The organism is Streptococcus sp. HMSC076H09, assembly GCF_001811765.1.
Taxonomy (GTDB): Bacteria; Bacillota; Bacilli; order Lactobacillales; family Streptococcaceae; genus Streptococcus; species Streptococcus agalactiae.
In genome coordinates, this window is record NZ_KV806614.1 from 212,884 (window position 1) to 328,226 (window position 115,343).

The 115,343-nt window shown below is 34.8% G+C and carries 103 protein-coding genes, 5 pseudogenes and 4 riboswitches (1 of these 112 running past the window's edge); of the genes and pseudogenes, 20 read left to right on the top strand and 88 right to left on the bottom strand.

Features of this window, described 5'->3' with window-relative positions:
- The 3 genes from HMPREF2818_RS08065 to HMPREF2818_RS08075 all read right to left on the bottom strand — a co-directional run.
- On the bottom strand, positions 1-763 hold the 5' portion of the coding sequence (locus HMPREF2818_RS08065) for a diacylglycerol kinase family lipid kinase (RefSeq protein WP_000744288.1). The gene continues 257 nt to the left of window position 1, outside the view; the window shows 763 of its 1,020 coding nt (coding positions 1-763); the start codon lies at positions 761-763; the stop codon falls past the left edge of the window.
- 11 nt (positions 764-774) lie between these two features.
- Positions 775-2,733, bottom strand: a complete 1,959-nt coding sequence (ligA, locus tag HMPREF2818_RS08070) for an NAD-dependent DNA ligase LigA (protein WP_001873803.1) — start codon at positions 2,731-2,733, stop codon at positions 775-777.
- A gap of 139 nt (positions 2,734-2,872) precedes the next feature.
- Positions 2,873-3,382: a QueT transporter family protein gene (locus HMPREF2818_RS08075; RefSeq protein WP_001091613.1), complete on the bottom strand. Its 510-nt coding sequence runs from the start codon at positions 3,380-3,382 to the stop codon at positions 2,873-2,875.
- Positions 3,380-3,493: riboswitch (PreQ1 riboswitch) on the bottom strand. Its footprint overlaps the gene before it by 3 nt.
- A 70-nt stretch (positions 3,494-3,563) precedes the next feature.
- Here HMPREF2818_RS08075 and HMPREF2818_RS08080 point away from each other — a divergent pair.
- Entirely contained in the window at positions 3,564-4,019 is a 456-nt protein-coding gene (locus HMPREF2818_RS08080) for a GtrA family protein (RefSeq protein ID WP_000239854.1), read from the top strand.
- A 16-nt stretch (positions 4,020-4,035) separates the two neighbouring features.
- On the opposite strand, the gene HMPREF2818_RS08085 is transcribed toward HMPREF2818_RS08080, so the two are convergent.
- The 17 genes and pseudogenes from HMPREF2818_RS08085 to metK all read right to left on the bottom strand — a co-directional run bounded on the left by HMPREF2818_RS08085 (position 4,036) and on the right by metK (position 19,868).
- On the bottom strand, positions 4,036-4,956 hold the full coding sequence (locus tag HMPREF2818_RS08085; RefSeq protein WP_000768440.1) for a YihY/virulence factor BrkB family protein: 921 nt from the start codon (positions 4,954-4,956) through the stop codon (positions 4,036-4,038).
- A 1-nt stretch (position 4,957) separates the two neighbouring features.
- Entirely contained in the window at positions 4,958-5,818 is an 861-nt protein-coding gene (locus HMPREF2818_RS08090; RefSeq protein ID WP_000631567.1) for a methionyl aminopeptidase, read from the bottom strand.
- Positions 5,819-5,840: 22 nt separating this feature from the next.
- The gene (gene spxR, locus HMPREF2818_RS08095; RefSeq protein ID WP_000033796.1) at positions 5,841-7,124 is read right to left on the bottom strand and encodes a CBS-HotDog domain-containing transcription factor SpxR; all 1,284 of its coding nucleotides are present in this window, start codon (positions 7,122-7,124) and stop codon (positions 5,841-5,843) included.
- Positions 7,117-7,671, bottom strand: a complete 555-nt coding sequence (locus HMPREF2818_RS08100) for a GNAT family N-acetyltransferase (RefSeq protein ID WP_000355951.1) — start codon at positions 7,669-7,671, stop codon at positions 7,117-7,119. The genes spxR and HMPREF2818_RS08100 overlap by 8 nt, the downstream gene beginning before the upstream one ends.
- Positions 7,672-7,772: 101 nt before the next feature.
- Entirely contained in the window at positions 7,773-9,032 is a 1,260-nt protein-coding gene (locus HMPREF2818_RS08105) for a UDP-N-acetylglucosamine 1-carboxyvinyltransferase (protein WP_001226236.1), read from the bottom strand.
- Positions 9,033-9,158: 126 nt separating this feature from the next.
- Entirely contained in the window at positions 9,159-9,830 is a 672-nt protein-coding gene (gene thiE / locus HMPREF2818_RS08110; protein ID WP_000655659.1) for a thiamine phosphate synthase, read from the bottom strand.
- Between the two features lie 13 nt (positions 9,831-9,843).
- Positions 9,844-10,614 (bottom strand): hydroxyethylthiazole kinase, encoded by a 771-nt coding sequence (gene thiM / locus HMPREF2818_RS08115; protein WP_000280427.1) that lies wholly within the window; start codon positions 10,612-10,614, stop codon positions 9,844-9,846.
- Between the two features lies 1 nt (position 10,615).
- Positions 10,616-11,413 carry a bifunctional hydroxymethylpyrimidine kinase/phosphomethylpyrimidine kinase gene (gene thiD / locus HMPREF2818_RS08120; protein WP_000221831.1) on the bottom strand — a complete coding sequence of 266 codons (798 nt, stop codon included), beginning with the start codon at positions 11,411-11,413 and terminating at the stop codon, positions 10,616-10,618.
- Position 11,414: 1 nt separating this feature from the next.
- Positions 11,415-12,094 (bottom strand): annotated as a pseudogene (gene tenA, locus HMPREF2818_RS08125) (thiaminase II).
- An 83-nt stretch (positions 12,095-12,177) separates the two neighbouring features.
- A pseudogene (locus HMPREF2818_RS08130) lies at positions 12,178-12,842 on the bottom strand (ABC transporter).
- Positions 12,830-14,116: an ATP-binding cassette domain-containing protein gene (locus HMPREF2818_RS08135; RefSeq protein WP_000953607.1), complete on the bottom strand. Its 1,287-nt coding sequence runs from the start codon at positions 14,114-14,116 to the stop codon at positions 12,830-12,832. The pseudogene HMPREF2818_RS08130 and the gene HMPREF2818_RS08135 overlap by 13 nt, the downstream one beginning before the upstream one ends.
- Positions 14,117-14,119: 3 nt before the next feature.
- The gene (locus HMPREF2818_RS08140) at positions 14,120-14,674 is read right to left on the bottom strand and encodes an ECF transporter S component (protein ID WP_000766003.1); all 555 of its coding nucleotides are present in this window, start codon (positions 14,672-14,674) and stop codon (positions 14,120-14,122) included.
- Positions 14,671-15,236 (bottom strand): annotated as a pseudogene (gene thiW / locus HMPREF2818_RS08145) (energy coupling factor transporter S component ThiW). The gene HMPREF2818_RS08140 and the pseudogene thiW overlap by 4 nt, the downstream one beginning before the upstream one ends.
- Positions 15,237-15,391: 155 nt before the next feature.
- A riboswitch (TPP riboswitch) is annotated at positions 15,392-15,481 on the bottom strand.
- A gap of 150 nt (positions 15,482-15,631) precedes the next feature.
- Complete coding sequence (locus tag HMPREF2818_RS08150; protein WP_000724543.1) at positions 15,632-16,177, bottom strand: GA module-containing protein; 546 nt, start codon at positions 16,175-16,177, stop codon at positions 15,632-15,634.
- 66 nt (positions 16,178-16,243) lie between these two features.
- Positions 16,244-18,151 (bottom strand): fibrinogen-binding surface protein FbsB, encoded by a 1,908-nt coding sequence (gene fbsB / locus HMPREF2818_RS08155; RefSeq protein ID WP_000743858.1) that lies wholly within the window; start codon positions 18,149-18,151, stop codon positions 16,244-16,246.
- Positions 18,152-18,409: 258 nt separating this feature from the next.
- A pseudogene (locus HMPREF2818_RS10005) lies at positions 18,410-18,685 on the bottom strand (hypothetical protein).
- Entirely contained in the window at positions 18,672-19,868 is a 1,197-nt protein-coding gene (metK, locus tag HMPREF2818_RS08160) for a methionine adenosyltransferase (protein WP_000003964.1), read from the bottom strand. The pseudogene HMPREF2818_RS10005 and the gene metK overlap by 14 nt, the downstream one beginning before the upstream one ends.
- Positions 19,869-20,052: 184 nt before the next feature.
- Between metK and birA the strand changes: the two genes are divergently transcribed.
- Positions 20,053-20,988, top strand: coding sequence for a bifunctional biotin--[acetyl-CoA-carboxylase] ligase/biotin operon repressor BirA (gene birA / locus HMPREF2818_RS08165; RefSeq protein ID WP_001873801.1), 936 nt, complete (start codon positions 20,053-20,055; stop codon positions 20,986-20,988).
- On the opposite strand, the gene HMPREF2818_RS08170 is transcribed toward birA, so the two are convergent.
- From HMPREF2818_RS08170 to udk, 4 genes are all read right to left on the bottom strand, one after another.
- Entirely contained in the window at positions 20,969-21,163 is a 195-nt protein-coding gene (locus HMPREF2818_RS08170) for a DUF3272 domain-containing protein (protein WP_000166926.1), read from the bottom strand. The genes birA and HMPREF2818_RS08170 overlap by 20 nt on opposite strands.
- A gap of 88 nt (positions 21,164-21,251) precedes the next feature.
- Positions 21,252-22,916, bottom strand: a complete 1,665-nt coding sequence (dnaX, locus tag HMPREF2818_RS08175; RefSeq protein WP_000283819.1) for a DNA polymerase III subunit gamma/tau — start codon at positions 22,914-22,916, stop codon at positions 21,252-21,254.
- A complete protein-coding gene (locus tag HMPREF2818_RS08180) occupies positions 22,916-23,413 on the bottom strand; it encodes a GAF domain-containing protein (RefSeq protein WP_001043212.1) in 498 nt (165 codons plus the stop codon). The genes dnaX and HMPREF2818_RS08180 overlap by 1 nt, the downstream gene beginning before the upstream one ends.
- Positions 23,414-23,499: 86 nt before the next feature.
- Positions 23,500-24,129, bottom strand: a complete 630-nt coding sequence (udk, locus tag HMPREF2818_RS08185) for a uridine kinase (RefSeq protein ID WP_001227823.1) — start codon at positions 24,127-24,129, stop codon at positions 23,500-23,502.
- A gap of 144 nt (positions 24,130-24,273) precedes the next feature.
- On the opposite strand from udk, the gene HMPREF2818_RS08190 reads away from it, so the two are divergent.
- Complete coding sequence (locus HMPREF2818_RS08190) at positions 24,274-25,356, top strand: DEAD/DEAH box helicase (protein ID WP_000628855.1); 1,083 nt, start codon at positions 24,274-24,276, stop codon at positions 25,354-25,356.
- A 30-nt stretch (positions 25,357-25,386) separates the two neighbouring features.
- On the opposite strand, the gene HMPREF2818_RS08195 is transcribed toward HMPREF2818_RS08190, so the two are convergent.
- The 4 genes from HMPREF2818_RS08195 to HMPREF2818_RS08210 form a co-directional block, all read right to left on the bottom strand.
- Positions 25,387-26,640: a polysaccharide deacetylase family protein gene (locus HMPREF2818_RS08195; RefSeq protein WP_000733374.1), complete on the bottom strand. Its 1,254-nt coding sequence runs from the start codon at positions 26,638-26,640 to the stop codon at positions 25,387-25,389.
- Between the two features lie 139 nt (positions 26,641-26,779).
- A complete protein-coding gene (locus HMPREF2818_RS08200) occupies positions 26,780-28,207 on the bottom strand; it encodes an NADP-dependent glyceraldehyde-3-phosphate dehydrogenase (RefSeq protein WP_000159915.1) in 1,428 nt (475 codons plus the stop codon).
- A gap of 149 nt (positions 28,208-28,356) precedes the next feature.
- The gene (ptsP, locus tag HMPREF2818_RS08205; protein ID WP_000138155.1) at positions 28,357-30,090 is read right to left on the bottom strand and encodes a phosphoenolpyruvate--protein phosphotransferase; all 1,734 of its coding nucleotides are present in this window, start codon (positions 30,088-30,090) and stop codon (positions 28,357-28,359) included.
- A 4-nt stretch (positions 30,091-30,094) separates the two neighbouring features.
- Positions 30,095-30,358 (bottom strand): phosphocarrier protein HPr, encoded by a 264-nt coding sequence (locus HMPREF2818_RS08210; protein WP_000146945.1) that lies wholly within the window; start codon positions 30,356-30,358, stop codon positions 30,095-30,097.
- Between the two features lie 381 nt (positions 30,359-30,739).
- On the opposite strand from HMPREF2818_RS08210, the gene HMPREF2818_RS08215 reads away from it, so the two are divergent.
- From HMPREF2818_RS08215 to thiT, 4 genes are all read left to right on the top strand, one after another.
- A complete protein-coding gene (locus tag HMPREF2818_RS08215; RefSeq protein ID WP_000201430.1) occupies positions 30,740-30,964 on the top strand; it encodes a redoxin NrdH in 225 nt (74 codons plus the stop codon).
- A gap of 77 nt (positions 30,965-31,041) precedes the next feature.
- A complete protein-coding gene (nrdE, locus tag HMPREF2818_RS08220) occupies positions 31,042-33,201 on the top strand; it encodes a class 1b ribonucleoside-diphosphate reductase subunit alpha (RefSeq protein ID WP_070518642.1) in 2,160 nt (719 codons plus the stop codon).
- Between the two features lie 202 nt (positions 33,202-33,403).
- Positions 33,404-34,363: a class 1b ribonucleoside-diphosphate reductase subunit beta gene (nrdF, locus tag HMPREF2818_RS08225; RefSeq protein WP_000214845.1), complete on the top strand. Its 960-nt coding sequence runs from the start codon at positions 33,404-33,406 to the stop codon at positions 34,361-34,363.
- 84 nt (positions 34,364-34,447) lie between these two features.
- Positions 34,448-34,546, top strand: a riboswitch (TPP riboswitch).
- Between the two features lie 57 nt (positions 34,547-34,603).
- Complete coding sequence (gene thiT, locus HMPREF2818_RS08230; protein ID WP_000042136.1) at positions 34,604-35,167, top strand: energy-coupled thiamine transporter ThiT; 564 nt, start codon at positions 34,604-34,606, stop codon at positions 35,165-35,167.
- Between the two features lie 84 nt (positions 35,168-35,251).
- Here thiT and HMPREF2818_RS08235 read toward each other — a convergent pair whose 3' ends face one another.
- The 14 genes and pseudogenes from HMPREF2818_RS08235 to HMPREF2818_RS08300 all read right to left on the bottom strand — a co-directional run bounded on the left by HMPREF2818_RS08235 (position 35,252) and on the right by HMPREF2818_RS08300 (position 49,457).
- Complete coding sequence (locus tag HMPREF2818_RS08235) at positions 35,252-36,010, bottom strand: DUF3169 family protein (RefSeq protein ID WP_000651265.1); 759 nt, start codon at positions 36,008-36,010, stop codon at positions 35,252-35,254.
- Between the two features lie 2 nt (positions 36,011-36,012).
- Entirely contained in the window at positions 36,013-36,228 is a 216-nt protein-coding gene (locus tag HMPREF2818_RS08240; protein WP_000522959.1) for a helix-turn-helix transcriptional regulator, read from the bottom strand.
- Between the two features lie 44 nt (positions 36,229-36,272).
- Positions 36,273-36,555 (bottom strand): annotated as a pseudogene (locus tag HMPREF2818_RS10010) (hypothetical protein).
- 475 nt (positions 36,556-37,030) lie between these two features.
- Positions 37,031-37,849, bottom strand: coding sequence for a glycosyltransferase family 8 protein (locus HMPREF2818_RS08250; protein ID WP_001050374.1), 819 nt, complete (start codon positions 37,847-37,849; stop codon positions 37,031-37,033).
- Positions 37,850-37,936: 87 nt separating this feature from the next.
- Positions 37,937-38,653 carry a DUF554 domain-containing protein gene (locus HMPREF2818_RS08255; RefSeq protein ID WP_000232924.1) on the bottom strand — a complete coding sequence of 239 codons (717 nt, stop codon included), beginning with the start codon at positions 38,651-38,653 and terminating at the stop codon, positions 37,937-37,939.
- 81 nt (positions 38,654-38,734) lie between these two features.
- Positions 38,735-41,353 carry an alanine--tRNA ligase gene (gene alaS / locus HMPREF2818_RS08260; RefSeq protein WP_000661546.1) on the bottom strand — a complete coding sequence of 873 codons (2,619 nt, stop codon included), beginning with the start codon at positions 41,351-41,353 and terminating at the stop codon, positions 38,735-38,737.
- Positions 41,354-41,368: 15 nt separating this feature from the next.
- Entirely contained in the window at positions 41,369-41,854 is a 486-nt protein-coding gene (locus tag HMPREF2818_RS08265; RefSeq protein ID WP_000190196.1) for an LURP-one-related/scramblase family protein, read from the bottom strand.
- 241 nt (positions 41,855-42,095) lie between these two features.
- Positions 42,096-43,025 carry a peptidylprolyl isomerase PrsA gene (gene prsA, locus HMPREF2818_RS08270; RefSeq protein ID WP_000857818.1) on the bottom strand — a complete coding sequence of 310 codons (930 nt, stop codon included), beginning with the start codon at positions 43,023-43,025 and terminating at the stop codon, positions 42,096-42,098.
- Positions 43,026-43,085: 60 nt separating this feature from the next.
- Positions 43,086-43,793: an O-methyltransferase gene (locus tag HMPREF2818_RS08275; protein WP_000250858.1), complete on the bottom strand. Its 708-nt coding sequence runs from the start codon at positions 43,791-43,793 to the stop codon at positions 43,086-43,088.
- A 73-nt stretch (positions 43,794-43,866) separates the two neighbouring features.
- Positions 43,867-44,493, bottom strand: coding sequence for an HAD hydrolase-like protein (locus tag HMPREF2818_RS08280; RefSeq protein WP_000736939.1), 627 nt, complete (start codon positions 44,491-44,493; stop codon positions 43,867-43,869).
- Positions 44,494-44,687: 194 nt separating this feature from the next.
- On the bottom strand, positions 44,688-46,493 hold the full coding sequence (gene pepF, locus HMPREF2818_RS08285; protein WP_001282905.1) for an oligoendopeptidase F: 1,806 nt from the start codon (positions 46,491-46,493) through the stop codon (positions 44,688-44,690).
- Between the two features lie 15 nt (positions 46,494-46,508).
- Positions 46,509-47,456, bottom strand: a complete 948-nt coding sequence (locus HMPREF2818_RS08290) for a competence protein CoiA (RefSeq protein ID WP_070508725.1) — start codon at positions 47,454-47,456, stop codon at positions 46,509-46,511.
- A 51-nt stretch (positions 47,457-47,507) separates the two neighbouring features.
- Complete coding sequence (locus tag HMPREF2818_RS08295; protein ID WP_070508728.1) at positions 47,508-48,665, bottom strand: MFS transporter; 1,158 nt, start codon at positions 48,663-48,665, stop codon at positions 47,508-47,510.
- A 72-nt stretch (positions 48,666-48,737) separates the two neighbouring features.
- Positions 48,738-49,457 (bottom strand): 16S rRNA pseudouridine(516) synthase, encoded by a 720-nt coding sequence (locus tag HMPREF2818_RS08300; RefSeq protein WP_001234962.1) that lies wholly within the window; start codon positions 49,455-49,457, stop codon positions 48,738-48,740.
- Positions 49,458-49,552: 95 nt separating this feature from the next.
- On the opposite strand from HMPREF2818_RS08300, the gene HMPREF2818_RS08305 reads away from it, so the two are divergent.
- The gene (locus tag HMPREF2818_RS08305) at positions 49,553-50,509 is read left to right on the top strand and encodes a glutathione S-transferase family protein (protein ID WP_000523783.1); all 957 of its coding nucleotides are present in this window, start codon (positions 49,553-49,555) and stop codon (positions 50,507-50,509) included.
- A 71-nt stretch (positions 50,510-50,580) separates the two neighbouring features.
- Here the strand turns inward: HMPREF2818_RS08305 and HMPREF2818_RS08310 are convergent, their stop codons facing one another.
- Complete coding sequence (locus tag HMPREF2818_RS08310) at positions 50,581-51,282, bottom strand: glucosamine-6-phosphate deaminase (RefSeq protein WP_001263956.1); 702 nt, start codon at positions 51,280-51,282, stop codon at positions 50,581-50,583.
- A 150-nt stretch (positions 51,283-51,432) separates the two neighbouring features.
- Positions 51,433-52,113: a VIT1/CCC1 transporter family protein gene (locus tag HMPREF2818_RS08315; protein WP_000656582.1), complete on the bottom strand. Its 681-nt coding sequence runs from the start codon at positions 52,111-52,113 to the stop codon at positions 51,433-51,435.
- Between the two features lie 152 nt (positions 52,114-52,265).
- On the opposite strand from HMPREF2818_RS08315, the gene queA reads away from it, so the two are divergent.
- Positions 52,266-53,294: a tRNA preQ1(34) S-adenosylmethionine ribosyltransferase-isomerase QueA gene (gene queA, locus HMPREF2818_RS08320; protein WP_001095266.1), complete on the top strand. Its 1,029-nt coding sequence runs from the start codon at positions 52,266-52,268 to the stop codon at positions 53,292-53,294.
- An 86-nt stretch (positions 53,295-53,380) separates the two neighbouring features.
- On the top strand, positions 53,381-53,818 hold the full coding sequence (locus tag HMPREF2818_RS10020; protein WP_011074720.1) for a MarR family winged helix-turn-helix transcriptional regulator: 438 nt from the start codon (positions 53,381-53,383) through the stop codon (positions 53,816-53,818).
- A gap of 54 nt (positions 53,819-53,872) precedes the next feature.
- Here the strand turns inward: HMPREF2818_RS10020 and HMPREF2818_RS08330 are convergent, their stop codons facing one another.
- The 3 genes from HMPREF2818_RS08330 to HMPREF2818_RS08340 all read right to left on the bottom strand — a co-directional run bounded on the left by HMPREF2818_RS08330 (position 53,873) and on the right by HMPREF2818_RS08340 (position 57,461).
- Positions 53,873-54,937 carry a serine hydrolase gene (locus tag HMPREF2818_RS08330; RefSeq protein WP_000814870.1) on the bottom strand — a complete coding sequence of 355 codons (1,065 nt, stop codon included), beginning with the start codon at positions 54,935-54,937 and terminating at the stop codon, positions 53,873-53,875.
- 100 nt (positions 54,938-55,037) lie between these two features.
- Positions 55,038-56,294, bottom strand: a complete 1,257-nt coding sequence (locus HMPREF2818_RS08335; protein WP_000388406.1) for a GntP family permease — start codon at positions 56,292-56,294, stop codon at positions 55,038-55,040.
- Positions 56,295-56,318: 24 nt separating this feature from the next.
- A complete protein-coding gene (locus HMPREF2818_RS08340; protein WP_000869898.1) occupies positions 56,319-57,461 on the bottom strand; it encodes a glycerate kinase family protein in 1,143 nt (380 codons plus the stop codon).
- Between the two features lie 167 nt (positions 57,462-57,628).
- Here HMPREF2818_RS08340 and HMPREF2818_RS08345 point away from each other — a divergent pair, with 167 nt between their 5' ends.
- Positions 57,629-58,723, top strand: a complete 1,095-nt coding sequence (locus HMPREF2818_RS08345) for a CdaR family transcriptional regulator (RefSeq protein WP_000776699.1) — start codon at positions 57,629-57,631, stop codon at positions 58,721-58,723.
- Between the two features lie 68 nt (positions 58,724-58,791).
- Here the strand turns inward: HMPREF2818_RS08345 and HMPREF2818_RS08350 are convergent, their stop codons facing one another.
- From HMPREF2818_RS08350 to HMPREF2818_RS08375, 6 genes are all read right to left on the bottom strand, one after another.
- Positions 58,792-60,219: a glycoside hydrolase family 1 protein gene (locus HMPREF2818_RS08350; protein WP_000215677.1), complete on the bottom strand. Its 1,428-nt coding sequence runs from the start codon at positions 60,217-60,219 to the stop codon at positions 58,792-58,794.
- 16 nt (positions 60,220-60,235) lie between these two features.
- Positions 60,236-62,104 (bottom strand): PTS beta-glucoside transporter subunit IIBCA, encoded by a 1,869-nt coding sequence (locus HMPREF2818_RS08355; protein WP_000170531.1) that lies wholly within the window; start codon positions 62,102-62,104, stop codon positions 60,236-60,238.
- Positions 62,097-62,948 (bottom strand): BglG family transcription antiterminator LicT, encoded by an 852-nt coding sequence (gene licT, locus HMPREF2818_RS08360; RefSeq protein WP_000584610.1) that lies wholly within the window; start codon positions 62,946-62,948, stop codon positions 62,097-62,099. Before licT ends, HMPREF2818_RS08355 begins: the two co-directional genes overlap by 8 nt.
- A 337-nt stretch (positions 62,949-63,285) precedes the next feature.
- Entirely contained in the window at positions 63,286-63,894 is a 609-nt protein-coding gene (sodA, locus tag HMPREF2818_RS08365; protein ID WP_000974723.1) for a superoxide dismutase SodA, read from the bottom strand.
- Positions 63,895-63,973: 79 nt separating this feature from the next.
- Complete coding sequence (holA, locus tag HMPREF2818_RS08370; RefSeq protein WP_000560292.1) at positions 63,974-65,011, bottom strand: DNA polymerase III subunit delta; 1,038 nt, start codon at positions 65,009-65,011, stop codon at positions 63,974-63,976.
- A gap of 53 nt (positions 65,012-65,064) precedes the next feature.
- The gene (locus HMPREF2818_RS08375) at positions 65,065-65,793 is read right to left on the bottom strand and encodes a class I SAM-dependent methyltransferase (protein WP_000468965.1); all 729 of its coding nucleotides are present in this window, start codon (positions 65,791-65,793) and stop codon (positions 65,065-65,067) included.
- A gap of 175 nt (positions 65,794-65,968) precedes the next feature.
- Between HMPREF2818_RS08375 and HMPREF2818_RS08380 the strand changes: the two genes are divergently transcribed.
- On the top strand, positions 65,969-66,961 hold the full coding sequence (locus HMPREF2818_RS08380) for an alpha/beta hydrolase fold domain-containing protein (RefSeq protein ID WP_000800994.1): 993 nt from the start codon (positions 65,969-65,971) through the stop codon (positions 66,959-66,961).
- A gap of 58 nt (positions 66,962-67,019) precedes the next feature.
- Here HMPREF2818_RS08380 and HMPREF2818_RS08385 read toward each other — a convergent pair whose 3' ends face one another.
- From HMPREF2818_RS08385 to HMPREF2818_RS08405, 5 genes are all read right to left on the bottom strand, one after another.
- A complete protein-coding gene (locus HMPREF2818_RS08385; RefSeq protein ID WP_000200825.1) occupies positions 67,020-67,964 on the bottom strand; it encodes a LacI family DNA-binding transcriptional regulator in 945 nt (314 codons plus the stop codon).
- A 10-nt stretch (positions 67,965-67,974) separates the two neighbouring features.
- On the bottom strand, positions 67,975-68,784 hold the full coding sequence (locus tag HMPREF2818_RS08390) for a Cof-type HAD-IIB family hydrolase (RefSeq protein WP_000153219.1): 810 nt from the start codon (positions 68,782-68,784) through the stop codon (positions 67,975-67,977).
- Positions 68,785-68,909: 125 nt separating this feature from the next.
- Complete coding sequence (locus tag HMPREF2818_RS08395; RefSeq protein WP_070508731.1) at positions 68,910-71,147, bottom strand: DNA internalization-related competence protein ComEC/Rec2; 2,238 nt, start codon at positions 71,145-71,147, stop codon at positions 68,910-68,912.
- Entirely contained in the window at positions 71,131-71,784 is a 654-nt protein-coding gene (locus HMPREF2818_RS08400) for a helix-hairpin-helix domain-containing protein (RefSeq protein WP_000461744.1), read from the bottom strand. The genes HMPREF2818_RS08395 and HMPREF2818_RS08400 overlap by 17 nt, the downstream gene beginning before the upstream one ends.
- A 97-nt stretch (positions 71,785-71,881) precedes the next feature.
- Positions 71,882-72,622 carry a lysophospholipid acyltransferase family protein gene (locus HMPREF2818_RS08405; protein WP_000500220.1) on the bottom strand — a complete coding sequence of 247 codons (741 nt, stop codon included), beginning with the start codon at positions 72,620-72,622 and terminating at the stop codon, positions 71,882-71,884.
- A 134-nt stretch (positions 72,623-72,756) separates the two neighbouring features.
- On the opposite strand from HMPREF2818_RS08405, the gene HMPREF2818_RS08410 reads away from it, so the two are divergent.
- On the top strand, positions 72,757-73,521 hold the full coding sequence (locus HMPREF2818_RS08410; RefSeq protein ID WP_000567423.1) for a tRNA1(Val) (adenine(37)-N6)-methyltransferase: 765 nt from the start codon (positions 72,757-72,759) through the stop codon (positions 73,519-73,521).
- Complete coding sequence (locus HMPREF2818_RS08415; protein WP_000598736.1) at positions 73,514-73,780, top strand: GIY-YIG nuclease family protein; 267 nt, start codon at positions 73,514-73,516, stop codon at positions 73,778-73,780. Before HMPREF2818_RS08410 ends, HMPREF2818_RS08415 begins: the two co-directional genes overlap by 8 nt.
- Positions 73,781-73,964: 184 nt before the next feature.
- Here the strand turns inward: HMPREF2818_RS08415 and HMPREF2818_RS08420 are convergent, their stop codons facing one another.
- The 18 genes from HMPREF2818_RS08420 to ppc form a co-directional block, all read right to left on the bottom strand.
- On the bottom strand, positions 73,965-75,551 hold the full coding sequence (locus HMPREF2818_RS08420) for a degradosome RNA helicase CshA (RefSeq protein ID WP_000673088.1): 1,587 nt from the start codon (positions 75,549-75,551) through the stop codon (positions 73,965-73,967).
- Positions 75,552-75,785: 234 nt separating this feature from the next.
- Positions 75,786-76,616: a MetQ/NlpA family ABC transporter substrate-binding protein gene (locus HMPREF2818_RS08425; protein WP_000735514.1), complete on the bottom strand. Its 831-nt coding sequence runs from the start codon at positions 76,614-76,616 to the stop codon at positions 75,786-75,788.
- Positions 76,617-76,631: 15 nt separating this feature from the next.
- Positions 76,632-77,294, bottom strand: coding sequence for a methionine ABC transporter permease (locus tag HMPREF2818_RS08430; RefSeq protein ID WP_000569759.1), 663 nt, complete (start codon positions 77,292-77,294; stop codon positions 76,632-76,634).
- Positions 77,287-78,021, bottom strand: a complete 735-nt coding sequence (locus HMPREF2818_RS08435; protein ID WP_000582852.1) for an ATP-binding cassette domain-containing protein — start codon at positions 78,019-78,021, stop codon at positions 77,287-77,289. Before HMPREF2818_RS08435 ends, HMPREF2818_RS08430 begins: the two co-directional genes overlap by 8 nt.
- Positions 78,022-78,214: 193 nt before the next feature.
- Positions 78,215-78,595 carry a PH domain-containing protein gene (locus HMPREF2818_RS08440; RefSeq protein WP_000510900.1) on the bottom strand — a complete coding sequence of 127 codons (381 nt, stop codon included), beginning with the start codon at positions 78,593-78,595 and terminating at the stop codon, positions 78,215-78,217.
- Between the two features lie 85 nt (positions 78,596-78,680).
- Positions 78,681-80,225 (bottom strand): peptide chain release factor 3, encoded by a 1,545-nt coding sequence (locus HMPREF2818_RS08445; protein ID WP_000174832.1) that lies wholly within the window; start codon positions 80,223-80,225, stop codon positions 78,681-78,683.
- Between the two features lie 176 nt (positions 80,226-80,401).
- On the bottom strand, positions 80,402-81,940 hold the full coding sequence (locus tag HMPREF2818_RS08450) for an LPXTG cell wall anchor domain-containing protein (protein ID WP_001043077.1): 1,539 nt from the start codon (positions 81,938-81,940) through the stop codon (positions 80,402-80,404).
- A 178-nt stretch (positions 81,941-82,118) separates the two neighbouring features.
- Positions 82,119-82,805, bottom strand: a complete 687-nt coding sequence (locus HMPREF2818_RS08455; protein WP_000569007.1) for a YwaF family protein — start codon at positions 82,803-82,805, stop codon at positions 82,119-82,121.
- A 128-nt stretch (positions 82,806-82,933) separates the two neighbouring features.
- Positions 82,934-84,154, bottom strand: coding sequence for an L-lactate MFS transporter (locus tag HMPREF2818_RS08460; RefSeq protein ID WP_000793484.1), 1,221 nt, complete (start codon positions 84,152-84,154; stop codon positions 82,934-82,936).
- 186 nt (positions 84,155-84,340) lie between these two features.
- Positions 84,341-85,708 (bottom strand): UDP-N-acetylmuramoyl-tripeptide--D-alanyl-D-alanine ligase, encoded by a 1,368-nt coding sequence (gene murF / locus HMPREF2818_RS08465; RefSeq protein WP_000777521.1) that lies wholly within the window; start codon positions 85,706-85,708, stop codon positions 84,341-84,343.
- Between the two features lie 146 nt (positions 85,709-85,854).
- Positions 85,855-86,901 carry a D-alanine--D-alanine ligase gene (locus HMPREF2818_RS08470; protein ID WP_000032513.1) on the bottom strand — a complete coding sequence of 349 codons (1,047 nt, stop codon included), beginning with the start codon at positions 86,899-86,901 and terminating at the stop codon, positions 85,855-85,857.
- 140 nt (positions 86,902-87,041) lie between these two features.
- Positions 87,042-87,638 (bottom strand): recombination mediator RecR, encoded by a 597-nt coding sequence (recR, locus tag HMPREF2818_RS08475; protein WP_000966735.1) that lies wholly within the window; start codon positions 87,636-87,638, stop codon positions 87,042-87,044.
- A gap of 14 nt (positions 87,639-87,652) precedes the next feature.
- Complete coding sequence (gene pbp2b, locus HMPREF2818_RS08480; RefSeq protein ID WP_070508733.1) at positions 87,653-89,698, bottom strand: penicillin-binding protein PBP2B; 2,046 nt, start codon at positions 89,696-89,698, stop codon at positions 87,653-87,655.
- 128 nt (positions 89,699-89,826) lie between these two features.
- Positions 89,827-90,519: a phosphoglycerate mutase gene (locus HMPREF2818_RS08485; RefSeq protein WP_000240135.1), complete on the bottom strand. Its 693-nt coding sequence runs from the start codon at positions 90,517-90,519 to the stop codon at positions 89,827-89,829.
- Between the two features lie 176 nt (positions 90,520-90,695).
- Positions 90,696-91,454: a triose-phosphate isomerase gene (tpiA, locus tag HMPREF2818_RS08490; protein WP_000087883.1), complete on the bottom strand. Its 759-nt coding sequence runs from the start codon at positions 91,452-91,454 to the stop codon at positions 90,696-90,698.
- Between the two features lie 180 nt (positions 91,455-91,634).
- Positions 91,635-92,831, bottom strand: coding sequence for an elongation factor Tu (gene tuf, locus HMPREF2818_RS08495; RefSeq protein ID WP_001040730.1), 1,197 nt, complete (start codon positions 92,829-92,831; stop codon positions 91,635-91,637).
- 343 nt (positions 92,832-93,174) lie between these two features.
- The gene (gene ftsW / locus HMPREF2818_RS08500; protein WP_000687014.1) at positions 93,175-94,443 is read right to left on the bottom strand and encodes a cell division peptidoglycan polymerase FtsW; all 1,269 of its coding nucleotides are present in this window, start codon (positions 94,441-94,443) and stop codon (positions 93,175-93,177) included.
- A 105-nt stretch (positions 94,444-94,548) separates the two neighbouring features.
- Entirely contained in the window at positions 94,549-97,344 is a 2,796-nt protein-coding gene (gene ppc / locus HMPREF2818_RS08505) for a phosphoenolpyruvate carboxylase (protein WP_000019277.1), read from the bottom strand.
- A gap of 208 nt (positions 97,345-97,552) precedes the next feature.
- Here ppc and pepF (HMPREF2818_RS08510) point away from each other — a divergent pair, with 208 nt between their 5' ends.
- The gene (gene pepF / locus HMPREF2818_RS08510) at positions 97,553-99,352 is read left to right on the top strand and encodes an oligoendopeptidase F (protein WP_000421052.1); all 1,800 of its coding nucleotides are present in this window, start codon (positions 97,553-97,555) and stop codon (positions 99,350-99,352) included.
- Positions 99,353-99,410: 58 nt separating this feature from the next.
- Here the strand turns inward: pepF (HMPREF2818_RS08510) and HMPREF2818_RS08515 are convergent, their stop codons facing one another.
- Together HMPREF2818_RS08515 and HMPREF2818_RS08520 are read right to left on the bottom strand one after the other, a co-directional pair.
- Positions 99,411-99,800: a DUF4430 domain-containing protein gene (locus HMPREF2818_RS08515; protein ID WP_000759944.1), complete on the bottom strand. Its 390-nt coding sequence runs from the start codon at positions 99,798-99,800 to the stop codon at positions 99,411-99,413.
- Positions 99,784-100,308, bottom strand: coding sequence for an ECF transporter S component (locus tag HMPREF2818_RS08520; protein WP_000594804.1), 525 nt, complete (start codon positions 100,306-100,308; stop codon positions 99,784-99,786). The genes HMPREF2818_RS08515 and HMPREF2818_RS08520 overlap by 17 nt, the downstream gene beginning before the upstream one ends.
- A 156-nt stretch (positions 100,309-100,464) precedes the next feature.
- On the opposite strand from HMPREF2818_RS08520, the gene HMPREF2818_RS08525 reads away from it, so the two are divergent.
- Entirely contained in the window at positions 100,465-101,313 is an 849-nt protein-coding gene (locus tag HMPREF2818_RS08525) for a glycoside hydrolase family 25 protein (protein ID WP_001254338.1), read from the top strand.
- 32 nt (positions 101,314-101,345) lie between these two features.
- Here HMPREF2818_RS08525 and HMPREF2818_RS08530 read toward each other — a convergent pair whose 3' ends face one another.
- A complete protein-coding gene (locus HMPREF2818_RS08530; RefSeq protein ID WP_000404310.1) occupies positions 101,346-101,963 on the bottom strand; it encodes an SDR family oxidoreductase in 618 nt (205 codons plus the stop codon).
- Positions 101,964-102,257: 294 nt separating this feature from the next.
- Here HMPREF2818_RS08530 and HMPREF2818_RS08535 point away from each other — a divergent pair, with 294 nt between their 5' ends.
- Positions 102,258-102,731 (top strand): aminoacyl-tRNA deacylase, encoded by a 474-nt coding sequence (locus HMPREF2818_RS08535; protein ID WP_000038843.1) that lies wholly within the window; start codon positions 102,258-102,260, stop codon positions 102,729-102,731.
- Between the two features lie 21 nt (positions 102,732-102,752).
- Positions 102,753-103,394 (top strand): histidine phosphatase family protein, encoded by a 642-nt coding sequence (locus HMPREF2818_RS08540; RefSeq protein ID WP_000675284.1) that lies wholly within the window; start codon positions 102,753-102,755, stop codon positions 103,392-103,394.
- 35 nt (positions 103,395-103,429) lie between these two features.
- Here HMPREF2818_RS08540 and HMPREF2818_RS08545 read toward each other — a convergent pair whose 3' ends face one another.
- On the bottom strand, positions 103,430-104,332 hold the full coding sequence (locus tag HMPREF2818_RS08545) for an HAD family hydrolase (protein WP_000633105.1): 903 nt from the start codon (positions 104,330-104,332) through the stop codon (positions 103,430-103,432).
- 174 nt (positions 104,333-104,506) lie between these two features.
- Between HMPREF2818_RS08545 and lysS the strand changes: the two genes are divergently transcribed.
- Positions 104,507-105,997 (top strand): lysine--tRNA ligase, encoded by a 1,491-nt coding sequence (lysS, locus tag HMPREF2818_RS08550; RefSeq protein ID WP_000070708.1) that lies wholly within the window; start codon positions 104,507-104,509, stop codon positions 105,995-105,997.
- Between the two features lie 74 nt (positions 105,998-106,071).
- Here the strand turns inward: lysS and ribE are convergent, their stop codons facing one another.
- Genes ribE through ribD form a run of 4 tightly spaced genes read right to left on the bottom strand, consistent with a single transcriptional unit; the run spans position 106,072 to position 109,508 of the window.
- Positions 106,072-106,542, bottom strand: coding sequence for a 6,7-dimethyl-8-ribityllumazine synthase (ribE, locus tag HMPREF2818_RS08555; protein WP_000152414.1), 471 nt, complete (start codon positions 106,540-106,542; stop codon positions 106,072-106,074).
- A gap of 14 nt (positions 106,543-106,556) precedes the next feature.
- Positions 106,557-107,750 (bottom strand): bifunctional 3,4-dihydroxy-2-butanone-4-phosphate synthase/GTP cyclohydrolase II, encoded by a 1,194-nt coding sequence (locus HMPREF2818_RS08560; protein WP_000885820.1) that lies wholly within the window; start codon positions 107,748-107,750, stop codon positions 106,557-106,559.
- A gap of 17 nt (positions 107,751-107,767) precedes the next feature.
- Positions 107,768-108,418, bottom strand: a complete 651-nt coding sequence (locus HMPREF2818_RS08565; protein ID WP_000493855.1) for a riboflavin synthase — start codon at positions 108,416-108,418, stop codon at positions 107,768-107,770.
- Positions 108,399-109,508, bottom strand: coding sequence for a bifunctional diaminohydroxyphosphoribosylaminopyrimidine deaminase/5-amino-6-(5-phosphoribosylamino)uracil reductase RibD (ribD, locus tag HMPREF2818_RS08570; protein WP_000975996.1), 1,110 nt, complete (start codon positions 109,506-109,508; stop codon positions 108,399-108,401). Before ribD ends, HMPREF2818_RS08565 begins: the two co-directional genes overlap by 20 nt.
- 193 nt (positions 109,509-109,701) lie before the next feature.
- Positions 109,702-109,816, bottom strand: a riboswitch (FMN riboswitch).
- Positions 109,817-110,235: 419 nt separating this feature from the next.
- On the opposite strand from ribD, the gene HMPREF2818_RS08575 reads away from it, so the two are divergent.
- Complete coding sequence (locus HMPREF2818_RS08575; protein ID WP_001073014.1) at positions 110,236-111,576, top strand: Nramp family divalent metal transporter; 1,341 nt, start codon at positions 110,236-110,238, stop codon at positions 111,574-111,576.
- A gap of 100 nt (positions 111,577-111,676) precedes the next feature.
- Here HMPREF2818_RS08575 and HMPREF2818_RS08580 read toward each other — a convergent pair whose 3' ends face one another.
- The 4 genes from HMPREF2818_RS08580 to HMPREF2818_RS08595 all read right to left on the bottom strand — a co-directional run bounded on the left by HMPREF2818_RS08580 (position 111,677) and on the right by HMPREF2818_RS08595 (position 115,279).
- Positions 111,677-112,474: a tryptophan-rich sensory protein gene (locus tag HMPREF2818_RS08580; protein ID WP_000622014.1), complete on the bottom strand. Its 798-nt coding sequence runs from the start codon at positions 112,472-112,474 to the stop codon at positions 111,677-111,679.
- Between the two features lie 123 nt (positions 112,475-112,597).
- Complete coding sequence (locus tag HMPREF2818_RS08585) at positions 112,598-112,810, bottom strand: YdbC family protein (protein WP_001288869.1); 213 nt, start codon at positions 112,808-112,810, stop codon at positions 112,598-112,600.
- Between the two features lie 126 nt (positions 112,811-112,936).
- Positions 112,937-114,223, bottom strand: a complete 1,287-nt coding sequence (locus HMPREF2818_RS08590) for a peptidase U32 family protein (protein WP_000073158.1) — start codon at positions 114,221-114,223, stop codon at positions 112,937-112,939.
- A gap of 129 nt (positions 114,224-114,352) precedes the next feature.
- The gene (locus tag HMPREF2818_RS08595; RefSeq protein ID WP_017644230.1) at positions 114,353-115,279 is read right to left on the bottom strand and encodes a peptidase U32 family protein; all 927 of its coding nucleotides are present in this window, start codon (positions 115,277-115,279) and stop codon (positions 114,353-114,355) included.
- Positions 115,280-115,343 lie beyond the last annotated feature (64 nt).

Below are 115,343 nucleotides of genomic sequence, written 5' to 3' on the forward strand. Positions count from 1 at the left end.
GTTTATCATTAATATGTTTTCCACCTGCTAGCACCAAACGAATGAGATGCATAATCTCAATAAGATTTGCAGTTTTTACTAAAATAAGGGTAAATTTCCCATCATCCAATTTGGCATCAGGTGCAATTTGTTCAAACCCTCCTACAGAATTTGTGATGGCAACAAAAATCATTGAAGCATCACCGATAAATTCACCCTTATCGTGAGTAATTTTGACTGGTACTTTTCGAACTCGAGGTAATAATTCAACACCCTTTGCTAGATAAGCAAGATAGCCAAACGTTGTTTTCAATTGACTTGGTACACTATAAGTTAACTCTGTCAAACTACCTGCAGCTGCAATATTAATAAAATAATTGTCCTCTTGAGCTTGACCAATGTCCATCTTAACGATTTGATTTTTACCAATTAATTTAGTTGCTTCAATAGGATTACCTCGCGGTATTTTTAAGGCACGAGCAAAATCATTAGTTGTTCCAGTTGGAATAATTGCCATCTTAGGACGACGTTTCAAAGGAGCAATACCATTAACAACTTCATTAATAGTACCATCTCCACCTGCTGCAACAATTAAATCAAAACCAGCTTGAGCAGCTCTAGCAGCTTCATCTCTGGCAGAATTTTTAGTTGGCGTTGTTTGAAAGGCTGATGTTTCATACCCAAATCCTTCAAGTATATCAAGAACTTCCGCTACATTTTTTTTCATAATTTCTTGACCAGAAGTTGGGTTATAAATTAAACGCGCTTTTTTTTGTTTCTTCATTTCTTCCTCACTTAAAGGTTGAGTAACCAGTCTTCATCTTGTATTGTAATCCCTAAATCTTGAGCCTTGGTTAGTTTACTTCCTGCATCGCTTCCTGCAACAATTAAATCAGTCTTTTTAGAAACGCTACCTGTCACCTTAGCACCAAGGTTTTGTAATTTCTCTTTTGCTTCATTACGAGTCATCTTTTCAAGTTTTCCGGTTAAAACGACTGTTAAACCTGAAAGTTGTGCATCTGTACTAACTCGTTTTCCTAGATAATTAAAATTAACGTTATAGGAAGTTAATTCCTCTAGTAGTTTATCTACCTCTTCTTTTTCAAAGAACGTATGAAGTGATTTGGCAATAACACCTCCTAGTCCATCAATTGAGGCAATACTTTCTTGACTTGCTTGACTTAGTTGCCTCAAATTACCAAATTCCTCCAATAAAAGGCGGCTCGCCTTGCTTCCCACATGACGAATACCTAGGCCAAAAAGAAGTTTTTCAGCAGAATTTTCTTTTGAAGATTGGATTGCATGATAAATCTTAGTTGCAGATTTCTCTTTAATACCATCTAAAGTTAATAAATCCTCTATACTTAAACGATAAATATCTGCAACATCTGCTATTAAATGAGCATCAAATAATTTTTCGACTAAGGATGGACCAAAACCTGTAATATTCATAGCATCCCGGCTAGCAAAATGAGCTAAACGTTCTTTGATTTGGTTGGGGCACAGCGGATTAATACAACGTAAAGCCACCTCATCTTCAAAATGAACTAATTCACTACCACAAGAAGGACATAGTTTAGGAATAAGCATGACTTCTTGCTGGTTTCGCTTACTCATAACGACATTTAAGACTGCAGGGATGATATCCCCTGCTTTGTATACAACAACAGTATCTCCAATACGGATATCTTTTTCGGCAATATAATCTACATTATGCAGAGTGGCCCTACTAACGGTTGTCCCTGCTAGTTGAACTGGAGTTAGGTTAGCTGTTGGTGTTACAACTCCTGTTCGCCCAACTGTCCAATCAACAGATAATATTTCTGCTTCCTTTTCTTCAGCAGGGAATTTATATGCAATCGCCCAACGAGGTGCCTTTACAGTGAAGCCCAACTCTTCTTGCATTGCTAAGCTATTAACCTTAATAACAATACCATCGATATCATAAGGGAGGGAAATTCTATCTTTTTCTATAGTTTGGATAAAATCCCAAATTTTCTCCATAGAAGAGCTAATTAAACGATGATGATTGACTGAAAAGCCATAGCTTTCTAGCTCTTTTAAAACATCATCTTGTGTTTCTTTTTGCGTAGGGCTAGCTTCTTGATAAAGAAAAGTTGCTAATTTACGTTTCGCAACAATCCCTGTGTTTAATTGGCGCAAGGTTCCTGCTGCTGCATTCCTAGGATTAGCAAATTCCTGCTCACCATTTGCACGTTTTTCTATGTTAATAGCTTCAAAAGATTCTTTGGGAAGGTAGCACTCTCCGCGAACAGTAATATCTAAACTTTGGTCTAAATGTAGAGGAATATCATGAACACGCTTTAAATTTTCAGTAATATTTTCTCCAATATTGCCATCACCACGTGTTGCCCCAACCTGTAAAATACCATTTACATAAGTCAACGAGACAGATAGACCATCAATTTTCAGCTCTGCCATATAAGAAGCAGTTGGAAACTCTGCTTTAACACGTTTATCAAAGGCTATCAATTCTTCTTTTGAGAAAGCATCCTGCAATGAATACAAAGGATATTCATGTTGGTATTTTTCAAAGCCTTCTAAAACTAAACCACCCACTCGATGTGTGGGACTATTTGGCAAAATGTTTTCTGGATGTTGCTCTTCTAATTCTACTAATTCTCGATATAACTGGTCATATTGACTGTCAGAAACTGTGGGATTATCTTGTGTATAATACTCTTTTGCGTACTGATTCAACAAAGATACTAATTCATTCATACGATTTTCCATATTTCTATTTTATCACAAAGACTAAGGATATTAGTAAAAATTGGAGCATTTCTCATAAAAGTTGCAGCATTTTCTAGCTATGCTAACTATAAACCCAAACAAAAAAGCCGAGATCAATGTCTCGCGCTTTATAATATATTTATTTTGTAAAATCGACGTGTCTACTCAACTTATCCACAAGGACTGCTCCAACCAAAAGTGAAGCCAATTCACCAACAGCTGTCGTTAACCATGTTAATAATAAAGGTAATCCTGCTACAATTTTCAATTCAACTGCTACCGTAATCATTGAAGCAGCAAAGAAGAAAGAAAAGAAAAAGAATGCTTTGTTAATAAGACCATTAAATAGATAATCTTTTTGATATTGCTTGAATAAAATGGTTCCAAGATAAACAAAAAGTAAGGTTGAACCACCACCTACAAAGACATCAATCATTCCAAAACTATAAAGATTAGAAATCATACATCCTAACGTTACCGCAAAAAGGTATTTTCGGTGATAAAAGGCCAAGAAATTTAGCATTTCTGAAACACGGAATTGATAAGCACCATAAGCAATAGCATTAAAAGGTGGCGTTATGGTTAAAACGATATAGATAGCTGTTACAATAGCCATGTGAGCGTAATCGCGAGTTGTAAATGTGTTCATAATTTCTCCTTTAACGTTTAGATAGTTAACACTTCTAACGTTTGTAATATGCTTGATGAAAGGGAACTAAGCATCAAGGGTTGTGTAAAACAACTTACTAAGTATATCACAAACAAAAAGTAAAGCCAAGCTTATGGGAGATTTCCTCATTACTTTGAAGCATTCGTGATATAATAAAAATATGGTTAAATTAAAATCGTTACTGAAAAAAAGTATTCAAAATGAAGTCAGCTTATATTTACTGTTCGGACTATTAACATCCCTTCTTTATTTAGTTATTCGACAAGGGATTTTTAATTTCTCGCAGAACGCTCCATTCTCTGCAATAGTTGCTAACATAATAGCTATACTTTTTGCTTTTTTTACAAATGATCGATTTGTTTTTAAACAAACTAAAATTGGACAGTTTCAACGCTTACAAACATTTGTCATCGCTAGATTAGGCACATTAGGATTAGATTTGATATTAGCTGTTATTTTTGTTGATCAATTTCCTTCTATTATCGGACAATTCGTTCAGCACAATTTAAATAAAATCAACACCATTGAAAGCCTTGTATCTCAAATATTAATTATTTTACTCAACTACATCTTGAGCAAATTTGTTATTTTTAAAGACAAAAAAAGGCAACTCTAACAAGAGCTGTCTTTTCTTATTTTTCTTCTTTGGATTTTTGGATAAGAGACATAATATCTCCACGCCTTGATTCAATTTTTCCTGTCGCAATTTCTTGAACGCTGGCATTCAGTATTGCACCTAAAATCATAATGTGGGCTAAGAAAATAAACCATAGCATTAAGATAAAGATAACGACCGAACCAAACGTTTTAATATCTACCATTTTCTCAACCCTATTTAAGACGTATTGGCTAATTAAATTACTAAAAAAACCAATAACAAACGTTGAAAATAATGTCCCTGGAATGACATAACGTACTTTTCTAATTCGTGCGTTAGGTAAAATAAAGTATAAAATTCCAATACCTAAAAATATAGTCAAAAATGTAACTGGTTGTGCAAGATTTAAAAGCCACGCCGTTAGAGTATCTCCCAAATCATACATGTTTACAATTATCTGTAAAACTGGTTTTGAAAAAGTTGAAAAAATTAAAACAAAAGTCAGTAAAAATAGGATGATCAGCCCAGTCCCCACACCCACTAAACGACTAATCACAAAGTCTCTGTGTTGGTCAACACCGTATGCTTTATTAATGGCTTTTTGAAGAGAGGTCAAACTTTTAGACATTGTCCAAAAAGCTGTTAATGAAGCGAATCCCAAAATGCCGGTAGACGGTTTCGAAAAAGCATCTACTGCTAAGCGTGAGGCAGGTTCATAAATATTTTTCGGAAGATTTTTTTGCATAAGTGACAATAAATCCGACACATTAATATGAAAATAAGGAAAAATATTAGCAGCAATAACTAGTAATGGAAAAGCTGTCACTAATAGATAATAAGCAACTGCTATGGCTGATAAGTCCATCTCTGCACTTTGAAAATGACGCATAAAAACTTGAATGGGTCTATATTCTAGTTTAGCCAGCAAATCCTCAAAGAATTTTTTTAATTTCATTTTAGTAAGTTCTTTCTTCTCCTTGACTCGTTAAAATAACAGGACCATCTTTAGTGATAACAAATTGATGTTCATATTGACAAGAAAGACCACCATCTAAGGTTTTATGTGCCCAACCAGTTTTCATGTCTGTATCAATTTCCCAAGTACCAGTATTAATCATTGGTTCGATGGTTAAAACCATCCCCTCACGAAGACGGAGACCTCGACCTGCTGTACCATAGTTAGGCACCATAGGCTCTTCATGCATCGTTGGACCAACACCGTGACCAACCAAATCACGAACAACTCCATAACCACGACTCTCTGCATAATCCTGAATAGCAGCTCCAATATCACCAATACGGTTTCCGATAACTGCTTTTTCAATCCCAATATACATTGCTTCTCTTGTCACAGACATTAAGTCTTTCACCTCTTGTGAAACTTCACCTACAGCATAAGCCCAACACGAGTCTGCCAAACCACCACTATATGTTTCCGTGTACTTTTTCATTTGAGCTACGTTGTCAAAGTTTAACGATGAAACATCAACAATTGATTTATCTAAAGGTTCGCTTAAAACCATATCTACTTTTAAAAGGTCACCTTGTTTTAGGGTATAATGACGAGGAAAGGCATGAGCCACTTCATCATTAAGCCCACAACAAGTAGCATATGGGTAATCCATAACTGCACCATCAACCCCGATTTGCAATGGCAATACGTTTTCTTCTTTACAACGTCTACGAACGTATTCTTCAACTTCCCACATATCAACTCCTGGTTTGATAATATCACGAAGTCCTATGTGGATGCTGGCTAAAAAATCACCTGCTCTATCCATTGCTTCAATTTCGCGTGCTGACTTTAATGTAATCATTTTCTATTTATTCTCCTTATATCTAATTAATTTTTACCGCTATCATAGCTTTAGCAATAATTTTATTTTCTAATTTTAATTCTAAATCGAGTGTAGCTTCGCGCCGTTTTTCTGAAATAATTGTTGGCGTTACCATTATTATTTCATCAATTTGAACAGGTTGCAAGAAATAAAGTGTCATTTGTTTAACAACAATACTGCGTTGATGCTTACGAGTTAAGACACGAATACAAATTTCTTTTAAGAACTCCGTCAAAACTCCTTGTGTTAAGCTACCTGTATGGTCAATCATAGCGGGTTCTACTAAAAACGAAAAGTGACCATCTTCAATTTGTAAATTAGACAAGATTTGATCACTATAGGTGTATAAATCTGTCCCTTGCGACATCGATAAATTTTCTACAGCTTGTCGTCTTGTAATAACGCCTAATAATTCAAAGTCATCCGATACTACTGGCATCATATTCAAATCTTCAAAAATCATTTTTTGACTGATATTAGCTAGACTCATTCGAGGTTTAGCAACAATGATATTTTTTGACATGACTGTTGCCAATTTTACTTCTTTATCTTTTCCAAGAATATCTTGAACACTAACAACACCAACGACAACATTAGCTTGGTTGACTATTGGAAAACGAACATTTTTAGTTTGTTTAACAAGAAGATTAAATTCTTTTACGGTATCATCCTGCGCTAAGAAACCGTAATCCATTTGCGACTGATAGACTTGTTCAACGGTCTTTAAATCAGTACGAATTTTGGCATTTGACAAAGTGTGATTAATCATCGTTGATACTGTGAATGTATCATAGTGTGTTACCATTACGGGAATTTGAAGTTTATCTGCTAAACGACAAACAGATGGGGAAACATTAAAGCCACCTGTAACTAAGATAGCGTTTTGATGTTGTAAGGCTAAATGTTGTATTTCATCACGGTCGCCAACAATCAATAACCCTCCTTGCACCAAATATTTTTCAATATTTCTGTGAGTCATTGCACCTATAGAAAATTTACTAAACTCCTTGCTGAGTCCCTCTGTTCCTGCAACAACTTGTGAGTCACTAATCCTTGCAATTTCAGCATAAGTCAGTTTTTCAATATTAACCTTTGCTTTTTGAGCAACACGTACTGTCCCACTACGCGGTCTAGTCTCAACAATCCCCCTATTTTCTGCCTCTTTTATAGCGCGGTATGCAGTGCCATCACTCACCTTTAAATGATTTGAAATACTGCGTACACTAACCCTCTTACCAACAGCTAAATTTTCTAGGTACTCCAAAATTTCTTGATGTTTACTCATAACGATAATCACCCCTAGTTAATTGAAACTCAATATAGTCTCTTATACGGCGTGTATAACGGTCGCTTCCTTTAAAACTCCTAGATTGTTTGAAATGCGCCTTCAAAGCAACCTTCTGACTAGCAATATTCTCTTTATGTGTTACTATGATCAATTTGTCCATCCCAAACTCTTGAAAAGCAAAAAAAGAAAGTGTCTTTAGACATTCAGTCATAATGCCTTGACCCCAAGAACTTTCTTTCAAAAAATAGCCAATTTCAGCTGTCTTTTTAGATAAATCAATGTTTTCAAAACGGATAACTCCAAACATTTTATGACTAACTTTATCTTCAATCGCCCAAACTCCCAACGGCTCTTTCATAAAAGAATGAACTAAAAGAAAATCACTTTCCTTCTTACTGGTTTGAACAGGAAAAATAAATTGTAAATTTGTCCTTTTTGAAGCTATTCGCCAAAAAGCTTCCCTATCAGTGTAGGCAACAGGACGTAGGTTAACATGTTCTGTTTCAATGAATGCAAACCGTCCTAAATTTGTCCATATATCCATGATAATATTATACCACAAGAGATTTCAAATACCTATAAGTGACTTAATCTAAAACAAGAAGAAAAGAGCTAAGAAATATTCTCAACTCTTTGTTATATATACTATTCCTCAACCAATTGGATATCCGCACCCAATGATGTTAGTTTCTCGATGATATTAGAATATCCACGTAAAATAAACTCGATGTTCGTAATTTCAGTTCGTCCCTCTGCCATTAAGCCAGCGATAACTAAAGCTGCGCCTGCACGCAAATCTGTCGCTTTTACAGGTGCACCAGATAATTGATTAGGACCACTATAAACTATTTTGCCCCCTAGGGTAGAAATATTAGCTCCCATACGTGCTAATTCGGGAACATGATTAACACGTTTCTCATAGATAGTATCTAATAAACTCCCGTTTCCTTCTGCTGTTAGTAATAAAGGGGTTAGAGGTTGTTGTAAATCTGTAGCAAATCCTGGGTAAGGTGAGGTTTTTATGGATACAGCTTTTAACTTTTCTTGTTCTTCGACAAAAATTGAATCCTCTTCAACTGTCATTCGAACTCCCATCTCATCTAACTTAGCAATGAAACTCTCAAGGTGTTCATATAACACATTGGTCACTTTTATTCCTCGTCCGATAGCTGCTGCCATAGCAATATAAGTTCCTGCTTCAATACGATCTGGAATTACTTGATGACGCGTGCCATGGAGCGATTTCACACCTTCAATTGTAATAACATCAGTCCCAGCACCACGAATATGAGCTCCCATATTATTTAAAAGAGTAGCCACGTCAATAATTTCTGGTTCACGCGCAGCATTTTCAATAACCGTACGACCATTTGCCTTAGCTGCTGCGATCATAGTGTTAATTGTCGCACCAACACTGACAGTATCCATATAAATATTTGCTCCTTGCAAAGGCTTTCCGTTTGTTGCTAGACGCATTGAATCACCTTCATAAGAAACACTAGCTCCCATCGCTTCAAAAGCTTTTAAATGTAAATCAATCGGACGGGGGCCTAAATCACAACCACCAGGTAAACCTACTGTTGCTTGACCATAACGCCCCAATAAGCTTCCATAGAAATAATAGGATGCACGAAGACTATTGATTTTGCCATAAGGCATTGGAATATCTTTAACGCCACGTGGATCAATTTCAAGCGTCTCACCATAACGCTTAATCTTAGCTCCCATAGTTTCCATAATGTCAACTAAACTGTCAACATCAGAAATAGCTGGAACTCCATCTAAGACCACAATATCATCAGCAAGTATAGTAGCAGGAATCAAGGCAACTACACTATTTTTAGCACCCGATACAGCAACTTCTCCCGTCAGTTGCTTGCCACCGTTAATAATAATTTTACGCATACTTTCAAATCTTTCTTTAACTAGAATTCAACTCTACTATATTATCATAGTTTAAATTCTTTTTCAAATACCAGTATTGTGTGATGATATAATATCTTAAAAATTCTTATAATTAACGATATAGCCTTATTTGATTACATCACTGCGTTTTTGCCTATTAACCAGAGCTTTTTCAACTTCATAGCGCAATTGTCTGGTTGCATCTACAATATGATTTGCTTTTGAAATAGCCGATATAACAGCAATCCCATCTGCACCTGATTCTATAATATCATGAACAAAATCACTAGTGATTCCGCCTATTGCAACGATTGGAATATCTTGATTAATTTCTCTAACTGCCTTTGTTGTCCTATTGCCAACAGCAGGCTTAGCATCTGCTTTTGATTGTGTCGGATTAAAAGGCCCAATTCCGATGTAATCAACAACAGATAATTGTGATTTCTGATATTCAGCCATTGTACTCACAGATAAACCGATGATTTTATCTGGTAAACGTCTCCGTGCCTCATCAACAGGTAAATCATTTTGTCCAATATGAAGACCATCAGCATCAATTAACTCAACTAAGTCAATGTCATCATCAATAATAAAAGGAACCTGATATTGCTTACAAAGTATTTGGAGTTGCTTAGCCATAGCAATTTTTTCCTTACCTTGTAATGCTGTAAAACCTTTTTCTCTAAATTGAAATAGAGTTATACCTGCTTGTAAGGCTTCTTCAACAACAGTCAATATATTCTTCCTAGAGCAATCCACAGTCCCACAAACAAAATATAATTTCAATGTATCTTTCATCTACTGACACCACCTATTTGTCCATAATCATTTCTGATTTCATCTGGGAAAGGGCATCTAAAAATGCAACTTGGAAACTTCCCACTCCCTTACCTTTTGCCACTTTCTCTGCAATTTCTCCAGAAACATTATAAACAGTCATGGCCTCTGTCAGACAAGCAAGATCATCGCTTCTGTCAGAACTACCAATAAAAGCAGCCAATACTGCCCCTAATAGACATCCAGTTCCTGTAACAAGTGGCATTAAAGGACTACCATTTTGTAATAAGCGAACTTCTCCTCTAACAGCGATAGCATCAGTTTCTCCTGTGACAACCACTGGCACATCAAAAACTTGATTGGCTTTTACAGCAATTGATTCTAAATCAGCCACTTTTCCCCCATCTGCCCCTTTAGACGCTTGTTTTTCACCAACCAAAGCAGCGATTTCACTACCATTTCCTCTAAGTAAACTAATAGAATAATTCTTCAATAAATCAAGTGACACTTCTAATCGAAAACGACTTGCTCCTGCCGCTACAGGATCTAATACAACTGGAACTTGGTTTTTATTTGCTATTTTGATTGCTTCTTGGTAAAGTTGCCAACTTTCTTTTGTTAGTGTTCCTATATTAATTAATAATGCATTTGCAACTTTTAACAGGTCTTCTAAGTCCTCTATGCACTCGCTCATAGCCGGAGAAGCTCCTAAAGCTAATAAACCATTAGCTGTAAAGTTTTTGACCACATTATTAGTGATACAAATGGTTAAAGGATTTACCTCTTTTAATTGTTCTAAATACATTTTAGTCTCCTTGATAGCTAGTATGATTGACAGGACCGTTTCCAAGACCCAACTCAGGCGCTGTTTCGATAGCTGAAGTAATAAATGATTTAGCAGTACTTACCGCGTTTAGAATTGATTGCCCTTTAGCTAACTCCGCTGCAACGACTGCTGCAAATGTACACCCAGTCCCATGAGTATGAATAGTATTGATACGTTGATTACTAAGAGTTATCAACCCTTCTTTTTCCAAAAATAAATAATCTTTAGCCAAACCATCTAGATGTCCTCCCTTTATAAGAACATTTCTAACAGAATATTGTTTTTGAATATCGTAACCTGCTTTAATAATACTTACTTCATCTGATAAGTCATATCCCACTAAAATCTCAGCTTCTGGTAAATTTGGTGTGATAATAGTTGCTAATGGCAATAAGTCTTCTTTTAATGCTTCTACGGCATCTGAATCAATTAAACGATGTCCGCTAGTTGCCACCATAACAGGATCTAATACATAAGGTTGCGGATATTTTTTTAAATATGAAGCGACTAAACTAATCGTTTCCCTCTCCGCTAACATTCCTGTTTTGACCGCCTTTGGCTTAATATCATCATAAACACAAGCTAGTTGTTGATCAATGATAGCTGTTTCTATATGCTGAACGCCTCTAACCCCACAAGTGTTCTGAGCAACAACACTAGTCACAACAGCCATCCCGTAAGTCCGACGAGCTTGAAATGTCTTTAAATCTGCCATAATCCCTGCTCCACCGCTAGGATCAGTTCCTGCAATAGTTAAAACTGGTGATAAATAAGTCATATTAATCCTCCCATTTTTCTTGATTTATTGCCATTTGAAAAAAACGTCTTTCATCTGACAAGATTTCACAAAAGCATCTACCAAATCAGCTTGCTTCTCTTTTGACAAATTCTGCGCATAATAATCCATCATACGAAAATAGTTTTCCATTAACTCTTCAACTGTATCGTTAGCATAAAAAGTTATCCAATTATTAAAAGGGTTACCATTCAAAAACTGGTTCTCCTCAATTATTTTTTTAGCCAATTGATGGTAAATCCATGGACATGGGCTCATTGCAGCTAAAGCACCAGCAATACCATTTTCGTAAAAATGAAAATACATATGTTTAATGTAATGATCTGCTGACGGGTACCATACACCCTTTTCGATAATATCCTGATAAGATCGATTAGTATAAGCGGCTAAGGCTTGATGTGGGCCTTCACCATCTGCTAACTCCCGATTTAATGTAAAGTCAATTTGTTCAAGGAAAAATTGTTTATCTCGTAAATTATCAGATTTTGCCAAGCACAGGGCATAAATATCAGCAAATTTCCCAAGGTAGATATTATCTGCCTGTAAATAATGGCAGATTACGTCATGGTCTAAACGCCCTTTTATAATTCCTTGAATAAATGGATCTTGATAGATGGATTGGATATATTTTGCTCCTTTAGTAATCATCTCATCTTTTAACATAGTAATCTCCTTTGTTATGATCTCATGAGCAGAACACGCTCACTCTATATAAATGCACAATTGTATTACTAAACTAATTGTACTTATTTAAAAATCATTCCTATAGACAATAAAATACTCATACCAAGTAAACTATAATCTCGAAAACGAACGGGATAAGTTAAAGCATGGGTTCGCTCTTTCCCCACTTCAAAACCTTTAGAAAGCATTGCTAACTCTAACTGTTCTACCCAATATATCGTCTTTAATAAAACTGACAATATTAGTCTAGGCGATAATGCCCAAGTTACCTGATTCTTCAGTCGGAATGCGAGTCGATTACGTTGGTATTGTAATTTAATTAATGGTAGAAGATTAAAGACCGCAAAAATACCATATGCAAAATGACTAGGCACTTTGAAAGTTTGATAAAGAGAGTCTATAAAATCATAATTAGAATGTGATGCATGAAATAACAAACCCACGTTCATGAAAATAAGCGGACGACAGGCTACTAGACTAGCTAAGACGAATTGATGGGGTAATTTCCCCCAAAAATACGTCCCTAGAAATAAAGAGAGTCCCATCACAAATGAGATCAGATTGACCTTCGCCCAAGTTTTTAAAGAAACCTTTACGAAGCATTGCAGTGTTACTACTATAATCAGAAATAACAAAGACGTTCTTAACCTCAATGTGAAACTAAACGAAAAGGTTGGTATTAATAAACATAGGAAGGTAATAGATGATAGTTTTTCAAATTGAACAAGATGACACCTCCAAGAAACGTGTTGCAAAACACTCTTTTAAGTGAGGATCATGGCTAGTAAAAATAACCCCACAATGATTTTTGTGACAATAACTCAAAAGAAGAGTCGTAATCATATTAGCGTGATAGGCATCTTGTCCATAAGTTGGTTCATCTAATAATAGAAGTTTACTATCACTAGCTAAAATACTGCCAATAGCTAATCGCCTCTGTTGCCCTTGACTTAGTTGAAATGGTGAAAACTGTTTCTTATCCCAAAGATTTATGGTTTCCAAAATATCCCTCGCTTTGTTACTATCCTTGCAAACCTGAAAAATTTCGTCATAAACTGTTGAAAAAATAAATTGGTCTAAGGGATTTTGAAATAAAAAGCTTATAGGAATTTGCTTTCTATGAGTAAATTGTTTTTTCCCTTTAGTCCTATAAAGCCCTAACAATCCCATAAAGAAACTAGACTTCCCCACGCCACTTGGTCCATCTAAGCACAACCTCTCCCCACTTGCTAAATCAAAATCAAGGTAAGAGATGAATTTGTTTTTTGAAAGTTTAACTTGGAAATCTTTAATTGATAACAGTTTGTCACCTGTATTATGACTTTTCTTTTCTAATTCGAAGACATTCAAACGATTGAGCATATAATCAAAATCGACCCTTGTCAACCGTTTTTTCAACCAAAAATAGTGATCCATTATATCTTGATAATAAGTAATCAAATGATCGATTACAATCAGCATTGATTGATTGTTTGCTTGATAATTAAGAACTAATTGTAATAGTTGACTGGCACTCTCTTGATCCAAATTCGCAAAAGCTTCATCTAAAATAATAAGTTTAGGAGATTTTAAAAAAATGGTCGCCAATGCTAATCGCTGTTTTTCACCTTGAGATAAAGTATAAATCAACCGATTCTGAAATCCTTTTAAACCAACTTGTGCCAATACAAACTCACTTCTATCTTGCATTTGCTCCGGTTCTATTTGTAAATTTTCTAAAATAAAATACAACTCATGCGCCACAGTATCCATACAAAATTGTAAATCAGGATTTTGAAAAAGAAAACCTACATCGCTTGGTTCTATTAATGAGCCGTTTAATAAAACTTGACCTTTCCCACTTTCTTTTAACCCTGATAGTAAAAGAGCCAATGTACTCTTACCACACCCTGAATAGCCACTAATTAAAATTCGTTCTCCTGGGTTAAGACTAAAAGTCACTTCATCAAATAAATAATGACTATCGCCATGGGTGTAAGCTAATTTTTCAACAGATAGCATAGGCTACTTCCCTTCATGAATCCCATAAGCATTCAGTACACCACTTCTATGCAATTGGTCACATATATTCTTTGTTAATAAGAAGAAAATAATAGATGAAACAGTTCTTACTATAAGCATCAGAATGTTATATGAAAATGAAAATGCACTAAGTCCATTGGCATAAAAACTCCATGCAAAACTAAAAATTGATGTCAAAATAGCAGACAATATAAAAGCTGGCAACTTGTAATTATGATACCTAAACAGCGTAAAGCCTAATTCTGACCCTAAACCTTGAAGGGTACCAATAACGAGTACACTTGGTCCATAAATTGATCCAATTAAAACCTCTATCAAAGCAGCTAACAATTCTGCTACAATAGCGGTTCCTGGTTTCCTCAATATATAAAGAGCCATTGGACCTGCCACAAACCAAATACCATAAATAACTTCATGCGCTATAGGACCTACAAAAGGTACAAAAGCATTTGAAATATAGCCTGCTCCAAAGTAAACAACGCCCAGAACAACCGCTAATAAAGCAATCAATAATACATCTTTTAAACCCAATTTCATTTTACTTTTTCTCCTTTAAATAATGCTTGTATTGTCATAAATACAGGAACCCGCTTTAATCCCTGAAGTAGCAACAAAGCAATAACACCGCCAATTATAGTCGCCCCTATAAACCTTGGCATAAAAAGAAAAATGGATTGAGCTGCAGATGCTTTAGCTAACACTTCGTGATTTCCATCCGCTGTCCAAGTCCAAAACCAGACCATAATTGGAGCTGATAAAAGTGCTCCAATTATCCCTGTTCCTATAAACTCACCCACCCAAGACATCCAGTCTTTCGCATAAAACTGATAAAGCCAACCCGCTAAGAAAGCTCCTGGACCAGCTCCTAGAATAGCTAAGGGTGCAACAGATGCTACTCCTGCTTGAGTTAAAATACGAATAAAAGCCGTTACAAGTGCCATAACTAATGCATAGATTGGTCCCATTATAACTCCAGCGATAATATTAACCACACTAGACATAAAGGCCATGCCTTCTATTCTAAAAATGGGCGTTAGAAAAACATCTAAAGCAATCATAATTGCTAAAACCGTTAATTTTTTGTTTTATGATTAGTCATCATAACTCCTTCTCTATGACAGATAAGGGGCAACAACCTACAAAAAATTTTGACAACAAAAAACTCCATCTGCAAGCAAACGGAGTTTATTATCTGATTAACTAGAGCTAGCTGTCTCCTAAGAAGACACTACGCCCTTTTCCACCACAAAAAACTTGTAATGGCACACATTTCCCTTCGACAGTACTAACTGTATCAAGTTCAATGGGTATAATCTCAGCTGTTACGCACCCCAAATGTCCTATTTAATTTACTTAAGAATAATAACATAGTTCCTTTGAAATGACAAGGCTTACATTCTGAGCAGAAAGCTATTTAAAACAGTAAAACCCTACTCACTAATCAATAAGTAGGGTTTAATATCTTATATTTAGGAATGTTTGTTAGTTTAGAAACTAATTATATTTTTGGATATTTCTGTTTATCGCCTCCACTCTACTTTCATTGAGATAAACATGTTCATACATATCATCTAACTCAGCATAAAAGTTTTTTAAGTCTGTATTATCTTGATGCGATGCAAGTAAGACTTGAACCTTATCACGTGTAGATTTGATTTTTTCAAATAAATCATAGTTACGTTTATACAAAGCCTGAGCTTCATTAACAATATCTGAGACATTTTCCAAAGAATAGGCATTATCAATACGTTGGATGAACCCTTTAGACTCCTGAGAAATAAGAATGCCTAAATTGTAGATATCATTTCTAGCCTTTTCTTGTTTAAGAGGTAGTTGATGCCTTATTTCTGAATTATTAAAAGTCTTCACAGTAGTATGTGCCTTACGTTGTTTTTCTTGTAGTCTTTGATAAAATGCTTTTGATTTTTCACTCATTTTAACATAACGCGTTGGCATTTCAAAGTTATCATCAGCTTTAACCGATGTCGTTGCAACTAGTAATAAGCTACTAGCTAAGATTAAAGTTGTTATTTTTTTCATATTAGTCTCTTTCTATCTTTTAGGTTAGTTTAATACAAAAGTTTAAGATCGCCTTGATAGCAGTGTCTACTCTTTTATACGCGATGAGATTGATTTACTCATCTCAGTAACTTCTAATAAACTAGCTACAAAAGCTTGATCCATGTGGCGCGCTCCGATACGATTGTCCAAATGGCTAATTTTAGCTTGAGAACCTGCTAAAATAGCTTCAATATCATTATCAACTGGAACTGTTTCTGTCTTGATTTGGTTATTATAAGTATTACGAGCGACGTTGAATTCTTCAATAGCTTGGTAAGCACGATTCCAAATCATATTCTCAAGACGAGCTGTATCTTCTCTCAATACATTGACTGCACCATTATTAACCTTATTATTTCCTAAAGCTTTCTCAACATCAGAAAGATTAGAAGTTTGAGTATTAATGAGCGTGGTCATTTCCGCAGTTGTTACACCGGCTGTATTAGCAATATTGACTGTTGATTTATACGCCGAAATAGCATCGTGTGCTGCATTAATCTCCTCTTGAGAAGCTTTGGATTCTTGAACAACTGATTGAACCGGAGCCGGCTGTTGGACAGAAGTTTGCGCAACTGAACTTTGTTGTGAAGTTGCCACAGTTTCAGATTTCTTTTCTACCTCTTGAGTATTTCCAGATACTTTTTGCTCAGTTTGTTCTTTCACAGTCTCTTTTTGAGGAGTTGGCGATTTAGTTTTTTCCTGTTCTACTTTTTGTTTTTGGGAGCCATTCAACCTTATTTTTTTTATTTCTAAATTGTCTAAATTAGAATAAGGATTAAAATCTTCCACAATTTTCTTCTGTTCAAACGGTTTTAATATAGTAGAAGTTGTAATATTAACAGGTAAAACTTCATTCTTAAGCTTATTGTAACTTAGAAGTTCATTTCCAAACTCTTCTTCATCATCTTCAAAACTATATTTATCTTCTTCCCTTAAAATTAATTTATTTTTATATGGAATATTGGGGACTAAAAATTTTTCTTTATTTTCTAAGTAACTAGTTAAAGGTTCCGTATTGAATCTTAGTTCCTCATAATTAACTTTCTCTCCTTTGTATTCCTTTAAAGAATTCTCTAATGAGAACAACTTATCCTTAGCAATCTTTAAATTAGGGACATCCTCCAATAAAATAAGCCCTGTATGTAGTTTATTCACTTCATAGTATGGAGTTACTCTGTAATCTCTCTTTGAAAGATTTAGAATAATATTTAATTTTTCCCTTAGCAATTCTTTATTTCCTTTTTCGTAATCATCATCATCTATAGAGATATCAGAAGTGCTCTGATTAAGAATTTTTTCAATCTCATGCTTTTTAGATAGTATTTGACGAATAGTGTTTTCATAATCCTTAACTACTTCTTTTACATTTCCTTCATGCCATAAAGAATTTAATAGATATGAATAATTATAATAATCATGGAAGTTTTGATAAAATCCTCCTTGAATGCCTACAGAAGCGGCGATTTCATTCGTTCCAACAGTTCTGTAACTTTTCTCAATCCAAAACGCAATAGGGATTAAATCTTTATTTACTTTCTGTTTCTCAAAAATATTCTTTGAAAATTTTTGTAAAGCAACACTCATTCTATTCACAATCGCTTCATACTGATTAACTGTTAATTTAGTTATGTCACGATTGTTAATTAAAAATTTCTCATAAGGAAAAATAAAACTTATCAATTCTTCGCGCGCATCATTATATAAAGGATCTTGAAATTCTTCTTTATTTACTAAATATTTAGCAGTATCCAATAAATAACGAAAATCAAATTCTACTTTATTTTTCCATCCATACGCTATTTTATGACCGAAATTATTTTCTTGTAAATACTTTTTTACTTTTTCATTTCGGTTATTATAATCTTTAGTTATCCCGGCTACCGGCTGACTTGTAGATACTGCTGTTACTGCTAGCGATAGAATCGCTGCTGATTTTAAAAATTGTTTTTTCATTTCCATCTCTCTTTTCTTTTTCATGATAATTTTTACATCAAAAACTTATCACGAGATAATATATTAGCATAAGATTAGTAACATGACAAATTAATTAAATTACGAACTTTTGTTTTTGTTTTAATGTTTTAAGGACAATAATGTTCGGTTATAATAACTAACGCTGTTTATTGAGATGGAATTTTTACTTTTTTTAGAAACTTTGTATTTTTATTAAATACATTTGAATCAAATAAAAATATCATTTTTTTATTTTTTTTACATTTTATACTTATATAATATTTTTATAAAGGCTCTATTTATTTGACAATCAAATGATTTGAGCGTGAAATTATTTTTTTTGAAAAATTTTTCGATAGGAAAATTCAATTAACTTGGTCATCATTTTATTCACAATATACACCATATTTTCAAGAAATATGCAGTATTTCCTATACTTAACCAGTTTATTATAAGATTTTATAAATGTTCTATAAATTATCATGAGCAAAAAAGCGTAAACTTTCGTTTACGCTTTTTATTATTTGCTAGCAATAAAATCCTTTAAGGCCTGGACTTTATCAACTCGCTCCCATGGCAAATCGATATCAGTACGTCCCATATGCCCATAGGCTGCTGTTTGTCGATAAATAGGTCGTTTGAGGTCCAACATATTAATAATGCCTGCTGGTCGCAAATCAAATATTTGACGTACAGCTGCCTCTAGGTCTGCTTCTGCTATAACACCTGTTCCAAATGTATCTACACGCACAGAGACAGGCTGGGCAACACCAATTGCATAAGCAAGTTGTACTTCTACTTTTTTAGCTAAATCAGCTGCAACAATATTTTTTGCAATATAACGAGCTGCATAAGATGCTGAACGATCTACTTTAGTAGCATCTTTACCTGAAAATGCACCACCACCATGACGAGAATAACCACCATAAGTATCTACAATAATCTTACGACCTGTTAGTCCTGAATCTCCTTGAGGGCCTCCAATAACAAAGCGCCCTGTAGGATTGATAAAGAATTTTGTTTGGTCATCTAAATAATGGCTTGGAATAACTTCATTGATAACTTTCTCAATCACGTCCTTATGGAGTTGGTCATTAGTTACATTAGGATCATGCTGTGTCGAAATAACTACTGCATCCACACGAATTGGTTGATTATTTTCATCATATTCAACCGTTACTTGAGATTTTGCATCTGGTCGAAGATAGGTGAGTTCCCCAGACTTACGTAGATCTGTCAACTTCTTAACTAACTGATGAGCTAAAGAAATTGGCAATGGCATTAACTCAGGTGTTTCATCAACAGCAAACCCAAACATCAAACCTTGGTCACCTGCACCAATTAAATCTAAAGGATCTTGTTCAAGAGAACCACGTACCTCAAGAGCTTCATTAACTCCCTGTGCAATGTCTGGCGACTGTTCAACGAGTGACGGATGCACTCCGACAGATTCAGCTGAGAAGCCATATTCAGCTTTATCATAGCCAATTTCAGCGATTGTGTTACGGACAACTCGGTTAATATCAACATAGGCTGTCGTTGATATCTCGCCAAATACATGAACCGACCCTGTATAAACAGCTGTTTCGGCTGCTACGTGGGCATCTGGATCTTGCTCTAAAATTGCATCTAAAATCGCATCGGAAATTTGGTCAGCAATCTTATCGGGATGTCCCTCAGATACTGACTCAGACGTGAAAAGTTTACGTTCTGACATAAAAATGTCCCCCCTAAAATGTAAAATGTGTCGAGTTACAAAGAACTAGCCTCTAGGCTACCTTTTCGGGACTCATATAGCTATTGTACCACTATTTCATCTTTTGTGAAATAAGTTACCAATAAATAAAAAATTATCTCTATTTTCTTTAGTCTTTTTTCTCGATTTATACTATACTAGATTTATGAAAACCTACGAAAAAATTTATCAAATACTATCAAAAAATAACAACTTTATTAGCGGAGAAACTATGGCAAATCAACTTAATATTTCCCGCACAGCTATTTGGAAAGGTATAAAAACGCTAGAAGAATTAGGCCTAGAGATTGAGTCTGTCACTAACAAGGGCTACCGATTGGTATCAGGTGACATATTATTACCAGAACAACTCGAACAAGAAATTGGTATTAAGGTTAGTCTTAATAATAATAGTGCTTCAACCCAACTAGATGCTAAAATGGGGATAGAAAGCAAATTAAAGACTCCACACCTTTTTTTAGCTCCTAATCAAAAAAAAGCCAAAGGACGTTTTGATAGACCTTTCTTTACATCAAATCAAGGCGGCATCTATATGTCTCTTTTATTACAACCTAATGTACCGATTGAAGATATAAAACCTTATACTGTCATGGTAGCCTCTAGTGCTGTAAAAGCTATCTCACGGTTAACAGGAATTACTCCTGAAATTAAGTGGGTCAATGATATTTATTTAGATAATAAAAAAATAGCTGGTATTTTAACCGAGGCTATCGCTTCTGTTGAGAGTGGATTGGTAACGAATGTTATTATAGGATTAGGTATCAATTTCTATATCAAAGAGTTCCCTAGGGCGTTAACTAAGCGCGCAGGTAGTCTCTTTACAGAGCAACCAACCATAACTAGAAATCAATTGATTACAGAAATCTGGAATCTCTTTTTCAATATTCCACTAGAGGATCACTTAAAGGTATATAGAGAAAAATCCCTAGTCTTAGATAAAACCGTTAGCTTTATGGATGGTCAAACAATGTATTCTGGGAAAGCTATTGATATTACTGATAAAGGATATTTAGTGGTTGAGTTAGATGATGGTCAGTTGAAAACACTTCGCAGTGGCGAAATCAGTCTTTCTTCTTGGTAGATTTGATAAGCTCTTTTGTGAATTTTGAAATCGCATACACCTTTTGAAGATCTCGAAGTAATAAAACTCCCCAAAAAATAGCAAAAATCCAGGAGCCATCCATAACGGATTGATTGAAAAAATAAGTTTCAAAAGAGCATAAAAGCGCCATAAAAATAAATTGTCGTTTTGTCATATCACCATTATAACAGAATCTACTAAATAATTAAAAAACTTATCAAAAAAATAGTTGCCTGTTACAGGCAACTATTTTTAGTTACGTTTTAATCTTCAACGATTGCTATTCGTTCTGCTAGATAAGAAAAGTCTTCTGGAATCTGATGATTAACTTCAGGTTCTGTTTCCGTCTTTTGAGCTTTCATTTTCTTTGCAAAATCGCTCCGAATTTGATTAAAATCATTTCTAGGTACAGCTAAAATATTAGGTGAAAAACCTGCTGCTTTACTCATAATATTACCAAATATATCATTGAGATCGGTACGTTTCATAGCTTGTTCAGCATTAAAGGCCGCATCAAATGCCAAAATAGCATTCTCGCTATTAGCTAAGACAGGTTCAGATCCCATTAATAAGGCTCTATCTTGAGCCGTAATATTATCTAATATCTCGTTCCAAGCACTCTTTAAAGCTTCTAAATATTCACGTGAACGTTGGCTATCTACAACCGTTTCTTCCATAATGGTCAAAATCTTTGTACGGTCAACTTTGAATGTGAATGTCTTATTATTAACCTTTACTTTTTGAGTTGATGAACTTTGATCTGCTCGAGAGAGTTGGCTCATTTCGTTTTTTAACGATTTTAACTCTCGACGAAGACTATCTAATTCTGCTGTCACATCTGCGGGTATGTTTGACGAATTTTTTTCTACCATTTCAGACAATTGGATGGTCATCATCTCTGCATAAACTTTAGGATGGCTACCATTTTTTATCTCAGGAAGAACAGATGTCACTTTATCAATCATTTCAAATAAAATATCTTGTTTAACATTAAGATTGGCTATAAAAGTATCACTTGAATGACTATCTTCACCACCTGCTTGAACAACAAGTAAATCTCTTAAGTACATCAATAAATCTGTTGCAAAACGACTCATACTTTTGCCACTATCAAAGATTACTTCAAGTTTAGCGAGTGCTTCAGTTGTATCGTGAGCCAATATATTCGATACATAATCATCTATAGCAGATAAGGAAATGCTCCCTGTAATTTCTTCTGCTACATCTAAAGAAATGTGGTTATCTTTCGCTAAACTCAAGGCTTGATCGAGAATTGATAAAGCATCACGCATACCACCTTCGGCTCGTCTAGCGACTAGTGTCAGAGCATCCAAATCATATGAAATAGCTTCTTTATCTAAAATCTGTGCTAAATGATCTCGAATAGCTAATAATTTAATCGCTTTAAATTCAAAGCGCTGGACACGAGATAAGATTGTTGCAGGGATCTTATGGAGTTCTGTTGTTGCTAATATAAAAACAACATTTTCTGTTGGCTCTTCAAGTGTTTTCAATAGTGCATTGAAGGCACCTGTAGACAACATATGAACCTCATCAATAATATAAACTTTATAGGTTGCCCTACTTGGAGCATAAGTTGATTTGTCCCTGATATCACGAATTTCATCGACACCATTATTTGACGCAGCATCAATTTCAATGACATCCTCTAAACTACCATTTGTAATATCTCGACAAATATCACAATGATTACAAGGTTCGCCATTAATTTGATTTGGGCAATTCATCGCTTTTGCAAATATTTTAGCAGCACTTGTTTTTCCAGTTCCCCTAGGTCCTGAAAAAAGGTAAGCATGGCTAATTTTTTTGCTGGACACAGCTTGCTTTAAAGTAGTTGAAATAACACTTTGTCCAACCATTTCATCAAATGTTTGGCTACGATATTTCCGATAAAGGGCCTGATACATTACTTTTCAACTCCAAACATATCCAAATTCCAAATCGTATGTTCTACTAGAATACCTACAAATTTTTCTAAGTATTCTTGATCAATCTCATCATAATCTGCTACTAAAGAAGAATCTAAATCTAGAACTCCTAGAAGTTTGCCATTTTTAAACATAGGTACTACGATTTCACTCATAGCTTTTGAATCACAGGAGATATAGTTAGCATGCTTTGTAACATCATCAACAATCAGCGTCTTAGCAGTTTGTGCAGATTCACCACAAACACCTTTTCCTAAAGTAATATGCACACATGATACACCACCCTGGAAAGGGCCAAGAATTAACTCCTTTCCATCAAATAAATAAAAGCCTGTAAATACAGAATTTGGAAGCATAGCATTTAGCATAGCTGAAGCATTTGATAAGTTGGCAAGAGCATTTGTTTCATCTGAGAATAGAGCTTGCGCTTGTAGTAATAATAATTGATAATTTTCGATTTTCTTAGACTTGTTCATAGCACTTATTATAGCATAATTTGAAAGTTACTAAAACTAAATAACCATCCTATATAAAACAAAAAAATAAACACAAACCATTGTGTTTATTTTGCTTCATTTAAGATGCTAGCCACTTTGGTATTGATTAAATCAATAGCGACAATATTACTTACTCCTTCTGGAATTACAATATCCGCATAACGCTTTGTTGGTTCGATAAATTGATGATACATAGGTTTTACAACTTCTGTATACTGTTCAATAATACTATCTAAACTTCTATCGCGCTCTTCCATATCACGCTTAATACGACGAATAATACGAATATCATCATCTGTATCAACAAATAATTTGATATCCATTAAATCACGCAAACGCTGATCTTCTAATACTAAAATTCCCTCAACAATAATGACATCCTGGGGTTCTTGGCGGATAGTTCTATCACTACGGGTATGTTTTGTGTAATCATAAACCGGAATATCGACCGGACGTCCCTCAATCAATTCGTTCAATTGCTCAATCATCAAATTGGTATCAAAAGCAAGGGGATGATCATAATTGGTTTTTACACGTTCTTCAAAAGTCAAATGACTTTGATCTTTATAGTAAGAATCATGTTCAATCATGGTAATTTTTTGATCTGGGAAATTTGATAAAATCGCCCGAGAAACACTGGTTTTACCACCACCAGATCCACCTGTAACACCAATAATAATAGGTTTTTTACGCATTTGTCACTCCAAATTAAATTTATCCTCTATCTATTGTACTATAAACTTATTTTTTTTAAAGTCTAAATTTTATTGAAAACGCTCTAAAAATAAAAAGCATGTTATAATAACAATGACAATATATAAAATAACAAGAGGATTCTTATGATAACAAAATTTCCAGACCAATGGCAGGATAAATTAACCCAGCGTCAATTTGATGATCTAACAGATATTCAAAATAAACTTTTTCAAGCTATTACTGATGGTGATAATATCCTTGGAATTAGCCCTACAGGTACTGGTAAAACTCTAGCATACCTTTTTCCAACGCTTCTTAAGTTGCAACCTAAAAAGAGCCAACAACTCTTAATTTTAGCTCCAAATTCAGAATTAGCTGGACAAATCTTCGACGTTACAAAAGAATGGGCTGAACCATTAGGACTGACAGCACAACTATTCCTTTCAGGGTCTAGTCAAAAACGCCAAATTGAGCGACTAAAAAAAGGACCAGAAATCCTTATAGGAACTGCTGGACGCGTATTTGAACTTGTGAAACTAAAAAAAATAAAAATGATGAACATTAATACTATCGTCCTTGATGAGTTCGATGAATTACTCGGCGACTCACAATATCATTTTGTGGACAATATTATTAATCGCGTTCCTCGTGATCAGCAAATGATTTACATTAGTGCCACCAACAAACTGGACAATAGTAAACTTGCCGATAACACTATAACAATCGATCTATCTGATCAAAAACTTGATACTATAAAACATTATTATATTACAGTTGATAAAAGAGAGCGTACTGACCTACTTCGTAAATTTTCAAATATTCCTGATTTTAGAGGTCTCGTCTTTTTTAACAGCTTATCAGACTTAGGTGCATGTGAAGAACGTTTACAATTTAATAGGGCCTCGGCAGTTTCTTTAGCAAGCGATATTAATATTAAATTCCGTAAAGTTATCTTAGAGAAATTTAAAAACCATGATATTTCATTACTCCTAGGAACCGATTTGGTAGCTCGTGGCATTGATATCGACAACCTAGAATATGTGATTAATTTTGATATCGCACGCGACAAAGAAACATACACACATCGTTCTGGACGAACTGGTCGTATGGGGAAAGAGGGATGTGTTATTACATTTGTAACACATAAAGAAGAGCTCAAACAACTTAAAAAATACGCTACCGTTGCAGAACTTGTACTTCACAATCAAAAATTACATTTAAAATAAAAAAGAAACAAGTAACTTGTTTCTTTTTTATTAAGGCGTTGAATATAATTCACCTACAGTAACAAAATAATAACCCTGGGTTATCAGATAATCCATAATTGTAGGCAGAGCATCTATGGATGTCTGGTGAATATCGTGCATCAAAATCACTCCCCCAGGACGTAATTGTTTTTTGATATTGGTCATCATTGCTTGCGTATTATGATTTTTCCAGTCTTCTGTATCAACTGACCACAACATTTCTTTCAATCCTGTCACTGTTTTTACAGTAGCATTTGTTGCTCCGTAAGGGGGACGTAAGTACACCGGTTTTTGTCCTGTTGCTTTCATGATCAGATCATTAGTCTTATGAATCTCTTCCTTGATTTTCTCCGCTGGTAGTTTGGTTAAATTAGGATGATCCCATGTATGATTACCAATCTCATGACCTTCAGCATGCATCCTTTTTAAAATATCTGTGTGCCCTACAGCACTTTGTCCCATTACAAAGAAAGTCGCTTTAGCATTATATCTTTTAAGGATTTCTAAGGCTTTAGGAGTCGTTTTTTCATTTGGTCCATCATCAAAGGTAAGTGCAACACGTGGTGCTTTAGCTTTTAAGTTAGAAACTAAATCTAGATCACTTGATTTTAAATATGACTCATCGATCACATTATATAATTTATCAAGTGGTAATTTTAAATCATTAATAATTAACTTACCATCTTTAACATCTAGCCCATCTGTTACTCTTCCAGTTTTTAAAAATTCTTTATTGCTATCATGTTCCTTTAGTTGAGTTCCTGGAGCTATATTTTCTAAAATAGCCTTAAATCCAGATATATTATGAGCTAAAAGCTCATCTAATTCAAAAGGTTTCTTATTTTGATCAAGTAAGTAGGTTCTCAAAAGGCGACTTGATTTTTGAAACATACTTCCTTTTTCTTTTTGATATAAGATTTGATAAATGGATAATTTTTTAACATTTGCAAAGTTAGAATCTGCTAATTGAGGACGTAGAATAATGTATTGATTGTCATAAAATTTTTTATGCTCAAAGCTTTTTTGATTCCACTTTAAAATATCAGCGCTTAGACTTTTGTCATATCCTTTAGGTTCAAGAAAAAGAACACGTTCAGTTTTCTGTCTTTTCACCACTTCTACCGTTTTCTCGGCTATGCGAATTTCTTTTTCAACAACAGCTTGTTGAAGTTTTATTTCCTTATGTTTCAAAAACGAAAAACCTTGCCAAGCAAGAATCGCTATAATAATTAGACTAAAAATACCTATAATTAATTTCTTCATATAATGACTCTTTTGTTATTTTTTATGACAATTATATCACAAAAATAAAACCACTTTATAAGATTATATAATTCTTTATTTTTAATGTAAAAGAGGTTTATAAAACGACTCAACTGACAATAGTTGAGTCGTTTTACGTCTATTTCATATCAAAAACAATCGATTTTACATTTGTCATTGCTTCAATTGAATATCTGATACCTTGAACACCTGCACCAGATCCTTTGAGTCCTAAGAATGGGAAGTTATCAGGACCACGTCCAGTCTTATTGTTAATGTGAACTGTACCAACTTCAAGTTTATTTGCTATATCAAATGCTTTTTGGAAATCACGTGTAAAGACTGATGATTGTAATCCAAAATCAGATTTGTTGGCAATAGCAACAGCTTCATCTGCATCCTTGACACGAATAATTGGGAGAATTGGTCCAAAAGGCTCTTCCCAAGCTAGTTTCATATCTAAAGTAACATGATCAAACAATCCTGGAGTTAATAGACGACCATCACGTTTAAATTCATTCAATTCTTTCGCACCTTTTTGACGTGCATCTACTACTAAGCTTTCAATAAAGTCAGCTGAATTATCATCAATAACCGGCGTCACTGTTGCATTATCAAATGGATCACCTACTGATAATTTTGCTACATTTTCAGATATTTTTTCTGCCAATTCATTTGCAACTTCTTCAACGACAAGCACACGCTTAATTGCCGTACAGCGTTGTCCAGAGTAATCATAAGCACCTGCAACGATTTGTTTAGCAGCGTTGTCAAGGTCAGCATCAGCTAAGACGATACCTGCATCCTTACCGCCCAACTCAAGCATAATTGGACGCATTCCTGCCAACTTACCAATACGTTGTCCAACTGGCGTTGATCCTGTAAAGTTAATAAAATTAACTTCTTCATGCTCAACAATGTAATCTCCAATCTCAGAACCGCGTCCTGTAATAGTATTAAAGACACCTGCTGGAAGACCTGCTTCTGCAAAAGCTTTTGCTAAAACAAGTCCTGAGACTGAACCTTGTGTTGGTGGTTTAAACATCACAACGTTTCCACCAATTAGAGCTGGCGCAATTTTTGATCCTGAGAGGTTAACAGGGTAATTATAAGGTGCGATTGCTAAAACGATACCTACTGGTTGACGACGAATAACAGCCAACTTATGACCTGTTGAAGCATCCATTTTTCCACCTTCGTCAGCTGAAGTTGATAAACGAATTCCTTCTTCTGCTGCATAACGAATAAGATCAGCTGTCCTTACAACCTCAGTTACTGAAGCATTGTAAGCTTTAGAAATTTCTTTTGCTAAAACAGTAGCAATTTCTTCTTTATCACGTTCAATAATGTCTGCGGCTTTATGAAGGTATTGTGCACGTTCATATACTGTCAAAGCAGCCCAGGCTGGTAAAGCTTCACGACCCGCTTTCATGGCATGATCAACTTCTTCTCGAGTCATCGCTGGCACGAATCCCAATGAAGAATCATCAATTGGTGACAAAATCTCAATCTGATTAACAGATGATTTCCATTCGCCATTGACATAATTTTGATATTCTTTTGTCAAAGTAAATCTCCTTTTACATTGTAATAGGTTTATTCTATCACTTTATCTATTTATTTCAATTATCTGACATATTTTTCTTAGAAACTTAACAATATCCAAACTTTCAATAAAAAAGTAGAGATTTTTTAATCCCTACTTTTTTATTATTCTCAGTCAAAGTCAACGTATTCTTTTTGAAGTTCGATAACTTCTTCCATAGTTGAACACTCTGAAAGAGCACGATTAGCGTATTCTTCCATTTTAGCTGTGTCCAATTTTTTCATTAAGCTACGTGTACGAAGTACTGAGGTTGCTGACATTGAGAATTCATCCAATCCCATACCAACAAGAAGTGGAACCGCAGTTTGATCACCGGCCATCTCACCACACATACCTGCCCATTTACCTTCAGCATGAGCAGCTTTGATAACGTTGTTAATCAAACGAAGGATTGATGGATTGTATGGTTGATAGAGGTATGAAACTTGCTCATTCATACGGTCCGCAGCCATTGTGTATTGGATAAGATCATTAGTACCAATTGAGAAGAAATCAACTTCTTTTGCAAATTGGTCTGCAAGCATAGCTGCCGCTGGGATTTCAATCATAATACCAACTTCAATGCCTTCAGCTACTGCTACACCGTCAGCTAACAAGTTCGCTTTCTCTTCTTCAAATATAGCTTTAGCAGCACGGAATTCTTTAAGCAAAGCAACCATTGGGAACATGATGCGTAGCTGTCCATGAACTGAAGCACGAAGAAGTGCTCGGATTTGTGTGCGGAACATTGCATCACCAGTTTCAGAAATTGAAATACGCAATGCACGGAATCCTAAGAATGGGTTCATCTCTTTTGGAAGATCAAAGTAAGGAAGCTCTTTATCTCCACCGATATCCATTGTACGAACAACAACTGGTTTACCATTCATACCCTCAAGAACTGCTTTATATGCTTCATATTGCTCATCTTCTGTTGGGAAATCTTGTGAATCCATATATAAGAACTCTGTACGGTAAAGACCAACTGCTTCTGCTCCATTTTCGTTAACACCCTCAACATCTTTAGGTGTACCGATATTAGCAGCTAATTCAAAATGTTTACCATCAGCAGTAACTGTTTGTGCATCCTTAAGAAGTGCCCATTCAGCTTTTTGCTTGGCATAAGCTTCACCTGCTGCCTTGAAGGCTGAAATTTGAGCTTCAGTTGGTTCAATGATAACTTCACCAGTAATACCATTAACAGCAATCAACTGACCATCTTGAACACGTTCAGTAATATCATTTGTACCAAGAACAGCTGCGATTTCGAGTGTACGTGCCATAATAGCTGAGTGACTTGTACGCCCTCCAATATTTGTTACAAAAGCTTTAACAAATTGTTTATTTAATTGAGCTGTATCAGAAGGTGTCAAATCGTGTGCAATAACGATTGATTCTTCATTGATAGTTGCTGGGTTTGGTAATTTAACACCCAAAAGATGTGCTAAGACACGTTTGGCAACATCACGGATATCTGCTGCACGTTCTTGCATGTATGGGTTATCTTCCATACCTTCAAAGATAGTGATGAACATATCAGTCACTTCTTTAAGACCTGTTTCTGCATTTACTTGTTTTGCACGAATAGTCTCTTTAATTTGATTAATCATTTCTGGGTCAGAAAGAACCATTAAATGAGCATCAAATACAGCTGCGGCTTCTTCGCCTAAGCTTTCTACTGCCTTCTCACGGATAACAGAAAGCTCGTCTTGTGAAGCTTGGAGTGCAACATCAAGGCGAGCTTCTTCTGCGTTTGTATCTTCGACTGTTACAGTCTCAAATGACAAATCCGGTTGGACAAGTAGATATGCTCTAGCAACTGCAACACCATCAGAGGCTGCGATTCCTTTAAGCATTTCTGTCATTTTCTTATGCCAATCCTTCTTTTGTCATTGTTTCTTCGATAGCTGCAATTGCATCATCTGCATCTGCACCTTCTGCTGAAATAGTAACATCAGCACCTTGACCAACACCAAGACTCATAACACCCATGATTGATTTAAGGTTTACTGCTTTACCTTTGTAATCAAGCGTGATGTCTGAAGCAAATTTGCTAGCTGTTTGGACAAGCAAAGTAGCTGGACGTGCGTGAATACCTGTTTCTGCAACAATGTGGAAATCTTTTGAAGCCATATTATGGTTCTCCTTTTGTCATTTGTAAATATTTGAGTCACCTATTGGTAACCCTTACAAGTTAAAAGTATAACATATTGCTTTTTATTTTTCAAGATTAAATGTCTCAAACAGAAAAAAACTTGAATGTTTTCCACAGCTTTTCATATTAAAAATGAGAGTCTTAGAATTTAAAAATAGAATTCTAAAAATGATTTTTTTATGTTCTTCTGAAAGGAATTGGAAAACAGGCTGAAAGCTTTTAAACTAACCCTAAAAACGAAATATAGTGTCTCATTTTATTTTAAGACACTATATATTGTGTTTTGTTAGAAATAAAACACTTGCTTTTTCCATTCTTTTTTTATATGCTATTACCATGAAAAAAATTAGGAGGACAACATGGCAACTATTACTGTTTTTTCGAAAAACAACTGTATGCAATGTAAAATGACTAAGAAATTTCTTGACCAGCACGGTGCTGATTTTGAAGAAATTAATATTGATGAAAAACCAGAAAAAATTGAATATGTGAAAAATCTCGGCTTTTCTGCGGCTCCAGTGATTGAAGCTGGTAATGTTGTTTTTTCAGGTTTCCAACCAAGCAAACTAAAAGAACTTGTTTAAGCAAATTAGAGTCTGGGAATAAAGCAATTAATTGCTTTATTCCCATTTTGTATTGTTAAGTTAAGAGGATAAATTCAATGAGTTTAAAAAATATTGGCGATGTATCTTACTTTCGCCTAAATAATGAAATTAACCGTCCTGTTAATGGACAAATCCCACTCCATAAAGATAAAGAAGCCTTAACTGCTTTTTTCAAAGAAAACGTACAGCCTAATTCAAAAGCTTTTGACTCAATCACTGATAAAATTGCTTACCTCCTTAAGTATGATTATCTTGAAGAAGCTTTCCTCAATAAATATCGTCCTGAATTTATTGAAGAATTATCTACCAAACTCTTCGATAAAAAGTTTCGTTTTAAATCCTTCATGGCAGCCTATAAGTTTTATCAGCAGTACGCATTAAAAACAAATGATGGAGAATACTATTTAGAAAGTATTGAAGATCGCGTTCTCTTTAACGCTCTTTATTTTGCAGACGGTGATGAAAAACTAGCAACTGACTTAGCTCTAGAAATGATTTCACAACGCTATCAACCTGCAACACCAAGTTTTTTAAATGCTGGTCGAAGTCGTCGCGGAGAATTAGTCTCATGTTTCTTAATCCAAGTAACTGATGATATGAATGCTATTGGTCGTTCAATTAATTCAGCTCTTCAATTATCTCGTATTGGTGGTGGGGTTGGAATATCACTTAGCAACCTTCGTGATGCTGGAGCTCCTATCAAAGGTTTTGCTGGTGCTGCTTCTGGAGTTGTTCCAGTCATGAAATTATTTGAAGACAGTTTTTCTTACTCCAACCAACTTGGACAACGCCAAGGTGCTGGAGTTGTTTACCTTGACGTTTTCCATCCAGATATTATTTCATTCTTATCAACTAAAAAAGAAAATGCTGATGAAAAAGTACGTGTAAAAACATTGTCATTAGGGATTACTGTACCCGATAAATTCTATGAACTAGCACGTAACAATCAAGAAATGTACTTGTTTAGTCCTTATAGTATCGAACGTGAATATGGTGTTCCTTTCAGCTATATTGATATTACCGAAAAATACGATGAATTAGTCGCTAACCCTAATATCACTAAAACAAAAATCAATGCTCGTGATTTAGAAACAGAGATTTCTAAACTTCAACAAGAATCAGGTTATCCTTACATCATCAATATTGACACTGCTAATCGTACTAATCCTATTGACGGAAAAATTATCATGTCAAATCTTTGCTCTGAGATTTTGCAAGTACAAAAACCAAGTCTTATCAATGATGCTCAAGAATACCTTGAAATGGGAACTGATATTTCTTGTAACCTTGGCTCAACTAATGTTTTAAATATGATGACATCTCCTGATTTTGGAAAATCAATTAAAACAATGACTCGTGCTCTAACTTTCGTTACTGACTCATCAAATATTGAAGCTGTTCCAACTATTAAGAACGGAAATGCTCAAGCACATACATTTGGACTTGGAGCAATGGGACTCCACTCCTATTTGGCAAAAAATCATATCGAATATGGTAGTCCAGAATCAATTGAATTTACTGATATTTATTTCATGCTAATGAACTACTGGACCTTAGTAGAATCAAACAATATTGCCCGCGAACGTCAAACAACATTTGTAGGTTTTGAAAAATCAAAATACGCTGACGGTACATACTTTGATAAATATGTATCTGGAAAATTTGTTCCACAATCTGACAAAGTAAAATCCCTATTTGCTAATCATTTTATCCCCGAAGCTAAAGATTGGGAAAACCTTAGATACGCAGTTATGAAAGACGGATTATATCATCAAAATCGGCTTGCAGTTGCTCCGAATGGTTCTATTTCGTATATCAACGATTGTTCAGCATCTATCCATCCTATTACACAACGTATTGAAGAGCGTCAAGAGAAAAAAATCGGGAAAATTTATTATCCAGCTAATGGCTTAGCTACAGATACTATCCCTTATTACACTTCTGTCTATGATATGGATATGCGTAAAGTAATAGACGTCTATGCCGCAGCAACTGAGCACGTAGACCAAGGTCTCTCAATGACACTCTTTTTACGAAGCGAATTACCAAAGGAGTTGTACGAGTGGAAAACAGAAAGTAAGCAGACTACTCGCGACCTTTCAATCCTACGTAACTATGCTTTCAACAAAGGTGTGAAATCAATCTACTATATCCGTACTTTTACAGATGATGGTAGCGAAGTCGGAGCTAATCAATGCGAAAGTTGTGTCATCTAACGAAGAAACTCTACTTAAAACATCAGAAACTAGACTGAGATAAACTATCTCAGTTTCATGATGTTATCTTATTTTCTAAGGTATTTTCATCTTTATTTTTCTAAAAATCGATAATACTTGAAATATTGCTAGATCAGAATTCTATATTCTACTCTTCTTCCATCATCATTATATAAAAACCTATTTACCATTGGAGAAAACCATGACAACTTACTACGAAGCTATAAACTGGAACGAAATTGAAGATGTTATTGATAAATCAACTTGGGAAAAACTAACCGAACAATTTTGGCTCGATACACGTATCCCTTTATCAAATGACTTAGACGATTGGCGCAAACTTTCTGCTCAAGAAAAAGATCTTGTTGGCAAGGTTTTTGGAGGCTTAACCCTACTTGATACCATGCAATCAGAAACTGGTGTTGAAGCTATTCGTGCCGATGTTCGCACGCCTCACGAAGAAGCTGTCTTAAACAATATTCAATTCATGGAATCTGTTCACGCTAAATCTTATTCTTCAATTTTCTCAACTTTAAATACTAAATCAGAAATTGAAGAAATTTTCGAGTGGACTAATAATAATGAGTTCCTTCAAGAAAAAGCACGTATTATCAATGACATTTATGCTAATGGAAATGCCCTTCAAAAAAAGGTGGCTTCCACCTACCTCGAAACTTTCCTTTTTTATTCTGGCTTTTTCACACCTCTTTACTATTTGGGAAATAATAAGTTAGCAAATGTTGCTGAAATCATTAAATTAATTATTCGTGATGAATCTGTACATGGTACTTATATCGGTTACAAATTCCAGCTTGGTTTTAACGAATTACCAGAAGATGAGCAAGAGAATTTTCGTGATTGGATGTATGACCTCCTTTATCAGCTGTATGAAAACGAAGAAAAATACACCAAGACACTTTATGATGGCGTAGGATGGACTGAAGAAGTTATGACCTTTTTACGCTACAATGCTAATAAAGCTCTTATGAATTTAGGACAAGATCCTTTATTCCCAGATACAGCAAATGATGTCAACCCAATTGTTATGAATGGTATTTCAACAGGAACATCAAACCATGACTTCTTCTCTCAAGTAGGTAATGGTTACCTACTTGGTAGCGTTGAAGCTATGCATGATGATGACTATAACTATGGATTATAAGAAAAAGACACTGATTTAGTGTCTTTTTCTAGTTAAATACAAATTTCTTGACAAGCAAACCCTTTCAAGATAGAATGTTAGAGTAAATACACAAGGGAGTGCCTTGAGCTGAGATTGCAGATATGCAAAATCCTCTAACCTGATCTCGTTAGGACGAGCGTAGGAATTGTGGTTTGAATTGGTTAAACATGACAAATGACAAAAGAATCTCCTTTGCTGTATAAAAAAAGGAGATTTTTTATGTCAAAAAATAACAACACTACCTGTCTTATTGAAACTGCTATTTTTGCAGCGCTTGCTATGGCTTTATCAATGATTCCTGATTTTGCGTCATGGTTCACTCCCTCTTTTGGAGCAATTCCTCTGATACTTTTTGCATTACGTCGTGGTACAAAATACGGTCTATTTGCTGGCTTAATTTGGGGCTTATTGCACTTTGTTCTTTCCAAAGTATATTACCTTAGTTTATCCCAAGTTTTTATAGAATACATCTTAGCATTTATAAGTATGGGACTTGCAGGCGTATTTTCTGCTAAATTTAAAGATGCACTTAGCAGCAGCTCTAAAACTAAAGCTTTATCATTAGCATTATCTGGAGCAATATTAGCAACATTTGTTCGTTATGTTTGGCATTATATCGCTGGTGTTATTTTTTGGGCTAGTTATGCACCAAAAGGTATGTCTGCTACATTATACTCATTAAGCGTCAATGGTACTGCTGGTTTGTTAACTCTATTTTTTGTAGTCATTAGTATTATTATTTTAGTTATCAGCTACCCTAGCTTCTTTTTACCTAAGAAATAAAAAAAATAAAAGGATTGATTTTCAAAGAATCAATCCTTTTATTTTACACTAATATAAGTTTTTTGATAAAAAATCTAGCTACTACTATCTATAAAAATGACGCGCTGCTTTTAAAGACTTAATGAGAATGTAGATATGAATAGATGTTGTTATAATAATTGCTACAATCTCCACTTTTTGAAAAACAAATGAGATAAAGAATAATACAAAATAGATCGTAGGGAAAATAAAACCACTTAAATTCATGACAATATCAAAACACATCTTATAATTTGATTCCAACTCTGCTTCGTCCAATTGTAAGACATTGTTTTTCAACTCTTTTAAAGTTGGAGCGACTGTCATTTTTATACCTCGGATATTCTGATATACCTTTAAAAAATATATATGTAAACCCCATAAAACAAATAGCAGTGATAAATCATATATTGGAATAACTAAAGTAACTGAATCATCAAAAATATTTAGTTTATAGTTAAATAAAGTATTAACTATACTGAGTACTATTGAAATTGACACAAAAGTCATCCCATAAGAATGTCTTAAATTAATCTGGCGATAAATTTCTTCAGATTGACTTTCATCAACATTGAAAAAAACTTTCTGATATTTTTGAATCTGATAGAGGTAGATGAGACTAAAGAGAGCTGTTATAATTACAACAATACGACTAACCCATAGGAAATATTGAATAATATTAATTTCAGATAAGTACTTATTTTGACCAAATATGATAAAAAGAGCTCCTACGGAACCAAGTATGGCCCCTATAAAACCACCAATTAAAAGGCTTTTGATAATTCGAACAAATGTAGTATCACTTTGTTTTATAAAATCTTTCATCGTTATTCCTCCGTTGACACTAAACTAAAAACATTCTCTAGGGATTCTTTAAATACTTGAGAAACCTTCATAGCAATAATAACAGATGGCGTATATTCTCCGCGTTCAATTAGGCTAATTGTTTGTCTTGAGACTCCCGTTAATTTGGCGAGTTCTGTTTGATTGATACCATCTCGTGCACGCAATTCTTTGAGCCTATTTTTTAAAATTAATCCCATCATTTTTCTCCTTTATAAAATGATATATAGATTTATCCCTCGCTCTATTTATTGACTGGACGCAATTCCTTGATATCATGAATACGGACAATACGTACCTCCTCTTTACTTCGTTTCAAGTTGCGACGAATCTGTACCCAATCCTCATCTACCTTTAAAATCTCATAAGGATGCGTTTGAAAACCATCCTCTAAATAAATCATACATGTGCTTCCTACTAAATCTTGAATCATTTGTTTTTCCTCCCTGATTTATTTTTTCTAATTGTTTAACTCTACGACTGAGTGCCTTTTGCTCTTTAGGTACACCAATATACATCATGACCATAAAAAAAGCCATTAAGCCAAAAAATTCCATCTATCTACTCCCTTTCTTTTTGCAAACAAAACTCAAGCCCTGCAATTGATGCTACCAACACACAAAATACAATTTCATTTACTTCTATTATATCAAGCATATCAAGAGCAAGATTACTCACCATACATAAGCAAACTAGGGTTTCCATAACTCTTGCAACCATCCGACCTGTAATAATAAATTCCTTTTCATTTGACTAACTCCTAAAACCATTGTGCTTTTGAAACAATGATTAATTTGATTGTTAAATGATTAAGTGATTTTAACACGCTTCTCCTTTGATATTATTTTTCTTTTTTACAAATACATTGTAACAAATTATTTTCATTTTGACAACTATAGTTGTCAAAATGAAAATAATTATTAGCAAAGATTATTGATATCATTAAAATATCACCCCAAAAAAGGTTACTAAATTATTTCTATTTAGTAACCTTTTGAATCTTCAATTTTTAGTTAAAGCCTCTTTGGCCATAAACTTATAAAGGCCCGAGTAACGTCCTCTATAATCTTTTTTCCATGGTTTATCTCGTCCTGCAAAATGCAAGAAAACAGTATGGTTAATAACCCACTCTAAATCCCATTCATTGCGACTTTTTAATTGATAAATAAGACTATACCTAGCATCATAATTATAAATTTCATCAGGTATTGGTTTAACCAAATTAGCGTATAAGCCATTTAAGATATCCTGATCTGGTAAGATTAGACGACCACGGTTTTGCATCATGTAATCTAAGATAGTTTGTTGATGAACAACTTTTCGTATAGCAGGCAAGTTCATCAAGAGTACCCCTGTATTGAAATAAGAGGATTCTAGCTCTACATTTTTTAACCGTAATTTATTGACATAATCTAGAAACTTACCATCAGTATTATGACTTGCCGCTGCATATAGTTGATCACCTAACTCCATATCATATAAACTTGAGAAATCATTTAAGCAAAGCATATCTGCATCTAAATAAAGTATCCTATCTAAGGTCTCAGGTAAAAATTTATGAGCCAAAAGTCGATAATATATTGTATCTGGATAGCGATCAGTTGTAGGTGCCTGAGCAAATACTTCGGTACCTACAATTATTGGATGATAGCCAACTTCTAAATTTTGAGTATATTGAATAAGTTCTGTATGACGCTTGAGTAATGTTTTTTGTAAGACATATATCTCTAACTTACGATTCTTGGTTTGTCGGACAAGCGAATAAAGCATCACTTTAAAATGATCTACGTACATATCATCAATAGAAAATAATAGATTCATGAGTTGGATCCTCTCCGTAGTATATCTTCTTTCATCCTAACATATGTCTAAAGAAAAACCAAGTTTGAGTTAAAACTTGGTTATCTTTTATATAAAACTTCCCCATAATATAGCTAAAATAATTGCTGGCAACATATTGATAACTTTAATATTTAGGTTAAAGAGTAAATTAACACCGACACAGAATATAAGCATATTTCCTACTAAGTTAAGGTAATCTAAAGATGATGGATTAAGTAGGCTCCCCATGAAAAAAGCAACAATCGTAAGGCTACCTTGTAGTAAAGCGACAGGAAGTGCAGAAAATAGAGCTCCTTTCCCTAAAGACACTGTCATAATTGCAATAATAATCATGTCTAACATTCCCTTAGCAAATAAAATCGAATGATCTGCTGCTATACCATCTTGAATGCTACCAACAACGGCCATTGCTCCAATACAAACGGTACAAGTTGAGGTGACGAATGCCTCCACAAATTTAATATCGTTACCACTTCCTGTTTTTTGCTTAAGATAGTTCCCAAATTTATCAATATACGAATCTAGTGATAGCAACTCTCCAAGTACCGTACCTAGAGCAAGAGTAATAATCATCATATTTGTATGATTAGAGATGAGATGTGACTTTTCGACTAACATCATTTTCTCCAAAACACCTGATATCGAAATAAATAAAACTGCAACTCCCATGGCTTGCATAAGGCTCTTTTGAAGTGATTCTTTCAAAAAATTTTTCAAAAATAAACCTACAAAGCCTCCAACTATAATAAGAATAACATTGATAACTGTTCCTAAACCAACCATATTTCTCCTATATACACAAAGGAACAGAACGATGTTCTGCCCTTTGTCTGTTTTATTTACTAACTAAATGAGAGGTGTTTCTTATAAATTTTCTGCAACTGCTGCTAGCAACTCTGCAATTTTACTTGCATCGCTACCACCTGCCATAGCCATGTCTGGTTTACCACCACCACGACCTGATACAATTGGTGCCAATCCTTTGATCATGTTACCAGCGTGGACATCTTTAGTTTTGCTTGCAACAAGGACATTAACCTTCTCACCAATAGCTGCTACGAGAACAAGCACATCAGAGTAGTCTTTTTGTTTCCAGTTATCAGCAAATGTACGAAGTGCACCTGCGTCTGCAACATCAACTTGACTAGCAATGAAGCGCACGCCCTTAGCTTCTTGAATATCTTTAAAAACATCACCAGCTGCTGCAGCTGCTGCTTTTTCTTTAAGCTCTACATTTTCTTTTTGAAGATCACGAAGTGAGTCGCTAAGAGCTTGTACTTTAGCTGCTGCATCTTTCAATTGCGGAGCTTTTACAGTAGCAGCGATCTCTTTTAGTGCATCCTCTTGGTTACGATAAGCTTCAAAAGCTTGTCTACCAGTAACTGCAATAATACGACGAGTGCCTGAACCAATACCTTCTTCTTTGACAATCTTAAAGAGACCGATTTCTGAAGAATTATTTAAGTGAGTTCCACCGCAAAGTTCAACAGAATAATTACCAATTTGAACCACACGAACCACTTTACCATATTTCTCACCAAAAAGTGCCATTGCTCCCATCTCTTTTGCGGTTTCAACGTCAGTTTCAGTCGTTGTGATTGTAAGAGCGTTCCAAATTTGCTCATTAACTTCTTGTTCAATGTGACGAAGTTCCTCATTGCTTACTGCTTCAAAGTGAGTAAAATCAAAGCGCAAGAATTCTTCTTCGTTCAATGAACCAGCCTGAGTTGCGTGTTCACCGATAACATTGTGAAGGGCTGCATGGAGCAAGTGAGTTGCTGTGTGGTTTTTCTCAACAGCCAAACGACGCTCTTTGTTGATTTCAAGTGTGTAGTTTGTTCCAACTGAAAGTGATGCCAAAACGTTTACAGTGTGTAGAGGTTGACCATTTGGTGCTTTTTGGACATCAACAACCTCAGCAACTGTGTCACCCTTATCATTTTTGATTCTACCTGTGTCAGCAACCTGTCCACCCATTTCAGCATAGAATGGTGTTTGAGCAAAGACAAGAAGGGCTTGGCCTTCTGAAACAGCTTCAGTACGTTCATTATCAGCAATGATAACTGAAAGACTTGATTCAAGACTATATGTGTCGTATTCGAAGCGTGATTCTTCAACGATACCAGCTAGAGTTTCATTTTGCATACCCATTGAGCCACCCTTAACAACAGCTGCACGCGCACGGTCTTGTTGTTCTTTCATGGCTGACTTAAAGCCTTCGTGGTCAATCTTGTAGCCTGCATCTTCTGCCAATTCCTCTGTCAATTCGACTGGGAATCCATAAGTATCATAAAGTTTGAAGATATCTTTACCTTCAAGTGTATCTTTACCTTCAGCTTTAAGCTGCGCAAGCAATGAATCCAAGTGACCGCTACCTGCATCGATAGTACGAGCAAATGTTTCTTCCTCACGTTTAACGATTTTCTCGATAAAATCACGTTTTTCAAGCACTTCTGGGTAGTAGCTTTCCATGATTTGTCCAACAGTCGGAACCAATTTGTAAAGGAAAGTTTCGTTGATGCCAAGACGGCGACCGTGCATAACCGCACGACGAAGAAGACGACGAAGAACGTAACCACGACCTTCATTTCCAGGAAGCGCACCATCACCGATAGCAAATGAAAGCGCACGGATGTGGTCAGCGATAACCTTGAAACTCATGTTGTCGCCATCTGGATCGTAAGTTTTACCTGACAATTTCTCTACTTCACGGATGATAGGCATGAAAAGGTCAGTTTCAAAGTTTGTTTTTGCCCCTTGCATAACAGCTGCAAGACGTTCAAGACCAGCACCCGTATCAATGTTTTTGTTTGGCAATTCTTTGTATTCTGAACGTGGTACGGCTGGGTCAGCATTGAATTGTGAGAGAACGATGTTCCAGATTTCGATGTAACGATCGTTTTCGATATCTTCAGCCAAAAGACGAAGTCCGATATTGTCTGGATCAAAATCTTCACCACGGTCGAAGAAAATCTCAGTATCTGGACCTGAAGGACCAGCACCGATTTCCCAGAAGTTATCCTCGATTGGCACCAAGTGACTTGGTTCAACGCCACAAGCAATCCAACGGTTATATGAATCCTTGTCATCTGGGTAATAAGTCATGTAGAGCTTGTCTTTAGGGAAGTCAAACCATTCAGGACTTGTCAAGAGTTCAAATCCCCACTCAATAGCTTCATCACGGAAATAGTCTCCAATTGAGAAGTTACCAAGCATTTCAAACATAGTATGGTGACGTGCTGTTTTACCAACATTTTCAATATCATTAGTACGAATTGATTTTTGTGCATTGGTAATACGTGGATTTTCTGGAATCACTGAACCATCAAAATATTTTTTCAAGGTTGCAACACCTGAGTTGATCCAAAGAAGCGTTGGGTCATTAACAGGAACCAAGTTAGCTGAAGGCTCAACGGAATGTCCTTTGGATTTCCAGAAATCCAACCACATTTGGCGGATTTGTGCAGACGATAATTCTTTCATTATTCTCTCCTAAAATTAGTTTGATGCATTTTTTTCTAACTCTTTGACATAGTCGATCGCTATGACAAGCGAAATTGTCAAATCGTTGTAAGTTTCATTGTAAACTTCTACCTGATAAGTTGAAGTCATACGAAACCACTGTTGAGATATGTTTGCTATAACTTGATTGTCTTTTAAGAGTTGGAAATCCATATCCCAAAAATTTCCCTTAACTTCCATATCAAGGTCTTCAATGGTGTAATGAGGTTTCAAAAATGAGAAATCTTTCTTAATCGTGAAATGATTCCCATTGGCTAATGTCACATTAAACTTTGGTAAAAAACTTAAAACCTTCTTCTCAATCTGACTAATCAGATGCCCCTCTTCGTCAAAGACTTTAAAAGTCTTAGGTAGAGGGAACAAACTTCCTTCAACGTGATAACAGGGAAGCCCAGTCTGGTCTGTAATAGTAAATTTACCGCCTAGAGAAAACATTTTTTCTTTAATTTGAAAAGTAGCCATATCTCTTCCTCCTCGAAAGTTGACAAATAGCAAAAGACAAGCCCATTACGAAGGGCGAAAACCGCGGTACCACCTTCATTCAATGAACTTGTCATTCTCATTTATTTTTAGTTTTACCCTATTGAGTAGCATCTTTTTCTGATTATCCATGACTCGCAGCAACCGTCACTTTTCTGTATCTAATCGTTGAAATTTCATTCTCAATAGTATTAATTATACAGTCTTTTTAAGACTTGGTCAACTATTTTTTAAGTGATGATGAACCACTTGTTGTAGCATATTGTGATAAGATGCCTGCAAATGCTTTATCTTTAATCTTAACGTTAGCTTTTTCTAAGGCTTTTGAAATCACTTTATTTTGGAAGGATCTATCGCTTGTTTTATCCTTAAGAATAACTTCTTTTAAGCGATTTTTGTAAGATTTCCAATCAGATTTTTTCTCTGTCTTATCAGTTACTTTAATGATGTAGTAACTTGTTTTATAAGTTGTTGAATCAACCGTTGAAACCACATCTGAAACACCATTTTTATCTAGCTTAAAGGCTGCTGACATAACTTCTTTAGGGAGGCTTGTCCCTGCAGAATCAAATTTATACTCAACTTTTTTATCAGTAGCTGTTGTTTTTTCTTTTGCAATCTTTGCAAAATCAGCTCCATCAGCCTTTACATCTTTAAGGACAGATTTAGCTTTATCTTCTGCATCCAATTTGATTACTTGTACAGAAGTTTCAGGAGTATAGTTTTTATATGCTTCTTTATAGTTTGCTTCTGTTAATTCTTTCTTAGCTGCTTCTTTTACAGCATATTCCACAAGCATAGTTGTGCGAATTTGTTGTTTGTAACCTTCTGGAGTCAAACCTGCTTGTGAAAGTGCGCTTGAAAATGAATTACCATAGCCTTTAGCTGTCTTATTATAAGCTTCTGATACTTTTTTATCTGAAACTTTATCACCATACTGTGTATCAAAAACACGTGAGAGGATCAATGTAAGCATTGATTGTTGTGCAGCTTTTGATGTTTTTACTTGATCATAAAAATCAGAGACTGTGATAGTGTCGCCCTTCATTGTAACAACATTTGTTCCATTTGATGTTTTACCTGAGCAGGCAGCTAATGTGGCAACTGACATAAGTGTCAAAAAGCCTGCTGCAAGTTTTGATCTTGTTTTCATGATTTATAACTCCTTTTTGTCATTAACTCCATTATTATATCATAATTTCTTAAAAATGCCTTAATCTTCTAGTACAATATGCTCTGCATTTTTACGAATCATCAATAAACCATCTCCCAAAGGTACCAAAGTAGCAGTTAAATCAGGATGTCGCAAAGTCGAGTCAAATAAACGTTGCAGACCTCGGTAGATAGTTCGCTGACCTCTTCTCACTTCATCGATAGGTTTTGCAATATCTCCACCTTGGAAAATATCATCTAAAACAACTACTCCTCCAACGTCTAAATGTTTTAATACTTGAGGTAAAAAAACGATATATTTAGACTTAGCAGAATCCATAAATACAAAATCGTAAGATTTATCCAATGTTTGTAACACATCCACAGCATCGCCTTCCAAAAGGGTTATCTGATTGTGATTATCATATTTTGCAAAGTTTTCCTTAGCCAAGACAATCATCTCTTCATTACGATCGATCGTTGTTATCTTTGCTTCAGGAGCATTTTCTGCCATCAAAAGGGCCGAAAAACCAATGGCTGTTCCAATTTCTAAAATGTGCTTAGGTTGTAATGTTTGCATCAAAAAACGAAAATAAGTCGCTGTTTCATGAGGTATAATAGGGATATTTTCCTGTTTAGCAAATGCTTCTAACTCTGCTAAACAGCCATTATTTTGTTTTTGGTGCTGACGCATATATTGAACAATTTCTTCTTTAACTACTGGACGGCGCATATTATGATTAGCATTTTTACTGTAAGATTGAACCACTTTTGGCTCCTCTTTTCTATTTTAAATAATAACTTTTTTATTATAGCAAAAAATGTCTAGCTCTGAGAATGATTTAATCCAAACGAGTGAAATCAAGTGATATTATATCCTTGAGACTTGAAATATTATAGTTTTCTTTGGAATTCTCTAACCTTAAGTTTATGGATTTTATACCAGCATTTTGAGCAACCTCCAAATCTAGGGGACGATCTCCTATGTAATAAGTCATTGATTTATCTAAAGAATATCGTTTAACTAAATAATTAATCCCTTGTGGATGTGGTTTTCGCTCGAATCCAGAAACACCAGTTAAAATTTCATCAAAATAATGAGAGATCTGCAAGGTTTCCAACACTGAATGCGTACTTGCTCCTTTATGTGTATACATAAAATTGGGGATATCTTGTTCTTTGGTCCATTCTAAAATCTCTTTTGCATATGGCATTAAATGTATTTTAGAATCTCGACTTTCTTGTTCTTTTGTAAAATATGCTTTCAGTTTTTCATGAGGTATTTGCTCTTCCTCTGAAAGGTTTACCAATAATTGCCCCACTGATTCCTGTAAAATATATTCATGGATTAATTCTTTATCAAATATTAAGCCAAAATGACGATAGGTTTCTTCAAGAGCTTCCATAATTGGTACATACGAATCTATTAATGTCCCATCTAAATCCCAAATAAAAGTAAGCTTTTTCATCCTATTTCCCTTCTTTTTTGACAATAGCAGTTTTGGTCTCATAAAAATCATAGCTTGGGTAGGTATTTCCACCTATTGAGTTTTCCACTAACTAACTTTACCAAAACCACTCTCAAAACAAACTATAAAATAACTGATCACTATCAAAAACCAGTCTAGTTGACTGGTTTTACTTCAATAGCTATATTTTCAACTTAATCATTATGGACGCCTTTTGCTACAAGATTTTCCAGTTCCACTAAACGCTCTTCAAATACTCTAAAAGCTGCATCCAGATAGTCTGCACTAGTCATATCAACACCGGCTTTAGCAATGACGTTTAGAGGGTAATCTGAATTCCCAGCTTTAAGGTAATTTAGGTAGGCCTCTTTATCCTCCGGATTACCGTTTACAATACGCTCTGCTAAATAATTTGCTGCTGCGAAGCCGGTTGCATATTGGAAAACATAATAATTGTAGTAAAAGTGTGGAATTCTTGCCCATTCATATTGAATAAAATGATTATCTTCTTTAGTCAAACCATAATATTTTTCATTAAGCTCAGCGTAAAGGTTGTTTAAGTATTCGCTAGTTAGTACTTGCCCCTCCTGATCAGCTACATGAATGGCATGTTCGAATTCAGCGAACTGTGTTTGTCTAAAAATTGTTCCTTTGAAACCGTCCAAATAATGATTGAGAATTGCAAAGCGATTTTTATCATCTTTAACTTCTTTCAAAAGGGTTTCTGTTAATATATTTTCATTTGTTGTTGATGCAATTTCAGCTAGGAAAATAGAATAATCACCATAAACATAGGGTTGATTTTCACGAGTAAACGTCGAGTGTAGACTATGTCCAGTTTCATGCACCAGCGTATAAAGATTGTCTAAAGTATCTTGCCAGTTAAGAAGCATGAAAGCATTAGTGTCATAAGATCCACCTGAATAAGCGCCTGACCTCTTTCCTTTGTTAACATGGACATCAATCCAACGTTCAGTAAAAGCACGATGAACACGTTCAGAATATACTTCGCCAAAAATAGCCAGAACCTCCTCTGATTTTTTTAGAGCTTCATCATAAGTAAAACTCATATCCATTTGAGAAAGGGGTGTATATACGTCATACATCTTCAAATCATCTAGCCCAAGAACTTTTTGACGCAACTTCATATAACGATGTAAGAGCGGTAAATGATGATTAACTGTCTTAATTAGAGTTTCGTAGACCTCTTCTGGAATAAAATTGGCAGATAGAGCTGATTGGCGTGCTGATTGATAATGATGCACACGAGCTTTAAAATTTTGAGATTTCACATTTGTTTGTAATGTTTTAGCGTAAGTATGCTGGAATTGTTCATATGTGCTATACATAGCTTGATATGCTTCTTTTCGAACCGTCCTATCGCTAGATTCCATAAGGGAAATGAAATTACCATGTGTAAGCTCAACTTCCTCACCTTTTGCATTTTTTACAACTGGGAAGACCATATCTGCATTATCAAGGATTTCAAATGTCTCACCAGCTGCTCCAAAAATCTCACTAGCACCAGCTAACAATTCTTCTTCGTTTTGAGATAAGACATGAGGTTTATTTGCAAATATTTTCTCAAAGAAATGATCATATTTTTGCAAGTCAGGCATTTCTAAAAGGAATGACTGGTAATCAGACTCTGAAAGTTGCAATAGTTCTGGCTCGTAAAACGAAAATGTTTCACTAAATTTTGCATAGAGCGCTGTCGCTTTCGCTTGAAATTCTTGATATTTCGCAACAGTGGTGTCTTGGTCATTTTTCATTGAAGCATAGACATAAACTTTTTCTAAACGGCGAGATAAATCTAGTTCAACCTCCGTGATCTCCAATAAAGATTGGCTTGAGTCCAACAGATGACCTGAAAAACCCTTTGCGTTATCGATGGCTTGAGTAAGCTCTACCACTTCAGTTTCCCATAACTCATCAGTCGCAAAGACAGTAGTTAAATCCCATTGGTATTTTTCTTCAATATGTGAGCGATTGTCTGACATTTTGTATCCTCCAGTTTAATTCTTAGTGACTATTTTATCATAAAATACAGGGGGATAAAGTGTTTGGTCCAAGTTATTCTTATTTTTTTGATAATAATTTGTAAAATTCTGATAAAACGATGTTAGAGAATTTGTTATTTGACAAAAATCAGTATCTACACGTGGTGGCTGTATTTGAGGGAAGAACATCATTAGCTCTTGGGTTAATAGATTCTGACCAGAAAGGTAGGCCTTTTCTTGTTTTCGTAACCAAAATTGATTGCCATAGCGTAACTGCTGACGCACATAATCTCTGATATTTCTGTCTTGTTTAACCTTATAAAAATTTAGATTTTTTGATTGGTATGGCCAATTCAAAAATGCTAGAACGTCTCCACTAAGAGGGCAAGTTTTACTTAAGTAATAGACATGTCCGCGTAAATCTTCGTAAATCAAATATTTTAGCCTCAGTACTTCTAACCTCAAATCTAACTCCCAAATATGAAATCCGATACTTTGAGAAAATTGTAAAAATTGTTTATGTAGATTTGTTAAACGATCCTTTAACCAGAGTTTTTCCCCTAGTAACCATCTCACTTGAAAGTCTGCCTGTAGATATGCTTTTGTTCGCTCCCTGAGTCGCTGCTCTGATAGTCGGCTACACTGAACTTCTAAAGCCAATGTCTCATTCACAAATAAATCTGCAATCTGATTAATTTCTGGCAAATGATGCTCGAGCATAGTTTCATTCTCTCTACTTAAACTCATATATAACTTTGCTTTTAATTGCAAGTGCTCGTTAGACTCATTTTCATGATAAAACTGACAATTTTTTAGACTAATATGTGCAAAGTGTCTTCTCATGATTCGACCTGCTTTTAACCTTACAGCTGAACAACAAGTTGGACAAAAATACTGTCCCTTTCCCGGATGAGACTCGAGTAGATTAATTAAATTTCCTTGTCTGTCTTTAGCAATTAACATTTTTTCTCCTACTTTTACTATTCGAAAAAAGTTATCCTTTCGGATAACTTTTTATTTATTTTTTGACATTAAAACTAGGTAAACAAAGACATTAATTACCATCAGCCCACTTGTTATTAAAAATGGTGTCATAAAAGGTTCCAGATGTAGCTGGCTTGGAAGTTTCGTTAAAATAAGCGGTGTCAAAATAACTCCTATATTACCAGCTGTTAAGGCAAGGCTTGTGATAAAGTTATTATGTTCTTTTGCATAGTTTTTTGAAATATAAAAGAATACAGAAGACATGGTGCCAACAAAACTAGCTCCTATTAAAATACTAGCTACGATAAAAATGATCTGATTATTAGCTAAAGCAAATAGCACATTACCTATTCCCATAGCTAGAATCATGATTAATAGCGTCTTCTCTTGGAATACTTTAACTAATTTTCCAAATATAGATCCAACTAAAATACCACTAAAAGCAAGGAGAGTTAACATATTACTAGAGAAGCTCGTCGCGTAGTGATATTTTGTCACTAGTAAGGTTGGAATTTTGACAGTTGCTCCTATATAAGCAATACCTACTAAGAACGTGATGAACATCAACAAAGCCGCTTTAGTATCAAATGTTGTACTAGCTTTAAGGGTATGTGTTTGATTTTCAACCTCTGGAACATTTTTCCAAAAGAAAAAGAAAAAGAAAACAGGAATAACCAGAAGGTAAACCAAATAAATATAATTCACACCAATAGCTAAAACCAATCCAACAATAAATGTAGTTAAGGCTTTACCGATATTAAGTGATGCTGTTCTAAGACCAATCATACTGGCTCTCTCATCAGCCTCATATAAATCCGTTATGATACTAATTGATAGCGAATTATAGAGACCAATACCAATACCCAAAAGTAGTCGACTAGCCATCGCAAGTGAAAAATTACTTGTAAAAAATGAGATAAACCCAGATATTAAGATTAAACATAAACCAAGTAAGACCGTGTTTTTTTTGCCAAGTTTTGTGACTACAAAATTACTCAAAATAACAAAAATAGTAATCATCATAGCTGGAATAGTAACTAAACTCTCTACTGAAGCTAGTCCAATATGAGGATTTTGAGTATGGTAAAAGGCATACAATTTAGGAATTGCAGGAGCAATTGCTAAGTGAGACATCAAAAAGATAGAAATCGATAAAATAGTCAATTTCAATGAAAGTTTTGAATTCAATGGTTTTCTCCTTTAAAATAATCACTTATAAGTATATGAAGAATACTAAGCAAGGTCAAGTGAGTCGTTTCACTAATCTAAATACCTTTTTAAGATAGCTGCCTCTGAATCTCTCAATCTACGATACTGACCTGGTTTCAAATTCATATCAAGCCTCAAGTCACCAAAAGAAATACGCCTCAAGTATATAACTTTAACGCCATATGCAAGAAACATCTTTTTTACTTGGTGAAATTTCCCTTCTGTGATAGTTATTCTTGCGGTACTTTTGTCATTATTAGCCGTATCAATTGTTAATTCAGCTGGTTTACACTTTGTTCCATCGTCAAATACAACTCCTTCTTCAAAAAAGGTAATAGCATCTCTTTCCAAGAAACCATTTACTTCAACATAATACGTTTTTGCAACGTGGTGTTTTGGATGTAACATTCGGTAACCTAGTGGACCATTATTCGTGATTATTAAAAGCCCTTCCGTATCACGATCTAGACGACCAATCGGATACAATCCCTCCACCCTATCTTTTTCGCTAATTAAGTCTATGACTGTTTTATGTTCTGAATCTCTAACTGCTGAAACAACTCCTGATGGCTTATAAAGAAGGTAATAAGAACTTTCTTTTAGGCAGACTCTCTCTTTTCCTACAAAAATCGATTGTAGACCACTATCTACAATAACATTATCCTTTGTAACAATTTGACCATCTACAGAAACTTGCCTAGAACGAATTAATTTCTTAACCTGATTTCTAGACCCAAATCCTGCCTGACCTAATAATTTATCTAAACGCATACCCTTAGTTTACCATACTGTAAGTTAAACATTTGCTAATTCCTTTTAAAATCTTTATACTACTAATTAGTAATAGAAAAACAAAGGAGATTATCATGGGACTTTTAGTAGATGGCAAATGGGTTGATCAATGGTATGATACTGCATCAACTGGTGGTAAATTCGTCCGAACCGTTACACAATTCCGTCATTGGGTTACTAAAGATGGTTCAGCAGGGCCTAGTGGGGATGCAGGTTTTAAAGCAGAATCTGGACGATATCATCTCTACGTTTCACTAGCCTGCCCTTGGGCATCACGTGTATTAATCATGAGAAAGCTTAAAAATCTAGAATCTCATATCTCTATCTCCATTGTTAACCCTTTAATGTTGGAGAATGGTTGGACTTTTCAAGAATATAAAGGCGTTATTCCTGATATGATTAACCAAAGCCAATACCTTTACCAAATCTATCAAGCAAGTCAAAGTGATTATACAGGACGCGTGACAGTCCCTGTTCTTTGGGATAAAAAATGCCATACAATCGTTAACAATGAATCATCTGAAATTATGCGTATGTTAAATACTGCATTTAATCATATTACTGGAAATACTGACGATTACTATCCCGATTCCTTACAAGGACAAATTGACGAAATGAATAATTTTATTTATCCAAAAATAAATAATGGTGTCTATAAAGCTGGTTTTGCTACTTCTCAGAACGTTTATCAAAAGGAAGTTGAAACCTTATTCACAGCTTTAGATCAGTTAGAAAAACACTTATCTGATAACCATTATCTTGTTGGAGAACAATTTACCGAAGCTGATATTCGCCTTTTCACAACTTTAGTTCGCTTTGACACCGTTTATTATGGTCATTTTAAATGTAATTTAAAAGCGCTACATGATTACCCACATTTATGGCATTATACAAAACGTATTTACAACCTACCTGGAATTGCTGAGACAGTTAATTTTGATCATATCAAAAAACACTATTACGGTAGCCATAAAACCATTAACCCTACTGGTATTATTCCAGCTGGACCTAACTTAGACTGGACAATTTAATAAAGCATAATAAAAAAGTAAGAATGAATTTTTTCTCATTGAGATTCATCCTTACTTTTTTATTATTTACTTTACAACTTTGATGCCGCTGCTTCATCCACAATAATCACAACATCATCATGTTTTTGGAGGATACTTGCTGGCATATCTTCTGTGATAGGTCCTTTAATCATACTTGCAATCGCTTCTGCTTTTTCAATACCATACGCCACTAATACGATTGTTTTTGATTTCATAATAGAGCCTATACCCATTGATAAGGCTTGCTTTGGTACATCATCAATACTATTAAAGAAACGACTATTAGCTTCAATTGTACTTGGAGCTAAATCAACCACATGTGTTGTAATATCAAAAGGTGTACCTGGTTCATTAAAACCAATATGACCGTTACGACCAATTCCAAGGATTTGAAAATCAATTGGATTAGCATTTATGACAGCATCGTATCGTTTTATTTCTTCTTTCAAATCTTTAGCCAAGCCGTTTGGAAGGTTATTTTCCTTGAAAGGTTTAGCATCAAAAAGATGTTTATGCATAAAATAAGAGTAACTTTGATCATTACTTGCGGCAATTCCAACATATTCATCAAGGTTAATAGAAACCATATTTGAAAAATCAAGATTACTTTTTACAATCTCTTCGTAAAAGGTGATTGGGCTACTTCCTGTTGCCAATCCTAAAGTTTGAGCACCAGCTTTCATTTTCTCTTCTAAAAGAGTAAATGCAATTTTTCCCCCCTCAATGTCGTTCTTAACTGTAATAACTCTCATGTTTACTCTCCTTTTATTTGGTATAGACCTTTATGATTATATTATATGGTATATACCAATTTTTGTCAATAAAAACTTCTTAATTTCGTTATAAAACTAAAAAGAATTACTGTCCATTCTAGTTTAGACAATAACTCCACGATTAATATTTTATATTGAAAATAATTGTCCAATGACATAGGTTGCCAACATTGTCAAACAACCAATCATCACATTTCGACGCATGGCAGGTACTGTAGGGGCTTGACCTAACTTAGCACTTACATAACCAGTTGATAATAGTGAAACAATAACAATTATTACCGTTCCTACAATTCGTACCGAAAATGGCAATAACAGAATAGTTATAGTTGGAAAAATTGATCCGATGGCAAAAGCTATAAAACTAGATATAGCAGCATGCCAGGGGCTTGTATATTCACCGAACTCAATACCATATTTTTCTTCAACTAAATGCTCAATAGCATTCTTTGAAAAAGCCTTGTCAACTAGCCATTGAGCATGTTCGTGACTTTCTCCTTTTGCTAAGTAGATATCAACTAAGGATTTTTTGGCAAGTTCTGGATTATTTTCTAGTAGTTTCTCTTCACGCGCAACTGCTGCTTGTTCAGTATCTTTTTGAGTAGAAACACTAACATACTCCCCGCCAGCCATAGAAAATGCACCAGCTAAAATCGCGGAAGCTGCTGATAAAAAAATAATCCAAAGGTTATGAGTTGCACTCGCAACACCAATAACAACACCAGCTACAGAGATGATACCATCATTAGCACCAAGAACACCAGCTCTTAAAATATTCAATTGTTGGGAAAAATTTTTTGCTTCTTTCATCTTCTCTACTTCTCACTTTCTGACAATTATTATATCACTTATTTAGAATGATTACAATTATTTTTTATAATCATTCTAAATAAAAAGATTAGTTGGGTCATTTTTACCGAACGTGATATAATAGAAAAGCTTACTTATAGATAGGAGAAATCATGAATACAAACGATTTTGATTTTTATTTACCAGAAGAACTCATTGCCCAAACACCACTTGAAAAAAGAGACGCTTCTAAACTATTAGTCATCGATCATAAGAATAAGACGATGACAGATAGCCATTTCGATCATATCTTAGATGAACTCAAGCCTGGTGACGCTTTAGTAATGAATAACACACGTGTTCTTCCCGCTCGCCTTTATGGTGAAAAGCCAGATACACACGGCCATATAGAGTTATTACTTCTCAAAAATACAGAGGGCGATCAATGGGAAGTGCTTGCTAAACCCGCTAAACGCTTACGCGTAGGGACCAAAGTTTCATTTGGTGATGGTCGGTTAATAGCAACAGTCACAAAGGAATTAGAACATGGTGGGCGTATTGTAGAATTCTCATATGATGGTATTTTTCTAGAAGTCCTTGAAAGTTTGGGCGAAATGCCGCTTCCGCCATATATTCATGAAAAACTAGAAGATCGTGACCGCTATCAGACTGTGTATGCAAAAGAAAATGGTTCTGCTGCTGCACCAACAGCCGGTCTTCATTTTACAAAAGAACTATTGGAAAAAATTGAAACAAAAGGTGTGAAGCTTGTCTATTTGACGCTTCACGTTGGACTTGGAACTTTCCGTCCTGTTTCAGTTGATAATCTTGATGAACACGAAATGCATTCTGAGTTTTACCAATTATCTAAAGAAGCTGCTGATACTCTCAATGCAGTTAAAGAATCTGGTGGACGTATTGTAGCTGTTGGTACAACTTCTATTCGCACATTAGAGACAATTGGTTCTAAATTCAATGGTGAATTAAAAGCCGACTCAGGGTGGACAAATATTTTTATCAAGCCTGGTTATCAGTTCAAGGTTGTAGACGCTTTTTCAACCAACTTTCACTTACCAAAGTCTACTCTTGTCATGTTAGTATCAGCATTTGCTGGACGTGATTTTGTACTAGAAGCTTACAACCATGCAGTTGAAGAACGATATCGTTTCTTCAGCTTTGGTGATGCTATGTTTGTTAAGTAAGAATAGGCTTTCAATTAGAAAAAAGTTTTATCATTTTTTAACACGGTTGACATACTATAACGCCTCCAAAATGCTACAATATGATAATGAGTAATCGAAGTATTTTAGACGAGCGATTATGTTTTACGGTTAGTGAAACACATCGACTTTTCAATAAATTTTACCAAAAAGCTTTGGATGAATTTCAATTGACTTATCTCCAATACGTTATCTTGTTAGTCCTTTGGGAAGAGGATCATCGGCATATGAAGGAACTTAGTTATGCACTATCTCTTAATTCGAATACCCTAACTCCAGTTTTAAAGCGTATGGAAAATCGTGGGTGGATTGTACGAGAAAAACCAAGAGATGATAAAAGGCAACTCATTATTCATCTAAGTAACAAAGGTATTGAGTCACAAGATGCCGTTGTCAATGCGGTGCAATCGTGCGGGTATTTTTTCTCAGAAATTAGTCCTGAATCTTATCAAAAAACTGTTTCTGCCCTTTCTTCACTTAATCAAGTTATAAAATCACATTTATAAAAACCTCTTAGATAGTTAATCTAAGAGGTTTTTATTATTTTGATAGATTTATTTCTAATTCATATTAACACGATGCCATTGATTAATAACAAAACATAATTGTTCTAGCTGATATAGTCCCACTCCATTAATTTCTGAATCTTCCTGAGTAGAGCCACCTAAACCTGCAGTATAAATAGCAACAATATAAGGCACTTCTTCTTTGACAATTGCTCCAACATTCAACGCCTCACGGACATACCCTGGCTTTTGAGCAACAACAACATCAGATGGTATCAAAGCACGATAATAATCTGTTGGAAAAGCTTCTTCTAAATAAGTAATTAAACTATCATACTTTTTACGATGTTTCCAGAGATAGTCTAGCACTTGAATATAGTAATCTGTTGTCACTTTATTACCGTTTTTTTGTATATTTTTGATGTCTCCTTTAGATTGGCCATAACGACCAAACTTTGAATAAGCACTATCCATGCCACCAATACGCTCAGCTAAAGCATAGGCGGGTGTATTTTCTGAATAAACTAAAGAGTATTTTTGCATATCATCAATAGACATTGCCCCCGAGAAAGCAGCAACATAATTATTATGTTCACCAATATATTCATAGTCAGTCTCGGTAATATCAAAGCGTTCTTCCATGGACAACTTGCCCTTGACCACTGCATCTACTACCAACATGTTAAGAGGTAACTTATAGGTGCTCCCTGCTGTCATAGCCTGAGTATCATTCATAGCGTCCCTTTGTCCTGTTTTTAAATTTTTATAAGAAAAAGCAACACTATTTTTTTCAATGCCATATTCAGACATATAGGCCAGAACAACCTCTTTCAAGGACAAATGGGCATAATCATAATAGAGCCTATAGGCATTCATCAATTCCATATCCTGTTCCATGACCATTTTCTTTTTTTCAAGAGACTTTTCTACAATTTTTTGATCATGTGAGCTACTGGATGTCCTTGTGGTTGAAGTAGATAATACTCTTCTATCTTTTGTCTGCTTCAACTTAGAGTTACTGGACTTATTAAACATTACTAAAAAAATCAGCATGATTAATAAAGTAAGGGTAATAATAATGGTTAATCCTAAAATAAATTCTTTCTTTGTTTGTTTCACAACACCTCTCCTACTAATTTATTATAGTAAGAAAATTAGAAAAAATCAATGAGAATTCTATTCAAACAGTGATAATAAACATCACGTATTCATCCAAATTTTACCCAAAGAAACAATAGTAAACGACAGCAACTATTGTGCTAGTTAATCCAATCAAAGCTTCATAGCTAATTAGTTTCATACGATCTTTTATAGCCATATTGACAGCTCCGCCTGTCGCATGGAAGAAGGATCCATGAGGTAGCGAATCCAGAACAGTCGCACCTGCGTGAATCATAGCTGCACCCGAAACCGCCGGTACCCCCGATTTAATCAAGGTTTCAGCAAACGTTTGTGAAGCGATAGTTGTTCCAGAAGTCGTTGATGCTGTTGCTGCTCCCATAAAAATACCTGAGAGTGGGGCAAGGATAAAGGTCGGCATATTTAAAAATTCAAGGAGATGAATCATATCAAATTGTAGATTAGATGCTTTAATAATACCTGAGAGTGTACCTGTTCCAATCAAAAGAATTGAAACGCCAACAACTTTTGATAAACCGTATTCAACAAACGGTACCGTTTCTTTTAGGTAACCTGTTGCTAAAATACTAATTAGACCACCCAACGGCAGTGCAATCAAGGGATCAATAGTGATTCCAAATAAAGGACGAAGAGCTAATAAGCAGATAACCACAAGTGGACCAGAAATAGCCGGTAAGAATGCTGGCAGATCAGAGCCCACTTGCTCCTCACTATCATAAGAAATATCGTTATTTTTCTTGGAAACAATCTTTGCTAATATAATCGTAACTACTAAAGCTGCAATTGCAGGAATAATATTTTGTACCATTAAGCTTGTTAAATCAACCTTAAATGCTTCTGAAGCAGCAATTGTATTAGGATTGGGTGAGATAATATTCCCAGCCTTACCACCACCAATCATTGCTAACAGTATGCTAGATTTAGAAAGATTAGCTTTTTTACCTATTGCTAATGCAATCGGAGCAACTGTAATAACTGCAATATCAATAAAGACACCTACTGCACAAATAATCATTGTTGCGATGGCTAAAGCTGTGATGGCTCGCTCTTGTCCTAATTTTTTAATGATACTTTCTGCAATTTTTTCAGCTGATCCGGTTTTAATTAAAGCACCCGCTAAAATCCCTGATGTTAAAATGCGTAATATGGATGACATCATCCCTTGCGCACCTAATACCATAGTATTGACAATTGTAACTAAATCACCGCCACCAATCAAACCTCCAACTAATGCTCCAAGAATGAGACTATAGGCAGGATGAACTTTTTTGATAATCAGTAAAATAGCAAGCGCTAATCCTATTAAAGCCCCTGTTGTTGTAAATGTAGCTTCCATAACTTATCAGAATTCCTTTCAATATTAATGATTATACAAATTGATTAATCTAAAGACTTGAGTAGCAGTTTCTTTCATATTTTTATAAGCTACCTCTTTAGACATAGCCTCATCTAAACTGATAAGGCGTCGTACGATTGGAAAAAAAGCATCAATACCATGTTGATTACAAAGTATAGCATCTTCGGTGACAGATCCAGAGAATGCCACTACTTTCTTACCATATTTTTTAGCTAATTTTGCTACGCCAATTGGAGCTTTTCCCATCACCGTTTGCCCATCCAGACGACCTTCACCAGTAACTACTAAATCAGCTACAGAAATCGCTTTTTCTATGTTAATTTCTGATAGAATAATATCAATACCAGGTTCTAAGGTAGCATTTGTAAAGGCTAAAAAGGCAAATCCAAGCCCACCCGCTGCACCTGTTCCTTCAATAGTTGCATCTGCTTTTTCACTAACTGAAGTAGCTAAGGTAGCATAATTACTTAACCAAGTATCCATTTTTGTAATCATATCTTCATCAGCACCTTTTTGCGGTCCAAAAATCGAACTACAACCTTGAGCACCACATAAAGGATTTGTTACATCACATGCAATTTTAAAATCGCATTCTTTCAATTCCTCAATAACCTTATCAGTAGAGATAGATTTTAAATCTGCTAATCCTTGTGCTCCCAAACTGATTTCTTGATTATCTTTATCTAATAATGCATATCCCAAAGCTTGTAGCATACCTGCCCCACCATCATTAGTAGCACTACCTCCAATACCAATAATAAAGTGCCTACAGCCTTTACTTATAGCATCCTTTATCATTTCTCCAACTCCATAAGTGGTTGTATGGAGAGGATTTCTCTCTTCAGTAGCAATTAGGGTAATACCAGCAGCTGCAGCCATTTCAATAATAGCTAACTGACGCTGTGGAATAATACCATAACTCGCATGTACTTTTTCTCCAATAGGCCCCTTAACAGGGATTGTTTCGATCGTCCCCCCCATACCTAGCGTCAAAGCTTCAACAGTTCCTTCTCCCCCGTCTGCTAATGGATGTACTTCCACATCCGCCCCTGGGATTACTTCATTAATTGACTCCTTTATAGCATTGCCAGCTTCTAAAGAAGAAAGACTCCCTTTCAAAGAATCAATAGCTACTACTACCTTCATTTGAAAACCTCCTTGAAAATATTTTGTGAATCTTTGTTATTTTTTTTCACTATTTTATATCACTCAATTATAGTAACAAAATCAAATAACAAAAAATATAGACTATAGAACAAATGTTAGCGTTTTTATGATATGATATTTGTTATATATAACAAAAGGTAAGCTGAATGAAATTAAGAAAACAACTCGCACAACAAATCGTTACCTCTATCAAAGATGTTTGTCAACAAGATATTAATTTTATTAATACCAAAGGAATCATTTTCGCTAGTACCAATCCAAAACGTGTTGGAGAATTCCATGAAATTGGTTTAAAAGTAGCACAGACAGGACAAATGATTGAAGTAACAGATCAAGAATCTTATTTTGGGACACAAGCAGGGATCAATATTCCTTTCTATTATAATTGTGAATTATTAGCTACTATTGGGATTAGTGGAAACCCCAACCAAGTAGGAAAATATGCTTTACTTGCTCAAAAAATGACTCGACTCATCTTAAAAGAGCATGAATTAGATTATCTGGATTTCGGGCGAAAAAACGAAGCTTCTATTGTCTTACATCATCTTGTTGAAGGCAGAGAGTTAGACTACTATTACCTCAATCAATTTTTAAACCAATACCACCTATCAGAAAAAACTGACTATCGTCTACTCACTTTTGAAATCAATAGTCAAAAACAAAAATTACTCTTAAGTCAATCTGAAATGTCACTCTTGAACTTTTTTGATAAACTTGACACTGCTATTTATACCTTTAATTATCCCAATCAATACTGGCTTTTACTTTCTGACCAGATGTTTGACTATTATTATCCAAATATCCTATCAAAGTTTGAATGCAAAAAGGGCCTCTATAAAGTTGGTATCGGACAAAAATCATCTTTATCACTTTTAAAAAGATCATATGAAACGTCTATCTTAGCCCTGAAAGCTTTAAAAGGTCAACAAAAGGTCAACCTCGTCGACGACCTTGATCTTGAACTGTTATTAACAAGTATTGATTCTAATATTAAACAATATGTGCTAAATAAAGCGCTTGTAAACTTATCTGAAAATGATAAGATCTTGCTTAACTCATATTTTAAGCATAATCTATCATTAAAAGAATGTAGTCAGGAACTTTTTATCCATAAAAATACTGTTCAATATAGGTTAAATAAGATTTATGAATCAACGCAACTCAACCCAAGAAACTTTAAGGATGCAACTTTATTGTATCTAGCACTTAAATCAGAAGATATTAACCTTCATAAATTATAATAAAAAGGAGTAACCTATGGATACTCCTTTTTATATTAAATTGAAACAGAGACTAGTTGTTTAACATGTTATCTGTTATGATGTTCAAACAATGATTGACCATTTGTCCTAATCACTTTTTGGTACCAACCAAATGACTTCTTCTTGTAACGTTGTAGACTCCCTGTTCCATCATCATTTCGATCAACATATATTAGACCATAACGTTTACTTAGTTGAGCTGTAGACATGGATACACAATCAATACACCCCCAAGATGTATATCCCATTATTTCAACGCCATCTTCAATAGCTTTAGCAACTTGAACTAAATGTTGATTCATATAATCAATACGATAATCATCTTCGACAGTATAATCACCGTCTAGTGTTTCTATCAATTGATCTTTTGCTCCCAATCCATTTTCTACAATAAACAACGGAATCTGATAACGTTCATAATACTGATTTAAGACTAGGCGTAGCCCGATGGGATCGATTTGCCATCCCCATTCTGAAGTTGTTAAATGAGGATTAGTCAGGCCTCCAAGGATATTTCCCTGACCACTTTGATAATTTTCAAAGTCATAAGCTTGTGTCACGCTCATATAGTAACTAAACGATAGAAAATCTACTGTATTTTGTGCCAATACTTCCTCATCTCCTTCTTCAAATTTAATTTTAATACCATTATTTTTGAAATAGGACTGAATATAAGTGGGATATTTACCTCTGACATGTATATCTGAAAATAGCAGATTATGTTGCTCAAATTGTCTTGCAGCCAGGACATCTCTTGGATCAGATGTCATAGGATAAGCTGGCATAGCCAGAATCATACAACCAATTTTAAAATTAGGATTGATAGAACGCCCTAATTTTGTCACTCTAGCCGATGCTACTAATTCATGATGAATAGCTTGATAAAGCTCCTGAGGACTTAGTTGTGATTTGTCGGTCATAATAGCACCACTGGTGAAAGGCATATGTAAAATAGAATTCACTTCATTAAAAGTTAACCAATATTTTACCTTATCTTTATAACGCTCCATGACTGTTTGAGCAAATTTCTCAAAAAATGCTATCAAACGTCTATCAGCCCAACCATTATAGGTCTTTGCAAGATGAAGCGGTGTTTCATAATGAGATAAGGTAACCAAGGGCTCGATATTATATTTAAGCAACTCGTCAAATAAATTATCATAAAATTGTAAGCCAGCTTCGTTTGGAGCACTATCATCACCATTTGGAAAAATTCGAGACCAGGCAATAGAGGTTCTAAAAACTTTAAAGCCCATCTCTGCAAACAGTTTTATATCATTTTTATAGTTATGATAAAAATCAATTGCTTCTAGCTTCAAATTGTCTGGAGTAGGTTTGGCGGTGAAATCGCCTAAACCACCATTTGGAAGTACATCTTGTACAGATAAACCTTTGCCATCTGTTCTAAATGCACCCTCTACCTGATTGGCAGCAACTGCACCTCCCCATAGAAAATGTTTAGGAAAAACCGTCATATTATCATCCTTCCTTTTAAAGAATTACAAGTAAATCATCTTCATTTGTAACCATTGTCTCTTCGTCTTTAACGATAATTTCAAGTTGGTCAATTGAATTTGTAACTACAACCGGACTAATAAGAGAATACCCCTTTGAACTAATAAAATCAATATCCATTCGCAAAAGTAACTGTCCTCGTTTAACAAAATCGCCAACTTTGACCAATTGTTCAAAACCTTCTCCATTTAGTTCTACAGTATCTATTCCAATATGGATTAACACTTCGACTCCCTTATCATCCTTTAAGGCAATGGCATGTTTTGTAGGAAATAAACTTATAATTTCACTATCAAATGGTGCATAAACTTCACCCACACTAGGAGTGATTGCTAAACCTTCACCTAGTAATTTAGATGAAAATGTTTCATCGGGTACTTTAGATAAAGGTAATACATTGCCTACCATAGGTGAATACAATGTCTCTTTTTTTGATAAACCACTTCTAATATGTGTGTGCTCTTGAGCATTAATACTACTTTTTTCGTTTTCTCCTTCATCAATTCCCAAGAACCATGTAATAATGAAAGTCAAAATAATAGTAGCTATTGCTGCAATAACAGCATTACTGAAATTATTGCCCCCCTGTGGATTGATGTATTGTGGCAAACCAATAATAGATGGTACTACAAATGTATAGGAAGCAATATTAACTAATCCAATATAAGCTCCTACTAAACCACCTGATATCATTGCAGCGTATAAAGGCTTCTTGAATTTCAGTGTGACACCATAAAGTGCAGGTTCTGTGATACCAGCTAGTAGTGCTGATAAACCTGCTGCAAAGGCCACCTGACGTGTTTGTTTTTGTTTAGCCTTAACTGCAACAGCAAAAGAAGCTGCACCTTGAGCTAAATTAGAAGCTAACATTGCTGGTAAAATCAAAACATCTGGTGTCGCAACAGAAGCAGCTAAAAATATTGGAGCAAATGCCCAGTGCATTCCTGTCATAACAACCAATGGCATAATAGCACCAAGAATAGCTAAAGCTGACCATGGTGCCACATGGTAAATCGAAAGCATTGCACTAGACAATCCTTTACCAATAATTACCCCCAGTGGCCCCACGACCACTAAAGCTAAAAAGCCAGAAATGAGAATAATCAAAGTCGGTTGTAAAAAACTCTTCATTATACTAGGAACAATTTTATTAATCCATCTCTCAATATATTGCATAAGAAAAACCATAATTAAGATTGGAATAACAGAAGAACCATAACTAGCCAGTGTAACCGGAGCTCCAAATAAAGATAATGGTTTTCCTTCAGCTACCATTGTCACAAAAGCAGGGTGTAAGAGAATCCCTCCTACTGTAGCAGCTAATACAGGTGTAACTTTAAATCGTGACGCAGCTGAATAAGCAATCATTATTGGCATAAAATAATAAGCGGCATCACCAAAAAAATTGATAAAAGCTACTGTTTGAGAACTAGAGCTTGCTATACCGAGCATAAGGAGCAAAATACCTATAACCTTGAGCATACCTCCTCCTAGAAGAGCAGGTATAAGCGGCGTAATGACTCCTGCAATCGTTTCAATTAATTTCTCAAGTATTGAACTCTTTTTTTGTGATGAAAATTCTCTGGTAGTATTTTCAAAATGACCTAAGGTCAAAAAAGCATTATAATAATTATTGACATCATTTCCCAAAATAATTTGGTATTGATCATTTTTACGCATAACACCGATAACATTCGGAATAGTTTTAATAACCTGATCGTTGACAATTTCATCATTGTCTAAAACTAATCGTAATCGTGTCACACAGTGGGTTACGTGTTGAATATTTTTTTCTCCCCCTACTGCTGCGAAAATAGCTTTAGCAGTCTCTTGGTATTTAGTCATCTGATATCTCCTTTAAATTTTTAACTAATCGTTTAACATGCACCGTCAGATATAGGAGTTCACTTGAATTAAGTTGATATTGGTATTGGATAGCCATATTGTTGCCGATCTCTTTAACACATTTATATTCTCTCGGATATTTTTTCTTAACTACTAAAAGTAAATCAGCATCATCATCTTCGTATTTCATTCCTGATAAAACACGTTGAGCAAATAATTTGGTATGTGTCATGAAACGATAATAATCAATTGAACTTTCATCTAGTTCTGTTCGAAAATCTGTTTTTACTTTCTGTTCAATGTAAGATACAATCTCAGTGATTTTATGCGCTTCATTAAACGGATTATCCAATCCAGCATTTACAAAGTGCATAGCAATAAAAGCTGACTCATCAATTGTTAAACAAATACCCAATTCATCCTTTATAAGTTCCAGAGCCTTCATCCCAATGGAGTATTCATCAGGATAGTAACGCTGGATTTCCAACCTTAGTGGATTTTGGATAACCATTCCTTGTTCATGTCTTTCAATAGCCGAATGAATATGATCTGTCAAATTGATATAAAGAATTTCATCTAGGTTCTTACCCAATTTGATTTTACCTAGGTTGATAATTCGTTCTGAACATGCAACTACTTCTTCTGGAACAGTAATAAATAACTCCGTAAAACGGTTCATGTTATCACTATTTTTTAAAACAAATGACTTCTCAATAGCATCGCTATTAATCCTATCACCTATTCTTTTCTTAAATGCAATTCCTTTCCCCATCAGTAACACATCTAATCCTTGATGTGTTACTGATATGACTGCATTATGATTTAATACGCGTTTTATAATCATTAAAGTCCTAGTCCTTCACTCGCACAATAAAAAATGACCCATCCAAGACACAACAAAAAGTCGTCGTTGAATAGGTCCCTGCTCACAAAATGTGATAACATCCTTTATTATGCAATTTTATCTGTTATCAGCTTGCTTACCTTAAATAATAACACCTGAAAACGTCTTAATTTTATCATTTCTTACTAATCTTGTCAAGCGCTTTCAATAAACTTATTCGCTTAGTTGAAGATAATAGGACTGTTCTAGTTTTATCTGAGTTTGGACTTCTAGACTTTTAAAAAACATTATCAACTTTTAGAATAATAAAAAAACGAGCCTATCGACTCGTTTTTTATTAAGCTTTAGCAGCTTGGTAAAGTTCATTTACTTTATTCCAGTTAATAATTTCAAAGAAAGCTTTGATGTAGTTAGGACGAACATTACGATAGTTTAAGTAATAAGCATGCTCCCATACATCAAGCCCTAAAATAGGTTTCTTACCTTCCATAATTGGAGTATCTTGATTGGCAGTTGAAAGCACTTCAAGTTTGCCTTCAGCATTAACAACAAGCCAAGCCCAACCTGAACCAAAACGTCCTGTTGCTGCTGCTGTGAAAGCAGCTTTAAAGTCTTCAAATGAACCAAAAGTTGCATCAATGTCTTCAGATAACTCTTGTGAAATTTGAGTTTCTTCTGGTGACATCAATTCCCAGAAAAGAGCGTGGTTAAGATGTCCACCACCGTTATTGATGACTGCCTGACGAATATCTTCTGGAATTTGAGAAACATCAGCTAAGAGCGCTTCTAAGTCTTCTCCAATTTCAGGATGTTTCCCAAGAGCAGCATTTGCATTAGCAACATAAGTTGCATGGTGCTTATCATGATGTAGTGTCATTGTCTCAGCATCAATATGTGGCTCAAGCGCATCATATGCATAGGGTAAATCTGGTAAAATAATTGCCATGTCGAAATCCTCTTTTCATCTATTATTACCCTTATTCTATAGGAATTTGGAACAGCTTTCAACTCTTTTGTTTCTTTAATTAGGGCTTTTTATGAGCAATTTTTAATAAGGCTAAGTCAAAGAGATAATCCTTATCATAAGTCCCTCTTTTAATAGCATAGTCAGTCTCAATTAAAATCCTAATCGCTTCTTTTAAAAAAGCGAGGGGAAGGTTTCTAGAATCCCTGACAGCAAATTTTACTTGATAAGGGTTGATTTTACGTCCTATGTAATGGGATAGTTCAGAAACAATTTGACTCTCTGACTTTCCTTTACTAGCCAATATTTTAACTTGCAAAAACATCCGAAACTGTCCTAACATGATTGCAATCAATTTGATTTCGTCTTCGCCTTGTAGACGTAAATCTCTTACTAAATCACGCGCTAAATCTATCCTACCAAGTAAGACATCTTGAGTCAAATCAAATATATTATCTTGCAGGCTTTTAGGGATAGCCTCTCTAACATCATTAGACGAAATATGACCGTCTGTTTTATATGACTTTAAGAAAGCGATATTCGTTAAAGTATCACTAAAATCATAGTTAGACTTAATCAATAACTCATCAAAAACGCCTGCTTCAAAAACTAATCCTTCTTGGTGAGCATATTTTTGAAAATACGTCTTTAAATCTGATTCTTTTAAAGTATTAGCCTCTAAAACACGAGCATCACGTTTCAATAACTTTACAAGTCGACGTTTTCCATCAAGTTTTCCTGGGGCACAAATAACAAGTCTCGTAGTATCTACAGGATTCTGCAAGTAGGCTTCAAAGCGCTTCATTGCTTGTTCATCTAAATAAGTTTTTTTATCAGTCGTAATATCTTGAAACTGATCAAAAATAACAACCTTATAGTCTGATAAAAAAGGTAAACTTTCTAAGTCTAATTCCGCATTTTGATAGTCTTCTTCACTTAAATCAAAATAAGAATAGGCTAAATCGTCTTTATTGAATCCAATTACCTGAAATAGCTTCTCTTTCATCTGAGCATATTGCCCTAAATCTTCTCCTGCTAAAACAGTTACTAACCCTAAATTATCTGGGGTAATTCTCCCAATTTCTTCAATCGCAATCATATTCCTTATTATACCATAAGGAAACTTTTCAAGGTGTCAAATAATACTTAAAATCATTCATCAACTCTATGAGAAATAATTCCAAATTGACAATCTCGGATAAAATGGTCATTATTCTCTTCTAATTCTTTTTGTAAATTGACATCTTCTAACCCCTGAAGGTCACTATATTTTTGTATTCTTTCTTTCATGATATTTAGTAGCCAAGATAGATCTGTACCAGTTTGTGACGTTTGAATGACATTTTCTGATACAAAATGGTCAACGATTAAGCCTGCTTCTAACATTAATTGCTCAAGTTGACTTCCAATATGAATGTGTCCTCCTTCCTTCTCAACAGTTTGCCAGATTAGTGATTGTATTTTATTCATATTTACAAAGCTAGGCTTAGCTAGTTCTAAACACATTGCATCACTTTCTTGAAAAACATAAAAACCATTTTGCTTTAACAAAGGTGTTAAACTTTCTATTACTTTCTTTGGATTTTTTTGATACATTAATACACGACGTCCAATAATAGCATCAAAACTTTTTGTTTCAAAGGAGGAAAATGCTGCTAAATCTGCGTTTTGATAACTAACATTAGCATAGCCATTATCATGTCTAGCTTGCCATAAAAGTTGCTCATTAATATCAATTCCTACAACATCACCTTCTTTACCAACGATATCAGCAGCCAAACGCGTTAATTCCCCACTACCACAACCAATATCCATAACTCTCATACCGGGCTGCAAAGCTTTTTTTAATAATGCTTTTGAAAAATCTTCTCTGTGAAACATAATAACACTCTCCTCTCTTCTATTTTAGCAAATTAAAGGTTAATACGTACTATCAGCAAAAAATTATAATAGGTTGAAATTTTATAGCATTATTTTCTTGTTTTCGTATCTACTTTATTATAGAATAACAACTAATCATTTTTAGCATGACGAGCTCAATTACAAAAGGATAATCATGAAAAACTATCGAAAACTTATTGTACTACTACTTCTAATCTTTTTTGTCATTTTTACGGGAGCATATGCTTACACGCATATTGTTGAAAAAAGATCCCTAACTAGCAATACTATTGAAAAAACTCTACCTGTGGTAAATCAGATTAAGCCTCAAACCATTAAAGAATACCAAAATTACTTAACTAAGGTAGCTAAACGTAATGTTCTTCCTGTAGACATTCCTCAGGCATTAAATAATGAAAAGGTAGAAATTACCGCTACTGATGGCATGCAAACATTCACTTGGAATGATAAAAATAATCCTAAGCAAAAGGTTATCTTCTATGTTCATGGAGGATCATATATCCATCAAGCTTCCGAATTACAATATATTTTTGTCAATAAACTAGCTAAAAAATTAGATGCAAAAGTTGTCTTTCCTATTTACCCTAAAGCTCCTACATATAATTATAGTGATGCTATCCCCAAAATTAAAAAATTATACCAAAATACATTAGCTAGCGTCACATCTCACAAACAGATTATCCTAGTAGGTGAAAGTGCAGGCGGAGGCCTTGCTTTAGGTCTTGCTGATAACCTTGTCACGGAGCATATCAAACAACCAAAAGAAATTATTTTAATATCACCATGGTTAGATATTGCTACTAATAATCCAAAGATTGAAAAAGTTCAAAAAAAAGATCCCCTTCTTAAAGCTTGGCAATTACAACAAGTAGCTCCTTACTGGGCAAATGGAAAAAAGAATTTTAAAAATCCTCAAGTTAGTCCTCTTTACAGTAGCCAATTTAACAAGATGGCTCCAATATCATTTTTTATAGGAACGCACGATATTTTCTACCCCGATAATCAATTATTACATCAAAAATTAGCAAAAGAAAACATTAAACACCACTATATCGTTGGCCAAAAAATGAACCACGTTTATCCAGTCTTACCGATTCCTGAAGCAGAGACTGCTTTCAAACAAATGCTTAAAATTATCAATCATTAAATAAAAAGGTTTCCAATCAAGTTTAGTTGGAAACCTTTTTTCTATTACTTTTGAATGACTAATTGTCTTGAGATAAAAACTCTGAGAATAAAACTTCTTGACTAATCTTTTCAGCTAAAGCCTGTTTAAAAGCTAATTTCCCTAAATAATAGGATTTGTGGTCAATTGTTGGGAGTTTCAAAAGTTGCCCAACTAATAAACATTCCTGACCAATAATATAGGGACGTTTTTTCCTACTTTCTTCATAACCTTTTATTAGCCCTGCCGCGACTTCATCACTTGTAGCTAATATACCATCTATACTAACTTCTTTTACCAATTGATAAGATAAATTTAGTCCCTCATTAAAGTCATGAACATTCCCAACTACCATATATGGAGAGGATAGTTGCCCATAGACCTCTTGATAAGCTAATAATGCGGATTGATAGGTAGCAGAGGATTCATTATTCCTTGAAAATAATAAAACTAAGTGCTCCAAACCTCGTAACTTCATATCAGAAAACGCCTCTAGAAATGAAGAATAGCGATCAAGGTAAGCAGAGGATAGGTGATTATATTCCTGCAATTTTTCACAAACTACTATTCGTCCATATTTTGCATAAGTTTCAATAATATCGAGGCTAATTGCTCTTGAAGTGAATATTAAAGCATCAATAGCTTCCATCTTGAGCTGTTTCAAGTAGGAAAGTTCTAATTCTTTGTTGTAATCTGAAGGCATCATAACAAGTTGATAGTCGGTAGTTTTAGCAGCATCTAATAGGCCATTTATTAATTGTGTAAAATAAGGATGGCGCGTGTGGGGAATGACGACACCTATTTTTTGTGTTTTGCCTCGACTTAAATCCCGCGCTAGTTGATTTGGTATATAATCCAATTCGGTGATAAGAGCCATTACTTTTTGTCGTGTCTCATCAGAAACATGTGGGTGATGATTGATAACACGGGAAACTGTTGATTTAGCAACACCTGCCTTTTTAGCTATATCACTAATACTTGTCATTATAAGACTCCTACTTTAAAAATTTTTGAATCCCATATCCCACTCCGTCTTCATCATTAGACTTAGTTAGTTGATATGCTATCGCTTTGATATCATCAAAAGCATTATCCATAACAATAGGGTAACCTACCATTTCAAGCATAGGCAAATCATTATGTCCATCTCCAAATGCAGCCGTTTCTTCTCTAGCTAACTGCTCTTTTTGAAGGATGTAAGCAATTCCTTTAGATTTTTTGGCTAAGAGATGTGTAATTTCAAGATACGCTTTACCTGAACGTTGAATAGTGATTTCTGGTAACTCCAAACTTTGAAGATATTTTTCTAATTCTAGCATATTTGCTTCATCGAAAGTAATCATCATAATTTTAAAAGTATTTGTGTGACCTTCTAAAAACTGATCCTCATTATGAATAAACGTTGGGCATTGTTGAGTTAAACTATGTTCGTATCGGATTCCTTCATCTATTTTATCACAATACCAGTTATTAAGATCGTAATAAGATAAACTAACTTGAGGAAAATGAAACCGTATTCCTCTTAGCAATTGTTTTACTGTGCTTTTTTTAATGATTTGTGTATGAATAGGTAGAACTTGATTATTATCTCCTATTCTATAAATCAATCCTCCATTAAAAGCAACTTGGACTCCTCCTAATTGAAGTGCATCTACGGCATCCTTCATTTCCATAGGTGCCCTAGCAGACACTAAAGTTACTGGAATCGCTGCCTCACGTATTAAGGTAGCGTTACTTTTACTCACTTGTCCTTCACTATTTAATAGTGTACCATCCATGTCACAAAAAATACGTTTGATAGTCATAAAAAATACCTCTCTTCTTCTGAAATCAGTATAAATGCTGGAACCCGTTCCATGTCAAGCTTAAAATTACTGAATTCTTGCGAAAAATAGATTGTATTTAACAGATACGCAATCATTTTAAGAAATCAACGAACTGTCTGAATATGCCACTTCCACCATCCTGTTAGCCTAATTGTACCTGATTGATCCGTTCGGAAAATCTTGCTTTTAATCTTTTGGAACCTTTGTAAAGTCTCTTGATGAGGATGCTGGTAACGATTATTTTTACCAGCTGACACTAGAACCACACTAGGAGACAACTTTTTCAGAAAGGATAGACTTGATGAGCCCTTAGAACCATGATGTCCTGCTTTAAGGATATCTACTGATAAATTAGGATAAGCTTCTAATAACTGCTTTTCTCCCTCTTCCTCCAAATCACCGGTAAATAAGAAGCCTTTTCCTAATAAATGTCCATATAAAACAATTGAATCATTATTTTTTCCATCACCCTTGTGCCATGGGTAAAGTACTTGTAAATAACTTCCCATGACAGCAAGTTTATCACCGGCTTCTATAGATTTTACCGCTACACCTATCTTTGATAAACGCTTAACGTACTGCGAATTCGTTAAAGAACCTGAACTTGTAATCAAACGTGCAACTTTAAAATGCTTTGAGATAACTTCCATATCCCCCATATGATCTGTATCGGTATGAGTTATCACTAAATCATCTATCTTGCTAATACCTCTGCTTTTCAAGTAAGGAATGAGCGTTCTCTCAGCATTAGACTGATTTACTTTTTGTTTCCATTCTTCAGGCTGTTCAAATCTCACCCTTCCCCCAGTATCAATTAAAATTGTTTTTCCTAACCAATCCCTCACTAAAATACTATCTCCCTGTCCAACATCTAAAATCGCAACCTCGTTAGTAATTGGATTCTTAGTGATAAAAAACAAGGTAAAGATAATAAGAAGGGAGCAATAACGAAAACATTTAGAATGATAATAATCATAAAGTAATCCCAAAATTATAATCATGACTATTAAAAGAAAAAGGCTGGGCTTTCCAAAAATAAGTGGCCTTGGAAAAAGTTGCCCAGTCCATTTTAATAACACTTCTAGGATTTCAAACAAACTATTAATACAACCTAATTTAACGATAGGCGATAAGACAAATATAACAGTTAATAAAGGCAAAAATATAATATCAAATGCAAAAGATAAAAGTGCTGTTAATATAATTGATATTGGTTGAAAACCCGAAAAATAGTAGGTTAGTATGGGAAGAATTCCTACAGAGACTGTCAAAGATTCGATAGCTACTTTTTTTATACTCGAAAAATGATCAAAGGAGGTCATCGTAAGTATAAAAGCATAAACAAAGCTAAGAACTCCTCCCGTAGTCAAAAGTGAGTGGGGGAGAGAGATAAGACAAATTAACAAGCAGAGAGCAAAGTTCTCATCTTTCTTGACACCGCTATGTGATAATAAAGATTGAATAAGTGCCCTAACGACTGAGATACTAAAGCCTGTTAAACCAGCATAAATTAGCGAGAATGGTATTTGAAGTAACCAAACATGGTCTAGACGTAAGCCAATACGTAGACAGATATAACGAAAAATACCGAGAAAAAAACCTACTTGCATACCTGACAAAGCAAATAAATGTATAATACCTAGACTACTATATAAATCGGACATGTCATCAAAGGTCTTATCTAGATATCCAAACAAAAGCCCTGACATATAGTGACGCATAGGATTTGGAAAAGTTTGACTAATAACAATTGCACTTCTACGCCACTTAAACATAAGATCAAAGAAAGACCTATGTTGAAATAAGCGTATCTGTTTTATCTTTGTCACTTTGGCGATACGATAAATTCCATGTCTTTTTAAATACTGACGATAATCAAAGCCATTAAAATGCCTTCTCTCCTCTGCTTCTTCAAGTTTGATATCTGCAATTATCATTATATTATTATCAAGATTTTGAAAATAATCTTTCTCACTTTTATTTTTTAATGTATAAAAAGCTTGATAAGTGTTACCTGAAGCATCTGCCTGGAATGATAAAACATCACCATTGATAGAAATAGTATCAATACGCACTTTAATCTGGCTAATATGATTCGGTACTCTTTGATATTGGACATTCATATTGTGATTTTGCCATAAAAAATAAAATAAGAAAAAAATTACTATTGCTATTGTTTTAAAAATAGTTTCACGATCATATTGATAAATCAGAAAAATAAAAGTAAATAAAAGAAAGGCACAACCAAGCATTGTCCAAGAAAACACTAGTAAGTAAATTTGGAAGACCAACAATGCTAAATAAATAGGTTTTAGAGGAAAATACTTAGTCAATTGTAACATCTTGACGTAATTTTTCTAGTGTTTTCTCACCAATACCTGATACGTTTTTGAGGTCATCAATAGTTTTAAAACCACCTTGACTATCACGATAATCTAAAATATCTTGAGCTCTTTTAGCTCCAACGCCTGATATGGTCTGAAGACTTGATAAATCTGCTTTATTAAGATTAATTTTCCCCTTACTATTTCCCTGAGTGGCGATATTATTTGCTTTCTCCTCTTCCACAACAGTTATTTTTTCACCTTTTTGAGCAACATAGATAACCGTCTCATCTTGTAATTTCTGTGCTAGATTAACGGATTTACTATCAGCGAGATTGCTTAGTCCACCTGCACGCTTAATCGCATCTGTTACACGACTTTGAGAAGGCAAACTATAAACACCTGGATGATTGACTGCCCCTTTTACGTCAACCGTTACTTGATTAGATACTTTATCTTTGACGTGACTAATCATTGGTACCTTTTTTTCTGTTATAGTTGATACTTTTTTCTCTAAATTGATATTTAAATTGTCTTCTTTATGATGAGTGCCAAAATGATTTAAACCCAAAATTCCAAATAATAAGAGTCCTACAATAATTCCTGTTGTCTCCCATTTATGCGATTTAATTTTTTCCAATACTATTTCAAACATAAAAATATTCCTCCATTTACTTATTCGTAACTAAAGAGATTTTCCTATTAAAAACAAAAAACTATTTACTAAAAAGTAAATAGTTTCCATGTAACACTTATTTTAGATGTTTTTGTGGATCCCACACAAAGCTTGCTAAATAACTAAAAATTAGAGTTAGGACAAGCAAGACAATAGCTATAATTGCTAAAGGTAGACGATAAATATAAGTCAATGGATTTAATTTCTTACCATCATCATAAGTTTCATTTTCTCTATCTAAACGATCAAATTCTTCCTGAATACGACGAGATACTTCTGCAATCCCTTCGGCATCCATACGCTTAATATCAGAAACATCAATAGGGTTACCAAAATTCATATCAACACGATGCCCCTTTAATAGATTTTTAAAAACCATAGGACCTCTATATGCTGCTGGCATAATTCTGACTTTTGCCATTTTTGCAATAACAGCTACGCCTCCTTTGACATCTTTGGAGTGGCGGCTTCCACTCGGAAACATCACCAAAGAACGGTTACTATTTTTCAGCATCTTTACAGGATATCGAATAGCATCTTGCCCTGGCTTTTCACGATCAATAGGGAAAGCACCGCACATTTTAATCCACCAACCAAACAAACGATTCGTGAATAATTCTTTTTTGGCCATAAAAATAAACTGTTTGGGTCTAGCAGCAAAAGCCATGTACACAGGATCCCAAAATGTTCTGTGTGGAGCTACTAAAATATAATTTTCATCATCTTTTAACATTTTATCTTCATTATGATAGTGCGCATTACCATTAGCCACCCAAATCAAGAACATAACTAAAGTACGTAAGTAAGTATAGAACATGTTTCTCCTCTACCTTTCATCAAGTAACTTCTATTTTATCATGCTTCCTTTTTTTTAGGAAGAATTATCTTAAAAACAACCTCCACACTTTCAAAACTAGTGCTAGGAAGCTGTAATTTTGCTATAATAAGCCTATGATAGATACAATTTTAAAAGAAAATGAACGCATTGATCAGCTTTTTTCAACTGATGTCAAAATCATCCAAAACAAAGAAGTTTTTTCCTACTCCATAGATAGTGTTTTATTGTCTCGGTTCCCTAAACTTCCTTCTCGTGGTCTTATCGTTGACTTATGCAGTGGTAATGGTGCTGTCGGTTTGTTTGCCAGCACCAAAACAAATGCGACAATTATAGAGATCGAACTACAAGAGCGCCTTGCGGATATGGCTAAGCGTTCGATTAAGCTTAATAAATTGGAAAAACAGGTTACTATGATTAATGATGATTTAAAAAATCTTCTTGATCATGTTCAACGTTCAAACGTTGATTTAATGCTTTGCAATCCACCTTATTTCAAAGCAAGCGAAACCTCTAAAAAAAATCTAAGCCCGCATTATCTCCTTGCAAGACACGAAATAACAACAAACCTTAGAGAAATTTGTCAAATTGCTCAACATGCTCTAAAAACAAAAGGACGTATCGCTATGGTACATCGTCCAGACCGTTTCCTTGAAATTATTGATACGATGCGTCAGTTCAATTTAGCACCTAAACGTATCCAATTTGTTTATCCAAAATTAGGAAAAGATGCTAATATGCTTTTAATTGAAGCTATTAAAGATGGCTCGACAGAAGGTATGAAAATACTTCCTCCTCTTGTTGTTCATCAAGATAATGGAGACTATACTGAGACTATTTTTGATATATATTTCGGGGAAAACGGAAAATCTCATGATTAAAGTTCCTGCTTATATGTATGTTTTAGAATGTTCAGATGGAACACTTTATACAGGTTATACTACAGATGTCAAGCGCCGTCTCAATACACACAATACTGGAAAAGGTGCTAAATATACTCGTGCGAGATTGCCAGTAAAACTTCTTTATTCTGAAGCTTTTAATAGCAAACAAGAAGCAATGAGGGCAGAAGCATTATTTAAACAAAAGACTCGGCAAGCAAAATTGACTTATATTAAACAACATAAAAATGAACAATAATACGATAATATACTAAGTGTAATGAGCCTATCCTCGCTTCTTTAACTTTTAAATTTCAACCTCACTTTAACCTTTTGTCTTCATTCTTAAAGTTATAAGGCAATTTTATGGATATCACTATCTACGCTTTATCTTACAAAAAATAAAAAAGGAGTCGCTCAGCAACTCCTTTTTCGTAATCCTCTTATTTATCGCCTTTATTGCGAATAACAAATCCAGTTTGTTTTTCACTTGAAGTGTTTTTATGAGGTTTTTTATTTTCTTGACAACGATTATCTTTCTTGAACTTATCATCACGACGTTTAAAATCACGACGACCACCACGATCATCACGGTCGCGATTTCCACGACGATCACCACGATCATTGCGTCGACGATCGCCACCACGGCCATTTCCTCGTCCACCTTTACCTTTAAAGCCACCACCTGATGGTTTAAATGGTAATGGTTTTTCACGTGTGATTTCAACTTCTGGTAACGATTCTGGATCCTGAACTGTTAAGCTTAAGACATAAAGAGCAAGTTCTTCTGGTGTGTATTGAGTTGCTAATTCCAAAGCATCGGCTTTAAATTTATCAAATTTAGAAACTAATTCTTGATCCTCAAAGTCACGTGCAATACGTTTCAATGCAACTTTTTTCTTAGCCTGAAATGCTTCGCTTGCAGTAGCAGGCTTCATTCCAGTCATACGTTTTTTAGTTAAGTTTTCAATAATTGTCAAATATCCCATTTCGTTTGGTGAAACAAAAGTGATAGATTGACCAGATTTACCAGCACGACCAGTACGTCCAATACGGTGAACATAACTTTCTGGATCTTGGGGAATATCATAGTTGTAAACATGTGTAACGCCTGAAATATCTAAACCACGCGCAGCAACATCTGTGGCAACAAGAATATCAATATGGTCATTTTTAAAGTCTCTGATAACACGAAGACGTTTATTTTGATCTAAGTCTCCATGAATTCCTTCTGCTCGGAAACCACGTAATTTTAGTCCACGAGTTAATTCATCTACACGACGTTTCGTACGTCCAAAGACAATTGACAATTCTGGTTGATCAACGTCCATCAAACGTGTCATAGTATCGAATTTTTCATTTTCCTTAACGCGAACATAATACTGATCAACATTCACATTAGTTAATTCAGTTGCTTTAATTTTAACATGCTCAGGATTTTTCATGAATTTAACCCCGATACGTTTGATTGGATCAGGCATTGTCGCTGAGAATAAAAGAGTTTGACGTGCTTCTGGTACACGACTAATGATTGCTTCAATGTCCTCTAAAAATCCCATGTTAAGCATTTCGTCTGCTTCATCAAGAATAAGAGTTTCAATGTGATTAAGTTTAAGTGCTTTACGTTTAATTAAATCAAGTAATCGACCTGGAGTTCCAACAACAACGTGTGCTCCTGAACGTAATGCCTTGATTTGTTTTTCAATACTTGACCCACCATAAACAGAGCGGACCTTAACACCTTTATCGCGTCCAAAACGGAACAATTCTTCTTGTGATTGTACTGCAAGTTCACGTGTAGGAGCAATAATAAGTGCTTGAATAGTATTATCTTCAGTATGAATTTTATTTAAAGTTGGTAACCCAAAAGCTGCAGTTTTTCCTGTACCTGTCTGCGCTTGACCAATGACATCTTTGCCTTCAAGAGCAAGTGGGATAGTCATTTCTTGGATTGGTGATGGCTCTACAAAGCCTGCTTTTTCTACCGCTGAAAGAATATCTTGCGATAAGTTAAGTTCTGTAAATTTCAAATGTTTCTCTTTTCTAAAAGACAGTGCGAAGCTGCCTTATGAACCTTTATTAGTTATCTTTTCTGACAACCTACTTAGTGTAACACAATTAAAAGTAAAAAGATATAAAATAAGGTCAATCTAATAAATAACACGCTTTCATAAATTGCTAGTTCTATTAGTTGCTTCAGAAAATAGAAAAAAGGCAATAAAAACCCTCCATCTATAAAGAAGGAGGGTTCATAGTTTATCTATCTAGAACGCAACGTCTGCTTCACTTGGAATCTCCTTAGTGATATAGTGACGAATCTCTTTACTTGTTAGTACTTCTTTAAGTACTTTTATTTTATCACTATTTTTATTATCTTCACGAGCTACCAAGGCACCTGCAAAACGGATATCTGGTTTTTTCTCATATAATAATCTATCCCTTTTAGGAACTAGATTGATTTTTGTCACATATCCAGGGAAATTAAAGACAAGGTCATATTCAAAATAGGCCTGATTGAGGTTAAGTAATGCTACAGGTTCAATTCGTAATTTTTTAGGGTTAGTAAGAATATCTTCGATAGCCTTGGTCTTTTTGGACGTATTCTTTAAGGTGATAAGTTTCTTTTCTTGCAATAAAAGCAGAGCTCTAGTCATATTGGCAGGATCAGACGGAATCGCTACCTTAGCACCGTCTTTAAGCTCGGCAATATTTTTCAAATGTTGACCATAAAAACCAGCCAATGAATGATAAATTGGTGTAATTGACACTAGATGACCATCATTTTCCTTATTAAAGATACTCATGAAAAATTCATGTTGTAAAAGGTTAGCATCATGTTCTTTGTTTTCTAAAGCAATGTTAGCCTGAATATAGTCAGAGACCATGACAACCTTTAAAGTATATCCTTTTTCTTTTACATTATCTTTAACCAAATCTAAAAAGGTAGATGTAGGTTTGCTGTAAGTTGCAACAGTAATCACTTTTTCTTTACTATTCTTATCTTTAATTTGCTTAGACGACATTGCTTGCTTAGTACATGCCACTAAACATAAAGACATCATGATTAGACATGTTAGGGAAAGTAATTTTTTCATAGTTCCTCTTTTCTTTTATTTTCTTGAGTAGCGGTTTGCTATAAAATAGCCCAAACTCTGTAAGATAAACACATATATTATAAATAAGACAACAATCAAGTACATAACTGGGTAGTCATATTCTTGATAGCCAAAACGATAGGCATATTCACCCAAACCTCCTGCACCAATAACTCCCATTATTGTCGAGTAGCCAAGAATACTTATAGCCGTTGCAGTAAATGATAAAACAAGGTCAATCTTGATGGAGGGGATTAAAAAATAATAAATTATCTGTCTCTTGTTAGCCCCTAGACTGAGAGCTCGATCAACAACAACTTGAGGTATATTTAATAAAGCTTGTTCCACATAACGTGCATACAAACTGACTGAAACCAAAGTAAGAGGTAAGATTGCCGCTATCGTTCCAAATGAGGTCCCAAAAATTAATCGATTGAGAGGGATTAAGATAAAAATAAAAATAAGGAAAGGGACACTCCGTAACGTACCTAAAAATAAATTTAATAGTTGATAGGCTAAAGAATGTTTAATCAAGTAAGACTTTCTCAATGAAAACAATAAAATACCTGTTGGAAAAGCAATTAGAAAACAAAGAATCAAGGTTAACCCTAACATTAAATTGGTTTCCCAAAATGATTTTAAGATACCTTCGCCATGTTTTTCAATAATCTCAATCATGTAACAAAAACTCCTTTACTTGATCTACGTAGTTTGACTCTAATTGATTCAGAGTTGCTTTCACTGGAACAACAGTATCTACAATAGTCTGGTGATCCAAAATCATTACACGATCACAATATTGTTTTAAAAGAGATAGGTGATGAGCAATCATCAAGATAGAGATGCCATATTTTTCACGAAGATCAGACAACAAGTTAAATATCTCTTTTTCACTATTAGTATCTAAGGCAGAGCTGATCTCATCACATAGAATAAGTTTCGGTTTTTGCAAAACAGCCATAGCAATTGCAACTTTTTGTTGCTGCCCACCACTCAAACTATGGCATTTCACCTGTTTTAAATCCATCAAACCTAAAAAATCTAAGATATCATTAATTGCGTCATGATTTACTTTTTGATGATTTAATTTATAAACTAAAGCTAGATGATAATATACACTTTCTCCTACTAACAAATTATGATTTTGAAAAATATAAGCAATATCTTTACGCATCTGACGTAACTTATTATCAGAAAAAGACTTCACTTCTTTTCCTTGATAATAAATATTTCCTTTATCATAAGGGATTAAGCCATTAATCATCTTCAAAATAGTACTCTTTCCAGTACCATTAGAACCAATCAGACCAACTATCTCGCCTTCTTCTATATTAAAAGAAATATCATCTAATCTAAACTGTGATTTTGGAAAAATTTTTCCAACACTCTTTAATTCTATTATCATTATTTAATACTCCTCAAAAAAATATCTTATCAAAAAAATACAGCGTTTTCAAAATATATGCTTGAGGCCTACTATACTTCAAAATAAAAGCAGTGATAAAAATCACTACTTTTATTTTGAAAATGAGAATTTAGCACTATTAAAAGTTATAATTAAAACAAATAACTCTTAGTAGCAACACTTGCTAAATTGTTTATTTTAAAACAGCTATCGCCAAAGCTTTCTGTATACTCACTATGTTACGGTCGTTCTTAAACTGAAGTACTTCTGCTGGTTCTATTGCTGATGATATCCAAATCTTTAACTCAGCATCTAAATCAAAATGACCACTAGTTTCCACTGTAAAACGTGATATAGAAGCATAAGGTATAGAATTATAAGAAACCTTTTTACCTGTCACCCCCTGTTTATCAACTAAAATTAAACGATAATTAGTAAAAACAATCAAATCACGAATTAAGGTATAAGCTAAATCAACCTGTTCATCTGAAATCAGAATATCAGATAACTGATTCTCGACTTTATCGGTATCCATTTGTGAAGCATTTCCCATTAATCCCGAAAAAATTCCCATGTTAATCTCCAATCTTTTCTATGTATTATAACTATTTTAGTCTAAAAAACTTAAAAAGTCACTCAAATTTGAGTGACTTTAAATTTTACATTTTTTCTTCAAGCTTCACATCAGGATACTTATCAGCAAACCAGCGAAGTGCAAAATCATTTTCAAATAGGAAAACTGGTTGGTCAAAACGATCTTTTGCCAAAATATTTCGGCTTGAAGACATGCGTTCGTCTAAATCGTCTGAGTTAATCCAACGTACAGTCTTTTTACCCATTGGTGTCATAACAACTTCAGCATTGTATTCACCTTCCATACGATGTTTAAAAACTTCAAACTGAAGTTGACCCACAGCACCCAGCATGTATTCGCCTGTCTGATAATTCTTATAAAGCTGAATTGCTCCTTCTTGTACTAATTGCTCAATACCCTTGTGGAATGATTTCTGCTTCATAACATTTTTTGCTGATACTTTCATAAATAATTCTGGGGTAAAAGTTGGTAATGGTTCAAATTCAAATTTATTTTTCCCAACCGTTAAGGTATCCCCAACTTGATAAGTTCCTGTATCATAAACCCCGATAATATCCCCAGCAACAGCATTCGTCACATTTTCTCGTGATTCTGCCATAAATTGAGTAACATTGGAGAGCTTAGCGCCTTTGCCAGTGCGTGTCAAATTAACTCCCATACCACGCTCAAATTCACCAGAAACAATACGAACAAAAGCAATGCGGTCGCGATGACGTGGGTCCATGTTAGCTTGAATTTTAAAGACAAAACCTGAAAAATCTTTAGCTAAGGGGTCAATAACATTACCTTCTGTAGTCTTATGACCATGAGGTTCTGGAGCAAACTCCAAGAAAGTATCAAGAAAAGTCTGAACTCCAAAGTTCGTAAGGGCAGAGCCAAAGAATACTGGAGTTAGGTCACCATCAAGAATCGCTTGTTCTGAAAAGTCATTACCTGCTTCTTGAAGAAGTTCAATATCTTCTTTGACTTGTTCATAAAATGGATTATTGGCAAACAGCTGATCACCGTCTTCAATACTTGCAAAACGCTCGTCTCCCTTATAGAGTTCTAAACGTTTATTATGTAAATCATAAAGCCCTTCAAATGATTTCCCCATACCAATTGGCCAATTCATTGGATAAGAAGCAATACCTAGTACTTCTTCTAACTCTTCAAGCAAATCCAGTGGCTCACGTCCATCACGGTCCAATTTATTAATAAACGTAAAAACCGGAATATTACGATGCTTAACAACTTCAAAAAGTTTTTTAGTTTGAGCCTCAATACCTTTAGCCGAATCTACAACCATGACAGCTGCATCCACAGCCATTAAGGTCCGGTATGTATCTTCCGAGAAATCCTCATGTCCAGGTGTATCCAAAATATTAACACGTTTACCCGCGTAATCAAATTGCATAACAGATGAAGTAACAGAGATACCACGTTGCTTTTCAATATCCATCCAATCGGACTTTGCAAAAGTACCTGATTTTTTCCCTTTTACTGTCCCTGCTTCTCTAATTTCACCACCAAAATATAATAGTTGCTCAGTAATAGTCGTCTTACCAGCATCCGGGTGAGAGATGATGGCAAAAGTACGGCGTTTTTTGATTTCGTCTTGTAATGTCATATTCAATCCTTAGCTTTTATCCATTTCTTAGTATTATTTTCAGTAGTCTCAACTGAAACAATAATCTTGTCTATAACTTTATTATTATAGCGAATTTAACAACATTCTTCAAGTTCAATCTATTTCCGAAGAAAGAAGAGAAGCCTGTGTCTAAAGACCCAAGCTTCTAAAATAAATTATTTTGATCGTGATTTTTTAAGGAAGCCTAACATAATCGCTAACCCTGTTACAATAAAACCAACCAAAGTTAAAATACTAATGGCTTGATCACCAGTTTTAGGCAATTTTTTAGCTAAGGCTGTCATAGCTTTTGGCTTAGCACCTATAGCCTTAACACTTGACTTCAAACTAGAAGATTGACTTTTCGTGAACTTCTTAGGGGAATCGTCCTTTTTATTTTTAATTGGTGCTGTTGGTTTCGAAGTAGGTGGTATTGGTTTTGGAGTATCTAAGAGTTCCTTTTCCTTCTCTTGGTTCATTTCTTTATCCAATTTATCAGGAGTAACAGTTTTTTCTTTCTTAATTTGTTTATCTGTTAGAAAAACACTGACATCACTACCAACAAGGGCAGTTTTAGGCATCTCAATCCCATTTACAAAAATATTGTATAACGTTCCTGCCATTAATTTATTGGCGAACCTTGCTTTGCCATCTTTTTCAGTCAAACCTTTTGCAACAATTGTCCCATTTGAATTAGTTAATGTCACTTCTTGGTTTGCTATAGTATTTCCATTAGCATCGTAAACAGTTACAACCGCTGCTTCTGCACTAAATTGAGGTGCTTTGGTACCTTTACCATCTACATAGAATGCAGCCGCTTTATGAGAGCCTGCTACATCAGTTCGAATAGTATAGCCCTTTGATTTTCCATCAATTGAAACACTGATATTTCTTGATAATGGTAGGTTGGTAAAGATAGCTTGTCCATTATCATTCGTTTTTAAAGAAGCAAGCGCTACTGCTTTACCATCAGTAATATCAGTCAACGTTACTTCTTTTCCTTTAACAACAAGTCCATCTTTATCTAAAGCAGTGACTGTAAAGGTAAAATAATCTTTTTTAGGTGCAACATTAACATATGCACTTCTTGATTCTCCAGGTACAATATCACCAATTTTTTTCCCATCAACAAAATATTGGTAGAATGTTCCATCTAGTAAACGATCAGTAAAGCGAGTTAATCCATTGTCACCAGAAACCAAGCTAGCAATCTCACGACCAGCTTGTGTTTTTAAGGTAACTGTCCTGCCTGAAACAGGTTCAGCATTTTGGTCTCTCACTGTAATGTCTATGGTTTTTTTTGAATACGTTGGCTCATTTGTCCCTACTCCTGTTGCTGTAAAACTAGCTGCTTTACTAGAGCCTGCTACGTCAGTTCGAATAGTATATCCTTTTACTTGTCCATCAACAGACACACTAAGGTTACGTTTTATAGGGAGATTATTAAAAATAGCTTGTCCGGCATCATTCGTTTTCACACTTGCAATAATTTTAGGCTGACCACTTGTCACCTCTGACAAAGTTACCAATTTTCCCGGCAAGACACGCGTCTGACTATCTACAACGGTTGCTACAAAACGGAAACCTTGTTGTGCACTTGCTGCCATTACTGGTGTCTCAGCTTTAGCGTTCACAGGTAATTGAGACGTTAATACAATACCTGATAATGCCGCTACAGTTACCAAACCTAATTTGGTATTGAATGATTTATTCATTACTATTTTCCTCCAGAAAAAATATATTTCAAAAATAATTAACCGGTTAAGTTTTTATTACGTACTATATCTTAGCAGATTAATAATTAGCGGTCAATCATAAAAATAGCTAAAAATGAAAAACATTATCCAGCTATTTATTTTTTAATAGCTAGATAATATAATAATATTAAAATAATTAAGATTCTTCTGTTTTAAGACTAGCTCTCATTCTCACTTTTTGGAAAATTTGTTTAACAAATAGGACGAGAAAACTTAATAGAGTTGTCACTATCAAAAGGTTTAAAAAGGGATTTGTTATTCCTAGTATTGGTGTCTTCATCATAAAGCCATAATTTCCCCCAGTCAAGAGGTTAATAAAAATCAAAGACATATTAATGAGAAGCGTTAGTTGTATAATCAATTTTGGATTTAATTTGTCCAAATTGGACTGTGTCATCAGATGTAGTAAACTAAGGACAAATAAAGCAAAATGTCCAATAAAGAAGAAAATATTAGTCACATGTAGAAACTGGTAAGGGTAAAAGTCTGGGTGAATCATTGCCAATACTCCACCTACTACTCCTAACAATGCGAAATAATCCTTTAATATTCCAGGCCTCGCTAAGAGAACGACAAACATGCCTATTCGACAATGGTAAAGGGGAAGACTTTCAGATAAAGGCAATTTTGCCCAGAAAAACCAAGTATAAATCGTAATTAACTGAAGTCCTAAAAGGATACTCCAAATAGTTTTATACAAAGGCTTATCTCTATTAACCAAAGTCAGCCACATCAGAAAAGGTAAGACAGATAAAATCAAACTATGGATAAGTAAAGGCATCTGCGGAATCTCTGTTCTGATATTAGAAAAGAATTCTATCATTTTAGTATTATCTTTCTATCATTTTTTTACTAGATACTTAGTATATCAAATTATTTGCTATAAGACAAAACTATTTTTCACAGAAAAAACTCTTTGGCAAAACCAAAGAATTTTAAATTAGATATATACTACACAACTTTAGTTGTTAATTTTCTTAAATATAGAGATAACAATAATCCGAATAAGAATAAAAAACCAAAAACCATTAATGTCAATTGATAGGAATTTCCCCATGAATATGTCTTTGATAACAATAGGGGCCCAAACAGACCTGCTATTGCCCATGCTGTTAAACTATAACCATGTAAAGTAGCTAATTCCTTTGTTCCAAAAATATCACTTAGATAAGCAGGTAATAAGGAAAAACCTGCACCATAACAAGTCATTAAAATAGACATCGCTATTGCAAATACAATAGCATTGAATGACAAAAATAAACTAGAAGTCATAATAAAGTTCACAATAAATAATATTATAAAGGTCAACGGGCGTCCAATGTAGTCAGAGAGACTTGCCCATAACAGACGTCCAAAACCGTTAAATATCCCTAGTACCCCTACTAATAAGGCTGCAGATTCTGCGGAATAGCCTGCTAAATCTTGTGCCATTGGTGAAGCTGCTGATATTAAACCTAAGCCACACGAAATATTAATAAACAAGGTCAACCAAATGATGTAAAAGGTTTTTGATTTTATAGCAACGTTTGCTTTTAATCCAGTGATAATTTGTGAATTCATAGCATTCTTTTTACCGTCGTGAGTCAAAATAGTTATTTTTTCCTGAGGTGGTTGTTTAATAAATTGTGAGGCAATCATCATGACAAAAAAATATACTAATCCCAAAATATAAAATGTTTTACCTACACCAATCCTAATCATTAAGGATTGTGCAAGTGGACTTGTTACTAAAGAAGCAAAGCCAAATCCCATAATAGCGAATCCTGTTGCTAGTCCCCTCCTATCAGGAAACCATTTAATAATAGTCGATACTGGAGTAATATAACCTGAACCAAGTCCGATTCCTCCTAAAATACCGTATGCAACATACAGTAACCATAACTGCTGAGTTTCAATGGCTAAGCCTGTTAACACATTCCCTGCTCCATATAAAATAGCAGAAATCATTCCCATTATCCTAGGACCAAAACGCTCTACTAAGTGTCCCATAAAAGCTGCAGACATTCCTAGACAAAAAATAGCCAAACTAAAAGCGAATGAAACTGATGAAATATCCCAACCAGTCTCTGAGATAATTGGGTTACGAAACACACTCCAAGCATAAGTTGATCCTAGCATTAAATGTAAAACGACTCCAGAAACCGCAACTACATAACGATTTAAATTTTTCAAACAATCCTCCTAAAAACGAACTTAAGTTTTATTTTTAAAAATATAGTTCGTAATAAACAGATTATCAAAAAACTGAATATATCACCAGTTTTCTGCTTAGCATATCTATTTTCCTCAATAAAACTGAATATTATTCGTGATTAAAAAACAAAAAAGTTAGGGTAACTTGTTACCCTAACCCCTCTATTATTCTACTTCAAGAATATCAACTATTTTAGAAAGATTCATTGAGTTAGAACCTTTTAATAATATTTGATCTTTCTCCTTAAGAGTATCTTTTACTTTTGCAAGCAATTGATCAAACTGATCCACTTCTTGATTCTTTTTAAAGAAATACACTTTACCAATTGGGAACATCTGGCTTGCTAATTGAGCCAACTCCTCAATATCCTGGCCATAACAAATCAAAGTATCAATAGAGTCAGGTCTGATACTCATAATCATTTGATTATGTAAATCCACAGATTGTTCTCCCAGTTCTTTCATATCAGCTAAAAGAGCAATCTTCTTTCCACCATCATTATTCGGAATAGCTGAAAAGGTTTCTAGTATCAATCGCATAGCCGTTGGGTTAGCATTGTAAACATCTGATAAAATATCTGCTCCATTGGCTGATTTCTTCCATTCGGTGCGATTACGAGTTAGTTGAAGATTTTCTAGAGCATCCACTATATCTTCTTCTGCTACTGCCAATAATTTTCCAACATAGGCAGCGACCATCGCATTAGTTGCATTGTACTTACCAGGTACTGGTATACGTAATTGGTGCTCCAAAGCATTAGTTTTAAAAGTTAAGGAATGTTTTTCTTCTTTGAGTTCTGTCACTTGCAATTCTTGGTCATGACCAAAACGAATAGTCATCTGGTTTGCTGGAAGATATGGATCAATAATTGGATCTCCCGGTGCAATTAATATGCCATCTGAACTCATACCATCTGTGATTTGCATTTTCCCTTCTGCAATCTTTTCTCGACTACCAAAAAATTCTAAGTGTGCTTCACCAATCAAAGTAACAACAGCAATACGTGGTTTTGCAATTTCAGATAACACATGGATATCTCCAAGATGATCCTGTCCCATCTCCAAAACAATTTTTTCAGTATCTTCTGGCATGTGTAGCACAGTATAGGGTAAGCCAATCTCGTTATTGTAGTTTCCTTGTGTTTTATAAGTCTTATATGTGGTTGATAAGATTGCAGCTATCATATCTTTAGTTGTTGTCTTACCATTTGAGCCAGTTACTGCAATAACATCAACGTTCATCTTTTCAATATAATACTGTGCCAAGACTTGAAATGCTTTAAGTGCATCAGACACTAAAAGATAAGGATGACCCTCTATTTCCTTCTCTGAAATGGTTGCTATTGCTCCATTATCAAAAGCCATCTCTATAAACTCATGTCCATCTCTTGCTCCTTTTAAGGGAAGAAATAAGTCACCTTCACTGATATTACGACTATCAAATTCAATATTTCCCAGGGGAACGTCTTCAAACTCTGATACTTGATTTTTAGCGCCAACTACTTTAGCAACTTCATGCAAACTAAGCTTCATATCATTTCCTTTTCTATTATTTAGCAACAATGTTGTAGATAGTATGCTATCCCTTATAAACGAATATACTCCTAAATTATAACACACTTTCATAACATATCATAGATTTGAAAAAGCTCAACTAAGAAAGACTTAGTTGAACTTTTTTAAATTAAATGACTCTCACGTTTTTCAAACATTTCTTTAGCTAACATAACTAACTTTTCAATCAAATCACTATAAGTTAGCCCCATATTTTCCCAAAGCAGAGGATACATTGACCACTGAGTAAAACCGGGCATTGTATTCAGTTCGTTTAAGAAGATTTGTCCATCTTTCGTCAAAAAGAAATCACAGCGTGATAAACCACAAGCCCCGATTGCTTTAAAAGCTTTACTTGCATATTGACGCATTGCTTCCATAGTTGCTTCATCAACTTTAGCTGGAATATCCATAGTAATTTTATTATCAATATATTTGGCGTCATAGTCATAGAAATCGACGTCTTTAACGACTTCGCCAGGAAAAGTTGTCTTAACATCATTATTGCCTAAAATACCTACTTCAATTTCACGAGCTGTCACGCCTTGTTCAATCAAAATACGGCTATCATACTTGAGAGCTAAGTCAATTGCAGAGCGAAGTGAGGATTCATCTGTCGCTTTTGAAATACCTACTGATGACCCCATATTAGCCGGTTTTACAAAAATTGGGAAACTTAAAGTTTCTAAAGAGAGTTTAATCGCATGTTCCAAATCATCACCCTCAAAATAAGTTTGATATGCAACCTGAGGTACACCTACTGTTGCAAGGACTTGTTTTGTTGTAATTTTATCCATAGCCACGCTTGAAGATAGAATATTAGTCCCAACATAAGGCATCCTTAAAACTTCTAAAAATCCTTGGATAGAACCATCTTCCCCCATTGGTCCATGTAAAACGGGGAAAACAATTGCATTATCATCATAGATATCACTTGGACGAACCATTTTGTCTAAATCAACAGTTTGGTTTGTCATTAACTTTTCATCTGAAGATGGCATTTCATCAAATTCTTGTGTTTTAATAAATTGACCTACTTGCGTGATAAAATAAGTTTTAACAAAAAATTTATCATAATTAATAGCACGCATGACGCTTTCTGCAGACAGTACAGATACTTCACGTTCCGCAGAGCGACCACCGTAAAGCAAGATCAATGTTTCTTTTGACATATTTCTTCTCTTTTCTATCTAATCTAAGATTGACCTTTTAATAATACCATATTTTAACTTAACTTTCAAAAATCAATCCACTTAAAGTTAGTATTGTAAAAGAAAAAGTTAGGAGATTCCCAACCTTTTCTTTATAACAATTATAACTCTGTACGATTTTCGATTGCTCGAAGCAAGGTTACTTCATCTGCATATTCGATATCTGAACCAACAGCTAAACCTCTCGCTAATCGTGTCACTTTGATACCAGCTGGTTTTAAGACTCGTGAAATATACATTGATGTAGCTTCACCATCAGCAGTCGCATTGGTAGCAACAATAACTTCTGTCACCTGACCATCCATCAATCGAGTAATTAAACTTTTCAAATTAATGTCATCAGGGCTAATACCATTCATAGGTGAAATTAAGCCATGTAAGACATGATACAAACCATTATACTCTTGAATTTTTTCCATAGCTGACACATCTTTGCTATCTTCAACAACCAAGATAACAGACTGGTCACGCGTCTTATCTGTACAAATTAAGCAAGGATCATCATCAGTCAAATTACCACAAACAGAACAATAGGTTAATTCCCGCTTAGCAGCTAATAAATTCTTAGCAAATTCATTAACATCTTCATCACTCATACCAATGGTGTAAAAAGCTAAACGTGTTGCTGTTTTAGTACCTATACCCGGTAATTTTGAAAAGCTGTCAATCAATTTAGCAATTGGTGTTGGGTAAAGCATTCAAATGTCCTCTCTTATTGTCCTGTGAACTGTGAAATATATTGATCAATCATATCTCGTGCAACTAATTGATGGGATTTTGTTGTATCAGTTGTAACATGCGGATACATTACCGCTACTGCTATTTTACGATTAGTATCGTAGGCAATAGCGTTTAAGTTGTAGGTAGAAACTGTTTGTCCATTTACATTTTTAGCAAATGTTTCAGCGGTACCAGTTTTACCACTAATGGTTGTCACATTCCCCCTCATTGACGTACCAGTTGCATAGCCACTTCCACTATTGACAACGTTATAAAAACCTTCTTGAATAATGGCTAACTCTTGATCTGAGATAGCTATCTTATTTAGTGTTTTAGGAGTGATTGAACGAACCAATTGAGCGAACTTATTAGAATCATTCCCTTCATAGATATCTGAAACCACGTGAGGTGCTAAACGATTCCCATTATTCGCAATAGTTGAGATATACTGACCAAGTTGCATTGGTGTATAGGCGTCATACTGACCGAACGATTCCATTAGAGTTGTTCCTAAGCTGTATTTTCCAGGTACATAACCTTCTGATTCAGGTAAATCTAATCCTGTAGAAACCCCTAAACCATATTCGCCGTAAGTTTTCCTTAGTTTAGCCATTGCTTCTTGATAGCCTCGATCAGTTAAAGCATCTCCTGTATTATAGTCTTGTCCCATTAAACGAAGTGCTACTTGAACCATATAAGTATTAGATGAATACTCTAGCGCTTGTGCCGCAGATATTGGAGTCAAACCTCGTGTAAACCATGACCGTATATTAGCAATTTCTTGGTCATAAAGCACTTCATTTCCTCTAAGAACTTTATTTTCCCATCCTGATGATAGCGTCGCACCTTTCACAACAGATCCTGGCGTGAAATTCTTAGCAATAGTGCCTAGGCTGTCATCAACTAAATTCCCATGATCATTTTTCAGACCAGCCATTGCTAACACTTTACCAGTTGAAGGTTCTATAGCAACTGCATACATCCCTTCGGAAAAACTAGCGCGCCCACTAGATAATTCACTGCCATAGTATTGTTTCAAGATACTTTCTACTTTGTTTTGGTAATTAAGATCAATCGTTAATTTAAGATTTCTTCCTGACTTACCTTCTTGCGTAATATTATCTGAAACAACTTTACCTTTTTTATTAACAACTACTTTGCGAATTTGTCTGATTCCTTGTAAGTCATCTTCATATTGTTTTTCAAGGTAAGAAGTTCCCACTCGGTCATTCAGTGAATAACCTTTTTTCAAATATTTTTTAACTTCTTCTCTTGGTAAACCTGCCTTTTCTGTAGAAATAGTACCTAATATATCCGATAAAGAAGTTCCTTTTTTACGACGATGCCAATTACTTGTTACAGAAATTCCTAACAGTTCCTTCTTATCAGCATCCAGTTTCTTGATTTGATCATCACTTAATTCACCTGTACTTAATTTCACTGAACCAAACGTTGGTGTCGCATTCATTTGGTTAAATAAGGCAACCACTTTTAACTCATCTTCAGAATAGTTAATAGCGCTCACTAGAACTGCAGCAACTGCATTTGCATATACGGTTGATTCGGCTAGATGGTTACCAAATTTATCGTAACGTTTAGAATCTGGTAAACTTTCAACAACTTTTTTGTAGTTGGCTTTATCTGCTAAATAATAATCTCTCTTTGCTCTATCGCTTGAAGCAACTTCGGTTAAGGTAATGTAATGTGATAATTTATTCGCTAACTCTTTGATAGACTGAGATGAAATATTGTTTCCTCTAGAAAACGCCACAGTAGGACGTTCATCATTTTCAACTAAGGCAACTCCCTTAGCATCAAAAATCTGACCTCTCGCTTTTGATTCTTTCACTGTATAACTCGTAAGAGCTGTCAGTTTTTTCATGTAAAATGATTGTTGCCCAATCTGCATTTGCTCTAAACGAAGAATTAGAACAGTAAATAATAAAACAATAATAAAAAATAGAAGATTTAATCGTCTAGGTATGCTAGCATTTTGCTTTTTTACAGTGAGACGATACCTTTTTTTACGATTCAACATTAACTCCTTGCTATAAAAACTCTGACTACTATTGTATCATAAAAATGGTTTTTTACAGACACTCAAAATGTTATAAATAATAAAAAATTCAAGCCAACTTGGCCTGAATTTTTTATATAAAGATTAGATTATTTACCTAAGTAATATTCTGAAACAAGGTTTAATTTTTCATCAAATTCGAAAACAAGTGGTGGGAAGTTAGGAATTTCAACGTCCATGATTTCATCATCTGACAATTGTTTGATATGTTTTACAAGAGCACGGATTGAGTTACCGTGTGCACCAACAAACACATTTTTACCATCTTTAAGAGCAGGAGCAATTTTATCTTCCCAGAAAGGAAGAGCACGCTCTAAAGTAACTTTTAAGTTTTCTGCATCTGGAATAACAGAATCATCTAGTGAAGCATAGCGACGATCAGTATGTGCTGAATGTTCATCATCTTTAGCCATATCTGGAGGCAATACATCATATGAACGACGCCAAATATGAACTTGCTCATCACCAAATTGTTCAGCTGCTTCTGCTTTATTTTTTCCTGTCAATCCACCGTAATGACGTTCGTTCAAGCGCCATGATTTTTCAACTGGTACCCAAAGTTGATCAGCTGCTTCAAGGGCAAGGTTAGTTGTTTTGATGGCACGTTTAAGAACTGATGTAAAAGCAAGGTCGAACTCAATACCTGCTGCTTGGATTAATTTCCCAGCATCAATAGCTTGTTGTGTACCTTTTTCTGAAAGATCTACGTCAGCCCATCCAGTGAAAAGGTTAGCTTTATTCCACTCAGATTCACCGTGGCGTGCGAATACTAATTTTACCATTAGAAAATTTCTCCTTTAATTTTGGCTATACCAATATTTACTTTAACTATTCTACAAAAAATAGCCATAAAAATCTAGTCTGATTACTAGTTCAATAATCAAAAATAGCTTATTATTAACTATCTATAAGAAAAGGCATATCACCTAGAGTGCTATGCCTTTAGATATCCTGTGATTTATTTAACAAAATCTAATAAGGCAAGGAAGCTTTCTGCTTCAAGTGAAGCTCCACCTACAAGGGCACCGTCAACGTCTGGGCAAGCCATGTATTCTGCAACGTTTTCAGGTTTAACTGAACCACCGTATTGAACGCGAACTTTGTCAGCAACTGCTTGACCGAAGTCTGCTGCAACAACGTCACGAACTGCTTTACACATGTTTTGTGCATCGTCTTGAGTTGCTGATTTACCAGTACCAATAGCCCAGATTGGTTCGTAAGCGATAACAAGTGATGATACTTGCTCTTCTGACAAACCTGCAAGAGCTGCTGAAACTTGAGCACCTACGAATTCAACCGCTTTACCAGCTTCGTAAGTTTCAAGAGACTCACCGCAACAAATGATTGGAGTCAAACCATTAGCAAAGATAGCTTTTGCTTTTTTGTTGATATCTTGGTCAGTTTCATGGAAATAATCACGACGTTCTGAGTGACCGATAACAACGTAGTCTGTACCCATTTCAGCCAATACTTTAGGGCTGTTTTCACCAGTGAATGCACCTGAATTCTCAAAATAGCTATTTTGAGCAGCGATTTTCAATTCTGAACCTTTAGCTGCTTCAAGAACTGTTGATAAAGTAAGCGCTGGAGCAGCAATCCCTGCTTCAACAAGTTCTGATGATGGTAATTTAGAAGCTACTGCTTCGATGAATGCTTTTGCTTCTTCTGGATTTTTATTCATTTTCCAGTTACCAGCGATAAATGGTTTACGTGACATTACACATACCTCTTCTTTTTTTATTTACTAATCTATCATACCATAAATTATAGTTAATTAAAAGTTTCACGAGTCTAGTAAAACGCTTTAATTATAGATACTAAAAAAGAGTCCCTGAGGACTCTTCACAATTTGAGCTGTCTGACTCTAACTGCCGTTTGGGAACTTAATTAAGTTAAATTAAGCTTCGATTTCTGAAACGATACCTGAACCAACAGTACGTCCACCTTCACGGATTGAGAAAGTAGTACCTTGTTCTACGGCGATTGGGTGAATCAATTCAACTTCGATAGTAACGTTATCACCAGGCATAACCATTTCTGTTCCTGCTGGAAGTTCGATTGAACCTGTTACGTCAGTTGTACGGAAGTAGAATTGTGGACGGTAGTTGTTGAAGAATGGAGTATGACGTCCACCTTCTTCTTTAGAAAGGATGTAAACTTCACCTTTAAATTTAGTGTGTGGGTTGATTGAACCTGGTTTAGCAAGAACTTGACCACGTTCGATTTCATCACGTTGCACACCACGAAGAAGAACACCAACGTTGTCCCCTGCAAGACCTTCGTCAAGTTGTTTACGGAACATTTCAACACCAGTAACAACTGCTTTTTGGATATCTTCTTTAATACCAACGATTTCAACTTCGTCGTTGACACGAACAGTACCACGGTCGATACGTCCTGAAGCAACTGTACCACGTCCAGTGATTGAGAATACATCTTCGACTGGAAGAAGTAAAGGTTTGTCAGTATCACGTTCTGGTTCTGGAATGTACTCATCAACAGTGCTCATCAATTCCATGATGATGTCTTCGTATTTTTCATCGCCTTCAAGTGCTTTAAGAGCTGAACCTTGGATAACTGGAAGGTCATCACCTGGGAAGTCGTATTCTGAAAGAAGGTCACGAATTTCCATTTCAACCAATTCAAGCAATTCTTCATCATCAACAAGGTCAACTTTGTTCATGAATACGATAAGGTGTTTAACACCAACTTGACGTGAAAGAAGGATGTGCTCACGAGTTTGTGGCATTGGTCCATCAGTTGAAGCAACTACAAGGATAGCTCCGTCCATTTGAGCAGCACCAGTGATCATGTTTTTAACGTAGTCCGCGTGTCCTGGAGCGTCGATGTGGGCATAGTGACGTTTTTCAGTTTCGTACTCAACGTGTGCAGTGTTGATTGTGATTCCGCGTTCGCGCTCTTCTGGAGCAGCATCGATAGAAGCGTAATCTTTTGGTTGGTTAACTGAAGTAGGCAAGCGACGTGCCAATACAGTTGTGATAGCTGCTGTTAAAGTAGTTTTACCGTGGTCAACGTGTCCGATTGTACCAATGTTAACGTGTGGTTTACTACGATCGTATTTTTCTTTTGCCATTTTAGGAAAAGCCTCCAATAAAATATATTTTATAGATAGACGGTAGGCAATACAGTCTAACTTTACTTATCTATTTTAACAAAATCCTCTAAAAAAGCAAGTATTTTATGCTTTTTTGCTTATTTCTTTATTTCCTTAAAATTCGGGTAAGATTGATTGAGGCATTTGTTATCTCTTATATGTATTTTTTAGTAGTTATCATATAATCATATTGTTAAATACATCCTAATTTAGAATATTAATAGACACTTCTTTTCTTCAAATATCTTCTCTCTATTAATTAGAGTTTAAATTTCAAAAAATACAAAAATCGAGATAAAAATCTCGATTTTTGTTTGGATGATTATTTAAAGGCATCAAGGTTGATTATTTTTTCATTTTTTTCTTGTGGCTTATATTGTTCTTCTGCTTCTTTCATTATGAGTTCCTTTTTCTCGTTAGCATCAATATTAAGCACGAATCCGATAGCTACAGAAAGTACCAAGAGGCTGTTCCCTCCTTGGGATAAGAAAGGAAATGTCACTCCAGTTGAGGGGATTAACCCAGAAATACCACCAATGTTAACAAAAACTTGCATCAATAGCATTGCTCCAATACCAAGAGCGATCATTGAGTTGAAAGGATCTTTAGCCTTTATACCTACGTGCATAATACGTAAAATTAAGAAGAAAACCAAAGCTAAAATAAACCCTGCACCAATAACTCCTAATTCCTCAATAACAATTGAAAAGACAAAGTCTGTTGTTGCTTCTGGTAAGTACCCTAATTTTTCAATAGAATTCCCAAGTCCTCGACCAAACCAGCCACCGTTGCTCATTGCATAATATGAATTAGCCAACTGGTGTCCTGAATCTGTTAAATCTTTAAATGGGTCAAAAAAAGCATTAAATCGCTTAGCTACATAACCAAAGACAGGGACTTTAGCCATTGTCTCAACTCCAACAACTGCAATAGTTCCGATAAATAAAGTTGACCCCACGACGATTAGACCAAGTAAAGCTGAAAACCATCGATAACCAATACCACTAATACAGTACATAATAATGACCGTTAGAACAATTATCGAACCATTTCCTAAATCAGGTTGTGCAATTACCAAACCAATCATAAATAAAGAATAAAATCGCCAATCTTTTAGGTCGCTTAGTGATCTCGGAAGCCATCTCCCTTTTGTCAAAGCTTGATAATCATATATTTCTATCTTTTTTTGCCTTCGAGCAAAAGTAAACGCTAAATACCATACAATGATAACTTTTAAATATTCAGCAGGTTGAAAACTAATAGGACCAATAACAATCCAACCATGTGCTCCATTAACTTCTTGTGTGAAAAAGCGCGCTATTAGTAGTAAAAATACTTCTACCAATACTGCCATAGTCAACACTTTAGAATTTTTCAAAAAATTTAGTTTCAGTTTATAGATAAAGATAATTGCAACCAAACTGACTGCCCAAAAGACACCCTGGTTGATTACTGAACGAAAAGGGTTAGCTCCAAGCTGAATTAGAGTTGCACTAGTTGTCGAATAAATTACAATTAAGCCTAGAATAGACAATATCAAATAGGGAATGAGGATGGAATAATTCAGAAGATGCCTTTTATCAATTTTCATATTGTATTATTTCCTTTAATATATCAAAAAATTACCATTATGCATTATATCATCTTTCGAAGTAAAGTAAAAGGAAGAATAGCAATGATCCTCCCTCTATCAATATTAACCTGAATTTCGTAAACCTGTTGCAATACCATTAATAGTAATATGAATCAACTTCTCATAGTCTTCATCTAGTTGGTTACTACGAAGACGTTTAATCAATTCAATTTGAACATAATTCAAAACATTGAAATATGGCAAACGATAATCTAAACTTGCATGTAACATTGGGTTTTCTTCTAATAAATTATCATGCTGTTCAATAGCTAAAATCATATCTTTAGTTAACTGCCATTCATTAAGGATGATATTAAAAACATCTCGAACTTCTTTACTTCCAGCTAACTGAGCATACTGAAGCGCAATATTCATATTTGATTTTGATAAAACCATATCTACATTAGATAAAAGAGAATTAAAGAATGGCCATTTTTGATACATGGTTTGTAATTTTGCTAAGTTTGCCTCATCTTGTTCAATAAAGTGCTTGAAGGCTGACCCAACACCATACCAACCCGGAAACATAATACGATTTTGTGACCATGAAAATACCCATGGAATTGCACGTAAACCCGAAATTTCTGTAATTGTTTTACGTGCTGCTGGCCGAGAACCAATATTTAAACTTGATACCTCTTTAATTGGACTTGCTTCAAAGAAATAGTCATAGAAATAAGGATTATCAAAAACTAAATTTCTATAAACAGCATTACTTTCAGCCACAATACCATCCATTGTCTCACGGAAATTATCAATTTCATTAGGGTTAGTAATCATACGTGTTACCATGCGGTCTATGGAAGCTGAAATAAGCATTTCAAGGTTATAATAGGCTGCATCTTGATTACCATATTTATTCTCAATGATTTCACCTTGCTCTGTTAGGCGAATTCGATCTTTGATTGAACCAAAAGGTTGTGATGTGATGGCTTCATAAGATGGACCACCTCCACGACCAACAGTCCCACCACGACCATGGAAAAATGTGATTTTAATACCGTTTTCTTCACCTATTTTTGTTAGCTCATTTTGAGCTTTATATAGAGTCCAACCAGATGATAAATAGCCACCATCTTTATTACTATCTGAATAACCTAGCATTATTTCTTGATAATTGTTGTTAGTAGCAATCCATTTTTTAACTAATCCATAATGTAGATACTGGGTCATAATATCACGTGAATTATCCAAATCTTCGATGGTTTCAAATAACGGTACAATCTGAATGCGAGCTTGATTGGCATCAATTAGTCCAACTTCTTTTAACATGATAGCCAACTCAAACATATCCGAAACGCTCTCTGTGTGAGAAATGATATGCTGTTTTATAATGTCTTCACCCAATTGATCTTTTAACTCACGTGCTGTTTGGAAAATAGCCAATTCTTTTTGAAGTAACTCGGATTTAGGAGTATGCGTAGAAGATAATGTTCTAGGATCTTCTGTTAATTCTTTTAAGAGAAGTTGACATTTTTCTTCTTCTGAAAGAGAACTGTAATCATCTACAATATTGGCAGACTTCAATAATTCTGCTACACAAGCTTCATTAATACTAGAATCTTGACGCATATCAATAGTAGCTAAATAAAATCCAAAGATATCTACTGCTTGAATAAGACAAGCTAATTCGCCATCGACAAGAGAATCTTGTCCATATTGAACTAAAGATTGCTTCACAAGTAACAAATCTTGTTTAAACTCCTCAGCAGTAGCGTATGCTGGTAGTTCTTCTGTCTGTATGTCAGAAGCTACTTGAGCGACATGTGATTTTATATACCTTCCTACAATATCAGAAGATTCTTGACGACTAACAAATTTCTCTTTTGGGTAAGAACCAACTTTTAAATTTAGTAGGGTTTGTACTAGCTTACCTTGGATAAAATTGAAAGCTTTACGGTAAGGTTCATTTTCCCTATATACCGAATTATCTTGTGACTGGTTTGCCAATGTAACAAGTTCGGGAGAGACTTCAGTTAGACTTATTGAAAGTGACATATTACGATAAAGCTCGTTTAGCTGCTCAATATAATGGTTAATAATCACTTCACTTTGTACCATAGCTGATAATCTTAGTGTCTCAGCAGTTACAAAGGGATTGCCATCTCTATCACCACCAATCCACATCCCCATAGTCAGAGGCTTAGGATTCTCTAAGTGAATACCTTTTTTAGCTGCCAGTGCCTTATATTCTGCTGTTAATTTGGTAACTGCTTTAATAAGAGAACGGTTGTAATATTCCATTACATTGGTTATCTCATTTTTGACTTTCAATTTTTTCTCGCGAATAGTGTCTGTTTGCATGATAATGCCGATGTAACGACGCAAGTCAGCATACCATTTTTCTTGATTCACGATTCCTGCCTTGACATCTCTGTATTTACGTAATAAATCATGAATCTTAGACGTTAATTCGAGCACCGTTTTACGCTGCACCTGAGTAGGATGAGCTGTTAGCACAGGCACAACATTGACGTGTTCAAGAATATCTTTAGCATTTTCATGGCCAGCTACAACATCAATAGTCGTTGATAACTTTCCTAGGTAATCTTGGTTAAGATTATTTTTATAATTAATTTCATATGCTAAATCAACGTCTTCTGAAATATTAATTAAGAGCGGCAAAATAGAGAAGTAACGAGAAACAATAACCATCTCCTCGTTGCTTAAAGCCGAAATAGTTTCCTTCAGACCAGTATAATCGTCAGTTGATGATAATGAAACTATTTTTTCAATCTTGTCAAATGATTCACTACCAATCAATTTTTGCGTTGCTTCATCCAAAAGCTGCTTCAGTAAACCGACCTCTTCGGTAATGATTTCTTTATTGCTACTACTTTCTAATTTCGGGTGGGACAAACCATCACTTCCTCTCTTAAATCTCACTACTATGATACCATTTTAAAGTAAAAAGTAAACCATTCTAGGATTTTTAGATAGAATTTTCAGATTTTTACTTATTTATGACAGTAATCAGTTTTTCTTGTTCGACTTTTTTGATATACTGAGGATAATTGAGATTAACTGATTAATTGTTAATTAACAACTATTATTAAAGGAGTATCGCATGGAACTTAAAAAACGCTCTGAATTCCCTGAAAATGAACTTTGGGATCTGACTGCTCTCTACAAAGATCGTCAAGATTTTTTACTGGCTATTGAAAAAGCTCTTGAGGATATCAAGGTTTTCAAAAAAAATTACGAGGGAAAACTTAATTGTGTTGAGGATTTTACTAGTGCCCTTATGGAAATCGAGCATATTTATATCCAGATGAGTCACATTGATACCTATGCTTTTATGCCTCAAACTACTGACTTTAGCAACGAAGAGTTTGCACAAATTTCTCAAGCAGGATCAGACTTCGCAACTAAAGCTAATGTACTACTTTCTTTCTTTAATACTACCCTAGCAAATGCAGATATAAAGATTTTAGATTCTTTAGAAAATAACCCTCATTTCAAAGCAACTATTCGCCAAGCTAAAATTCAAAAGCAACACTTATTAAGTCCAGAAGTCGAAAAAGCTTTGACAAACTTAAATGAAGTCCTAAATACACCATATGATATTTATACTAAAATGCGTGCTGGCGATTTTGATATGGAAGATTTTGAAGTTGACGGAAAAACCTACAAAAATAGTTTTGTAACTTATGAAAATTACTTTCAAAATCACGAAAATGCAGAGATACGTAAAAAATCCTTCCGTTCATTCTCGAAAGGTCTACGTAAGCACCAAAATGCTGCAGCTGCGGCTTATCTTGCAAAAGTCAAATCTGAAAAGTTAATTGCTGATATGCGTGGTTACGATAGTGTTTTTGATTATCTTCTTTCCGAACAAGAAGTTGACCGTTCAATGTTTGACAGACAAATTGATCTTATCATGGATGAATTTGGTCCAGTAGCTCAACGATTCCTCAAACATATCGCCGATGTTAATGGTATTGAAAAGATGACTTTTGCAGATTGGAAATTAGACATTGATAACGAACTTAATCCCGAAGTAAGTATCAATGATGCTTATGACTTAGTAATGAAATCAGTTGCTCCTTTAGGAAAAGAATATTCCCAAGAGGTTGAGCGCTATCAAAAAGAGCGTTGGGTTGATTTTGCAGCTAACGCTAATAAAGATTCTGGAGGATATGCTGCGGATCCTTACAAAGTTCATCCCTATGTACTCATGAGCTGGACGGGGCGTATGAGCGATGTCTACACTCTTATTCATGAGATTGGACATTCTGGTCAATTTATCTTCTCAGATAATCACCAAAGTTTTTTCAATACTCACATGTCCACTTACTATGTTGAAGCTCCATCTACTTTTAACGAACTTTTACTTAGTGACTACTTAGAAAACCAATTTGATACAGCACGTCAAAAACGCTTTGCTCTTGCACATCGCTTAACTGATACTTACTTCCACAATTTCATTACTCACTTACTTGAAGCTGCTTTCCAACGTAAAGTTTACACTCTAATTGAGGAGGGAGGAACTTTTGGAGCAGAACAATTAAATGCTATTATGAAGGAAGTATTAACACAATTCTGGGGAGATGCTATTGAAATAGATGACGATGCTGCTTTGACATGGATGAGACAAGCTCATTACTACATGGGGCTCTATAGCTATACTTACTCTGCTGGTTTAGTAATCTCGACAACCGGCTATCTCAATCTCAAAAATAATCCAAACGGAGCAAAAGAGTGGTTAGCATTCTTGAAATCTGGTGGGAGCCGTACCCCTTTAGAAACAGCTCTATTAATCGGTGCTGATATTTCTACTGATAAGCCTCTACGCGATACTATTAATTTCTTATCTAACACTGTAGACCAAATTATTAATTACAGTAATCTTATTGAGCAAGGCTAAACTACAGCCTTTCAAAAACATAAAAACAAGTTGGAGATATCTCCAACTTGTTTTTATCTTATTTTTTGTAAACTTCCTGATAAAATTCAATTTTGTCATTCTTTTTAACTTTAATTTGGTTTGCTGCCTTAGGAGCTAATTTATTATTGACCTTGAACATCCAATAAAGCCCTTTGGTTTCATCTTGGCTGATGCCATCAATTGAAGTAATGAAACCATCTTTTTCTTTAACTTTATAGTTAGCTTTAAGCACATCCAAAACAGTATCACCTTTATGGTAAACAACCTTTTCACTTAACACGTTCGTATCTTCTTTAACCACCAATTCAACCTTACCAACTTCTAACGTTGAGCTAGTTGTTGTCTTATTCGATGTAGATGGTTGCCCGCAAGCTACTAAAGTTGTAGCGAATACTGTTAGCAAGAATAATTTAATGTATTTTTTCATTCCTAAATCTCCTTAAAATCGGTAACAAAAGAGGATAAAATAAACAAGTTGATAAAGCGTGTGCCATATTAAAACTAAGTCCTGCTAATACATAAGTCCACCAAGGCATATGATATAACCAAGCAAAACAGGTATCAATAATGACGCCATAAACAACCCCTAACCCTCCTGCAAAGAAAGTTTGAAGTACTACCTCCGTTATTTTACCAAAACATACAGCTTTTGTCAGCGGATATATCAGAAATTTCCACAAGCATAAAATTAAAGCGAAGGAAATGATTTGCAAAAAGACCCATGGACCAAAGCCCATTAAAAAAGAAGAAACTAGCATTGTTATAGTTACAGTAGCTACACCTTCTTTTAAATCGAATAAGACAACTGTAATCAAAAAAATGGCAGTAATTGGCTGAATGTTAGGCAGAGGCGCAAAAGCATATCTCAACACAACACACAAAGCAGATAATATAGCGACTCTAGTCAATTTAGTTAAAGTTGAATTCTTTATCATGTCTTTAATTATACCTCAAAACTATGACTACCGCTTAAAAGTCTTTTTTATTACAATTTCATTTCTAATGTTACATAAATGACCTCTTTTTTTAAAAGAACGTAAATAAGCCTGTAAACTTTGATTTTTTAAACCTTTTAAGTTACAATATCAATAATGAGAAGAAGAATTAAACCTATTGTTGTTGCGGTTTTTTTCAGTTTATTTGGACTTTTATTAATTATTGGTCATTTACATTCGACAAATACTTTGAAAAAAGAATTAGTTGAAGCTAAAAAGACAATTCCATCCGTAAAAGCTTCAAAAGTACCGCAAAAATCAACATCATCGAAAGATAAAGAGTTTGTTCTTAAACCGATTATCGATGTCTCTGGTTGGCAACTTCCTAAGGAGATTGATTACGATACGCTTTCAAAAAATATTTCAGGTGTTGTTATTCGTGTCTTTGGTGGATCAAAGATATCTAAGACTAATAACGCTGCTTATACAACTGGAATCGATAAATCGTTTAAGACCCATATCAAAGAATTTCAAAAGCGAAATATCCCAGTAGCTGTCTACAGTTATGCACTTGGTTCAAGTGTTAAAGAAATGAAAGAAGAGGCTCAGATATTTTATAAGAATGCAGCTCCTTACAAACCAACTTTTTATTGGATTGACGTAGAAGAGGAGACAATGTCTAACATGAATAAAGGTGTCCAAGCATTCCGAAAAGAATTAAAAAGACTTGGTGCTAAAAATGTTGGTATCTACATTGGTACTTACTTTATGACTGAGCAAGGCATCTCTGTAAAAGGATTTGACGCTGTTTGGATTCCAACTTATGGTAGCGATTCTGGATACTATGAAGCAGCTCCGCAAACTGAACTTAAATACGATTTACACCAATACACCTCTCAAGGTTATCTACCAGGATTCAATCAACCGCTTGATTTAAATCAAATTGCAGTTAATAAAGACAAGAAGAAAACTTATGAGAAACTTTTTGGAAAAGTAAAAGATTAAAAGCTACTGTTAACAGTAGCTTTTTTGATAAACTATTTATTATTTAATTCTTCAATAGAAAGGATTTTTTGGGTTGGTTTTTTCCTAAGCGTAGTAACGATTGCTTCTGCCACTATCACAACCTTAGTTGGAAAGACCTTTTGTACAACAATACCTAAGAAAGGCAAATGACTAAATAATTTTATACACTTGGCTTGGAAAATCGAGAGAGGTCGCTCTTCACCATACATCAAACCTGGTCTTACAAAAAGGTAATCCAGACCGCTTGCTTTGATTATCTGCTCTGCCTTCCTTTTACTTCTAATGTAAGCTGAATAGCCGCTGTTGGCTGAAATGTAAACTAGCTTTGGTATTTGATTTTTGTGACAGAGTGCTACTGCTTTTTGGGTTGCTTTAACGTTAAGCTCATCTAGTTGATTGGGCTTAATCGCTCCAATACAGTCAATTAATATATCAAAAGTTCTGTCTTCTAAATGAATCTTATCAGCTTCTGTAATATCTCCCCTAATGTAGGTTAATCTAGGATCCTTAAATATATCACCTTTACCTTCATGTCTTGATAAGTAAGCCACTTTATGCCCTTTTGTAAGCGCTGCTTTTATTATCTGCTTTCCTAAAAAACCACTACCACCTGCAATCAGTATTTCCATAGTTCCCTCTCCTTCATTTTGTAAATTTAGTATAGAAATTTTTATATGCCTTGTCAAAGTAATCGTTTAATACCTGACCACGGTATGATTTCAAGTCATTACATCAGGACACTTCATATTTAGCTATTTATAAAACTTCTAATTTAACATTCCAAATAGTACTGTTGCGATATTTATTATCATTATTCCCTGAAATGGTATTCAAGCTTATTTCTAAGAGTCAGTAGAAATTTACTATAATCATCTTTAAATGTTATAATAAATATGAAACAAACTTATTAGTTAAGGGTCATTATGAGTAAAAAGAATAAAATCAAAAAAACTTTAGTTGATCAAATTTTAGATAAAGCAAAAATCGAACATGATAGTCTACAATTGGATGCTTTACAGGGAGATTTACCCAACGGTATTCAAAAACAAGATATCTTTAAGACATTAGCGCTAATCGGTGATAAAACCGGTCCCATAATAGGTATCTTACCTCTCACCGAGCATTTATCCGAAAAAAAGTTAGCTAAAATTTCAGGAAACAAAAAGGTACAAATGATACCTCAAAAAGATCTCCAGAAAATAACCGGTTATATTCACGGAGCAAATAATCCAATTGGAATTCGCCAAAAACATAATTACCCTATTTTTATCGATACTATCGCTTTAGAAAAACAAGAACTCATTGTCTCTGCAGGAGAAATTGGACGTTCTATTCGTATTAATAGTGAGGTTCTTGCAGATTTCGTAAATGCTAAATTTGCCGATATAAAGGAATAATAATTAGGATTGGAGAAAAATATGAAATTTTATCTTGTTAGACACGGAAAAACACAATGGAATTTAGAGGGACGTTTCCAAGGTGCTAACGGAGACTCACCTCTCCTTGAAGAAGCTATTGAAGAATTAGAAGAACTTGGACAATACCTATCATCTATTCATTTTGATGCTGTTTATTCTAGCGACTTAGGTCGTGCTAGAGATACTGTTAATATCCTCAATGATGCTAATTCATGCCCAAAAGAAATCCACTATACTCCTCAACTTCGTGAATGGGCATTGGGAACTTTAGAAGGTTGTAAAATTGCAACTATGCAAGCTATCTATCCTCGTCAAATGACCGCATTTTATCAAAATCCCTTACAATTTAAACATGACATGTTCGGTGCAGAATCTCTTTATCAGACAACGCATCGTGTAGAGAGTTTCTTACGTTCTTTAGCTTCAAAAAATTACGACAAGGTCCTTATTGTAGGACATGGAGCAAACCTAACTGCGTCTATTCGTTCCTTACTGGGTTATCAATATGGTAGTTTACACTACAAAGATAAACTTGATAATGCCAGCCTCACAATCATAGAAACTCATGATTTTAAAGACTTCAACTGTCTGACTTGGAACGATAAATCTTATTTAAGGCAAGAGGTCAAAATGACACACTAAAATAATCCACTAGATTCATCTAGTGGATTATTTAATTATCTAGCATACTTCATGCGTAATACTTTTTCTTGTTTTGCAGTTAGGCGCAGTAAAATAACAACTTTGTCAACGCTCATATTACTCTCAAGCAGACGCTCTGCTGCCATCATTAAACCATTATTAAGTCCCATTTCAAGGACTGGATTACTTTTATCGTTGATATCAAAAATAAATTTATTATCAGGTAAGTCAAACAACACTTTAACAGCACCGAATAATTGCTCAAAGTTATCAATAGCAACATCATAAACTGGTTTAATTCCCGGTTTTAAAGAACGTCCTCTATGGTTGAACCACATAGAATGCCAACCACCATTAAATGCACCCATAATATCATTATCATATGAATCACCCACATAAAGTGTAGTTGAAGGGTTCATATCAAATTGCTCTGCTGCTAAATTAAAAATCTCCTTTTCAGGCTTTTGAAAACCAGTTGCTTGACTAACTATAACACGTTTTGGATCAACATAGTCATAAAGTCCCAATTTTTTAACTTTTTTCAATTGATGTTCCGTAGGACCATTTGTAATAATTCCCATTGGTACATTTTTTGATTTCAAAAAGTCAAGTGTCATACGCATCTCATCAAGCATTGTAATATTTTCAAGTTCATGTTCGTATATTTCTTGAAAATAAATACCAGTAGCTTCGTTAATTTCACGATAACCAAACTCTAAAAGCGTTTCTTTGCATCGCCAGAAACGAAAATATTCTGTTGTCCATTCACCAGCCATTACTCGTGGAAAGCCAATATCTGAATAATGACGAAAGCGAATATAAGCTTGGTTAATAGCGCTCATATCAAAATCAGGAAAGCATTTCTCCACAGCAATACGGTAAGGTGCTTGTTGATCGTAAATTGTATCATCAACATCAAAAACAATTGAAGTAATCATGATTATCCTTTTCTTTCTGAATTTTCAATTGTTAATTATACCTTTTTCTACCCTTATTTTCAAATGGTGAAAAGTCTATTAAAAATGAGAATAACACCATAAACTCATAAAATAAATTATGAATTATCAGTGTTTTTGTGGTACAATAGGATGAATACTAACTTGGAGGAAATTATGTCTAACCAACATATTGAAGAATTAAATGACCAACAGATTGTTCGTCGTGAAAAAATGGCTGCTTTGACTGAACAAGGCATTGATCCTTTTGGTAAACGATTTGAACGTACAGCAACATCTGGTCAATTAAATGAAAAATACGCTGACAAATCAAAAGAAGACTTGCACGACATTGAAGAAACTGCTACAATCGCTGGTCGTTTAATGACTAAGCGCGGTAAGGGGAAAGTTGGCTTTGCGCATATCCAAGATCGCGAAGGTCAAATTCAAATTTATGTCCGTAAAGATTCTGTTGGCGAAGAAAACTACGAAATCTTTAAAAAAGCTGATTTAGGTGACTTCCTTGGTGTTGAAGGGCAAGTAATGCGTACAGATATGGGAGAACTTTCTATCAAGGCTACTCATATTACTCACCTTTCAAAAGCGCTCCGTCCACTTCCTGAAAAATTCCACGGCCTAACTGATATTGAAACAATCTATCGTAAACGTCATCTTGATTTAATCTCAAATCGTGACAGCTTTGACCGTTTTGTAACACGCTCAAAAATCATTTCAGAAATTCGTCGCTTTATGGATAGCAATGGTTTCTTAGAGGTTGAAACACCTGTTCTTCATAATGAAGCTGGTGGTGCTTCTGCTCGCCCATTTATCACACACCACAATGCACAAGACATTGACATGGTTCTTCGTATCGCAACTGAATTGCATCTAAAACGTCTTATTGTAGGTGGTATGGAGCGTGTTTATGAAATCGGACGTATTTTCCGTAATGAAGGGATGGATGCAACCCACAATCCAGAGTTCACATCTATTGAAGCCTACCAAGCCTATGCTGACTACCAGGATATTATGGACTTGACAGAAGGTATTATCCAGCATGTTACAAAAACTGTAAAAGGTGATGGACCAATTAATTATCAAGGCACAGAAATTAAAATTAATGAACCATTCAAACGTGTTCATATGGTTGATGCGGTTAAAGAAATCACTGGTATTGACTTCTGGAAAGAAATGACTCTTGAAGAAGCACAAGCTTTGGCACAAGAAAAAAATGTTCCTCTTGAAAAACATTTCACAACAGTTGGTCACATCATTAATGCCTTCTTCGAAGAATTCGTTGAAGACACTTTAATTCAACCAACTTTTGTCTTTGGTCATCCAGTCGAAGTGTCTCCACTTGCTAAGAAAAATGATACAGACCCTCGTTTTACAGACCGTTTCGAACTCTTTATCATGACTAAAGAATACGCTAATGCTTTTACAGAATTAAATGACCCAATTGATCAGCTGTCTCGCTTTGAAGCACAAGCATCTGCTAAAGAACTTGGCGATGATGAAGCAACTGGAGTTGATTACGATTATGTTGAAGCACTTGAATATGGTATGCCACCTACTGGTGGACTAGGTATTGGTATCGACCGTCTCTGTATGCTGTTAACTGATACAACAACTATCCGAGACGTCCTACTTTTCCCTACAATGAAATAAGAATATATTAAAACCCATCCTTATTTAAGGTGGGTTTTAATATTACCTCTACTGAACTTTGTTAGGTTTCTGATTTATCGCTCACGCAATTTTTTATCAAGGTTCACCATTTCAATAGCCGAAAGAGCACAATCATAACCTTTATTTCCTGCTTTTGTTCCTGCCCTCTCAATAGCTTGTTCGATGTTATCCGTTGTTAGAACACCAAAGATATGAGGGATATCTGACTGGCTATTTAAATGACCAATACCTTTTGTCACCTCATTACAAACATAATCATAATGATCAGTGCTGCCTTTAATGACTACCCCAAGACAGATAATAGCATCATAATCTTTATATAACGCCATTTTTCTAGCCATATAGGGGATTTCAAAAGCACCGGGTACCCATACAATATCTATATCTTCTTCTGAAACACCATGTCTCAGCAGTCCATCTACTGCTCCTGATAATAATTTAGATGTAATCAATTCATTGAAACGTGAGACTACGATTCCTATTTTCATTTCGTTTGCCACTAATTGTCCTTCAATAATTGTCATTTTTTCTTCCTCCTTTAATCTAAAAGATGTCCCATTTTTTCTTTCTTAGTTTTTAAATAATTAAGGTCATAAGCTGTTGCTGCTACCTGTAATGGCACTCTGTTTTTGACGCAAATTCCTTCTGCTTCAAGTTGTTGGATTTTATCTGGATTATTGGTTAGTAAGTTTATAGAATTTATACCTAAATCTTTTAAAAGTTGAGCACTAACTCCATAGTCTCTCTCATCTCCTTCAAAACCTAAAGCCAAATTAGCTTCTAAAGTATCTAAGCCTTCTTCTTGCAAATAATAAGCTTTTAACTTATTAATCAAACCAATTCCTCGACCTTCCTGTCTCATATAAAGAAGGACGCCACGACCTTCAGCCTCTATTTGTTGGAGTGCATTAGCCAGTTGTTCCCCACAATCACATCTCAAGGAATGAAAGACATCACCTGTCAAACATTCTGAGTGTAAACGACATAAAACATCTTCACCACTACTAATATCCCCTTTAACAAGGGCAACATGTTCCTTACTTGCCACAACTTCGCTATATCCATAAGCCGTAAAATGACCGAATTGCGTTGGTAGCTGAATCTCAATTTCTCTAACCACCCCTCCCTCTTCTTGACGTCTATAGTCTTGCAATTGTTTTATGGTAGCGATAGCTAAATCGTGCTTTTGAGCAAATGCTAATAACTCATCCTTTCTCATCATACTACCATCTTCAGCCATTATTTCACAACAAAGTCCACATTCCTTTAATCCAGCTAGACGACATAGGTCAACGGTTGCTTCAGTATGTCCATTTCTAGCTAAAACACCTCCTTCCTTGGCTAACAAGGGAAATAAGTGCCCAGGACGTCTAAAGTCTTTAGCTTTGCTACTGTCGTTAGCAACCATCTTAGCTGTCAAAGCTCTATCTTCCGCAGAAATCCCAGTACTAGTTGATAGATGATCAATGGATATGGTAAAAGCTGTTTCATGATTATCAGTATTATGGCTAGCCATTTGAGCTAATTCTAACTTTTCAGCATAGTAATTAGATAGAGGTAAGCAAATTAATCCTTTCCCAAATTTAGCCATAAAATTAATCGACTCTTTTGTCACCATTTCAGCCGCACAAATAAGGTCCCCTTCATTCTCTCTATTTTCGTCATCCATCAAAACTACCATTTTCCCTGATTTGATGTCTTGTAAAAGTTTTTTTATTGGACTAAAGGCCATTAGCTTTCTCCTCTCTCTTAGTAGCCATTTTCTGATAAAAAAGACCAATCCATTACCGATGAAGTGTGATTAGTTCTATTAGTCGGTGCTAAAAATTTCTCAGCATATTTGCCTAAAACATCCACTTCGATATTTAATAAATCCCCAACCTTTTTTAAGGATAAATTAGTTTGAGTCATCGTGTGGGGAATGACCGAAACTTCAAAAGAATGCTCTGTAAATGATACCACTGTTAAGCTAATCCCATCTAGAGCCACCGAACCTTTCTCTATAATATAAGACATAATACTAGGTGGAGCATCAATTGAAAATCTGACAGCAATATCATCTTTTTGGATTTTTTCTATTTTTCCAACCCCATCCACATGTCCAAGAACAAAATGTCCCCCTAACCTTGAGTCACTTCTGAGTGCTAATTCTAAGTTAACTTTAGAATGAAGTCGTAAAGCAGCTAAACTTGTTCGCATCATACTTTCTGGCATGACGTCTGCTATAAAAGCTTTTTCACTTTTGTCAAGAACCGTCAAACAAACACCATTAACAGCTACGCTATCCCCTTTTCTTAATAAAGGGACTAGTTTGGGAGCGTCAATACTTAATTGTTGGGACTTTATGCCATTCCGAATACGACTGACTTGACCCATTTCCTCAATAATTCCTGTAAACATAATGTTCTACCTTTCCTTCAATAACAACATCAGAATCCATACGACTAAGTTCAATATCTTTTACTCTGAAAGCTTGGTTAAGCCAATCCAAGCCTTCTCCAGAAATAGCTGTTTTTGCTTTCAGACCTCCTATTATTTTGGGTGCAATAAAAACAATTAGTCTGTTAACAATACCAGCTTTTAAAGCTGAAAAATGTAAACTACTTCCTCCTTCAATAAGAAGGCTATCAATCCCGTCTTGTCCTAAAATAGTCATTAATACTTTCAAATCCAGCTTTCCATCTTTTCTTGGAACCTTAATCAAACGGCAACCCATTTCTTTTAATGTTTGTTGCTGAGCAAGATTATCTGAACATGTTGCAATCCATGTTGGTATTGTTTTAGCACTCTTAACTAGGTAAGAGTCTAAAGGTATCTTCAACTGACTGTCACATACGATCCTCACAAGCGCTTCACCTTTAGGAATACGGCAAGTTAAACGTGGATTATCAGCTAATACAGTATTGATACCGACCATAATAGCACTACATTTTTGCCTCAATTTCTGAACAGATTGTCTTGAGTGCTCATTTGATATCCACTTAGAATCGCCCGTCTTTGTAGCTATCTTCCCATCTAAAGTCATAGCATATTTCAAATAAACAAAAGGCTGCTTATAGGTCATGTGAAAAATGAATCTTTCATTCAGAGCATCGCATTCTTCTCTTAAGATACCAACTTCAACATTTAAACCTTCTTTTCTTAACAAGGCAATCCCTTTTCCTGAAACTAAAGGATTTGGATCTAAACTTCCAACTACTACTTTTTTGATACCAGATTTAATAAGAGCTTCAGTACAAGGTGGTTGCTTACCCACATGACAGCATGGTTCTAAAGTCACGTACAGAGTACTTCCAGAGATATCTTCATCAGCATTTTTAATAGCCTGTCTTTCCGCATGTAAATCTCCAAATCGTTTATGATAACCTTTGGAAATTATACGATCATCTTTAACAATAACAGCACCTACTAATGGGTTGGGAGCAACGAACCCCATACCTTTCTCAGCCTCTTTCAAGGCTAATGCCATGTAGTCTTCTTTTTTCATCATTTCCTTTTTCCTTCTAAAATAAAAACCCTTAGCTTCTAAAATAGAAAACTAAGGGGAGGGATGAGAAGTCGTTGATTATACTAATTAGCATTATATTTTAGGTAGCACAAAAAAACTAAAGACTCCCTATAGAAAACTATAGGGAGTCTCTCATTAATCCAGCACAAATAAACTGCAAGTAGCAGACAATCACTGAATTCTTCTCTCATCCAGACTTTACTGTCGGTACTGGAATCACACCAGTTCATGCTCGAAAGCTCGCGGACTATACCGCCGGTTAGGATTTTCACCTGACCCCGAAGAAATTCTATTTGACAGTTATTTTACTAAACTCATTTTTATTTGTCAATAAAAATAATGTGTTTTTTATTATAAAATAATAATTAAGTAGCTCATCTATTCTTATCTTTAAAAGACAGTATATCTATACCATAAAGCAATCTTTCGAACTAATCAAACAAGAATCGATAGTATTATTGGATTATATTTCTTAAAAAATTCACTACAGATATAGTTTACTCCACTTAAATAACTTAGGTAAATCTACGGAACTAAAAATAATCGATAGAAATCTGTTATTTTGTTATTTCAAATGTAACTGTTAAGAAAATAGTTCTCTAATACTAAACAGCACCTCAATCGATTATTAAGTAGCGTTAATTTTTAATTGTTTTTCTATTTTCTATTTGTTATAATGGCTTGAGATTACTAGAAAGTATAGTATTACATGAATCAAAATCATTCCGTCAAAAGATCCTTATCCGAAGTTAATCAGAGCGTTGAGGTTCCTCACAATAGCTCTTTTTGGAACACTTTAAGAGCTTTTCTTGGACCTGGAGCTTTGGTTGCAGTTGGTTATATGGATCCAGGTAACTGGATTACTAGCGTTATTGGTGGAGCTACCTATCGTTACTTACTATTGTTTGTTGTTTTAGTATCTTCTTTGATGGCGATGCAATTACAACAAATGGCTGGCAAGCTTGGCATTGTTACACGACAGGACTTAGCACAAGCAACAGCTTCTCGACTCCCAAAACCGCTTCGTTACCTGCTATTTATTATCATTGAGTTAGCCCTTATCGCTACTGATTTAGCAGAAGTCATTGGCTCTGCCATTGCTCTTCACTTATTATTTGGCTGGCCCCTGTTACTGTCTATCATGATTACTATTTTGGATGTATTCTTACTTTTACTCTTAATGAAGTTAGGCGTCCAAAAAATTGAAGCCTTTGTTTCTGTTCTCATATTGACAATTTTGATAATCTTTACATATTTAGTTGTTTTATCACAACCTGATTTAGATGCTATGTTCAAAGGATTTTTACCACACCATGAGCTTTTTAACATATCACATGAAGGGAAAAATAGTCCTTTAACCCTCGCTCTTGGCATTATCGGCGCAACAGTCATGCCACATAATCTTTATTTACATTCTTCTTTATCTCAGACTAGACGCGTGGATTATCATAATAAATCTTCAATAAAAAAAGCTGTACGTTTCATGACCTTAGATTCTAACATTCAGCTATCACTTGCATTTGTCGTGAATTCGCTACTATTAGTCTTAGGAGCTAGTCTATTTTATGGGCATGCTAATGATATCAGTGCCTTTTCTCAAATGTATCTTGCCCTATCTGATAAAACTATTACTGGTGCAGTAGCCAGTTCTTTCCTTTCTACCCTTTTTGCAGTTGCCCTACTAGCAAGTGGTCAAAATTCAACGATTACAGGTACTTTAACAGGACAAATCGTTATGGAAGGTTTCCTTCACTTCAAATTACCTCAATGGTTAATAAGGCTTTGTACTAGATTATTAACTCTTCTTCCAATTTTTGTTATCGCCCTACTAGTTGGAGGCGAAGAAAATACGTTAGATCAACTAATCGTCTATTCACAAGTTTTTCTTTCCTTAGCTTTACCATTTTCAATCTTTCCATTGATTTATTTCACGTCGCAAAAATCAATTATGGGAGAGCATGCTAATGCTAAATGGAATACCTATTTAGCATACCTTGTCGCCATCATTTTAACATTACTCAATTTGAAATTAATCATGGATTTACTTTAATACAATACAAAAAGCCCCACTAATGAACTGAACCTCTATCATGAGACATACATCTAATGATAGAGGAAAGTACATAATGATGGAGCTTTTTGTATTTCTTTTAAAGAACCCGTGAGTAAGGACTAGTATTTTTTTGCTTGTACCTCTCCTTGACATTATAATAACCGATGATGAAAAACGATACGCCAAAGATAATTGCTGCAATCAAAGATAAAATTTGGATACTAAAATATAGGTGTTGAAAATTTCCTTCTAAATGTGCTTTAAAAACCATCAACCAAGCCCAAAAAACGGATAAGATTAAGTAAGCATTTTGTAATACCCTAGCCAGGTAAAGACTTAAAACAGTTATAAAAATCAAGGCAATGATAGCTATATATACCTTTGGTAATGGGTAATTAAAATCAATTTTAACTAAGTAGACCGCTAAATTGACCAATGACGCAACTAGCAACCATCCTGCATGAATTCCAAATGTTATTCTAAGCAGTAATTTTGATTTATTTTTACTGAGTATCTTGATAATGATAACCAGAAGAATACAGTAAGCAAAAATTATTATTGTTGATAGGCCAATCAAATTACTCGTAAAAAATACAGTCCATATATTATTAACTAATAGAAGACCCAAAAAGTATGGAAAAATGCTAGCAAAGTTATCTTGGTAAGATTGACTCTTACTGAATATAGCTCTTAATATTACTAAAAAGGTCAATAAATAGATGACTGACCAAATTGAAAAGGCTAATGGTGCTGGTGTCAAGAGCGTTTGATAACGATCAGACAGACTCTTCTGACTGTTCCCTGTTAACAAACCTGTTGCGGATAAATAATTCACTATTATTGTTAAGATAAAGACTAACAATAACATCTTACTTTTAAATGAATATCTAATCATAGAGGCCTCCTTTCACCTCCATTATAATTCTTTTAGTTTAAAAATTCTATTTTTTTAATCAATATGTTTACTGAATACTCGCTTGTCTCGACAAAAAAAGTGGTTTTTGAAACCACTTTTTATTTATTTACGAAAAGCATCTAAAATGACTTTAAATTCTTCATTAGATAAAGTGATACCTTTACCCATTTTTGTATGATCTGGACTCCATGTACGCAAATCAAATTTAGCTGGCGCTCCGTTGAAGCTAACACGATTCAACTCTTTTGTCCAACCTTTTTCATTTTCAGATAGGACCAGTAACTTCTCAACAATTTCAAATGTAAATTCTGACATTTTATACCTCCACTTATACTATTCGTTATTTTTATAGCTTTTTGTTCTATTTAAATGAACTTCTTCTATTTTAACAATTTTTAGTAATATTGACCATGTAAAATGACAAAATAGTTATAAAAGTATCTAAGCTCTTATAGTCTTGCTAGTACCATCATTTTGATAAAGGTTCACTAATCCTTCTTTACAAGCACGAATCATATCCCCTTTTTTTACTGGATTTGGTAATGTTATGGTTAATAATTCCATCGGATTTGGAGCACGGTCTATTTTATTTCCCTCAGCATCGCGCAGACCTTCAATAAAACATTCAAAGTGACGGAAGCCAGGACCATAGAATTCTACGCGATCTCCTTCCATAATAACATTACGCTGACGAATTGTAGCCTCCATTTTAGCATTGTCAAATGAAACCACTTCCCCAACAAATTTGTATTGAGGAATTTTACGACGAGCTCCAAAGAGTTGTTCATTTTCAGTTGGTGTATGGTAGTAAAAACCTGTTGCTAATTCGCGTTGTGCAACCTTCCAAAGTTCATCAATCAAGTCTTCTTTAATAGCTTCAAAAGCTTCTGGACTTTCCATATAGGCATCTACAGCAGCTTTATAGCAATTAGTTACTGTAGAAACATAATGAATGGATTTCATACGTCCTTCTATTTTTAAACTATCTACGCCATTTTCAATCATATCTGGAATATGCTCAATCATACACATATCCACAGCTGACATTGAGAAAGGTTCTGGAATCTCGCCTTTTAACGATTGACGTTCTTGTCCAAATGGCATATCGTAGAGGTCATATTTCCAACGACATGACTGAGAGCAACCGCCACGATTAGCATCACGATGGCTCATATGGTTTGATAGAACACATCGTCCTGAGTATGAAATACACATCGCGCCATGAACAAATGCTTCTATCTCAACATCTGTCCTCTTCCTGATTTCAGCCAACTCTGCCATAGTAACCTCACGTGCTAATACGACACGAGTAAGCCCCATCTCTTTCCAAAATTCAAAAGTTTCATAGTTCGTGGAAGAGGCTTGAGTTGACAAATGAATTTCTAAACCTGGTGCTTCTGTAGCACAAATAACAATAAGAGCAGGATCTGAAACAATGACTGCATCTAGTCCCATATCACGTAATTCACGAAACCACGGACCTGCCCCAAGCTCATTACCTTCATGAGTAACCATATTAGCCGCTACATAAACTTTAGCATCTCTTGCATGAGCATAGTTTATTCCCTCTTGTAACTCTTCCATAGAAAAGTTACCAGCTCTACTTCGAAGACCATACGCTTGACCTCCAACAAATACAGCATCTGCTCCATAATCAATAGCAACTTTTAATTTTTCTAGTGTTCCTGCAGGTGATAAAACCTCAGGGCGTTTTTTTACATTAGACATCTTATATTTCCTTCTATTTTCAAGATAAAAGAATTATTTTCTATCTTAATTAACATACCAATCGATATGCAGTTCTTAGTGTAATTGGCTACGCTTTGAAATAGAAAACTTTCACGTAGCAAATAAATCTTATTTTACTGTTGATGGGTCAAACTCATAAAATCCAGTATCTAAACCACGTCCTTTAGGGTGCAGTTTTCTAATTCGTTCATCAAACAAGAAAGCCTGATCCTGAGTGAATGTTCCATTTTCAATCAAACGAGCTGTTTCGACAAAAATTTCAGCAATAGCAACAAAATTATCTCCTGGACAATAAATACCATCTAATTTCCAGTGAGTAAAGTGATGTTCAACTAGTTCAGTCACTTTAGTCATCATATCGATATCATTGTTAATAAAAATATGAGTCCCATGCTTATCTTCGTAAATAGAATAGTGACTTTCTGGATCACCTGGTTCTGCTAAAAAAAGACCACGCTCACGTGTTTTTTCATCAGTGATATGAGTAAAATTATAATAGTTTTGTAATAACGGACGCTTAGAGTGATGAATTACAGAAGCCCCATAAACTAAAATCTCAGCAGGAAATTCAAGGTTCTCAGACATCTTAAAAAGTTCTTCAGAAGGTATTTCACGTGCTAAAACCGTTTCTACTGCTCCATGTTGTCCCCAAAAATTAACTTGACGACTTGATGTAACGAATACAGAAGTGTCGTAGATAAGTTTGAAGTTATAACCATCACGCTTGTTGATATAAAATACTCCTGCATCACCAACTACCAAATAATCCACATTAATTTCTTTCATCAACTCCAAAAATGGTTTGATATTATCCATCATCTCTTGATGCATGAGTGCATTACAAGCTACTGTCAATTCTTTACCAGCATCATGTACTAATTTAGCGATTTCACGCAATTCATCGTCTGAAAATGAATGTGGTAAACGAAGACCGTAATTTTCTTCCCCTACGTAGATGCGGTCAATTCCTATTGCTAGCAATTGCTTTACTTGTTCAATAGATTCAGCTGTCGCTGTCAAAATTATTTTTTCCATAATTAGTATTATAACAAACTTTCAGCATTTTTAAGCATATTTCTTGACAAGAATAAATAAAAAA

Bases quoted from the DNA above. Each gene is read 5' to 3' on its own strand.
- HMPREF2818_RS08545 (WP_000633105.1), bottom strand. From the start codon at position 104,332: ATGATTACTTCAATTGTTTTTGATGTTGATGATACAATTTACGATCAA.
- HMPREF2818_RS08300 (WP_001234962.1), bottom strand. From the start codon at position 49,457: ATGCGTTTAGATAAATTATTAGGTCAGGCAGGATTTGGGTCTAGAAAT.
- HMPREF2818_RS08355 (WP_000170531.1), bottom strand. From the start codon at position 62,104: ATGACTAAATACCAAGAGACTGCTAAAGCTATTTTCGCAGCAGTAGGG.
- HMPREF2818_RS08390 (WP_000153219.1), bottom strand. From the start codon at position 68,784: ATGACTATCAAACGTATTTTTTGTGACATGGATGGTACACTATTAAAT.
- HMPREF2818_RS08135 (WP_000953607.1), bottom strand. From the start codon at position 14,116: ATGCTATCTGTTGAAAAATTAGCTTACACCCATGGCGATAGTCATTAT.
- HMPREF2818_RS08375 (WP_000468965.1), bottom strand. From the start codon at position 65,793: ATGTTTCACAGAGAAGATTTTTCAAAAGCATTATTAAAAAAAGCTTTG.
- HMPREF2818_RS08215 (WP_000201430.1), top strand. From the start codon at position 30,740: ATGGCAACTATTACTGTTTTTTCGAAAAACAACTGTATGCAATGTAAA.
- HMPREF2818_RS08530 (WP_000404310.1), bottom strand. From the start codon at position 101,963: ATGGAAATACTGATTGCAGGTGGTAGTGGTTTTTTAGGAAAGCAGATA.
- HMPREF2818_RS08235 (WP_000651265.1), bottom strand. From the start codon at position 36,010: ATGAAAGATTTTATAAAACAAAGTGATACTACATTTGTTCGAATTATC.
- HMPREF2818_RS08385 (WP_000200825.1), bottom strand. From the start codon at position 67,964: ATGACAAGTATTAGTGATATAGCTAAAAAGGCAGGTGTTGCTAAATCA.
- HMPREF2818_RS08075 (WP_001091613.1), bottom strand. From the start codon at position 3,382: ATGAACACATTTACAACTCGCGATTACGCTCACATGGCTATTGTAACA.
- sodA (WP_000974723.1), bottom strand. From the start codon at position 63,894: ATGGCAATTATTTTACCAGATTTACCCTATGCATATGATGCGCTTGAG.
- birA (WP_001873801.1), top strand. From the start codon at position 20,053: ATGAAAACCTACGAAAAAATTTATCAAATACTATCAAAAAATAACAAC.
- HMPREF2818_RS08315 (WP_000656582.1), bottom strand. From the start codon at position 52,113: ATGAAAGAAGCAAAAAATTTTTCCCAACAATTGAATATTTTAAGAGCT.
- HMPREF2818_RS08585 (WP_001288869.1), bottom strand. From the start codon at position 112,810: ATGTCAGAATTTACATTTGAAATTGTTGAGAAGTTACTGGTCCTATCT.
- HMPREF2818_RS08265 (WP_000190196.1), bottom strand. From the start codon at position 41,854: ATGGCTACTTTTCAAATTAAAGAAAAAATGTTTTCTCTAGGCGGTAAA.
- ribD (WP_000975996.1), bottom strand. From the start codon at position 109,508: ATGATGAAAAAAGAAGACTACATGGCATTAGCCTTGAAAGAGGCTGAG.
- HMPREF2818_RS10020 (WP_011074720.1), top strand. From the start codon at position 53,381: ATGAGTAATCGAAGTATTTTAGACGAGCGATTATGTTTTACGGTTAGT.
- lysS (WP_000070708.1), top strand. From the start codon at position 104,507: ATGTCTAACCAACATATTGAAGAATTAAATGACCAACAGATTGTTCGT.
- alaS (WP_000661546.1), bottom strand. From the start codon at position 41,353: ATGAAAGAATTATCGTCTGCACAAATCCGCCAAATGTGGTTGGATTTC.
- HMPREF2818_RS08450 (WP_001043077.1), bottom strand. From the start codon at position 81,940: ATGAATAAATCATTCAATACCAAATTAGGTTTGGTAACTGTAGCGGCA.
- recR (WP_000966735.1), bottom strand. From the start codon at position 87,638: ATGCTTTACCCAACACCAATTGCTAAATTGATTGACAGCTTTTCAAAA.
- HMPREF2818_RS08280 (WP_000736939.1), bottom strand. From the start codon at position 44,493: ATGAAAAAGCTTACTTTTATTTGGGATTTAGATGGGACATTAATAGAT.
- HMPREF2818_RS08565 (WP_000493855.1), bottom strand. From the start codon at position 108,418: ATGTTTACAGGAATTATTGAGGAAATGGGTCAAGTCAGTCGTATTCGG.
- fbsB (WP_000743858.1), bottom strand. From the start codon at position 18,151: ATGAAAAAACAATTTTTAAAATCAGCAGCGATTCTATCGCTAGCAGTA.
- HMPREF2818_RS08520 (WP_000594804.1), bottom strand. From the start codon at position 100,308: ATGATAAAGAATTCAACTTTAACTAAATTGACTAGAGTCGCTATATTA.
- pepF (WP_001282905.1), bottom strand. From the start codon at position 46,493: ATGTCAGACAATCGCTCACATATTGAAGAAAAATACCAATGGGATTTA.
- HMPREF2818_RS08455 (WP_000569007.1), bottom strand. From the start codon at position 82,805: ATGATAGAATTCTTTTCTAATATCAGAACAGAGATTCCGCAGATGCCT.
- thiT (WP_000042136.1), top strand. From the start codon at position 34,604: ATGTCAAAAAATAACAACACTACCTGTCTTATTGAAACTGCTATTTTT.
- HMPREF2818_RS08380 (WP_000800994.1), top strand. From the start codon at position 65,969: ATGAAAAACTATCGAAAACTTATTGTACTACTACTTCTAATCTTTTTT.
- HMPREF2818_RS08595 (WP_017644230.1), bottom strand. From the start codon at position 115,279: ATGGAAAAAATAATTTTGACAGCGACAGCTGAATCTATTGAACAAGTA.
- HMPREF2818_RS08100 (WP_000355951.1), bottom strand. From the start codon at position 7,671: ATGGATATATGGACAAATTTAGGACGGTTTGCATTCATTGAAACAGAA.
- HMPREF2818_RS08560 (WP_000885820.1), bottom strand. From the start codon at position 107,750: ATGGCCTTTAGTCCAATAAAAAAACTTTTACAAGACATCAAATCAGGG.
- ribE (WP_000152414.1), bottom strand. From the start codon at position 106,542: ATGACAATTATTGAAGGACAATTAGTGGCAAACGAAATGAAAATAGGA.
- holA (WP_000560292.1), bottom strand. From the start codon at position 65,011: ATGATTGCGATTGAAGAAATTGGGAGAATTACCCCAGATAATTTAGGG.
- HMPREF2818_RS08345 (WP_000776699.1), top strand. From the start codon at position 57,629: ATGAAATTAAGAAAACAACTCGCACAACAAATCGTTACCTCTATCAAA.
- HMPREF2818_RS08435 (WP_000582852.1), bottom strand. From the start codon at position 78,021: ATGATAATAGAATTAAAGAGTGTTGGAAAAATTTTTCCAAAATCACAG.
- HMPREF2818_RS08535 (WP_000038843.1), top strand. From the start codon at position 102,258: ATGAGTAAAAAGAATAAAATCAAAAAAACTTTAGTTGATCAAATTTTA.
- pepF (WP_000421052.1), top strand. From the start codon at position 97,553: ATGGAACTTAAAAAACGCTCTGAATTCCCTGAAAATGAACTTTGGGAT.
- HMPREF2818_RS08080 (WP_000239854.1), top strand. From the start codon at position 3,564: ATGGTTAAATTAAAATCGTTACTGAAAAAAAGTATTCAAAATGAAGTC.
- thiE (WP_000655659.1), bottom strand. From the start codon at position 9,830: ATGAAAGATACATTGAAATTATATTTTGTTTGTGGGACTGTGGATTGC.
- HMPREF2818_RS08290 (WP_070508725.1), bottom strand. From the start codon at position 47,456: ATGTTAATTGCTAAAGACAGACAAGGAAATTTAATTAATCTACTCGAG.
- HMPREF2818_RS08525 (WP_001254338.1), top strand. From the start codon at position 100,465: ATGAGAAGAAGAATTAAACCTATTGTTGTTGCGGTTTTTTTCAGTTTA.
- ligA (WP_001873803.1), bottom strand. From the start codon at position 2,733: ATGGAAAATCGTATGAATGAATTAGTATCTTTGTTGAATCAGTACGCA.
- tuf (WP_001040730.1), bottom strand. From the start codon at position 92,831: ATGGCAAAAGAAAAATACGATCGTAGTAAACCACACGTTAACATTGGT.
- HMPREF2818_RS08340 (WP_000869898.1), bottom strand. From the start codon at position 57,461: ATGAAGGTAGTAGTAGCTATTGATTCTTTGAAAGGGAGTCTTTCTTCT.
- HMPREF2818_RS08540 (WP_000675284.1), top strand. From the start codon at position 102,753: ATGAAATTTTATCTTGTTAGACACGGAAAAACACAATGGAATTTAGAG.
- HMPREF2818_RS08580 (WP_000622014.1), bottom strand. From the start codon at position 112,474: ATGATTAGATATTCATTTAAAAGTAAGATGTTATTGTTAGTCTTTATC.
- HMPREF2818_RS08180 (WP_001043212.1), bottom strand. From the start codon at position 23,413: ATGAACAAGTCTAAGAAAATCGAAAATTATCAATTATTATTACTACAA.
- HMPREF2818_RS08575 (WP_001073014.1), top strand. From the start codon at position 110,236: ATGAATCAAAATCATTCCGTCAAAAGATCCTTATCCGAAGTTAATCAG.
- HMPREF2818_RS08250 (WP_001050374.1), bottom strand. From the start codon at position 37,849: ATGAATCTATTATTTTCTATTGATGATATGTACGTAGATCATTTTAAA.
- HMPREF2818_RS08305 (WP_000523783.1), top strand. From the start codon at position 49,553: ATGGGACTTTTAGTAGATGGCAAATGGGTTGATCAATGGTATGATACT.
- HMPREF2818_RS08335 (WP_000388406.1), bottom strand. From the start codon at position 56,294: ATGGAAGCTACATTTACAACAACAGGGGCTTTAATAGGATTAGCGCTT.
- licT (WP_000584610.1), bottom strand. From the start codon at position 62,948: ATGATTATAAAACGCGTATTAAATCATAATGCAGTCATATCAGTAACA.
- dnaX (WP_000283819.1), bottom strand. From the start codon at position 22,916: ATGTATCAGGCCCTTTATCGGAAATATCGTAGCCAAACATTTGATGAA.
- HMPREF2818_RS08240 (WP_000522959.1), bottom strand. From the start codon at position 36,228: ATGGGATTAATTTTAAAAAATAGGCTCAAAGAATTGCGTGCACGAGAT.
- HMPREF2818_RS08350 (WP_000215677.1), bottom strand. From the start codon at position 60,219: ATGACGGTTTTTCCTAAACATTTTCTATGGGGAGGTGCAGTTGCTGCC.
- HMPREF2818_RS08190 (WP_000628855.1), top strand. From the start codon at position 24,274: ATGATAACAAAATTTCCAGACCAATGGCAGGATAAATTAACCCAGCGT.
- nrdF (WP_000214845.1), top strand. From the start codon at position 33,404: ATGACAACTTACTACGAAGCTATAAACTGGAACGAAATTGAAGATGTT.
- HMPREF2818_RS08090 (WP_000631567.1), bottom strand. From the start codon at position 5,818: ATGATTACATTAAAGTCAGCACGCGAAATTGAAGCAATGGATAGAGCA.
- spxR (WP_000033796.1), bottom strand. From the start codon at position 7,124: ATGAGTAAACATCAAGAAATTTTGGAGTACCTAGAAAATTTAGCTGTT.
- HMPREF2818_RS08310 (WP_001263956.1), bottom strand. From the start codon at position 51,282: ATGAGAGTTATTACAGTTAAGAACGACATTGAGGGGGGAAAAATTGCA.
- HMPREF2818_RS08415 (WP_000598736.1), top strand. From the start codon at position 73,514: ATGATTAAAGTTCCTGCTTATATGTATGTTTTAGAATGTTCAGATGGA.
- HMPREF2818_RS08400 (WP_000461744.1), bottom strand. From the start codon at position 71,784: ATGTTTGAAATAGTATTGGAAAAAATTAAATCGCATAAATGGGAGACA.
- HMPREF2818_RS08470 (WP_000032513.1), bottom strand. From the start codon at position 86,901: ATGTCAAAAGAAACATTGATCTTGCTTTACGGTGGTCGCTCTGCGGAA.
- HMPREF2818_RS08430 (WP_000569759.1), bottom strand. From the start codon at position 77,294: ATGATTGAGATTATTGAAAAACATGGCGAAGGTATCTTAAAATCATTT.
- ptsP (WP_000138155.1), bottom strand. From the start codon at position 30,090: ATGACAGAAATGCTTAAAGGAATCGCAGCCTCTGATGGTGTTGCAGTT.
- HMPREF2818_RS08440 (WP_000510900.1), bottom strand. From the start codon at position 78,595: ATGGGAATTTTTTCGGGATTAATGGGAAATGCTTCACAAATGGATACC.
- HMPREF2818_RS08195 (WP_000733374.1), bottom strand. From the start codon at position 26,640: ATGAAGAAATTAATTATAGGTATTTTTAGTCTAATTATTATAGCGATT.
- pbp2b (WP_070508733.1), bottom strand. From the start codon at position 89,698: ATGTTGAATCGTAAAAAAAGGTATCGTCTCACTGTAAAAAAGCAAAAT.
- queA (WP_001095266.1), top strand. From the start codon at position 52,266: ATGAATACAAACGATTTTGATTTTTATTTACCAGAAGAACTCATTGCC.
- metK (WP_000003964.1), bottom strand. From the start codon at position 19,868: ATGTCAGAACGTAAACTTTTCACGTCTGAGTCAGTATCTGAGGGACAT.
- tpiA (WP_000087883.1), bottom strand. From the start codon at position 91,454: ATGTCACGTAAACCATTTATCGCTGGTAACTGGAAAATGAATAAAAAT.
- thiM (WP_000280427.1), bottom strand. From the start codon at position 10,614: ATGTATTTAGAACAATTAAAAGAGGTAAATCCTTTAACCATTTGTATC.
- HMPREF2818_RS08395 (WP_070508731.1), bottom strand. From the start codon at position 71,147: ATGTTACAATTGACTAAGTATTTTCCTCTAAAACCTATTTATTTAGCA.
- nrdE (WP_070518642.1), top strand. From the start codon at position 31,042: ATGAGTTTAAAAAATATTGGCGATGTATCTTACTTTCGCCTAAATAAT.
- udk (WP_001227823.1), bottom strand. From the start codon at position 24,129: ATGCGTAAAAAACCTATTATTATTGGTGTTACAGGTGGATCTGGTGGT.
- HMPREF2818_RS08255 (WP_000232924.1), bottom strand. From the start codon at position 38,653: ATGGTTGGTTTAGGAACAGTTATCAATGTTATTCTTATTATAGTTGGA.
- HMPREF2818_RS08170 (WP_000166926.1), bottom strand. From the start codon at position 21,163: ATGACAAAACGACAATTTATTTTTATGGCGCTTTTATGCTCTTTTGAA.
- HMPREF2818_RS08425 (WP_000735514.1), bottom strand. From the start codon at position 76,616: ATGAAAAAATTACTTTCCCTAACATGTCTAATCATGATGTCTTTATGT.
- HMPREF2818_RS08085 (WP_000768440.1), bottom strand. From the start codon at position 4,956: ATGAAATTAAAAAAATTCTTTGAGGATTTGCTGGCTAAACTAGAATAT.
- ftsW (WP_000687014.1), bottom strand. From the start codon at position 94,443: ATGAAAATTGATAAAAGGCATCTTCTGAATTATTCCATCCTCATTCCC.
- murF (WP_000777521.1), bottom strand. From the start codon at position 85,708: ATGAAGCTTAGTTTGCATGAAGTTGCTAAAGTAGTTGGCGCTAAAAAT.
- HMPREF2818_RS08590 (WP_000073158.1), bottom strand. From the start codon at position 114,223: ATGTCTAATGTAAAAAAACGCCCTGAGGTTTTATCACCTGCAGGAACA.
- HMPREF2818_RS08410 (WP_000567423.1), top strand. From the start codon at position 72,757: ATGATAGATACAATTTTAAAAGAAAATGAACGCATTGATCAGCTTTTT.
- thiD (WP_000221831.1), bottom strand. From the start codon at position 11,413: ATGACTTATTTATCACCAGTTTTAACTATTGCAGGAACTGATCCTAGC.
- HMPREF2818_RS08445 (WP_000174832.1), bottom strand. From the start codon at position 80,225: ATGACATTACAAGACGAAATCAAAAAACGCCGTACTTTTGCCATCATC.
- HMPREF2818_RS08485 (WP_000240135.1), bottom strand. From the start codon at position 90,519: ATGGTAAAATTAGTATTCGCACGCCACGGTGAATCTGAGTGGAATAAA.
- HMPREF2818_RS08105 (WP_001226236.1), bottom strand. From the start codon at position 9,032: ATGCGTAAAATTATTATTAACGGTGGCAAGCAACTGACGGGAGAAGTT.
- HMPREF2818_RS08210 (WP_000146945.1), bottom strand. From the start codon at position 30,358: ATGGCTTCAAAAGATTTCCACATTGTTGCAGAAACAGGTATTCACGCA.
- HMPREF2818_RS08515 (WP_000759944.1), bottom strand. From the start codon at position 99,800: ATGAAAAAATACATTAAATTATTCTTGCTAACAGTATTCGCTACAACT.
- HMPREF2818_RS08405 (WP_000500220.1), bottom strand. From the start codon at position 72,622: ATGTTCTATACTTACTTACGTACTTTAGTTATGTTCTTGATTTGGGTG.
- HMPREF2818_RS08140 (WP_000766003.1), bottom strand. From the start codon at position 14,674: ATGAAATTGGGTTTAAAAGATGTATTATTGATTGCTTTATTAGCGGTT.
- HMPREF2818_RS08150 (WP_000724543.1), bottom strand. From the start codon at position 16,177: ATGAAAAAAATAACAACTTTAATCTTAGCTAGTAGCTTATTACTAGTT.
- prsA (WP_000857818.1), bottom strand. From the start codon at position 43,025: ATGAAAACAAGATCAAAACTTGCAGCAGGCTTTTTGACACTTATGTCA.